Origin of the sequence: Aquabacterium olei (genome assembly GCF_003100395.1) — a bacterium.
GTDB lineage: Bacteria > Pseudomonadota > Gammaproteobacteria > Burkholderiales > Burkholderiaceae_C > Aquabacterium > Aquabacterium olei.
In genome coordinates this window covers 3,625,872-3,739,750 of sequence record NZ_CP029210.1, presented here as the reverse complement: position 1 = coordinate 3,739,750, position 113,879 = coordinate 3,625,872, and the positions used below count along the sequence as shown (strand labels likewise).

Annotated in this window: 92 protein-coding genes and 1 other annotated feature (2 of these 93 cut by a window edge); of the genes, 45 read left to right on the top strand and 47 right to left on the bottom strand. The window is 67.0% G+C overall.

Features of this window, described 5'->3' with window-relative positions; all coding sequences use genetic code 11:
- Positions 1 to 468, top strand: the 3' portion of a protein-coding gene (locus DEH84_RS16720) for a TetR/AcrR family transcriptional regulator (RefSeq protein WP_159099017.1). It extends 246 nt beyond the left edge of the window; 468 of the gene's 714 nt are visible here — the last part of the coding sequence; its start codon lies beyond the left edge, outside the window; it ends in the stop codon at positions 466 to 468.
- 43 nt (positions 469 to 511) lie between these two features.
- Here the strand turns inward: DEH84_RS16720 and DEH84_RS16715 are convergent, their stop codons facing one another.
- The 3 genes from DEH84_RS16715 to DEH84_RS16705 form a co-directional block, all read right to left on the bottom strand.
- Positions 512 to 2,002, bottom strand: a complete 1,491-nt coding sequence (locus tag DEH84_RS16715; RefSeq protein WP_109037984.1) for a flavin-containing monooxygenase — start codon at positions 2,000 to 2,002, stop codon at positions 512 to 514.
- A 213-nt stretch (positions 2,003 to 2,215) separates the two neighbouring features.
- Complete coding sequence (locus tag DEH84_RS16710; protein ID WP_109037982.1) at positions 2,216 to 3,241, bottom strand: GGDEF domain-containing protein; 1,026 nt, start codon at positions 3,239 to 3,241, stop codon at positions 2,216 to 2,218.
- A 51-nt stretch (positions 3,242 to 3,292) separates the two neighbouring features.
- Positions 3,293 to 4,102, bottom strand: a complete 810-nt coding sequence (locus tag DEH84_RS16705) for a M90 family metallopeptidase (protein WP_245932626.1) — start codon at positions 4,100 to 4,102, stop codon at positions 3,293 to 3,295.
- A gap of 145 nt (positions 4,103 to 4,247) precedes the next feature.
- On the opposite strand from DEH84_RS16705, the gene DEH84_RS16700 reads away from it, so the two are divergent.
- Both DEH84_RS16700 and DEH84_RS16695 read left to right on the top strand, forming a co-directional pair.
- Positions 4,248 to 4,811: a sigma-70 family RNA polymerase sigma factor gene (locus DEH84_RS16700; protein ID WP_109037978.1), complete on the top strand. Its 564-nt coding sequence runs from the start codon at positions 4,248 to 4,250 to the stop codon at positions 4,809 to 4,811.
- 9 nt (positions 4,812 to 4,820) lie between these two features.
- The gene (locus tag DEH84_RS16695) at positions 4,821 to 5,537 is read left to right on the top strand and encodes an anti-sigma factor (RefSeq protein WP_109037976.1); all 717 of its coding nucleotides are present in this window, start codon (positions 4,821 to 4,823) and stop codon (positions 5,535 to 5,537) included.
- Between the two features lie 9 nt (positions 5,538 to 5,546).
- On the opposite strand, the gene DEH84_RS16690 is transcribed toward DEH84_RS16695, so the two are convergent.
- The 3 genes from DEH84_RS16690 to DEH84_RS16680 form a co-directional block, all read right to left on the bottom strand.
- Complete coding sequence (locus DEH84_RS16690; protein ID WP_109037974.1) at positions 5,547 to 5,936, bottom strand: YkvA family protein; 390 nt, start codon at positions 5,934 to 5,936, stop codon at positions 5,547 to 5,549.
- A gap of 59 nt (positions 5,937 to 5,995) precedes the next feature.
- A complete protein-coding gene (locus DEH84_RS16685; protein ID WP_109037972.1) occupies positions 5,996 to 7,729 on the bottom strand; it encodes a cation:proton antiporter in 1,734 nt (577 codons plus the stop codon).
- Positions 7,730 to 7,804: 75 nt separating this feature from the next.
- Positions 7,805 to 8,482 carry a TetR/AcrR family transcriptional regulator gene (locus tag DEH84_RS16680; protein WP_109037970.1) on the bottom strand — a complete coding sequence of 226 codons (678 nt, stop codon included), beginning with the start codon at positions 8,480 to 8,482 and terminating at the stop codon, positions 7,805 to 7,807.
- A 290-nt stretch (positions 8,483 to 8,772) separates the two neighbouring features.
- Here DEH84_RS16680 and DEH84_RS16675 point away from each other — a divergent pair, with 290 nt between their 5' ends.
- From DEH84_RS16675 to DEH84_RS16660, 4 genes are read left to right on the top strand one after another with little or no spacing between them, the layout of a single operon-like run.
- Positions 8,773 to 9,927, top strand: a complete 1,155-nt coding sequence (locus DEH84_RS16675; protein WP_109037968.1) for an acyl-CoA dehydrogenase family protein — start codon at positions 8,773 to 8,775, stop codon at positions 9,925 to 9,927.
- Positions 9,928 to 9,945: 18 nt separating this feature from the next.
- Entirely contained in the window at positions 9,946 to 11,151 is a 1,206-nt protein-coding gene (locus tag DEH84_RS16670) for an acetyl-CoA C-acetyltransferase (protein WP_109037966.1), read from the top strand.
- Between the two features lie 17 nt (positions 11,152 to 11,168).
- Entirely contained in the window at positions 11,169 to 13,319 is a 2,151-nt protein-coding gene (locus DEH84_RS16665) for a 3-hydroxyacyl-CoA dehydrogenase NAD-binding domain-containing protein (RefSeq protein ID WP_109037964.1), read from the top strand.
- A complete protein-coding gene (locus DEH84_RS16660; protein WP_109037962.1) occupies positions 13,316 to 14,356 on the top strand; it encodes a CaiB/BaiF CoA transferase family protein in 1,041 nt (346 codons plus the stop codon). The genes DEH84_RS16665 and DEH84_RS16660 overlap by 4 nt, the downstream gene beginning before the upstream one ends.
- Positions 14,357 to 14,402: 46 nt before the next feature.
- On the opposite strand, the gene DEH84_RS16655 is transcribed toward DEH84_RS16660, so the two are convergent.
- Entirely contained in the window at positions 14,403 to 15,122 is a 720-nt protein-coding gene (locus DEH84_RS16655) for a Crp/Fnr family transcriptional regulator (protein WP_159099016.1), read from the bottom strand.
- A gap of 285 nt (positions 15,123 to 15,407) precedes the next feature.
- On the opposite strand from DEH84_RS16655, the gene DEH84_RS16650 reads away from it, so the two are divergent.
- A complete protein-coding gene (locus DEH84_RS16650) occupies positions 15,408 to 16,004 on the top strand; it encodes an FxDxF family PEP-CTERM protein (protein ID WP_109037958.1) in 597 nt (198 codons plus the stop codon).
- A 164-nt stretch (positions 16,005 to 16,168) separates the two neighbouring features.
- On the opposite strand, the gene DEH84_RS16645 is transcribed toward DEH84_RS16650, so the two are convergent.
- Positions 16,169 to 17,197 (bottom strand): MerR family transcriptional regulator, encoded by a 1,029-nt coding sequence (locus DEH84_RS16645; RefSeq protein WP_109037956.1) that lies wholly within the window; start codon positions 17,195 to 17,197, stop codon positions 16,169 to 16,171.
- A gap of 172 nt (positions 17,198 to 17,369) precedes the next feature.
- Here DEH84_RS16645 and DEH84_RS16640 point away from each other — a divergent pair, with 172 nt between their 5' ends.
- From DEH84_RS16640 to DEH84_RS16590, 11 genes are all read left to right on the top strand, one after another.
- Positions 17,370 to 17,966: a glutathione peroxidase gene (locus DEH84_RS16640; protein ID WP_109037954.1), complete on the top strand. Its 597-nt coding sequence runs from the start codon at positions 17,370 to 17,372 to the stop codon at positions 17,964 to 17,966.
- Between the two features lie 114 nt (positions 17,967 to 18,080).
- Complete coding sequence (locus DEH84_RS16635) at positions 18,081 to 19,451, top strand: NAD(P)/FAD-dependent oxidoreductase (protein ID WP_109037952.1); 1,371 nt, start codon at positions 18,081 to 18,083, stop codon at positions 19,449 to 19,451.
- Complete coding sequence (locus DEH84_RS16630; RefSeq protein WP_109037950.1) at positions 19,448 to 20,278, top strand: DUF1365 domain-containing protein; 831 nt, start codon at positions 19,448 to 19,450, stop codon at positions 20,276 to 20,278. The genes DEH84_RS16635 and DEH84_RS16630 overlap by 4 nt, the downstream gene beginning before the upstream one ends.
- The gene (locus DEH84_RS16625) at positions 20,275 to 21,558 is read left to right on the top strand and encodes an SAM-dependent methyltransferase (RefSeq protein WP_109037949.1); all 1,284 of its coding nucleotides are present in this window, start codon (positions 20,275 to 20,277) and stop codon (positions 21,556 to 21,558) included. The genes DEH84_RS16630 and DEH84_RS16625 overlap by 4 nt, the downstream gene beginning before the upstream one ends.
- 11 nt (positions 21,559 to 21,569) lie before the next feature.
- A complete protein-coding gene (locus DEH84_RS16620) occupies positions 21,570 to 22,832 on the top strand; it encodes an MFS transporter (protein WP_109037947.1) in 1,263 nt (420 codons plus the stop codon).
- 103 nt (positions 22,833 to 22,935) lie between these two features.
- Positions 22,936 to 23,475: a DUF3833 domain-containing protein gene (locus DEH84_RS16615; protein WP_109038465.1), complete on the top strand. Its 540-nt coding sequence runs from the start codon at positions 22,936 to 22,938 to the stop codon at positions 23,473 to 23,475.
- 20 nt (positions 23,476 to 23,495) lie between these two features.
- Positions 23,496 to 24,275 (top strand): SDR family NAD(P)-dependent oxidoreductase, encoded by a 780-nt coding sequence (locus DEH84_RS16610; RefSeq protein WP_109037945.1) that lies wholly within the window; start codon positions 23,496 to 23,498, stop codon positions 24,273 to 24,275.
- 61 nt (positions 24,276 to 24,336) lie between these two features.
- The gene (locus DEH84_RS16605; RefSeq protein ID WP_109038464.1) at positions 24,337 to 24,801 is read left to right on the top strand and encodes a nuclear transport factor 2 family protein; all 465 of its coding nucleotides are present in this window, start codon (positions 24,337 to 24,339) and stop codon (positions 24,799 to 24,801) included.
- A 186-nt stretch (positions 24,802 to 24,987) separates the two neighbouring features.
- Positions 24,988 to 25,266, top strand: a complete 279-nt coding sequence (locus DEH84_RS16600; protein ID WP_109037943.1) for a BTH_I0359 family protein — start codon at positions 24,988 to 24,990, stop codon at positions 25,264 to 25,266.
- A gap of 154 nt (positions 25,267 to 25,420) precedes the next feature.
- The gene (locus DEH84_RS16595; RefSeq protein ID WP_159099015.1) at positions 25,421 to 27,577 is read left to right on the top strand and encodes a putative bifunctional diguanylate cyclase/phosphodiesterase; all 2,157 of its coding nucleotides are present in this window, start codon (positions 25,421 to 25,423) and stop codon (positions 27,575 to 27,577) included.
- Positions 27,577 to 29,193, top strand: coding sequence for a putative bifunctional diguanylate cyclase/phosphodiesterase (locus tag DEH84_RS16590; RefSeq protein WP_109037939.1), 1,617 nt, complete (start codon positions 27,577 to 27,579; stop codon positions 29,191 to 29,193). Before DEH84_RS16595 ends, DEH84_RS16590 begins: the two co-directional genes overlap by 1 nt.
- Before the next feature lie 8 nt (positions 29,194 to 29,201).
- On the opposite strand, the gene DEH84_RS16585 is transcribed toward DEH84_RS16590, so the two are convergent.
- Complete coding sequence (locus DEH84_RS16585) at positions 29,202 to 30,050, bottom strand: ion transporter (RefSeq protein WP_109037937.1); 849 nt, start codon at positions 30,048 to 30,050, stop codon at positions 29,202 to 29,204.
- 78 nt (positions 30,051 to 30,128) lie between these two features.
- Between DEH84_RS16585 and DEH84_RS16580 the strand changes: the two genes are divergently transcribed.
- Complete coding sequence (locus DEH84_RS16580) at positions 30,129 to 31,235, top strand: homocysteine S-methyltransferase family protein (protein WP_109037935.1); 1,107 nt, start codon at positions 30,129 to 30,131, stop codon at positions 31,233 to 31,235.
- Between the two features lie 26 nt (positions 31,236 to 31,261).
- Here the strand turns inward: DEH84_RS16580 and DEH84_RS16575 are convergent, their stop codons facing one another.
- From DEH84_RS16575 to DEH84_RS16565, 3 genes are read right to left on the bottom strand one after another with little or no spacing between them, the layout of a single operon-like run.
- Complete coding sequence (locus tag DEH84_RS16575; RefSeq protein ID WP_109037934.1) at positions 31,262 to 32,725, bottom strand: sensor domain-containing diguanylate cyclase; 1,464 nt, start codon at positions 32,723 to 32,725, stop codon at positions 31,262 to 31,264.
- Between the two features lie 15 nt (positions 32,726 to 32,740).
- A complete protein-coding gene (ybeY, locus tag DEH84_RS16570) occupies positions 32,741 to 33,187 on the bottom strand; it encodes an rRNA maturation RNase YbeY (RefSeq protein ID WP_109037932.1) in 447 nt (148 codons plus the stop codon).
- A gap of 58 nt (positions 33,188 to 33,245) precedes the next feature.
- Positions 33,246 to 34,298 (bottom strand): PhoH family protein, encoded by a 1,053-nt coding sequence (locus tag DEH84_RS16565; protein WP_109037930.1) that lies wholly within the window; start codon positions 34,296 to 34,298, stop codon positions 33,246 to 33,248.
- Between the two features lie 134 nt (positions 34,299 to 34,432).
- Between DEH84_RS16565 and DEH84_RS16560 the strand changes: the two genes are divergently transcribed.
- The 4 genes from DEH84_RS16560 (at position 34,433) to DEH84_RS16545 (ending at position 38,800) form a co-directional block, all read left to right on the top strand.
- Positions 34,433 to 36,547: a sensor histidine kinase gene (locus tag DEH84_RS16560; RefSeq protein WP_109037929.1), complete on the top strand. Its 2,115-nt coding sequence runs from the start codon at positions 34,433 to 34,435 to the stop codon at positions 36,545 to 36,547.
- A gap of 33 nt (positions 36,548 to 36,580) precedes the next feature.
- Positions 36,581 to 37,243 (top strand): response regulator, encoded by a 663-nt coding sequence (locus DEH84_RS16555; RefSeq protein ID WP_109037927.1) that lies wholly within the window; start codon positions 36,581 to 36,583, stop codon positions 37,241 to 37,243.
- A 98-nt stretch (positions 37,244 to 37,341) separates the two neighbouring features.
- Entirely contained in the window at positions 37,342 to 37,917 is a 576-nt protein-coding gene (gene ruvA / locus DEH84_RS16550; protein WP_109037926.1) for a Holliday junction branch migration protein RuvA, read from the top strand.
- A gap of 40 nt (positions 37,918 to 37,957) precedes the next feature.
- Positions 37,958 to 38,800 (top strand): M14 family murein peptide amidase A, encoded by an 843-nt coding sequence (locus DEH84_RS16545; RefSeq protein WP_245932625.1) that lies wholly within the window; start codon positions 37,958 to 37,960, stop codon positions 38,798 to 38,800.
- Positions 38,801 to 38,821: 21 nt separating this feature from the next.
- Here DEH84_RS16545 and DEH84_RS16540 read toward each other — a convergent pair whose 3' ends face one another.
- From DEH84_RS16540 to gabT, 3 genes are read right to left on the bottom strand one after another with little or no spacing between them, the layout of a single operon-like run.
- On the bottom strand, positions 38,822 to 40,093 hold the full coding sequence (locus DEH84_RS16540) for a Glu/Leu/Phe/Val family dehydrogenase (protein WP_109037924.1): 1,272 nt from the start codon (positions 40,091 to 40,093) through the stop codon (positions 38,822 to 38,824).
- A 10-nt stretch (positions 40,094 to 40,103) separates the two neighbouring features.
- Complete coding sequence (locus DEH84_RS16535) at positions 40,104 to 41,558, bottom strand: NAD-dependent succinate-semialdehyde dehydrogenase (protein WP_109037922.1); 1,455 nt, start codon at positions 41,556 to 41,558, stop codon at positions 40,104 to 40,106.
- A gap of 34 nt (positions 41,559 to 41,592) precedes the next feature.
- Positions 41,593 to 42,909 carry a 4-aminobutyrate--2-oxoglutarate transaminase gene (gene gabT, locus DEH84_RS16530; protein ID WP_109037920.1) on the bottom strand — a complete coding sequence of 439 codons (1,317 nt, stop codon included), beginning with the start codon at positions 42,907 to 42,909 and terminating at the stop codon, positions 41,593 to 41,595.
- 95 nt (positions 42,910 to 43,004) lie between these two features.
- On the opposite strand from gabT, the gene pdxR (DEH84_RS16525) reads away from it, so the two are divergent.
- The gene (pdxR, locus tag DEH84_RS16525) at positions 43,005 to 44,537 is read left to right on the top strand and encodes a MocR-like pyridoxine biosynthesis transcription factor PdxR (protein WP_109037918.1); all 1,533 of its coding nucleotides are present in this window, start codon (positions 43,005 to 43,007) and stop codon (positions 44,535 to 44,537) included.
- A gap of 25 nt (positions 44,538 to 44,562) precedes the next feature.
- On the opposite strand, the gene DEH84_RS16520 is transcribed toward pdxR (DEH84_RS16525), so the two are convergent.
- The 5 genes from DEH84_RS16520 to DEH84_RS16500 form a co-directional block, all read right to left on the bottom strand.
- A complete protein-coding gene (locus DEH84_RS16520) occupies positions 44,563 to 45,858 on the bottom strand; it encodes a DcaP family trimeric outer membrane transporter (RefSeq protein WP_109037916.1) in 1,296 nt (431 codons plus the stop codon).
- A 159-nt stretch (positions 45,859 to 46,017) separates the two neighbouring features.
- Entirely contained in the window at positions 46,018 to 46,836 is an 819-nt protein-coding gene (locus tag DEH84_RS16515; RefSeq protein ID WP_109037914.1) for an ABC transporter permease, read from the bottom strand.
- Between the two features lie 17 nt (positions 46,837 to 46,853).
- Positions 46,854 to 48,125 carry an ABC transporter permease gene (locus DEH84_RS16510; protein WP_218929738.1) on the bottom strand — a complete coding sequence of 424 codons (1,272 nt, stop codon included), beginning with the start codon at positions 48,123 to 48,125 and terminating at the stop codon, positions 46,854 to 46,856.
- Between the two features lie 60 nt (positions 48,126 to 48,185).
- Positions 48,186 to 49,232, bottom strand: coding sequence for an ABC transporter substrate-binding protein (locus DEH84_RS16505; protein WP_109037912.1), 1,047 nt, complete (start codon positions 49,230 to 49,232; stop codon positions 48,186 to 48,188).
- A 47-nt stretch (positions 49,233 to 49,279) separates the two neighbouring features.
- Complete coding sequence (locus DEH84_RS16500) at positions 49,280 to 50,398, bottom strand: ABC transporter ATP-binding protein (protein ID WP_109037910.1); 1,119 nt, start codon at positions 50,396 to 50,398, stop codon at positions 49,280 to 49,282.
- A gap of 203 nt (positions 50,399 to 50,601) precedes the next feature.
- On the opposite strand from DEH84_RS16500, the gene pdxR (DEH84_RS16495) reads away from it, so the two are divergent.
- Positions 50,602 to 52,104 carry a MocR-like pyridoxine biosynthesis transcription factor PdxR gene (gene pdxR, locus DEH84_RS16495; protein WP_109037908.1) on the top strand — a complete coding sequence of 501 codons (1,503 nt, stop codon included), beginning with the start codon at positions 50,602 to 50,604 and terminating at the stop codon, positions 52,102 to 52,104.
- A gap of 13 nt (positions 52,105 to 52,117) precedes the next feature.
- Here the strand turns inward: pdxR (DEH84_RS16495) and DEH84_RS16490 are convergent, their stop codons facing one another.
- The 4 genes from DEH84_RS16490 to DEH84_RS16475 all read right to left on the bottom strand — a co-directional run bounded on the left by DEH84_RS16490 (position 52,118) and on the right by DEH84_RS16475 (position 56,434).
- Positions 52,118 to 52,936 (bottom strand): gamma-glutamyl-gamma-aminobutyrate hydrolase family protein, encoded by an 819-nt coding sequence (locus DEH84_RS16490; protein WP_109037906.1) that lies wholly within the window; start codon positions 52,934 to 52,936, stop codon positions 52,118 to 52,120.
- 69 nt (positions 52,937 to 53,005) lie between these two features.
- Entirely contained in the window at positions 53,006 to 54,778 is a 1,773-nt protein-coding gene (locus DEH84_RS16485) for a PAS domain-containing hybrid sensor histidine kinase/response regulator (RefSeq protein ID WP_109037904.1), read from the bottom strand.
- A 184-nt stretch (positions 54,779 to 54,962) separates the two neighbouring features.
- Positions 54,963 to 55,613: an LON peptidase substrate-binding domain-containing protein gene (locus DEH84_RS16480; RefSeq protein WP_109037902.1), complete on the bottom strand. Its 651-nt coding sequence runs from the start codon at positions 55,611 to 55,613 to the stop codon at positions 54,963 to 54,965.
- An 8-nt stretch (positions 55,614 to 55,621) separates the two neighbouring features.
- Positions 55,622 to 56,434: an alpha/beta fold hydrolase gene (locus DEH84_RS16475; RefSeq protein WP_109037901.1), complete on the bottom strand. Its 813-nt coding sequence runs from the start codon at positions 56,432 to 56,434 to the stop codon at positions 55,622 to 55,624.
- Positions 56,435 to 56,587: 153 nt separating this feature from the next.
- On the opposite strand from DEH84_RS16475, the gene mgtA reads away from it, so the two are divergent.
- Complete coding sequence (gene mgtA / locus DEH84_RS16470; RefSeq protein ID WP_109037899.1) at positions 56,588 to 59,179, top strand: magnesium-translocating P-type ATPase; 2,592 nt, start codon at positions 56,588 to 56,590, stop codon at positions 59,177 to 59,179.
- 7 nt (positions 59,180 to 59,186) lie between these two features.
- Here mgtA and DEH84_RS16465 read toward each other — a convergent pair whose 3' ends face one another.
- From DEH84_RS16465 to DEH84_RS16445, 5 genes are all read right to left on the bottom strand, one after another.
- Positions 59,187 to 59,810: a flavin reductase family protein gene (locus DEH84_RS16465; RefSeq protein ID WP_109037897.1), complete on the bottom strand. Its 624-nt coding sequence runs from the start codon at positions 59,808 to 59,810 to the stop codon at positions 59,187 to 59,189.
- Between the two features lie 18 nt (positions 59,811 to 59,828).
- Positions 59,829 to 61,940 carry a TonB-dependent receptor gene (locus DEH84_RS16460; protein ID WP_245932624.1) on the bottom strand — a complete coding sequence of 704 codons (2,112 nt, stop codon included), beginning with the start codon at positions 61,938 to 61,940 and terminating at the stop codon, positions 59,829 to 59,831.
- A 114-nt stretch (positions 61,941 to 62,054) separates the two neighbouring features.
- Positions 62,055 to 63,272, bottom strand: coding sequence for a PQQ-dependent sugar dehydrogenase (locus tag DEH84_RS16455; protein WP_109037895.1), 1,218 nt, complete (start codon positions 63,270 to 63,272; stop codon positions 62,055 to 62,057).
- 38 nt (positions 63,273 to 63,310) lie between these two features.
- Entirely contained in the window at positions 63,311 to 64,192 is an 882-nt protein-coding gene (gene fghA, locus DEH84_RS16450) for an S-formylglutathione hydrolase (protein WP_109037893.1), read from the bottom strand.
- A 12-nt stretch (positions 64,193 to 64,204) separates the two neighbouring features.
- Positions 64,205 to 65,323, bottom strand: coding sequence for an S-(hydroxymethyl)glutathione dehydrogenase/class III alcohol dehydrogenase (locus tag DEH84_RS16445; protein WP_109037891.1), 1,119 nt, complete (start codon positions 65,321 to 65,323; stop codon positions 64,205 to 64,207).
- A gap of 196 nt (positions 65,324 to 65,519) precedes the next feature.
- Between DEH84_RS16445 and DEH84_RS16440 the strand changes: the two genes are divergently transcribed.
- The gene (locus tag DEH84_RS16440) at positions 65,520 to 66,713 is read left to right on the top strand and encodes an amino acid aminotransferase (RefSeq protein WP_109037889.1); all 1,194 of its coding nucleotides are present in this window, start codon (positions 65,520 to 65,522) and stop codon (positions 66,711 to 66,713) included.
- 60 nt (positions 66,714 to 66,773) lie between these two features.
- Here the strand turns inward: DEH84_RS16440 and DEH84_RS19660 are convergent, their stop codons facing one another.
- On the bottom strand, positions 66,774 to 68,348 hold the full coding sequence (locus tag DEH84_RS19660; protein ID WP_109037887.1) for a methyl-accepting chemotaxis protein: 1,575 nt from the start codon (positions 68,346 to 68,348) through the stop codon (positions 66,774 to 66,776).
- A 372-nt stretch (positions 68,349 to 68,720) separates the two neighbouring features.
- Between DEH84_RS19660 and DEH84_RS16430 the strand changes: the two genes are divergently transcribed.
- Complete coding sequence (locus DEH84_RS16430; protein WP_109037885.1) at positions 68,721 to 70,409, top strand: long-chain-fatty-acid--CoA ligase; 1,689 nt, start codon at positions 68,721 to 68,723, stop codon at positions 70,407 to 70,409.
- A 13-nt stretch (positions 70,410 to 70,422) separates the two neighbouring features.
- Here the strand turns inward: DEH84_RS16430 and DEH84_RS16425 are convergent, their stop codons facing one another.
- The 4 genes from DEH84_RS16425 to DEH84_RS19655 all read right to left on the bottom strand — a co-directional run bounded on the left by DEH84_RS16425 (position 70,423) and on the right by DEH84_RS19655 (position 74,717).
- A complete protein-coding gene (locus DEH84_RS16425; RefSeq protein ID WP_109038460.1) occupies positions 70,423 to 70,980 on the bottom strand; it encodes a YaeQ family protein in 558 nt (185 codons plus the stop codon).
- Positions 70,981 to 71,017: 37 nt separating this feature from the next.
- A complete protein-coding gene (locus DEH84_RS16420) occupies positions 71,018 to 71,902 on the bottom strand; it encodes an alpha/beta hydrolase (RefSeq protein ID WP_159099013.1) in 885 nt (294 codons plus the stop codon).
- A gap of 53 nt (positions 71,903 to 71,955) precedes the next feature.
- Complete coding sequence (otnI, locus tag DEH84_RS16415) at positions 71,956 to 72,783, bottom strand: 2-oxo-tetronate isomerase (protein WP_109038459.1); 828 nt, start codon at positions 72,781 to 72,783, stop codon at positions 71,956 to 71,958.
- Positions 72,784 to 72,932: 149 nt separating this feature from the next.
- A complete protein-coding gene (locus DEH84_RS19655; protein WP_109037882.1) occupies positions 72,933 to 74,717 on the bottom strand; it encodes a methyl-accepting chemotaxis protein in 1,785 nt (594 codons plus the stop codon).
- Between the two features lie 151 nt (positions 74,718 to 74,868).
- Here DEH84_RS19655 and DEH84_RS16405 point away from each other — a divergent pair, with 151 nt between their 5' ends.
- Together DEH84_RS16405 and DEH84_RS16400 are read left to right on the top strand one after the other, a co-directional pair.
- Complete coding sequence (locus tag DEH84_RS16405) at positions 74,869 to 76,404, top strand: MFS transporter (protein WP_109037880.1); 1,536 nt, start codon at positions 74,869 to 74,871, stop codon at positions 76,402 to 76,404.
- Between the two features lie 83 nt (positions 76,405 to 76,487).
- A complete protein-coding gene (locus DEH84_RS16400) occupies positions 76,488 to 77,468 on the top strand; it encodes a M48 family metallopeptidase (RefSeq protein WP_109037878.1) in 981 nt (326 codons plus the stop codon).
- 18 nt (positions 77,469 to 77,486) lie between these two features.
- On the opposite strand, the gene DEH84_RS16395 is transcribed toward DEH84_RS16400, so the two are convergent.
- Entirely contained in the window at positions 77,487 to 78,920 is a 1,434-nt protein-coding gene (locus DEH84_RS16395; RefSeq protein WP_109037876.1) for an aminotransferase-like domain-containing protein, read from the bottom strand.
- Positions 78,921 to 79,157: 237 nt separating this feature from the next.
- Here DEH84_RS16395 and DEH84_RS19190 point away from each other — a divergent pair, with 237 nt between their 5' ends.
- Entirely contained in the window at positions 79,158 to 79,484 is a 327-nt protein-coding gene (locus DEH84_RS19190) for a DUF2917 domain-containing protein (protein ID WP_159099012.1), read from the top strand.
- A 38-nt stretch (positions 79,485 to 79,522) separates the two neighbouring features.
- On the opposite strand, the gene DEH84_RS16385 is transcribed toward DEH84_RS19190, so the two are convergent.
- Complete coding sequence (locus DEH84_RS16385) at positions 79,523 to 81,067, bottom strand: methyl-accepting chemotaxis protein (protein ID WP_109037872.1); 1,545 nt, start codon at positions 81,065 to 81,067, stop codon at positions 79,523 to 79,525.
- Positions 81,068 to 81,439: 372 nt separating this feature from the next.
- Between DEH84_RS16385 and DEH84_RS16380 the strand changes: the two genes are divergently transcribed.
- Positions 81,440 to 81,877: a DUF2846 domain-containing protein gene (locus DEH84_RS16380; RefSeq protein WP_109037870.1), complete on the top strand. Its 438-nt coding sequence runs from the start codon at positions 81,440 to 81,442 to the stop codon at positions 81,875 to 81,877.
- Positions 81,878 to 81,895: 18 nt separating this feature from the next.
- Here the strand turns inward: DEH84_RS16380 and DEH84_RS16375 are convergent, their stop codons facing one another.
- The 4 genes from DEH84_RS16375 to DEH84_RS19180 form a co-directional block, all read right to left on the bottom strand.
- Complete coding sequence (locus tag DEH84_RS16375) at positions 81,896 to 82,525, bottom strand: MBL fold metallo-hydrolase (protein WP_109037868.1); 630 nt, start codon at positions 82,523 to 82,525, stop codon at positions 81,896 to 81,898.
- Positions 82,526 to 82,782: 257 nt separating this feature from the next.
- Positions 82,783 to 82,932: an MbcA/ParS/Xre antitoxin family protein gene (locus DEH84_RS19185; protein ID WP_159099011.1), complete on the bottom strand. Its 150-nt coding sequence runs from the start codon at positions 82,930 to 82,932 to the stop codon at positions 82,783 to 82,785.
- 334 nt (positions 82,933 to 83,266) lie between these two features.
- A complete protein-coding gene (locus tag DEH84_RS16365; RefSeq protein ID WP_109037865.1) occupies positions 83,267 to 84,397 on the bottom strand; it encodes a Fic family protein in 1,131 nt (376 codons plus the stop codon).
- A gap of 478 nt (positions 84,398 to 84,875) precedes the next feature.
- On the bottom strand, positions 84,876 to 85,355 hold the full coding sequence (locus DEH84_RS19180; protein WP_159099010.1) for a hypothetical protein: 480 nt from the start codon (positions 85,353 to 85,355) through the stop codon (positions 84,876 to 84,878).
- 595 nt (positions 85,356 to 85,950) lie between these two features.
- Between DEH84_RS19180 and DEH84_RS16360 the strand changes: the two genes are divergently transcribed.
- Entirely contained in the window at positions 85,951 to 89,457 is a 3,507-nt protein-coding gene (locus DEH84_RS16360; protein WP_109037863.1) for a PAS domain-containing sensor histidine kinase, read from the top strand.
- A 59-nt stretch (positions 89,458 to 89,516) separates the two neighbouring features.
- Here DEH84_RS16360 and DEH84_RS16355 read toward each other — a convergent pair whose 3' ends face one another.
- Positions 89,517 to 91,331 carry an ATP-binding protein gene (locus DEH84_RS16355; RefSeq protein ID WP_159099009.1) on the bottom strand — a complete coding sequence of 605 codons (1,815 nt, stop codon included), beginning with the start codon at positions 91,329 to 91,331 and terminating at the stop codon, positions 89,517 to 89,519.
- Positions 91,332 to 91,946: 615 nt separating this feature from the next.
- Here DEH84_RS16355 and DEH84_RS16350 point away from each other — a divergent pair.
- From DEH84_RS16350 to DEH84_RS16340, 3 genes are all read left to right on the top strand, one after another.
- Positions 91,947 to 94,397, top strand: a complete 2,451-nt coding sequence (locus tag DEH84_RS16350) for a catalase (protein WP_109037860.1) — start codon at positions 91,947 to 91,949, stop codon at positions 94,395 to 94,397.
- A gap of 142 nt (positions 94,398 to 94,539) precedes the next feature.
- Positions 94,540 to 94,980 carry a LexA family protein gene (locus tag DEH84_RS16345; protein ID WP_109037858.1) on the top strand — a complete coding sequence of 147 codons (441 nt, stop codon included), beginning with the start codon at positions 94,540 to 94,542 and terminating at the stop codon, positions 94,978 to 94,980.
- 8 nt (positions 94,981 to 94,988) lie between these two features.
- On the top strand, positions 94,989 to 96,293 hold the full coding sequence (locus tag DEH84_RS16340) for a Y-family DNA polymerase (RefSeq protein ID WP_109037856.1): 1,305 nt from the start codon (positions 94,989 to 94,991) through the stop codon (positions 96,291 to 96,293).
- 217 nt (positions 96,294 to 96,510) lie between these two features.
- On the opposite strand, the gene DEH84_RS16335 is transcribed toward DEH84_RS16340, so the two are convergent.
- The 3 genes from DEH84_RS16335 to DEH84_RS16325 are packed head-to-tail and all read right to left on the bottom strand — an operon-like array spanning position 96,511 to position 100,799.
- Positions 96,511 to 97,857 carry a TniQ family protein gene (locus DEH84_RS16335; RefSeq protein ID WP_109037855.1) on the bottom strand — a complete coding sequence of 449 codons (1,347 nt, stop codon included), beginning with the start codon at positions 97,855 to 97,857 and terminating at the stop codon, positions 96,511 to 96,513.
- Complete coding sequence (locus DEH84_RS16330; protein WP_109037853.1) at positions 97,854 to 99,332, bottom strand: ATP-binding protein; 1,479 nt, start codon at positions 99,330 to 99,332, stop codon at positions 97,854 to 97,856. Before DEH84_RS16330 ends, DEH84_RS16335 begins: the two co-directional genes overlap by 4 nt.
- A gap of 18 nt (positions 99,333 to 99,350) precedes the next feature.
- Positions 99,351 to 100,799, bottom strand: coding sequence for a TnsB C-terminal domain-containing protein (locus DEH84_RS16325; RefSeq protein ID WP_159099008.1), 1,449 nt, complete (start codon positions 100,797 to 100,799; stop codon positions 99,351 to 99,353).
- A gap of 100 nt (positions 100,800 to 100,899) precedes the next feature.
- Here DEH84_RS16325 and DEH84_RS16320 point away from each other — a divergent pair.
- Positions 100,900 to 102,125 (top strand): IS3 family transposase gene (locus tag DEH84_RS16320; protein ID WP_109034349.1). Its coding sequence is split into 2 segments (ribosomal slippage): positions 100,900 to 101,185 and positions 101,185 to 102,125, totalling 1,227 coding nucleotides; the frame shifts between segments, so codons are not numbered across the junction.
- Positions 101,175 to 101,291: a sequence feature (AL1L pseudoknot), on the top strand. It overlaps the preceding gene by 117 nt.
- A gap of 1 nt (position 102,126) precedes the next feature.
- Here the strand turns inward: DEH84_RS16320 and DEH84_RS19175 are convergent.
- From DEH84_RS19175 to DEH84_RS16310, 3 genes are all read right to left on the bottom strand, one after another.
- Positions 102,127 to 102,933: a hypothetical protein gene (locus tag DEH84_RS19175; protein ID WP_159099007.1), complete on the bottom strand. Its 807-nt coding sequence runs from the start codon at positions 102,931 to 102,933 to the stop codon at positions 102,127 to 102,129.
- The gene (locus DEH84_RS16315) at positions 102,926 to 103,957 is read right to left on the bottom strand and encodes a PDDEXK family nuclease (RefSeq protein WP_109037849.1); all 1,032 of its coding nucleotides are present in this window, start codon (positions 103,955 to 103,957) and stop codon (positions 102,926 to 102,928) included. Before DEH84_RS16315 ends, DEH84_RS19175 begins: the two co-directional genes overlap by 8 nt.
- A 478-nt stretch (positions 103,958 to 104,435) precedes the next feature.
- Complete coding sequence (locus DEH84_RS16310; protein ID WP_109037847.1) at positions 104,436 to 104,735, bottom strand: helix-turn-helix domain-containing protein; 300 nt, start codon at positions 104,733 to 104,735, stop codon at positions 104,436 to 104,438.
- Here DEH84_RS16310 and DEH84_RS16305 point away from each other — a divergent pair.
- The 7 genes from DEH84_RS16305 to DEH84_RS16275 form a co-directional block, all read left to right on the top strand.
- Positions 104,734 to 105,234 carry a helix-turn-helix domain-containing protein gene (locus tag DEH84_RS16305; protein ID WP_109037845.1) on the top strand — a complete coding sequence of 167 codons (501 nt, stop codon included), beginning with the start codon at positions 104,734 to 104,736 and terminating at the stop codon, positions 105,232 to 105,234. The genes DEH84_RS16310 and DEH84_RS16305 overlap by 2 nt on opposite strands.
- A 25-nt stretch (positions 105,235 to 105,259) precedes the next feature.
- The gene (locus DEH84_RS16300; protein WP_109037843.1) at positions 105,260 to 105,877 is read left to right on the top strand and encodes a hypothetical protein; all 618 of its coding nucleotides are present in this window, start codon (positions 105,260 to 105,262) and stop codon (positions 105,875 to 105,877) included.
- Positions 105,878 to 105,936: 59 nt separating this feature from the next.
- The gene (locus DEH84_RS16295; protein ID WP_109037841.1) at positions 105,937 to 108,375 is read left to right on the top strand and encodes an N-6 DNA methylase; all 2,439 of its coding nucleotides are present in this window, start codon (positions 105,937 to 105,939) and stop codon (positions 108,373 to 108,375) included.
- Complete coding sequence (locus DEH84_RS16290; RefSeq protein WP_109037839.1) at positions 108,366 to 109,604, top strand: restriction endonuclease subunit S; 1,239 nt, start codon at positions 108,366 to 108,368, stop codon at positions 109,602 to 109,604. The genes DEH84_RS16295 and DEH84_RS16290 overlap by 10 nt, the downstream gene beginning before the upstream one ends.
- Positions 109,601 to 110,560 (top strand): endonuclease NucS domain-containing protein, encoded by a 960-nt coding sequence (locus DEH84_RS16285; RefSeq protein ID WP_109037837.1) that lies wholly within the window; start codon positions 109,601 to 109,603, stop codon positions 110,558 to 110,560. The genes DEH84_RS16290 and DEH84_RS16285 overlap by 4 nt, the downstream gene beginning before the upstream one ends.
- A 284-nt stretch (positions 110,561 to 110,844) precedes the next feature.
- Complete coding sequence (locus DEH84_RS16280; RefSeq protein WP_159099006.1) at positions 110,845 to 111,591, top strand: hypothetical protein; 747 nt, start codon at positions 110,845 to 110,847, stop codon at positions 111,589 to 111,591.
- A 57-nt stretch (positions 111,592 to 111,648) separates the two neighbouring features.
- Positions 111,649 to 113,879: the 5' portion of a type I restriction endonuclease subunit R gene (locus DEH84_RS16275; RefSeq protein ID WP_109037834.1), read on the top strand. It continues 880 nt past the right edge of the window; only the first 2,231 of its 3,111 coding nucleotides appear in the window; its start codon is at positions 111,649 to 111,651; the stop codon falls past the right edge of the window.

The following is a 113,879-nucleotide window of genomic DNA, read 5'->3' as shown; positions in this document are numbered from 1 at the left end:
TTGCTGGCGGCCCTGCGACAGCGGCATGCCCACGACATGGGCGAAGCGATGCGGGATGCGTGGCAGGCCGCTGCGCCGGCCTCGCTGGCCGAGGCGGTGGCGGCGCTGGTGCGGGGGCTGTTTGCGGCCCACGCGCTCGACCCGGTCCTGCACGCCCTGCTGGAAGCCGACGCGCCCTTCGTGGACCTGCCGCCGCTGACGGCGCTGGCGCAAGAGGAAGCGGCCGACGCGCTGATGCAGCCCGGCGCCTGGTGGGCCGTCTGGCGTTCTGCGCTGGCAGGGCTCCTCGGCCCTGGCGTGTCGCTCGATGTGGCGGCCTGGGTGTCGCTGCAGATGGCCGATGGGCTGGCCCACACCGCCTGGGTGACGGCGGCGCGGCGGCCGCTGCCCTTTGCCGTGGGCGCGCTGGAATCGGCGGCCGTGCAGGCGGTGCAGGCTTACCTGAACGACGTGACCCGGCCAGCGTGACGGCGGCGCTCCCCGGCGACCGCCCGCCTGAAGGCCACGCTGCTCAGGCTGCGAGGCGCGGTTTGCCGGTGGCTCCGGTGGCGGCGTGCGGCTTCTTGAACTGCATCACGCCGTCTTCCAGTTTGCCGTTGCGCAGCTGGTCCATGTCGAGCGCGTAGTTCTGATAGAGCTTCCACGGCGCGCGGTCGGCGCCCTTGGGCAGGTGGGCCTCGGCGCGGGCCACGTAACCGGAGGTCATGTCGAGCAGTGGCGCAGGCTGCACGTTCGGGTCCTTGCGCTCGGCCACGGCGATCGGGGTGCCGGTCTTGTCCATGTGCTTGAGCAGACGGCAGACGTACTCGGCAATCAGGTCGGCCTTCAGCGTCCACGAGGCGTTGGTGTAGCCCAGCGTGTTCGAGAAGTTCGGGATGTCGCTGAACATCAGCCCCTTGTACGAGATGTGCTGGTTCATCTGGATGGCCTGGCCGTCCACGCTGATCTGCATGCCGCCGAACAGACGCAGGTTCAGACCCGTGGCCGTGACGATGATGTCGGCTTCCAGCACCTGGCCGGACTTCAGCAGGATGCCGTTGTCGACGAAGCGGTCGATGTGGTCGGTCACGACACTGGCCTTGCCCTTGCGGATGGCCTTGAACAGGTCGCCATTGGGGACGGCGCACAGGCGCTGGTCCCAGGGGTTGTAGGGCGGCGTGAAGTGCTTCATGTCGAAGTTCGGGCCGACCTGGGCCTTCACCTGCTTGAGCAGCAGCTTGCGCATGAAGTTGGGGTATTTGCGCGAGAGCTTGAAGATGCCCTGGGTGATGAAGTTGTTGCGCGCACGGCTGATGTTGTAGACCGTCATCGCGGGCAGGAACTTCAGCAGGAAGCGCACCATCGGGTCGAACTGCGGCACCGAGATCACGTAGCTCGGCGTGCGCTGCAGCATGGTCACCATCCTGGCCTTGTCCGTCATCGAGGGGATGAGGGTGATGGCGGTGGCGCCGGAGCCGATGACGACGACGCGCTTGCCGCTGTAGTCGAGGTTCTCGGGCCAGAACTGCGGGTGGATCACCTGCCCCTTGAAGGTGTCGCGGCCCTTGAACTCGGGCGTGAAGCCTTCTTCGTAGTTGTAATAGCCCGAGCACATCATCAGCCAGCCGCAGGTGAGCTGCACGGTTTCGCCTGACGTCTTCTGCACCGTCACGGTCCAGGTCGCGGTCTCGCTGTGCCAGTCGGCCGAGGCCACCTTGCTGCCGAAGCGGATGTGGCGTTCGATGTCGTTCTCGCGGGCCGTTTCCGCGATGTAGTTGCGGATGCGGTGGCCGTCGGCGATGACCTGCTTCTCCGTCCAGGGCTTGAAGTTGTAGCCCAGGGTGTACATGTCGGAGTCGGAGCGGATGCCGGGGTAGCGGAACAGGTCCCAGGTGCCGCCGATGGTGTCACGCCCTTCGAGGATGGCGAAGGTCTTGCCGGGACACTGGGTCTTGAGGTGGCGGGCCGCGCCGATGCCGGACAGGCCGGCGCCAACAATCAGGACGTCAAAGTGTTCGGACATGCGGGGGCTCCTGCGACACGGCGGTCGGTGAGGGGAGGGCCGGCAGAGGGCCGCCGCAGGGAACTCAGGAGGGTGCAGGCGGGCTCGTGACCGACCCCCGTTGAACGGGGGGAACGAGCCGGACTCTATATTTGAAACGCCGCGTTGTCAAAATGGCTGGCCCTTGTGCAGGGGTGGTCGTGCGACACCGCCGCCCACCCGCAGGAGCGGGTTTCACCGGATGCCGATGAAGAGCTTCCAGCGCTTTTCGTTCTCGCGCTTGGCTTCGAACAGGGCCTGGTCGGCCTGCGCGAGCAGGGTGCGGGGGCTGTCGACGTCGTCGTCGTAGGCGGCGATGCCCACCGAGATGCCCACGCCCACGGTGTCGCCCGATGAAAGCGCGATCGGGTTGGCGACGGCCCGCACGATGCGTCGTGCCAGCACCTGGGCGTCGTCGCGGCCGCCGTGGCGCATCACCACACCGAACTCGTCGACGCCGAAGCGGGCCACGACGTCGCCCGTGCGCACCTGCGCCTGGATGCGCTCGGCCACGGCACGCAGCACTTCCACGCCAGCGGCATGGCCGAAGCCGTCGTTGACCTCCTTGAAGCCGTCGAGGTCCATGACGAGCACGGTGAAGGGTTCGCCGCGGCGCATGGCGTGGGCCAGCTCGACCGTCAGGGCCTGGTCGAAGTGGGCGCGGTTGGCGAGCCCGGTGAGCGGGTCCGTGATGGCCTGGCGGGCGAGGGTGCGGCGCTGCGCGTGGGCATCGATGGCGTGCCAGCTCAGGCGGGCGATGTCGGTCAGGGCCTGGCGCTGGCCGGCTTCGAGCCCGCGGGCCTCGGGCGCGGCCACGCAGATGACGCCGAGCACGTGGCCGGCTTCGTCTTCGATCGGCGCGCCAGCGTAGAAGTGCCAGTCGGGCAGCATCTGACGCACCGGGTGGTCACGAAAACGCGGGTCTTCGGTCAGGTCGGGCACGCACAGCAGGCCACCGAGCGCGCGGGCTGTGTCGTCCGCCAGACTGGCTTCGAGCGGCAGGGCGGCGTGGGCCACTCCCACGCGGGCCTTGAACCACAGCCGGTCGCGGTCGAGCAGGCCAATGGCGGCCACCGGGGTGCCGCAAGCATGAGCGGCCAGGCGGGCCAGCGCATCGAAATCGGGTGCCGGCGGCGTGTCGAGGATGGCGTGGTCGTGCAGCGCGTCGAGGCGCTCGGCTTCGTCGGGGCTCAGGGCGGTGTCAAGCGGGATGGAGGGCATGGCGCAACCTTGCGGGGATTGCCAGCCTTATCGGCCGGATCGGGCCGGAACTCAAGCGGCGGCCCAGCGGGCCGGGTCCAGCCGGTAGAAGCGTTGGAGTTGCGCGTAGAGCGCCGGTTCCCCCTCTGCGAGTTGCGCCGCCTGCTCGAAGAAGGCCTCGCTGGCCACGGCAAAGAACTCGCACGGGTCGGTGGCGCCGTAGGGGTCGAGCAGCGTGGCGGCGTCCCGGTCGGCCGCGTCCACCAGGCGGTGGTAGGCCTCGCCCAGCACGGCGGCCCAGTCGTGGCCGGAGGGCGGCGCTTCGAGGTCGACGCTGAGGCCGTGGGCATCATCGAGCTGGTGGGCGAACTCGTGGATCACCACGTTGTAGCCGTCGTCCGGCACGGCGGCGCTGTCCAGCGTGTCGGCCCACGACAGCACGACCTGGCCTTCGTGCCAGGACTCGCCCGCGCGGGCTTCCTCGCCATCGGACACCACGCCGGCCCGGTCCTGGTGGCGCAGGCGCACCACGAAGGCATCGGGGTACAGCAGGATCTGGCGCACGCGGTCGTAGTCGCTGTCGTCGCGGCCGAGGATGGGCAGGCAGGCCAGGGCGGCCACGGTGACGCGCATCTCTTCGGTGACCTCGAGCCCGCGGCAGCCGATGAAGGCCTTGTCGGCCAGGAAGACGCGCATGCGGGCGTGCAGGGTGGCCTGCAGGGGCGCGGGCAGGCGGGCGACCAGGGGCACGCGGCGCTGCAGGATGCGCAGCCAGAAGGGCGGCAGGGGCTGGGCGCGCAGCCGCCGGCGCTGGCGGGCGACCCACAGCGGGCGGCCCACCAGCACGGCGAGGACCAGCACGGTGAGGATCAGCAGCAGCACGGACGGAGGTGGAAGCGGGGACGCGAGGATGCTACCCCACGGTATCCCCCGCATTTGAGGGGGTTGGGTCTGCATCTGCCCGGGCGCGCCGCGCGTAACGCATTCAGCCCGGCACCGGATCCCATTCTTGATGAGCCCCCTCCTCATGCCCACCCTCTTGCGTGCTCCGTCTCCCCCCGACCCTGACGGGTTCGACTACGAATCCGCGCTGGAAGCGTGCGCGCGGGGCGAGCGCTTTGCGCTGCAGTCGCTGTATGAGCGCGAGGCCCGATGGTTGCTGGCGGTGGCGATGCGCATCGTCCGGGACCGCGACCTCGCCCACGACGTGCTGCAGGATGCCTTTCTGCAGATCTGGCAGCGGGCGGGCCTTTTTCAGCGTGCGCTGGGATCCGGCCGGGGGTGGATCTACACGGTGGTGCGCCATCGGGCGCTCGATGCGGTGCGCCGACGGCAGCCCGAGCCGGCCGGGGATGCGGTGGCCGACTTCGTGGACACCGCGGTGGACGACGACGGCCACCCGGTGCATGACGAGCAGGCGCTCGACCGCTGTCTGGCCCAGCTGGAGGGCACCCGGCGGCAGTGCGTGGTCGATGCCTATGTGGAGGGCTACACGCACGCGCAGATCGCCCAACGCGTGGGGCGGCCGGTGGGCACGGTGAAGTCGTGGATCCGGCGCAGTCTGGTGGCCTTGAAGGCCTGCCTGAGCTGAGGGGGCGCCATGCACGAGCATCACGAGCGCATTGCCGATGCCGGCGAGTACGTGCTGGGCACGTTGGGCTTCGCCGAGCGTCAGGCCGTGGAACGCCGCCTCGCGCGTGAGCCGGTCTTGCTGGCCGAGGTCTACAGCTGGCAGGACCGGCTGCTGGGCCTGCACGCCCACACCATGCCGATGGCCGTGCGGCCCGGCGTGTGGTCGCGCATCGAGTCGCAACTGGGGCCGCACCCCGCAGCGGCCCCGGTGGGTGCGGCGAACGACCCGAGCTGGCGCAGCCTGCGCTTCTGGCGTCTGGCAGCCGGCTGCGGACTGGCCGCGTCCCTGGTGCTGGGCAGCCTGCTGGGGCTGCAGCGGTGGCCGGGCACGGCTCCGAGCCCCGGGCCCCGCTACCTGGTGCTGCTGCAGGCGCCCGGCGCGCACGACACCGGCTGGGTGGTGGAGGCCGCGGCGGGGGGCATGGTGCGGCTGGTGCCGGTGGGGCCGACGGCCGCGGTGCCGCCCGGCAAGACACTCCAGTTCTGGACCAAGCCGGAAGGCGCTTCACGGCCGACGTCGCTCGGGCTGGTGCGCGCGGGGCAGGTGGTCGAGGTGCCCGCTGCGCAGTTGCCCGGGCTGGGCGCACGGCAACTGTTCGAGCTGACGCTGGAGCCGGAAGGCGGCTCGCCGGTGGGGCGGCCCACCGGGCCCATCCTGTTCGTGGGCCGTGCGCTGACGCTGTAGGCCGGGGGCTCAGGAGGCCATCCGGCCCCACAGCCACCAGCCGAACGCCGCGGCGCCCACCACCCAGATGAGGATGAACAGCCCCGCCATGGCGGCCACGCGGGGCAGCCGCTCGGTGAGGGCGTCGGCGCGCGCGCGGGCATCGGCCAGCACCGCGGGCGGCAGCAGCCGCACGATGAGCCAGATGCCCAGTGGCACCAGGATCACGTCATCCAGGTAACCGAGTACCGGGATGAAATCGGGGATCAGATCGATGGGGCTGAGGGCGTAGGCGGTGACGGCCAGGGCCAGCAAGCGCACGCTGGTCGGGGTGCGCGGGTCGCGGGCGGCGAACCACACCAGCGCGACGTCGCGTTTCATGCGGCGCGCCCAGGTGCGCAGGCGATCGAACAGGCTCATGGCGGGCGTCAGAAGAGGGCGAGGGGGTGGAGCACGGCGGCCATTGTCGCCCCGCGGGCTCAGCTGCCGACGGGCGCCCCATGGGGGCGTGTGGCGGCCGGGCGCATCCAGCTGCGAACCTGGGCGGCCATGCCGTCTGCCAGCGCGGCCGAGGGCACGCACACCGTGCCCTGGGTGGCCTCGCGCAGCAGGATCGCTTCGTCCTCGCTGGCGCCGTGCAGCAGCACCTGGATCGCCGGGTTGAGCTGGCGGGCGATGTCCACCATGCGGCGCGCGCGCAAGGTGTCGTCACCGGTGACGAGCAGGACCGAGGCGCGGGCAATGTGAGCCTGGATGAGCACGGCGGGGTCGGTCGGGTCGCCGGCCACGGCCGCCACGCCTTCCCGTCGCAGCTGATCGACCACGGCCCGGTTCCCGTCGGCGACCACGAAGGGCACCTGGTCGGCGTGCAGCAGCGCAGCCACCCGCTGCCCCACTTCACCATGGTCGACCAGCACCACATGCCCCGTGAGGCGAGCGGCGTCCACCGTGGTGGGCAGCTCGGCCAGCGGGTCGTCGCGGGCGCCCAGGCGGCGGGCGAGTTCGGATCGCTCGCCCAGCCAGTCGCGCAGCGGCTCAAGCACGGCAAAGAGCGCGGTGTTGAGGGCGATCGAGAGCAGGGCGGCGCCCAGAACCAGATCCTGCCCCTCCTTGGGCAGCAACTGCAGCGACATGCCCAGGCCCGCCAGGATGAAGGAAAACTCGCCGATCTGCGCCAGCCCCATGCCCACCGTGAGCGCGGTGCTCAGCGGGTAGCGCAGCAGCAGCACCAGGGCGACAGCGGCCACCGTCTTGCCGACCACGATGATCGCCACCGTGAGCGCCAGCTTGCCGGGCGAGGTCCACAGCACGGCCGGGTCGAACAGCATGCCGACCGAGACGAAGAAGAGCGCGGTGAAGGCGTCGCGCAGCGGCAGCGATTCATCGGCCGCGCGGTGGCTGTAGGCCGACTCGCGCATCATCATGCCGGCGAAGAAGGCGCCCAGCGCAAACGACACATCGAACAGGCGGGCCGCGCCATAGGCCACGCCCACGGCACTGGCCACCACGCACAGCGTGAACAGCTCGCGCGAACCGGTGCGCGCCACCCACCACAGCATGCGCGGAAACACGCGCCGGCCCACCACCAGCATCAGCGCGATGAAGCCGACGACCTTGGCCAGCGTCAGCGCAATGGTGGTGCCCAGGTTGGCGGGCGGTGCGGCCGAGGCACCTTCGCCCGACGCGGCCAGCATGGGGGCAAAGGCCGGCAGCAGCACGAGCACCAGCACCATGACCAGGTCTTCGACGATGAGCCAGCCCACGGCGATGCGGCCGTTGACGGTCTCGTCCAGGCCACGGGTTTCCAGCGCCTTGAGCAGCACCACCGTGCTGGCCACCGAGAGGCACAGGCCGAAGACCACGCCTGCGCCGATCGACCAGCCCCAGGCATGGGTGGCGGCAAAACCGAGCGCCACGGCCACCGCGATCTGCACGATGGCGCCTGGCACCGCCACCCGGCGCACGGCCAGCAACTCGGCCACCGAGAAGTGCAGGCCCACGCCGAACATGAGCAGCATCACGCCGATCTCGGCCAGTTGCCCGGCCATCTGCACGTCGGCCACATAGCCGGGGGTGGCCGGGCCGATGACCACCCCGGCCAGCAGGTAGCCCACCAGAGGCGGCACCTTCAGGCGCGAGGCGACGAAGCCCAGGGCCAGGGCCAGGGCGAAACCGGCGGCCAGCGTTGAAATCAGCGACACGTCATGGTGCATGGCGGGGTCTTTCCTGCGTGAGGGGCGGGGGGCTTGCCCCATTCTAGGAAGGCTCCGCCGTGGGCGGCGTGGGGCTCAGCCCGCAGGCCGTTCGTCCGGCATGGACATCGCCCGCCACAGGATGCCGAAGAGCGCGTCGAACTGGGCGACCAGCGGCTGCTGCTCGCCGCGCACGATGTGCATCAGCACCACCCGGCCGACGATGCCCATGAAGATGTCGAGCAGCACCTTGTGCGACACCTCGTTGTTGAGCACGCCCCGGGCCTGCCCGTCCTTGAACACGCCCAGGAAGGCGCCCATCAGCTCCGGGCTTTCGTACACGCGGATGTGGCGATGGCGCGAGACCGGCACCGCGGTGAACAGCAGCAGCATCACGGCCGGGTGCTTGTCCATGTAGTCGAGCGTGACCCAACAGGTCTTGCGCAGGCGCTCGCGCGCGTCGTCGATGCCCTGCAGGTGGTCGATCATGCGCTCGGCCAACCGGCCCAGCATCACGTCGAGCATCGCGTAGACCAGCACCTCCTTGCTGCCGAAGTACTTGTAGATGGTCTGCAGCGAGACGTTGGCGGCCTTGGCCACATCCAGCAGACTGACTTCGTGAAAGTCACGCTGCGAGAACAGCGAGAGCACCGCCTTTTCGATGCGACCCAGGGTTTCGGGACGCATGCGCGCCAGGGCCGCGCGGCGGTCGTCCGCATCGGACGGAGGGGAGGCACGCCCGGTGTCGGGCGCTGCGGCGGCGGGGGACTTCATGGCAAGACAGCGTTCCAGATCGGAAATTCATCTTACCAAATGAACGCCTGTTTGAAGAAAAACGGGTTCGGCCTCTTGCCGGAGCGCGTCCGACTCACCCAAGATCAGAACCCGACAAGAACCCCGCTGCCAAGGGATCGGCTGCGACATCGGTGTCGCAGCGGCACCCCGAAGCCCCCTGGCGAACCCCACTTTCGAAACGGTAATCCAGATTACTGTTCCATGGACAGGGTGTCATGCGGTGGGGCATGCCCAACGCCGCCGTGTGCGGACCGACTTCAGGAGACACCATGACCATCGACTGCTTTGCCGCCCCGTGGATGACCGACGAACACCAGATGCTGCTCGACTCGGCCACCCGCTTCTTCACCGAGCAATGGGGGCCGCGTGACGAGGCCTGGCGTGCGCAGGGCATGATGGACCGGGCGGCCTGGCGCGAGGCGGGTGAGCAGGGCTTTCTGTGTGCCGGCATCCCCGAGGAATACGGCGGCGGGGGCGGCGATTTCGGGCATGAGGCCGCGCTGATCCTGGCGCAGGGCGTGGCCGGCCTGAGCGGCTTCGGCGGCTCGCTGCACTCGGGCATCGTCGCGCCCTACATCCTGCATTACGGCACCGAGGCGCAGAAGCGCCGCTGGCTGCCTCGCCTGGCCACGGGCGAGCTGGTGGGCGCCATCGCGATGACGGAGCCGGGCACCGGCTCCGACCTGCAGGGCGTGCGGACGCTCGCGCTGCGCGAGGGCGACACCTACCGCATCAACGGCAGCAAGACCTTCATCACCAACGGCCAGCTGGCCAACCTGGTCATCCTGGTCACCAAAACGAACAAGGACGAGGGCGCGCACGGCGTGTCGCTGATGGTGGTCGAGACCGACGAGGTGCAGGGCTTCCGCCGCGGGCGCAACCTGGACAAGCTGGGCATGGAGGCGCAGGACACCTCGGAGCTGTTCTTCGACGACATGGTGGTGCCGAAGGAAAACCTGCTGGGCGGCACCGAGGGGCAGGGCTTCTTCCAGCTGATGCAGGAGCTGCCGCAGGAGCGCCTGATCGTGGCGCTGGCCGGCGTGGCCGCGATGCAGTTCGCGATGAAGGAGACGCTGGCCTACACCAAGGAACGCAAGGCCTTCGGCAAGCCGGTGTTCAGCTTCCAGAACAGCCGCTTCAAGCTGGCCGAATGCCAGGCCATGCTGCTGGCCTGCCAGGCCATGACCGATGCGGCCGTGGTGGCCCACCTGCAGGGCAAGCTGGGTGTGGACCGCGCGGCGCTGCTCAAGTACTACGTGACCGAGCACCAGTTCAAGCTGGCCGACGAGTGCCTGCAGCTCTTCGGCGGCTATGGCTACATGCGCGAGTACCCGATTGCCCGCGTGTGGGCCGATTCCCGCGTGCAGCGCATTTATGGCGGCACGAACGAAATCATGAAAGAGCTGGCCTCTCGCTTTCTGTGAGCGAACGACGGAGACACCATGACGGACGCATTCATTTACGACACCGTGCGCACGCCGCGCGGCAAGGGCAAGAAGGACGGCAGCCTGCACCAGGCCACGCCGGTGTGGTTGCTGCGCACGCTGCTGCAGGCGCTGGAGCAGCGCAACAAGCTGGACACCCGCCTGGTCGATGACCTGGTGCTGGGCTGCGTGACGCCGGTGGGCGAGCAGGGCGCCGACATCGCGCGCACCGCCGTGCTCGATGCCGGCTGGGCGCAGACCGTGGCCGGCGTGACGCTGTCGCGCTTCTGTGCCTCGGGCCTCGAGGCCGTGAACCTGGCCGCCGCCAAGATCATGTCCGGCATGGAAGACATGGTGGTCGCCGGCGGCGTCGAATCGATGAGCCGCTGGCCCATGGGCAGCGACGGCGGCGCCTGGGTCATGGACCCGCGCATCAACACCGGCACGGCCTTCGTGCCGCAGGGCATCAGCGCCGACCTGATCGCCACGCTGGAAGGCTTCAGCCGCACCGAGCTCGACGCCTATGCCGCCGAATCCCACCGCCGTGCGGCTGCCGCGCAGGCCGAGGGGCGCTTTGCGAAGTCGGTCGTGCCCGTGTACGATCTGAACGGGCTGCTGCTGCTCGACCGCGACGAGACCGTGCGCCCCGGCACCTCGGTCGAGACGCTGGTCAAGCTCAACCCGTCGTTCGAGATGATGGGCCACATGGGCTTCGACGCCACCGCGCTCGACAAGTACACCACCCTCGAACAGATCCAGCACGTGCACCACGCCGGCAACTCGTCGGGCATCGTCGATGGTGCGGCGCTGGTGCTGCTCGGCAGCAAGCAGGCCGGTGACAAGGCGGGCCTCAAGCCGCGCGCCCGCGTGCGCATGTGTGCCGTCATCGGCTCCGAGCCCACCATCATGCTGACCGGCCCCACGCCGGCCTGTCGCAAGGCGCTCGACAAGCTCGGCATGACGCCGGGCGACATCGACCTGTGGGAGATCAACGAGGCCTTTGCCACCGTGCCGATGAAAACGGCGCGCGACCTGGGCGTGCCGCTGGACCGCGTCAACGTCAACGGTGGTGCCATCGCGCTGGGCCACCCGCTGGGCGCCACCGGCGCCATCATCCTCGGCACCGCGCTGGATGAACTCGAGCGCACCGGCAAGGCCACCGCGCTGGCCACGCTGTGCATCGGTGCCGGCATGGGCATCGCCACCGTCATCGAACGCGTCTGAACGGAAAGGCTCATCACATGATCCAGAACAATGCCTTCACGCTCGAGGTGGACGCCGATGGCATCGGCCTCGTGACCCTCGACATGCCGGGCCGCGCGATGAACGTGCTCAACCCGGTGCTGCTCGAACCCTTTGCCCGGCTGGTGGACCAGCTGGAAACCGACACCACGCTCAAGGGCCTGGTGCTGACCTCGGCCAAGCCGACCTTTGTGGTGGGCGCCGACATCGACCAGCTCGCCCAGATCCGCACGGCCGAAGAGGCCTTTGCGCTGTGCGAAGACCTCAAGCGCCTGCTGCGCCGCATGGAAACCTGTGGCAAGCCCGTGGTGGCCGCACTCAACGGCACGGCGCTGGGCGGCGGCCTGGAGCTGGCGCTGGCCTGCCACGCCCGCATCGCGCTCAGTGATCCGAAGCTGAAACTCGGCCTGCCCGAAGTGAAGCTGGGCCTGCTGCCGGGTGGCGGCGGCACGCAACGTGTGCTGCGGCTGGTGGGCATCCAGAAGGCCATGGACCTGATCACCCAGGGCAAGGAACTGGGTGCCCAGAAAGCGCTGGAGATGGGCCTCGTCACGGCGCTGGCCGCCACCCGTGACGATCTGCTCGCCCAGGCCAGGGCCTGGTGTCGCGCCAACCCCAAGCCCGCGCAGCCGTGGGACACCAAGGGCTTCCGCATCCCCGGTGGCGACAGCAAGAGCCCGGCCGTGGTGCAGGTGCTGGCCATTGCGCCCTCGATGGCGAATGCCAAGGCGCACGGCAACCATCCGGCGCTCACCCACATCATGAGCTGCCTGTTCGAAGGCGGCCTGCTCGATTTCGATGCCGGCTGCCAGATCGAGTCGCGCTACTTCGCCGCCTGCGTCGTCTCGCAGACCAGCCGCAACCTGATCGGCACCCTGTGGCACCAGCTCAACGCGATCAAGAAGGGCCAGTCGCGCCCGGTGGGCCAGCCCGAGTCCACGGTGAAGAAGGTCGGCATTCTGGGCGCCGGCATGATGGGCGCGGGCATTGCGTATGTGTCGGCCAAGGCCGGCATCGAGGTGGTGCTGCTGGACACCACCCTCGAGCAGGCCGACAAGGGCAAGGCCTACTCGCAAGGCCTGCTGGACAAGGCCATCGCACGCGGCAAGAGCACGCCCGACCAGCGCGACGCGCTGCTGGCCCGCATCCAGCCCACCACGCGCTATGAAGACCTGGCCGGCTGCGACCTGGTCATCGAGGCCGTGTTCGAAGACCGGGGCATCAAGGCCCGCTGCACCGAGCAGGCCGAGGCGGTGATCCCGGCCACGGCGGTGTATGCGTCCAACACCTCGACGCTGCCCATCACCGGCCTGGCCGAGGCCAGTGTCCGGCCGGACCAGTTCATCGGCCTGCACTTCTTCTCGCCGGTCGACAAGATGCCGCTGGTCGAGATCATCGTGGGTGCGAAGACCAGCGACGCCACGCTCGCCCGCGGCTTCGACTATGTGCGCCAGATCGGCAAGACGCCCATCGTGGTCAACGACCGGCGCGGCTTCTACACCTCGCGCGTGTTCGCCACCTACATCATGGAGGGCATGGCGATGCTGGGCGAGGGCGTGCACCCGCGCTCGATCGAGGTGGCCGGGCTGAAGGCCGGCATGCCGATGCCGCCGCTGGCGCTGCAGGACGAGGTCTCGCTGAGCCTGTCGCTGCACATTGCCGAGCAGACGCGCAAGGACCTGGAGGAGGAAGGCCGGACGGCGCCGGTGCACCCGGCCCATGCCGTGCTGGTGAACGTGGGCGCCACACACGGCCGCGTCGGCAAGAAGGCGGGCCAGGGCTTTTACGACTACAGCGGCAAGGACAAGCGGCTGTGGCCCGAGCTGACCACGCTGTATCCGCCGCACGCAGACCAGCCGGATCAGGTCGAGCTGGTGGACCGGCTGCTCTACGCCCAGGCCAACGAAGCGGCACGCTGCTTTGAAGAAGGTGTGGTGCGCTCGGTGGCCGATGCCAACATCGGCTCGATCTTCGGCTGGGGTTTTGCGCCCCACCAGGGCGGGGCGCTGCAGTTCATCAATGCGGTCGGTCCGGCGCGCTTTGTCGAGCGGGCGCGGCAGCTGGCGCAGCGGTATGGCTCACGGTTTGAGCCAGCGGCCTGTGTCGTCAAGATGGCCGATGAAGGCTGCCTGTTCGAGGGCGCCGCATGAGCGCGCTGGCCGGCGCCGGCCTGGGCGGCCTGCTCGAAGGCGTGACCGTGGTCGACCTGAGCCGCAACCTGCCCGGGCCCTTCGGTTCCCGCATGCTGGCCGACCTGGGCGCCCAGGTCATCAAGGTCGAGCCGCCGGAGGGCGACCCGGCCCGTGCGCTGCCGACGTTGTTTGCTGCGCTGAACCATGGCAAGGCCACGCGGCGGGTCGACTTTCGCGCGCCCGATGACCTGGCGGGCCTGCGCGACCTGCTGGCCACCGCCGACGTGATGCTCGACAGTTTCCGCCCCGGCGTGCTGGCCGGCATGGGCCTGGACGCGGCCGCGCTGCACGCGCGCCATCCGCGGCTGGTGATGGTGTCCATCACGGGGTATGGCCAGAGCGGTGCATGGGCGGGCAAGGCCGGGCACGACCTGAACTTCATGGCCTTGTCCGGCGTGCTGGACCAGACCCGCGCACCCACGGGGGAGCTGGCCTTGCCGAACGTGCAGTGGGGCGATCTGGCCGGTGGGGCCTCGATGGCGGTGATTGCCGTGCTGGCGGCCCTCCATGCGGCGCAGCGCAGTGGGCGCGGCCGCCACATCGATGTGAGCATGGCGCATGCGCTGCATGCTCACCTGGTGATGCCGCAAGCCACGGCTGCCTTGCTGGGGCCGGTGCTGGGGCACACGCCTGGCGCGGGCGAGGACTTGCTCAACGGCGGCCTGCCCTGCTACCGGCTGTACGAGACGGCCGACGGGCGCCATCTCGCGGTGGGAGCGCTGGAGCACAAGTTCTGGCGTGCCGCCTGTGCCGTGTTCGAGCGGCCTGACTGGGTGGAGCGGCACTGGCAACGCGGCATCCCGCCCGGCGCCCCCGATGCCCGCGCCTTGTGCGGCGAGGTGGCCGCGCGGGTGCGCAGTCGCACGCTGGCCGAATGGTCGGTGCGCTTTGCCTCAGCCGATGCCTGTGTGACGCCCGTCCTGACGCAGGCCGAAGCGCGCAGTCACCCGCTTTTTGCGGAGCGCAGCGGGATGCCCTGGGCCCCGGTGGTCTGAAGGCCGCCTCCGGTCTGCCGGGGGCCCTCTTGCCGGCGCGGTCGCATCACGCCGCGTCGGCGTGTCCCCGCCCCGGGGTCAGGTACATCAGCCCACGTCGTTCCGTGAGCACCCCTTCGCGGGCAAAGGCGGCCATCGTGCGGCTCGCCGTTTCCGTCGTCAGGCCCAGCAGCGCGCCCATGTCGGCCCGCGAAGGGGCCACGAAGGCGCCACCCGGCTGATGGCGCGCCAGGTGATGCAGCAGGCGCCAGACGCGTTCGCGTGCCGTGCCGGTCGACAGGCTGTCGATCACGAAGTCGGCCTGATCGACGTTCGCCTTCCAGTGGCGCATCAGGTTGGCGTAGGCCTGGGGGTCGTGGTCTGCCCACGTCAGCAGCGCGGCGCTGGGCGCCGAGCACACCGTCACCTGGCCCACGGCGGCGGCATCGTGGCTATAGGGTTCGTGCAGCAGCGCCTCGAGCCCGAACACATGGCCGGGCCCCAGCAGCCGCACGATGCGTACGTGGCCGTTGGGGTGTTGGTGTTGCAGCTTGACCGTGCCCTGCCGCACCACGTGCACCCGCAGGCCCGGTTGCCCCTCGCGCTCGACCTGCTCGGCCAGACGCAGTGCGCGGCTGGTGACGCTGGCCCGGGCGCCGTCGGCCAGCGGCCCCTCGCCCAGCCCGGTGAACAGGCAGGTACCCCGAGTGGGGCATGCAGCGCAGGCCGGCATGGCGTCGTGCACGGAGCCTGGCAACGCGCGAAGGCGCGGGGGCAGGGCGGTCAAAGGGGCACTCCTGAGGGTTCAGAACGCCCGTCTTCCGCGCGGGCTGCGGGGCTGCTGCGGGTCATCAGCCAGTATCAAGTTTGACCACGAAATGTGTCAGCTGGCAATGCCTTGCATGCGGTTACCTGTGAGCAGCGTGGATGCTGCAAACGGCACCGCTTCTCCCCCGAAGGTCGAGGGTCGCGTCCCTTCATCTGAGGGGGGTGGCTTTACCGGTTGCGGATTCTCAATGACCGGCCCGGGATGTATCGGCAGCATCAAATCGTGTGATCTGTCACGGACCACATGCCCAAGAAATTCTTCATCCTCACCCACCGGGAGTTCTTTATGAAGCTGAGTTCCATCGTCGCAGCGGCCGCACTTGCCTGCGTTTCGCTGACCTCCACCGCCGCCACCCTGCAAGCCGGCGAAGTGTCCTTTGGCAGCAAGACGCTCGTGAACCAGGGCGCGTTTGTCGACACCTACTTCTTCGAGCTGGATTTCCCGCCGCCCGGCAATGTGGCGTTCTCGTTCGCAGAACTGCAGTTCACGTCGCCGTTCCTGTCGACCGACATCACGGACCTCAAGGTCTCGTTCTTTGCCAACATGGACCTCGGCACGATGACGGGCAGTGCGCCGCTGTGGGGCACGCCTTACACCGGCACGTCGTTGCCCGGTGGTGCGACCGCTGTCAGCCTTGACACCGTCACCCTGAACCAGAAGACGTTCTGGATGCAGGTGTCCGGGAATGCCGTCGGCTCGTTGAACAACGCGGGCGCGTACAACTTCGCCATCATGGCCAACCCCGTCCCCGAGCCCGAGTCCCTGACCCTGGCCCTGGGCGGCCTGGGTCTGGTTGGCACCGCGCTGTACAAGCGTCGCCGCGCCGCCGCCAACGCCTGATCCGCGCTCTCCAGCGCATCAGAACAACAGCCTGTGACGTCCCGGCGACCCTGAGGCCGCCGCACGCGTCCGACCCGATGCACGGTGCCTCGCCTGCCCGCAGGTGAGCGCGCCGAGGGCATCGCCTTGCCTGCCCCGGCTTGTCCGCGGCAGGCATTTTCATGTCAGTCGCTCTCGTGGGACGGCACTGGCCGTCCCGGGGCCGAGCGCGTCTGGCGCCAGCGCAGCAGGGTGTCCTGCAGCTGTGACAGGTCGCCGAGCACCGTCACGCCGGGCACCGGGCGACGCGTGAGCAGGGGGTGCCGTCCGCCGACCCACACCGCCACCGAGGCGGGCAGCTTGGCCCGCAGTTCGGGCAGCAGGTCCTGGATGAGTGTGGCGGGGGCGGCGCTGCTGAAGCCAAGTGAGACCACGTCCGCGCGGTGCGCGGCGCAGGCATGCACAAGATCCCACAGCGGGGTCTGGGCGCCCAGGTTGATGGGCTGCGCCTGCCAGACGGCCAGTGCCACCTCGACCGTCAGCATCCCCAGCGCATGGGGCTCGCCCGGCAAGGTGGTCAACAGCACGCGCGGCGCCTGCTGGGGCAGGGGCTCGGGCAGGGTCGACAGCCCACCCTGCAGCACCTGCTGCACGAGCTGGCTCACCCAGTGCTCCTGCGCGATCTGGAAGCGCCCGCGCAGCCAGCCATCGCCGACGAGGGCCAGCAAGGGCGTGGCCACCGCGGTGACGAAGGACAGCAGACCCAGCGAAGCCGCCGCATGCCGCAGATGGCGATGCAGTCCATGGTGATCGTGCTGATCGATCAACGCGAGGCAGGGGCCGACCCAGGTCTCGTCGGCATGGGCGGGCATGCTGACGATGGCACCGGGCGCCCAGGTCGGTGCGGTGTCCAGGCGCGAGCGGCTGGCCGGCGCCATGCGGCCCAGGCCCTGCGCGTCGGCGCTGCGATCGGCCAGCGTCTGCAGGTCGTCGGTGGGCAACTGCACGATGCGGCCCGGGCGGTGCCCGACGTCCAGCAGCCGCTTGATCAGGCGCAGGCGCTCCACCTGTTCGACGGGGTAACAGCGCTCGCCCTGGCGATCGCGCGCCGGATTCGGGAAACCGTAGCGGCGCTCCCAGATCCGCAAGGTGTCCTTGCTCAGACCGGTGTCGCGTTCGACGGCGGCGATCGACATCATCAGAGACGGGTTCATGCTGTGGGCTGCATCCGGAACGGCGGGGCCTGCGTATCAGCCCCCTGACTCGACAAGACTGGACAAACCGTGTGCAGGGTCACGGCGCACTGGACGCGCCATTGCCGAACACTGGTCGAGTCGCTAATATAGGCCCAACCGGTGTTTTGACCAAGACAAAAAGGATGACAAGATGAAGCCACACGCCCTGAAGCGGTTCATGCTCGTGACGGCCGTGTGCCTGTCGGGCCCTCTGTCTGCGCTCGCCGCGCCGCCGCCGGTGTCCCCGTCGGCACCGGCCACCTGCCCGGCACTGCTCGACAAGACCTTTCCCCGGCTGCAGGACGAGAAGCCGCAGTCGCTGTGCCAGTACAGTGGCCGCGTTGTCCTGGTGGTCAACACCGCCAGCTACTGCGGCTTCACGAAGCAGTACGCCGGCCTGGAGGCGCTGTACAGCCGCTATAAGGACCGTGGCCTGGTGGTGCTGGGATTTCCGTCGAACGACTTCGGCAACCAGGAGCCCGGTGCGGCCAAGGAGATTGCCGAGTTCTGCAACAACACCTACGGCGTGAAGTTCCCGATGTTTGCGAAAAGCAGCGTCCGGGGCAGTGCAGCGAACCCGTTGCACAAGGAGCTGATCGCGCTCAGCGGCACGTCGCCCAAGTGGAACTTCTACAAATACCTCATCGCCCGGGACGGGCGCTCGGTGAGTGCCTACAGCAGCATGACCTCGCCAGACGACAAGGAATTTGTCCAGGACATCGAGCGCCTGCTGAACCAGGCGCGCTGACGGCGTTCTTCCCCTTCAGCGCCGCCTGTGGCGCGTTCGTTACCGTTCGGTTATGATGTGACCAAACGGTAATTTAATCGACCGCCCTGCCGGTCGACCCAGAGGACCCCACCCATGAAACGCATCGCCATCATCGGCGCCGGCATTGCCGGCCTGGGTGCCGCCCACCTGCTGAGCCAGGCGCCTGGCGCCCGCCACGTGACGCTGTTCGAGGCGGGGCGCCATTTCGGCGGCCATGCCAACACGGTCGACGTGACCTTGCCGGACGCCAGTGGGCGCCCCGTCACGCATGGGGTGGACACGGGCTTTCTGGTCTTCAACGAGCGCACCTACCCGCAGCTGATCGCGTTGTTCAAGGAGCTGCGCGTGGCCACCGCCGCGTCCGACATGTCGTTCTCCGTGCAGATCCCCGACCAGGCGCAGGGGCTGGCGGGACTGCGCGCCGGGCTCGAGTGGTGCGGCTCCTCGCTGAACACCGTGTTTGCCCAGCGGCGCAACCTGGTGTCCCCGGCGTTCTGGCGCATGCTGTCCGACCTGTTGCGCTTCAATCGGCTCACCACCGAACTGGCCCAGCGGGGCAGTGAAGCCGCGCTGCGTCAGCCGATCGGCGCCTTCCTGGACGAACAGGGCTTCAGCGCGTCCTTCCGCGAAGGTTATCTGCTGCCCATGGTGGCCTGCATCTGGTCGTGCCCGGTGCATCAGATGATGCAGTTCCCGATCGCCACGCTGATCCGCTTCTGTCACAACCACGGCCTGCTGCAGGTGGCGAACCGACCCCAGTGGTACACGGTGTCCGGGGGCTCGCGTCAGTATGTGCGGCGCATTCTCGACGGGTTGGCCGACGCGCGGCTGGCCACGCCGGTCGAGCGCGTCCAGGTGCTGGGCGAACACGGCGAGGCCGGCGTGATGGTGCACACCGCCGCCGGCGGCGAGCGCTTCGACGAGGTCGTCTTCGCCTGCCACTCCGATCAGGCGCTGACCTTGCTGGGCGCCGGGGCCACAGCCCCCGAGCGCGACGTACTGGGCGCCATCGGTTACCACCGCAACCGGGCGGTCCTGCACACCGACACCGCGTTGCTGCCGCGTCGCCCCAAGGCCTGGGCCGCCTGGAACTACGAGCGCGCGCCCACCCCCACCGAGGAAGACCGGGGTGTGTGCCTGCACTACCTCATCAACCGCCTGCAGCCGCTGCCGTGGACCCGGCCGGTGGTGGTCTCGCTGAACCCGCTGCGTGAGCCGGATCCGGCCCAGGTGCTGGCCGAGTTCGATTACGCCCACCCGGTCTTCGACCAGGCCGCGATCGACGCCCAGCAGGCGCTGCCCGGCATCCAGGGGCGCCGCAGCCTGTGGTTTGCCGGCGCGTGGACAGGCTACGGCTTCCATGAAGACGGGCTCAAGTCGGGCCTGCTCGTCGCCGACGGCCTGCTGGCCCGCGAGGGCATCTCTGCAGGCGCGGCGCCGGCGAGCCGGGAGTGCGTGGCATGAGCCTCGCGCAGGCCACCGATCTCGTCGGGCCGGTGCGCCCGCTGATCGGCTTTGGCCAGGTCCGCCACACGCGGCTGCGTCCGGCGCGGCACGCCTTCGCCTACCCGAGCTACTTCTGGATGCTGCCGCTGCGGGCGCTGGCCCGGCAACCCGTGGACGCCGTGCGACGCAATGCGCGCGGCTGGTTGAGCTTTCACGATGCCGACCACGGCGCGGGCGGGCCGGACGCGCTGGCGTGGCTGGATGGGCTGCTGCGCGAGGCCGGTGCCTGGGATGAGGCACTGACGCGCGGCGAGGTCTGGCTCCAGACCTACCCCCGTGTGCTGGGCTATGCCTTCAAGCCCGTGAGCTTCTGGTACGTGCACCGGGCCGATGGCGTCCTGCACGCCATCGTCGCCGAGGTCAACAACACCTTTGGCGAGCGCCATTGCTACCTCCTGCAGGGCCCGTCGCTGGGCTGGGGCAGCGAGCAGCAGGCGGCCAAGGTCTTCCACGTGTCGCCGTTCTGCGCGCTGGGCGGGCAGTACCGATTCCGCTTCCTGCGCACGCGCGACCGGGTCGTGGCCCGCGTCGACCACGACGACGCGCATGGCCCGCTGATCGAGACCGCGCTCAGCGGGGCGCTCGAGCCCCTCACGCCGCGGGCGGTGCGCCGCGCGATCTGGCGCTGGCCGCTGATGACCTGGGGCGTCGTGGCCCGCATCCACTGGCAGGCCTTGAAGCTGTGGCTCAAGCGCGTGCCCTTTCACACCAAACCTGCACATCCGCCCGCCGACTTCGTCAGCGGCAGCCCGGCACCGAGCCCTCAAGGACCGCGCACACCATGAACCGCAGCACCCTCCTGGCTTCTTCTGCGTCGACCGAGCCCGCGACGCCCCCCCGCGCCGTGCACGACCTGCCGGCCGATGCCCCGCAGGCGGCGCGCATGGTGTGGCGCCTGCTGAAGCGTCTGCGCGTCGGTGTGCTCGATGTGCAATGGCCGGACGGCAGCACCGCCCACTTTGGCGAGGTACGCGCGGGTGCCGACGGGTTGCGTGCCGGTCTGCGGCTGCACAACTGGTCGATGTGCTCGGCCGCGCTCAAATCCGGTGACATCGGTTTTGCCGAAGGCTACATCGCCGGTGATTGGACCACGCCCGACCTGACCGCGCTGCTCAAGGTGCTGATCGCCAACCGCGAGCAGATCGAGTCGGCCGTCTACGGGCGCTGGTGGGGCCGGCTGGCCTACCGCATCCGTCACTTGCTCAACCGCAACACGCGGGCCAACAGCCGGCGCAACATCCATGCGCATTACGATCTGGGCAACGCCTTCTACAGGCTGTGGCTGGATCACACGATGAGCTACTCGAGCGCCTGGTTCGAGGGCGACCTCGACCAGCCCATGGCCGATGCGCAGCACGCCAAGGTGCGGCGTGCGCTGCGCGAAGCCGGGGTGCGCGCCGAGGGGGGCGGCCAGCGCGTGCTGGAAATCGGCTGCGGCTGGGGTGGCCTGGCGGAGATCGCCGTACGCGAATGCGGCGCACACGTCACCGGCGTGACGCTGTCGACCGAGCAGCTGCAATGGGCCCGCGACCGCATGGCGGGTGCGGGGCTCTCGGCCTGGGCCGACCTGCGGCTGCAGGATTACCGCGACATCGCCGACGAGCCCTTCGACGCCGTCGTCTCCATCGAGATGTTCGAGGCCGTGGGCAAGGAGTACTGGGGCAGCTACTTCCAGACGCTGAACCGCTGCCTGAAGCCCGGTGGCCGCGCCTGCCTGCAGACCATCACCATCCGCGATGACCTGTTCGACCGCTATGTGAAGTCGACCGACTTCATCCAGCAGTACATCTTCCCGGGCGGCATGCTGCCGAGCGACGCCGCCTTCCGCGCCGAAGCCGCGCGTGCCGGCCTGGAGGTGGTCAACAGCCTGGCCTTCGGGCCCGACTACGCCGAAACGCTGCGGCGCTGGCGTGCCGAGTTCCATCGCCACATCCAGCAGGTGCAGCGCCTGGGCTTCGACGAGCGTTTCCAGCGCATCTGGGAGTTCTACCTCGCCTATTGCGAAGCCGCCTTCGACATGGGCAACACCGACGTCGTGCAGTACACGCTGCGCAAGCCGGGCTGAGGCGCTTGACGATGAGCGCCACCCCGCTGCCCCACGCCGCCAGCGCGCGTTATGGCCTGCTGGGTCTGCCGCTGGCGTTCGTGGCGGTGCCGCTGTATGTGGTGCTGCCGCAGCACTATGGGCAGACGCTGGGCGTGCCGCTGAGCCTGCTGGGCGCCATCCTGCTGTTGACTCGCCTGGGCGATGCCTTGATCGACCCCTGGCTGGGTGGCTGGGTGGATCGCCTGCTGCATCGTCCGGCTCGGGCCCGGGGCGCCGTGCTGGCGAGTGCCGCCGTGCTGGTGCTGGCCTTTGTGGCGCTTTTCTTTCCGCCGGTACAGGGCCAGGGGGCGCTGCTGGGCTGGTGTGCCGGCACGTTGCTGGTCACCTTCGGCGCCTACAGCCTGGCCAGCGTCGCGCATCTGGCGTGGGGCACGCGGTTGGGTGGCGTGCCGGTGCAGCGGGCGCGGCTGGTGGCATGGCGTGAAGGCTTCGGGCTGGCGGGGGTGCTGCTGGCCAATGTGCTGGCCACACAGGCGGGCCCGGGCTGGACGGCCGTGGCGCTGGCCTGCACCCTGGTCATGGGCCTGCTGGCGCTGTGGCGGGGGCCCACCCCGTCGGGTCATGCAGCGGACAGCCAGTCGGTCCCGTCGACCAGCACGCTGTGGCGCCCGTGGCGTTTCGCGGGATTCCGGCGGCTGATCGCGCTGTTCCTGGTCAACGGCATTGCGAGCGCCGTGCCGGCCACGCTGGTGCTGTTCTTCATCCACGACCGCCTGCAGGCCCCGGCCTGGGCGCCGCTTTGCCTGGGGGCCTACTTTCTGACGGGCGCGCTCAGCGTGCCCTGGTGGCTGCGCGTGCTGGCCCGGCTGGGGCCGATGCGCAGCTGGGCCCTGGGCATGGCGCTGGCCACCGCCGCCTTTGCCTGCGTGAACGCGCTGGGCGCGGGCGACACCACCGGCTACCTGCTGGTGTGTCTGGCCGCGGGTTGGGCGCTCGGGGCCGACCTCACGGCGCCCGGCACGCTGCTGACCGGCGTGGTGCAGCGTGCAGGCCAGGCCGGCCAGGCCGAGGGGGCCTTCGCCGGCTGGTGGCAGTGGGCGACCAAGCTCAACCTCGCCCTGGCCGCCGGCCTGGCCTTGCCACTGCTGCAGGCCCTTGGCTACACGCCCGGCGCGCGCGACCCCGAGGCACTGCTGGCCCTGGGGCTGGTCTATGGCGGCCTGCCCTGTCTGTTCAAGCTGCTGGCGCTCGCCCTGTGCTGGCGCTGGCGGCACCACCCGGCGCTGGCCTGAGCGTCCCGGCCCCCCGATTCAACCTGCTGTGGTGGACACCATGAAACCTCATCTCCTGCCCGATTCCGCCCATGCCGTCCCACCGTCGCCGGGCCGCCGTCGCATGCTGTCCGCACTCGGGGCCGGTGGCCTGGCGCTGGGCCTGGCCGGTGGTCTGGCCGGCTGTGCCTCTCCTCCCGCGCCGTCCGACTACGCCGCCGAAAAGCCGGCCCTCGATCTGCGCAGCTACTTCAACGGCCCGCTCACCGCGCACGGTCTCTTCACCGACCGCGCGGGCCGCGTCGTCAAGCGCTTCACGGTGAAGCTGGTCGGCCGCTGGGACGGCCCACGGGGCGTGCTCGAAGAGGACTTCGTCTACAGCGATGGCACCACGCAGCGCCGCGTCTGGCGCCTGACCGACCTGGGGCAGGGCCGCTGGCAGGGCGAGGCCGACGATGTGGTCGGCCAGGCCACGGGGCAGTCGGCCGGCAATGCGCTGAACTGGCGCTACACGCTGGCGCTGCCGGTCGATGGCCGCATCTACCACGTGCAGTTCGACGACTGGATGTACCTCATGGACGAGCACGTGATGCTCAACAAGGCGGTGATGAGCAAGTTCGGCATCACGCTGGGCGAGGTCACGCTGTCCTTCCACAAACCCTGACGCCCGCAGGAGCTGTTCGCATGGCGCTCAACCCCCCCGTGACCGACTGGCAGGGCCGCACCGTCTGGCTGGTGGGCGCATCCAGCGGCATCGGCCAGGCCACCGCTGCCCGGCTGCATGCGCTCGGCGCGCGGGTGGCCGTGTCGGGCCGTCAGGCGGCGGCGCTCGATGCATTCGCCCGAGCCCACCCGGGCAGCCTGGCCCTGCCGGTGGATGCCACCGAGCCCGGTGCGCTGCAGGCCGCCCACGACCGTCTGGTGGCGTGGTCGCCTTCCGGCCGGCTCGACCTCGTGGCTTACTGCGCTGGCCACTACCAGCCCATGCGTGCGGAGGACTTCGATCTTGACGAGGCCGTGCGCCACCTGCAGGTGAACTACGAGGGGGTGCTGCGCCTGCTCGCAGTGGTGTTGCCCACGCTGCGTACGCAGGGCAGCGGCCACCTCAGCCTCGTGGCCAGCGTGGCAGGCTACCGCGGCCTGCCCAAGGCCCTGGCCTACGGGCCGACCAAGGCCGCGCTGCACAACCTGGCCGATGTGCTCTACCTCGACCTGGCCCCGCTGGGCATTGGCGTGTCCGTCGTCAACCCCGGCTTCGTGCAGACCCCCATGACCGCGGCCAACGACTTCACGATGCCGGCCCTGCTCACGCCGGCGCAGGCCGCCGAGGCCATCGTGCAGGGCTGGCAGCGCGGGCACTATGAGATCCACTTTCCGCGCCGCTTCACCCTGTGGCTCAAGTTGATGCGGCTTCTGCCGCATGCGTGGTATTTCCCGCTTGTCAAGCGGGGCACCGGGGTGTGAGCCGCCGCCGCCTCGGCGCACAATGCCTTCACCTTCTTGCCGCCCCATGGCCGACACCGACATGAGCGTGACCCCTCTGCCCACCCCGCCCGGCAGCGTCGCCCAGCAGGCGTTGCCCCGGGTGGTCGCCTTCTTCGAATGCCTCAAGGCCCAGGACCTGGGGCACCTCGATCGCATCTACGCCGTGGACGCCAGCTTCAAGGACCCGTTCAACGAGGTCGAAGGCCTGCTCGAGATCGAGGCGGTGTTTGCCCACATGTTCCGCGCGCTCGACACGCCGCACTTCGTCGTGCGGGACCGGCTGGCGCAGGGCAACCAGGCCTTTCTTACCTGGGATTTCCGCTTCCGCTTCAAGGGCGACACCGTCTGGCAGGTGGTCCGGGGGGCGACGCACCTGCGTTTCGATGCCCACGGCCTGATTGCCGACCACCGCGACTACTGGGACGCGGCCGAAGAGCTCTACGAGAAGCTGCCCGTGCTGGGCGGGTTGATGCGGTGGCTCAAGCGCCGCGCCATGCGCGGCTGAGTCGCCCGCTCGCCCCGCCGGGTGCGCCGTGTGCGTGCATTCGGCCACGCTCCCCGCCCACAGGCGGAAGCGAGCACTCAAGTCGGGGAGTGACGCAACCGATGGTCCGATCATGATGGCCTTGCAGTCTGGACGCGTGCCCCCACGTGTCGCGGTGAGGCCCTTGGGGCCCTGGAGTACCCGCTCATGCACATGCTTTACAACTCAGACAGCTACGCCGTCGTGCAGATCGAGCTGCCCGGCGATGCCGTCGCCCCGGCCGATGCGACCGCGACGCTGACCCGCGGTGGCTTCGAAATCGTCGACAAGTTCGCCCGCAAGGAGATCTTCATCGAGGGGGCGCTGGCCGAGTCCTTCAAGGAAGGCGTCGAGGCCCTGATCGAGAGCGCACCCAGCGTCGAGGAATTCGACGCCTATCTGGAGCGCTATGCCGGCATGGCGCAGCAGCCAGTCGTGATGCACTGACCCCCATCGGACGCGCGGCGTCCGAATCCGGCAACGGGCCTCCGGGCTCAAGTTGCCGACATGCCTGCCGATAAACGATCACGGATGTGTCTGTGAGCCATCCGCCCGGCGCAGGAGTGCCCTCATGTCGAGGCGCCGCCGGCAGGAAAGGCGCATGTCTCCCACCCTCATGGCCGTCGAGCACGACGGTCTTGCCCATCTGGCAGCCTGGCTGCTCGCGGTCTACCTGATCTACCTGCAGGGGCAGGTGGTTCGCCGCGTGCAGGCGGCCGACCGCGACGCCGCACTGGCCTGGGGTCTGGTGGGCTCGCTGGCGGCAGGCACGGGCATCTGGGCCGTCAGCCTGCTTGGCCTGGTCGCCGAACGACTGCCCATCGAAGTCGGCTACGTGCCGGTGCTGGTGCTGGTGTCCTGGCTGCCTGCCGTCACGGTCAGTGCGCTCACCATTGCCTTGTATGCACGCCGCGCGCCCCGCCCCTGGGTGAGGCTGGTTGGCGGGCTGGTGATGGCAGGCGGGCTGGCCGTGGTGGCGGCCACCGCCGTCGAATCCCGCGTGCTGGCCCCCGGGGTGCAGTGGTCGCCTGCGCTGGTGGCCGCCTCACTGAGCGTGACCTTGTTCACCGGCACGGTGCTGGCGCCCAGTCTGCGCGGCATGGTGCGCCGGGCGCTGCCTTTGCAGGCCGATGTGGTGGTCGCGCTGGTGCTGGGGACGGCCTTCCGCTTCGGCCAGGCGCTGATGGTCTCGGCGGCCGGCGTGCCCGAAGGGGCTCGCTGCCTGAGCGTCGGGCAGCTGTCGGGGGCCACGCTGCTGTGGCTGCTGCCGGCCGTGGCCCTGGTGGTGTGCGTGCTGGTGCACGTGGCGGCCGTGCTGGATGCCCGCGCGCACCGGATGCGGGAAGAACTGCGCCGCCACCTCGACGATGCCAGCGAGGCGCTGGACCAGGCCGTGCAGCGCGACGCGCTCACCGGGCTTTACAAGCGCCAGGCCTTCGAGCAACGGCTGGCCGAGATGCTGGAAGGCCCGGCCGCGGCCATCGACCCGCCCGCGGTGTTGCGCATCGGCCTGGACGGCTTCCGCGACCTGACCGAGCGCTACGGCGACGCCTTCGGCGACCTGGTGCTGCGCCAGCTGGCCTGGCGACTGGGCGGCCTGGTGCGCGAGCAGGACGTGGTTGGTCGCACCGACGCCGACGAGTTTCTCCTGCTGTGCCGCGGCTGGCACGACGAGGTCCGCCTGGCCCATGTGGCGCAGCGGCTGGTCGAAGCCATGCGTGCGCCGTGCCAGGTCGACGACCAGGACATCCGCCTGACCTGCTCGGTGGGTGTGGCGCGGCACCCCGCCAGCGCCTCGGTGGCCCAGCTCATGGCCCACGCGGCCGATGCCATGCTGACCGTGCGCCGTGCCGGCGGCAATGCCTACTGCGTGTACCGGCACGGCATGGACCTGGATGGCACGGACCAGGTCGAGCTGCAGCGTGAACTGCGCCACGCAATCGAGCGCGGACAGCTCGCGCTCCACTTCCAGCCCAAGCTGCGCGCGGCCGACGGCATGCTGGCCGGCGTCGAAGCACTGCTGCGCTGGCAGCACCCGGTGCACGGCGCGGTGAGCCCGGCGGTGTTCATCCCGGTGGCCGAACGCTTCGGCCTGATCGGTGAACTGGGGCAGTGGGTGCTGGACGCGGCCTGCCGCCAGGTGCGCCTGTGGCACGAGGCGGGCGCCGACGTGCCGGTGGCCGTGAACCTGTCGGCCCACCAGCTGCGCCAGCACGACCTCGAGGCGTGTGTGCGCGAGGCACTGCGGCGCCACCGCGTGCCGGCACGCATGCTCATCCTCGAAATCACCGAGTCCGTGGCGATGGACGATGTGGATGCGTCGATCCGCGTGTTCGACATGCTCGACGCCATCGGCGTGCAGCTGTCCATCGACGACTTCGGCACCGGCTATTCCAGCCTCAGCTACCTGCGCCGCCTGCCCGCGCGTCAACTCAAGGTCGACCGCAGTTTCGTGCGCGACCTCGACACCAGCCACGACGCTCAGGCGATTGCGGGCGCCGTCGTGCGCCTGGCCCATGCCCTGGGGATGACGGTGGTGGCCGAAGGCGTGGAAACCGAGGCCCAGGCGGCCATCCTGCGTGACCTGGACTGCGACGAACTGCAGGGGTTTCTGTATGCGCGCCCCATGTCGGGTCCGGACCTCCTGAACTGGCTGCGGCAACGCGACCCAGGGAGCGTCTCCCGGTTTGCGGTCCACAATGAACAGGCGGACCCGGCCGTGCCCAGCGCCTGGTCCCAACTGGAGATGGTGAATTGATGGAGACCGATCTGCAGGCCGTGTCGCCCTGGTGGTGGCTGCTGGCCGGCATCCTGGGCACGCTCGCCCTCGTGGCGGGGCTGCGCTGGTGGCAGCAGCTGCGCGAACTGGATTCGCGCACCGCCGCCCGGCGCCGCCCACCGGAGGGTCAGGCCACGCCGGCGGCGGGGAGCGCCCCGGCGCCCCCGGCGGGTGCCGGGCTGAGCGGCTGGAGCCCGGTGGCCGAGGCCACGGCGGGCCAGCGCGTGACCGACCCCCTGACCGGGTTGGGCACGCGCCTGATGCTGGAAGACCAGCTCGCCTCGGCCGTGCTGCGCGCCGAGGCGCGGCAGCGTCGACTGGGCCTGCTCTACATCGACATCGACGGTTTCAAGCCGGTGAACGACTCCTTCGGGCACGGCGTGGGCGATGCGCTCTTGCGCGAAGTGGGCCGCCGGCTGAGCGAGCACGGCCGCAGCACCGACACCGTGGCCCGGCTGGGCGGCGACGAATTCCTCGTGCTGCTCGATGGCGATCCCGATGCCGGGGCGGCCGCGCTGGTGGCCGAGCGCGTGCGCGCCAGCCTCGAGCGACCCTACATGCTGGCGGGGCGCGAGGTTCGCGTGTCGTGTTCCGTCGGCATCGTGCTCTACCCGGACCACGGCCCGCGCGCGCGCCTCATCGCACGGGCCGACGCCGCGATGCTGGCGGCCAAACGGGCCGGCGGCAACATGCACTGCTTCTACGAGCCGGGCATGGACCACGACGCCGAGGCCGCCGTCGAGCTGCAGCGCGACCTGCGCACCGCGCTCGAAACCGGCCAGGGCCTGTCGCTGCACTACCAGCCCAAGATCGACAGCGCGAGCGGCCAGATTGCCGGCGTCGAGGCGCTGCTGCGCTGGCAGCACCCGCAGCGCGGGGCGGTCAGCCCCGTCGTGTTCATTCCGGTGGCCGAGCGCTTCGGCCTCATCGGTGCGCTGGGCCAGTGGGTCATCGACGAAGCCGCCCGCCAGATCCAGGCGTGGCGCGGGGCGGGGCTCAGCATGCGCGTGGCCATCAACGTGTCGGTGCACCAGCTGCGCCAGCCCGATCTGGTCGACCGCGTGGGCGAGATCCTGGCGCGCCACGGTGTGCCGCCCGACCTCATCACCTTCGAACTCACCGAAAGTGCCGCGATGGAAGACCCCAGCGCCACGCTGCGCATCTTCGAGCGCCTGGCCGTCACCGGGGTGGCACTGTCGATCGACGACTTTGGCACCGGCTACTCCAGCCTCAGCTACCTGCGCAAGCTGCCGGCCAGCCAGATCAAGATCGACCGCAGCTTCGTGCAGGACCTCGGCAGCCAGTCGGATGCGCGGGCCATCGTCAAGGCCGTCATCAAGCTCTCGCACGCGCTGGGACTGGAAGTGGTCGCCGAAGGCGTCGAGACCGTGGCCCAGCAGGACATCCTCAAGCAACTGGGCTGTGACCAGATGCAGGGCTTTCTGTTTGCACGGCCCATGCCCGCCACCCACCTGCAGCTGTGGGCCCTGAGCGACGAGGTGCCCGCCAACCGGCCCACCTTCCGGGATTCGGTGTTCAACGCCGACGAGATCGACCCGCCGAGCCACCCGCTGCCCGGCCGCGTCACCCGCTGAATCGGCCGTCAGTCATGCTGCCATTCGGGCAGATCGGCGCCGCAGCGCAGGCAGTAGTTCGCCTCGGGCGGGTGGCCCTCCGTCAGGCAGCGCTGGCAGGTGCGTGTGGTCGGCCGGCCGAACGTGGGGCGCTGCATGGCGAGCTCGGTCGTCACGATGCCGGTGGGCACCGCCAGCACACCCCAGCCCAGAATCATCATCAGTGACGAGATCAGGCGGCCGAGGTCCGTCTTGGGCGTGATGTCGCCAAAGCCCACCGTCGTCATCGTGGTCACCGCCCAGTACATGGCGGTGGGGATGCTGGTGTAACCATTGGCCGGCCCTTCCACCACGTACATCACCGTGCCCATGATGAGCACCACCATCAGCACGAAGGACAGGAAGACCATGATCTTGCGCCGGCTGGCGACCAGCGCGCGGCCCAGCGCGTTGTACTCCGACACATAGCCCGTCAGCTTGAAGATCCGGAACACCCGCATCAGCCGCAGGATGCGCACGTCGATGAAGAAATGCGCCTCGGGCACCAGCAGCGCCAGGTAGGTCGGCAGCACCGAAATCAGATCAATGATCCCGTAGAAGCTCAGGGCGTACGTCAAGGGGCGCCGCACGCACAGCAGCCGCAGCCCGTATTCGACGGTGAAGATGAGCGTGAACAGCCACTCCAGCGCATCGAACAGGCCGCCGGCATGCGCCTGCAGCGTCGCCACGCTGTCGAGCACGACCACCGTCACGCTCAGCAGGATCAGCCCGATGAGGGTCTGGTCGAAGCGCCGACCCGCCACGGTGTCGGCTTCGAAGATGATGGTGTAGAGGCGCAGGCGCCATCCATCCAGCGGCTTGTCGATGTCCTTGTCCATGGGGAGGATTGTGGGGTTTGCGGACGACGCCCATCCTGCGCGAGGGCAAGGGCCGGCGCAACTCTCTAAAATGGCCGGATGAACACGCCCGCCCGAAACGCTGAGGCCCGCACCCGCGAGCCCGTCGAACGCCGCCCTTACACCCGCGCCGCGCAACTGCCCGAGATCATGCGCCAGCGCATCGTGGTGCTCGACGGCGCCATGGGCACCATGATCCAGCGCTACAAGCTGACCGAGGCCGACTACCGCGGCACCCGCTTTGCCGAGCACGGCAAGGATCTGAAGGGCAACAACGAGCTGCTGCAGCTGACCCGGCCCGAGGTGATCCGCGAGATCCACGAGCAGTACCTGGCCGCCGGCGCCGACCTGATCGAGACCAACACCTTCGGCGCCACCACCGTGGCGCAAGACGATTACGAGCTGCCCGAGCTGGCTTACGAGATGAACCTCGTGGCCGCCCGCATGGCGCGCGAGGCGTGCGACAAGTACAGCACGCCTGACAAGCCGCGCTTCGTGGCCGGCGCCATCGGCCCGACGCCCAAGACCGCCAGCATCAGCCCCGACGTGAACGACCCGGGCGCCCGCAACGTCGATTTCGACACGCTGCGCCAGGCCTATTACGAGCAGGCCAAGGCGCTGATGGAAGGCGGCTGTGACGTCTTCCTGGTCGAAACCATCTTCGACACGCTCAACGCCAAGGCCGCCATCTTCGCGATCGACGAGCTGTTCGAGGACACCGGCGAGCGCCTGCCCATCATCATCTCGGGCACCGTGACCGATGCCTCCGGCCGCATCCTGTCGGGCCAGACCGTCAGCGCCTTCTGGCATTCGGTGCGCCACGCCCACCCGCTGGCCATCGGCCTGAACTGCGCGCTGGGTGCCACGCTGATGCGCCCCTACATCGAGGAGCTGGCCAAGATTGCCGGCGACACGTATGTGAGCTGCTACCCGAACGCGGGCCTGCCCAACCCGATGAGCGACACCGGCTTCGACGAGACGCCCGAGATCACCGGCAGCCTGGTCGAGGAGTTCGCGAAGGCGGGCTTCCTGAACATCGCGGGCGGCTGCTGCGGCACCACGCCCGATCACATCGCCGAGATCGCAAAGCGCGTGGGGCAGTGGAAGCCGCGCTGCCTGCATGACGGTGGCACCACCGGCTTTCTGAGCGGCCTGAAAGCCGCCTGAGGCTCAGCGGCCCGGTGGCGGGCCGCTCAGGTCGACCGCCGATCGGCCATGGCCCGGCGGTCGTGGCCCAGCCGCACATAGTGGCGGCGTTTGGCCTCGTACATTGCCTGGTCGGCCCGGTGCAGCAGTGCCTCCATGCGCTCGCCGTCCTGGCTCGTGGCCCAGCCGATCGACACGCTCAGTGTGTGCCCCGCGTGATACTGGTTGTTGAGTGCCAGCAGTTCGTGCACCTGCTCCACGGTGAACTCGGCGTGCCGCGCGTCGGCGCCGGGCAGCAGGATGGCGAACTCGTCGCCGCCCAGCCGTGAGGCGGTGGCCGGCCGCTCCACCGCCTTGCGCAGCACCTCACCCAGCCGGCGCAGCAGCGCATCGCCGCCCGCGTGCCCGAACTCGTCGTTCGTCTGCTTGAGGTCGTTGAGGTCGAGCACGATGACGCTGGCGGGCCACGGCCCGCGCCGTTCGATGCGCGCCAGCTCGTCCATGAAGAAGCCGCGGTTGCGCAGCCCCGTCAGGGCGTCGTGCTGGCCCAGGTACTCCAGGTAGGCCTCGGCCTTCTTGCGGGCGCTGATGTCCGTCAGCGACACCAGCACCTGGTCCCAGCTGTCCTCGTGGCCCGGCAGCACCGAGAACTGCAGGTACACGTGCAGCTTTTCGCCATCGAGTGCATAGTTCACCACCTCGCGCTGCTGGAACAGACGGCCGTGCCAGAGCTCGATCAGCTGCTCCGCGAAGTGGGTGCGCATGTCGCCGCGGAACACCTCATCGAGCCGGCCCAACAGCGTGGCCTTGTCCGCCGCGCGGAACATCTCCAGCGTCTGCTGGTTGACGTCGAGCACGCGGATCTCCTGCATGCAGCGCAGGACGAAGTCGGGGTGCACGTCGAGGAAGACGCGGAAATCCTCGATGTCCTGCCGACGGACCTCGTCGAGCAGCTTGCGCACGCCGCTGAAGTCTTCCACCCACAGCGAGACCGGCGAATGCTCGAACAGCCCCTTGGCGTACAGCTCGCTGCGGCGCAGGGCCTGCTCGCCGCGGGTGCGCTCGGTCACGTCCTCGATGGCCAGCAGCACGCGGCTCCAGGTGGCCTCGTGGCCGGGCAGCACGTTGGCCCGCAGCGTGATGGCGAGCCGCTCGCCATGCAGGGTGTAGTTCACCGTCTGGCTGCGAAAGTGCGTCTGGCCCGACCACAGCTGCTCCAGCTCCCACACGAAGTTGTGCAGCATGTCGTCGCGGAACACGCGGTGCAGGTTGGCTGACAGCTCGGCCAGGTCGGCGGCGCCATAAAGGTCCAGGGTGTGGCGGTTCACACGCAGCAGGCGGATCGCGGCGGCGCATTCGGCGGTGCGCTCGGGGTGCCCGCTCAGATGGGCACGCAGGTCCTCGACGCGCTCGGCGCGCCAGCGGTCGAACAGCTGCTTGAGCGCGCTGTAGTCCTCGAGCCAGAGCGACACCGGTGCCAGCTCGAACATGTCTTCGTACAACTCACCCATGTCTGCTCCTGTTGCTCAGGCTTCCGCGCCATAGGGGTCGGCAAAGCCGAGCGCCGCCATCACCTCGCGCTCACGCGCTTCCATGGCCTGGGCCTCGTCGTCTTCGAGGTGGTCCCAGCCCTGCGCATGCAGGGCGCCGTGCACCAGCATGTGGGCGTAGTGGGCCTCCAGCGTCTTGCCCTGTTCCTCGGCCTCGCGCTCGATCACCGGCGCGCACAGGATCAGGTCGGCCATGACCACGGGCTCGGTCGCGTAGTCGAAGGTGAGCACGTTGGTCGCGTAGTCCTTCTGCCGGTAGTCGCGGTTCAGCGTCTGCCCCTCTTCGGCATCGACGATGCGCACTGCCAGCTCGGCATCGCCTTCGAGGGCGGCCTTGAGCCAGCGGGCCACCTTGTGGCGGGGGAGGATGTCGCGGTGACGCTTGTCGGCGAACTGCAGGCTCAGGCTCAGGGAAGGCTTCATGCGGGGAAGGGCAACAACCGGGAAAGGAAAGACGGTGGCGTGCGGGACGGCGGCCGGCTCAGGCGGACGGGACGTCGGTGGGGCGGGCGGGGGCGGCGGCCGCAGGCGCCACGGGCTCGCTGGCCTGGGCCGCCTCGTAGGCCTCCACGATGCGGGCCACGAGCGGGTGGCGCACCACATCGGCCGCCGTGAACCGCGTGAACGACACGCCGCGCACCCGCTTGAGGATGCGCTCCGCCTCGATCAGGCCGCTCTTGGCGCCGCGCGGCAGGTCGATCTGGCTGACGTCGCCCGTGACCACCGCGCGCGAGCCGAAGCCGATGCGGGTGAGGAACATCTTCATCTGCTCGGGCGTGGTGTTCTGCGCCTCGTCGAGGATGATGAAGGCGTGGTTCAGCGTGCGACCGCGCATGAAGGCCAGCGGGGCGATCTCGATCAGGCCCTTCTCGAAGGCCTTGCCCACGCGGTCGAAGCCCATCAGGTCGTACAACGCGTCGTACAGCGGACGCAGATAGGGGTCGACCTTCTGGGTCAGGTCGCCCGGCAGAAAGCCCAGGCGCTCACCGGCCTCGACCGCCGGGCGCGTCAGGATGATGCGCTGCACGGCGCTGCGTTCCAGCGCATCCACCGCACAGGCCACGGCCAGAAAGGTCTTGCCCGTGCCGGCCGGCCCGATGCCGAAGCTCAGGTCGTGCGACAGGATGCTGCGCAGGTAGCCCACCTGGTTGGGCGTGCGGCCTTGCAGGTCGGCGCGGCGCGTGTGCAGCACGGGGCCCTCGGCCGACTCGTTGGGCAGCGGCGTCACCGCGTCCGTCGGAGAATCGCCCTTGCGGGGGGCTCGGGCACGCTGAAGCTGTGAGAGGCTCGAGGTGATGGCAAGCTGAACCAGTTCGGCACCCAGCGGCCGGTCGGCGCGGGCATACAGGGCGTCCAGCAATTCGGCCACGACCTTGGGGGCCCCCCGGGCGCCCTCGATGCGGAACTGCTCGGCACGGCGGTTCACCGTCACGCCGAACGCGGCCTCGATGCTGCGCAGGTGTTCGTCCAGCGGACCGCACAGGTGGGCCAATCGGGCGTTGTCCGGGGGAGAGAAGCTGTGTCGCAGGAGCATGGAGGCGCTGGATTCCGAAGAAAGGCGGCAAATTGTCGCCTGCCGGTTGGTTTCAGGTGTGACTTATCTTGCGAAAATCAGCCCTTGTGCCGCTTCCCTCTGGAAGTGGCGGGGCTTTGGAGTTGTCCTTGAGCATGTTGCATCGTTGGTGGCAGTCCTGGGCCCAGGGCCGGAAGGCCGGGTCGACCGGGTCGACCGAGTCGGCTGTCGCCGTTCAAGAGGGGGTCTCCCCCACCGTGTCCACGCTGTCATGGCGCCGGCTTGCCTGGCTGGGCGTGCTCGGCCTGATGCTTGCCACGGTGGCAGCTTACGCCATGCTGGCCCTCAACCGCGAGGCTGTCCGAATCAGCCACCCTGGTGTCGTGTCGGCCAAGGACGGCGTGCGCAGCCTGGATGAGGCCTGGTCCGTCGCCAGTGATGCGCCGCAGTTCCCGGCGCTGGCGCCCGGCCGCATGCAAGCCCTGCCCGACGAGTGGGCCGCCAGCCGGCCTGGCTACCAGGGCGGGGTCTGGTACCGCTTCCGCTTCGACCACACGCCGTCCGGGGCCGATCCCCTGCAGGCGGTCTACATCGAGCGGGCCTGCTCCAACGTCGAGGTGCACCTCAATGGCGAACTGGTGTGGCGCGGCGGGCGCATGAGCGATCCCTACACCCGCAACTGCTACCGCACCCACCTGGTGCCGCTGCCCGTGAGCCTGCTCAAGCCGCGCGAGAACGCGCTGGACATCAAGGTGGTGGGCTACCCGGTCGAGCGTGTGACGGCCCGCCAGCGTGCCGGGGGCCTGGCCGCCGTGCGGGTGGGGCCGCTGCAGGAAATCCGCCAGCTGGCCGATCAGCAGACCTTCTGGACCAGCACCATCGCGCAGGTGCTGGGTGGGTTGCTGGCGGTGCTGGGGCTGTTCGCCCTGGGTCTGGCCTGGGTGCGCAAGCTGGGCTATCTGGTGCATTTCGGCCTGCTGACGCTGGGCTGGGCGCTGATGACCGGGCGCCTTTTTCCGCTCGACGTGCCCATGCCGAACGCCGCACAGGAGGTGCTGATCGCGATGCTGTTCGCGCCCATGGCAGCGTTTGCCGTCAAGTTCCTGCTGGGCTACGCGGGGCACGGGGTGCGCTCGGGCTCGCCGCAGCAGGGCGGCCGCGTCAACGCGGTGCTGTGGGCCCAGTGCGTGCTGATGCCGGCCAGCCTGCTGCTGCTGGGCGTCGACCACCTCTTCCTGGGTGCGCGACTCTGGTATGTCGTCTTCTCGCTCGAGATCTTTGCCGCCATCGCCTACTTCCTGTGGGAGGCGGGCAAGGGCCGCCGTGCCGAGTTCTGGCTGATGTGCGTGGCGCTGGGCGTGGTGGCGGCGGTGCTCGGCATCGAGCTGTCCTACCAGGCGGGGCTGCTGCGGCTGTGGGGCATCCATGTCACCCACTTCGTGATGCCGCTGCTGTACGGCGCGGTGGCGGTGCGCCTGATCCAGGTGTATGCCCGCGCGTTGCAGACCGCCGAGGGCGCGCGCCAGCAACTGGAGCGCCGCGTGCACGAGATCAGCGTCGAGATCGAGCGCAACTTCAACCAGATTGCCGAGCTGCGCGTCGAACAGATCGCCGAAAAGGAGCGCAAGCGCATTGCCTCCGACCTGCACGACGACCTGGGCGCCAAGCTGCTGACCATCGTCCACACCTCGGACAACGACCGCATCTCCACGCTGGCGCGCGAGGCGCTGGAAGAAATGCGCCTGTCGGTGCGCGGCCTGACGGGCCGGCCCATGGTGCTGTCCGACGCGCTGGCCGACTGGCGCGCCGAGGTGGTCTCCCGCCTGGGGCAGGCCGGCATCGAATGCGAATGGCGCAACCCCAACGAGATCGTCGAAGAGCCGCTGTCTTCGCGCACCTACGTGCAGACGACGCGCATCCTGCGCGAGGCCGTGAGTAACGTGATCAAGCACAGTGCCGCCTCGCACGTGGTGATTGCCGCCGACGTGCAGCTCGAACGCCGCGAGTTCCTGCTGGTGATCCAGGACAATGGCAAGGGCATCCCGCTGGAGCTCGACGGCCGCCTGGACCGTGGCCACGGCATGACCAGCATGAAACACCGCGCCAAGCAGCTCAGCGGGCAATGCCTGGTGGAGTCCGGGCCGGGCTTCGGGACGGTGATCCGTCTCACCTTGCCGCTGGAAATGGCCACACTGCAACAAGTTCGCGCCGCCGGCATGTCGATGCCGGGCAGCGCTGCTAGCATGCGTAGCAATGCGCCCCCGCATTGAGCGCCCCAACCGATCGACGTGAGGACCCCCGTCATGAAGCAAATCCTTCTCCTGGAAGACCTGCCGGAGATCCGAGCCTGGCTCAAGACCCTGGCACTTCAGGTGTTTCCCGGCGCGCAGATCAACGAAAGCGCCCGCATCCACGATGCGCTGGAGCTGGTCAATGCCGTGCGCTTCGACGTTGCCATGATCGACCTCGGCCTGCCTGATGGCTCGGGCGTCGAGGTGGTGCAGGCCCTGCGCGAGAAGCAGCCGGACGCCCAGTCGGTCGTGGTCACCATCCACGACGACGACGACCACCTGTTCCCGGCGCTGCAGGCCGGCGCCTTCGGCTACCTGCTGAAGGAGCAGTCGCGTGAGCAGCTGTCGGAGCAGCTGCATCGCATCAGCCAGGGCGAGCCGCCGCTGTCTCCGTCGATCGCGCGCCGTGTGATCCAGTACTTCACGGCCCAGGCCCGCCTGCAGCCGGCCCACCCGATCGACACCGTGACGCCGCACGTGCAGCTCACCGAGCGCGAGAACGAGGTGCTGCTGCGCGTCGCCAAGGGCTTCACGCTGCCCGAGATCGGCCAGCAGCTGAACCTGTCGCGCCACACGATCGCCGACTACGTCAAGCAGATCTACCGCAAGCTCAACGTCTCATCGCGTGCCGAGGCCGCGCTGGAAGCCCAGCGCCTGGGCCTGTTCCGTCGCTGAAGCGGTCCCTTCTTCCTGGCGGCGCGGCCCTGACGGGCTCGCGCCGCTTTGTCTTTGAAGCCGGCGTCCGGGCCGGTCCGAACTGAACCCTGCTGCCCATGATTGCCCGTCTCGTTGGTGAACTCGCCGGCAAGTCCCCGCCCTACGTCCTCGTCGACGTGCACGGCGTGGGCTACGAAGTGCAGGTGCCGATGAGCACCTTCTACAACCTGCCCGAGTTGGGCGGCAAGGTGACGCTGCTGACGCAGTTCATCGTGCGCGAGGACGCGCAGCTGCTGTTCGGCTTTCTCACGGCCGGCGAGCGCGAGTCGTTTCGCGAGCTGATCAAGATCAGCGGCGTGGGGCCCCGCATCGCGCTGGCGCTGCTGTCCGGGCTCAGCACCGAAGAGCTGGCCCAGGCTGTCGCGGCACAGGAGGCCGGCCGGCTGGTGAAGGTGCCGGGCATCGGCAAGAAGACCGCCGAGCGCCTGCTGCTGGAGCTCAAGGGCAAGCTGGCGCCGGCCCTGACGGCACCCGACTGGACTGCGGGTAGCGACGCGCAGGGGGACATCCAGCAGGCGCTGATCGCGCTGGGCTACTCGGACAAGGAAGCCCAGGCGGCCCTCAAGCAGCTGCCGGCCGATGTGTCGGTGAGCGACGGCATCAAGCTGGCACTGAAGTCGCTGGCGCGTTGAGGTCGGGGGGGCCGTGCCGGTTTGCGGCATGATCTCGGCCATGATGGTGTCGAGATCCTGGATGAGCCTGGCGGGTGCCGCCCTGCTGGTGGCCGGTGTGCTGGCGGCCCCGGCTGCGGCCGCGCCCCTGACCGCGCGCAACTTCTGCAACATGGCCGTCAAGCGCCTGCCCAGCGTCAGCCTGGCGCTGTGTCAGGAGGCCGAACTGGCGCCCGGACCGGGCCGCTCGGTGCAGGGCAGTGCGCTGCTGCAGCGCGACGTCGTGTCACCGAATGCCCGGCTGCGTGTGCTGGTCATCGGCGGCATCCATGGCGACGAGCCCTCGTCGACCTCGCTGGTGCTGCACTGGATCCGCTCGGCGGTCGAGACGCCGTCGAACATCCACTGGCGCTTCGTGCCGCTGGTCAACCCCGACGGCATGCTGAAGGCCTCGCCCACGCGCACCAACGCCAACGGCGTGGACCTGAATCGCAATTTCCCCACCCCCGGCTGGGACAAGGAAGCGACGCACTACTGGCACAAGCGCACGGGCAAAGACCCCCGCCGCTTTCCGGGCCGCACCCCGCTGTCCGAGCCGGAAAGCCGCTGGGTGCACGACGAGATGGCGCGCTGGAAGCCGGACCTGATCGTGTCCGTGCATGCGCCGTATGGGGTGCTGGATTTCGACGGGCCCACCGTGCCGCCCAAGCGCCTGGGGCGGCTGTACCTGGATCAGGTGGGCATCTTCCCGGGCAGCCTGGGCAACTACGGCGGCGTGCACAAGAAGGTGCCGGTGGTGACCATCGAGCTGCCCAGCGCGCTGCGCACCCCGCAGGACGCGGAGGTGCGGCAGATGTGGCTGGACTTGCTGCGCTGGACGGCCGAGCGGCTGGGTGCCGATTGAGCCCTCGAGCGCCCTGGCGGCTCAGGGGTAAAGACCCCGCTCCTGCCGGGCGCTGAGGATGCGCTCGCAGGCCACCGCGAAGGCCGCGGTGCGCAGCGGGATGCGGTGCAGGTCGGCCCGGTCCCAGATGGTCGCCAGCGCGTCGCCGACGATCTTGTCGAGGCGGGCGTTGATTTCGTCTTCCGTCCAGAAGAAGCTCGAGAAGTCCTGCACCCACTCGAAGTAGGACACCGTCACGCCGCCGGCGTTGCAGATCACGTCGGGCACGACCAGCACATTGCGCTCGCGCAGCACGTCGTCGGCCGCCGGCACCGTGGGGCCGTTGGCGCCTTCGAGCACCAGGCGGGCGTGCAGGCGGTTGGCACGCTCGGCGGTGATCTGGCCTTCCAGCGCAGCGGGGATCAGGATGTCGCAGGGCACGTCCCAGAACTGCTCGGCGGGCAGCGGCTCGGCGCCGTGCCAGCCGGCCACGCCGCCGGTGTGGCGCACGTGGGCCTGCAGTGCGCCCACATCCAGCCCACCCGGTGCGTACACCGTGCCGCTGTGGTCCTGCACCGCCACGACGCGCGCGCCGGCCTGGGCAAACAGCTCGGCGGCCACGCTGCCGACGTTGCCGAAGCCCTGCACGGCGATGCGCGCGCCTTCGAGCGACAGGCCCAGCCGGCGGGCGGCCTCTCGCCCGGTGACGAACACGCCACGGCCCGTGGCCTTCACGCGGCCCAGCGAGCCACCCAGGTCCAGCGGCTTGCCGGTCACCACGCCGGTCGATGTGGCGCCGACGTTCACCGAGTAGGTGTCCATCATCCACGCCATGACCTGGCTGTTGGTGTTCACGTCGGGCGCCGGGATGTCCTGCTGCGGGCCGATGATGATGCCGATCTCGCTGGTATAGCGGCGGGTGACGCGCTCGAGTTCCTTGCGGGTCAGCGAGCGCGGGTCGACGCGGATGCCGCCCTTGGCGCCGCCATACGGCAGGTTGACGGCGGCGTTCTTCACCGTCATCCAGGCCGACAGCGCCATCACCTCTTCCAGGGTGACGTCGGGGTGGTAGCGCACGCCGCCCTTGCCGGGGCCACGGCTCAGGTTGTGCTGCACGCGGTAGCCCTCGAAGTGGCGCACCGTGCCGTCGTCCATCTCGATGGGCACGTCGACGATCAGCGCGCGCTTCGGGCGCTTGAGGGTCTCGGCCCAGCGCGACAGCGAGCCGAGGTAGGGCAGCACGCGGTCCACCTGGGCGAGGTAGGTGCCCCAGGCGCTTTCCGGGCCGGGGTTGACGTAGGAGAGGTCGCTCATGGTGTGATCCTCACAGACCGGCCAGCGCCACGTACTTCGTCACCAGGTAGTCTTCGATGCCGTGACGCGAGCCTTCTCGGCCCAGGCCCGATTGCTTCACACCACCGAAGGGCGCGACCTCGTTGGAAATCATGCCGGTGTTGACCCCGACCATGCCGTACTCCAGGGCCTCGGCCACGCGGAAGATGCGGCCGACGTCGCGGCTGAAGAAGTAGCTGGCCAGGCCAAACTCGGTGTTGTTGGCCAGGGCGATCACTTCCTCATCGGTGTGGAAGCGGAAGACGGGTGCCAGCGGGCCGAAGGTCTCTTCGCGGGCCACCTTGGCGTCGGCCGGCACATCGGCCAGCACCGTGGGCTCGAAGAAGGTCTTGCCCAGGTCGGCACGGCGGCCGCCGGTCAGCACGCGGGCGCCGCGGGTCACGGCGTCGTCGATGTGGTCCTCGACCTTGGCCAGCGCGGCGCGGTCGATCAGCGGGCCCTGCGTCACGCCGGGCTCCAGGCCGTTGCCGACCTTCAGGCCCTGGACGGCCTCGACCAGCTTGGCGGTGAAGGCGTCATAGACCTTGTCGTGCACATACAGGCGGTTGGCGCACACGCAGGTCTGGCCGGCGTTGCGGAACTTCGAGGCCATGGCGCCCTGCACGGCGGCGTCGAGGTCGGCGTCGTCGAACACGATGAAGGGCGCGTTGCCACCGAGTTCCAGCGACAGCTTCTTGATCGTCGGGGCCGATTGGGCATAGAGCAGGCGGCCCACTTCGGTCGAGCCGGTGAAGCTGAGCTTGCGCACCACCGGGCTGGTGGTGAGCGCGCCGCCGATGGCGCGCGGGTCGCCCGTCAGCACCTGCAGCACGCCACCGGGGATGCCGGCGCGTTCGGCCAGCACGGCCAGGGCCAGCGCCGACAGCGGGGTCGACTCGGCCGGCTTGACGATGATGGGGCAACCGGCGGCCAGGGCCGGGGCCACCTTGCGGGTGATCATGGCCAGCGGGAAGTTCCACGGCGTGATCGCGGCGCACACGCCGATGGGCTCACGCAGCACGAGCAGGCGGCGGTCGGCCAGCGGGCTCGGGATGGTTTCGCCGTACAGGCGCTTGGCCTCTTCGGCAAACCACTCGATGAACGAGGCCGCGTAGGCCACTTCACCGCGGGCTTCGGCCAGCGGCTTGCCCTGCTCGACCGTCATCAGCACGGCCAGGTCTTCGGCATGCAGCTGGATCTGCTGCAGCCAGGCCTGCAGCAGCGCCGCGCGGGCCTTGGCCGTGAGCGCACGCCAGGCGGGCCAGGCGGCGTTGGCCGCGTCGATGGCACGCTCGGTTTCGGCGGCGCCCATGCGGGGCACCACGCCGACGTGCTCGCCGGTGGCCGGGTTGTCCACGGGGAAGGTCTCGCCGTTGTCGGCGGCCGCCCACTGGCCATTCAGCCAGGCGCGGTCGCGCAGCAGGCTCGGGTCTTTCAGGAAGCTCATGCGGTGATCCTGTGTGTGCGTGGCGGGGGTGTGATCAGGCCTTGGCGGCCAGGATGGCGCTTTGCAGAATGTCGAGGCCTTCGTTGAACACGGCGTCCTCGATGGTCAGCGGGTGCAGGAAGCGGATGACGTTGCCGTACACGCCGCACACCAGCAGCATCAGACCGCGGGCCAGGGCCTCGGTCTGCACGCGCTTGGTGAAGGCGGCATCCGGCTCGCCGGTGGCGGGGTTGTGGAACTCGACGGCCACCATCGAGCCCGGGCCGCGCACTTCGGCGATCTGCGGGGCGTCAGGCTGCAGCTGGCTCAGGCGCTGCTTGAGGCGATCGCCCAGCACGGTGGCGCGGGCGTTCAGGCCTTCGCTGTCGATGATGTCGAGCACGGCATGGGCCGCGGCCACGGCCAGCGGGTTGCCGGCGTAGGTGCCGCCCAGGCCGCCCGGCTCGGCGGCGTCCATCACCTCGGCACGGCCGCACACGCCCGACAGCGGCAGGCCGCCCGCCAGGCTCTTGGCGAAGGTGATCAGGTCCACCGGGGTGTCGTACTGGTGCGTGGCGAACAGCGTGCCGGTGCGGGCAAAGCCGGTCTGGATCTCGTCGGCGATCAGCAGGATGCCGTGCTCGTCGGCGATGCGGCGCAGGCCGGCGACGAAGTCGGCCGGGGCGGGCACGAAGCCGCCTTCACCCTGCACGGGCTCGAAGATGAAGGCCGCCACGCGCTTCGGATCGATGTCGGCCTTGAACAGGGCTTCGACGGTCTTCAGCGCATCGGCGGTGGTGATGCCGTGCAGCGGGTAGGGGAAGGGCGCGTGGTAGACCTCGCCCGGGAAGGGGCCGAAGCCGCGCTTGTAGGGCACGACCTTGCCGGTCAGCGCCATGCCCAGGAAGGTGCGGCCGTGGAAGCCGCCGTTGAAGGCGATCACGCCCGGGCGGCCGGTCGAGGCGCGGGCGATCTTGATGGCGTTCTCGACGGCTTCGGCGCCGGTCGTGAAGAAGGTGGTCTTCTTGGCGAAGTTGCCCGGCGTGCGGCGGTTGATCTCTTCAGCCAGGGCCACGTAGCTGGGATAGGGCACGACCTGGAAGGCGGTGTGCGTGAAGCGGTCGAGCTGCTGCTTGACGGCCTCGACGATCTTGGGATGGCAGTGGCCGGTGTTGAGCACGGCGATGCCGCTGCCGAAGTCGATGTAGCGGCGGCCTTCGATGTCCCACAGCTCGGCGTTGCGTGCACGGGCGGCGTAGAAGGTCTGGGCCACGGCCACACCACGCGGCGTGGCGGCGTTCTTGCGGGCGACCCAGTCGGCGTTGGGGCCGTCAAAGAAAGCGGGCTGGAGCTGGAAGTTCGTGCTGGACATGGTGTGACAGATGAAGAGGGAGTGGTGTGAAGGTTAGGGTGTTATGGATCTATGATTAAGGTCCACTTTTGTGATTTTGATGGAGCCACTTTCCGATGAAGACGACGGCCTTGTCCGACTGGCTGCAGCAGCGTCTGCGTCGCGATGGGTCTGAGCCGGTCTACCGCCAGTTGCAGCAGCTGCTGAGGCAGGCGGTGATCAGCGGCGAGCTGCCGGCGCACACGCGCCTGCCGTCGTCGCGCCTGCTGGCGCAGGAGCTGGGCATTGCCCGCAACACCGTGATCGATGTGTACGAGCAGCTCGCGGTGGAGGGCTGTGTGGTGAGCCGCCAGGGCAGCGGCACGGTGGTGGCCGACCTGTCGGCCGAGCGCCTGCCGACGCCCACCCGGGCGCGGTCTGCGCGGGGCCGGGGTGCCGGTGCCGAGCCCGGGGTTGCAGCCGGGGCCGAGGTGGCCGATGCGCACGGCGCCGCGCAGTTGTCGCCCCGCGGCGAGGCCCTGCTGGCCGCGGCCAGCGTGTCGACTCGGCAGTGGGGCGCCTTCATGCCCGGTGTGCCCGATGTGACGGAGTTTCCGGCGCGCACCTGGATGCGGCTGGAGAACCGGCGCTGGCGCCACCCCGAGCCCGAGCTGCTGAGCTATGCGCCGGGCGGCGGACTGCCGCGCCTGCGCGAGGCCCTGGCCGCGCACCTGCGCACCGCGCGTTCGGTGGTGTGCGAGCCCGAGCAGCTGATCCTCACCACCGGCAGCCACCAGTCCATCGACCTGACGCTGCGGCTGCTGGCCTCGCCCGGCGAGCACGTGTGGCTGGAAGACCCGTGCTACTGGGGCCTGCGCAGCAGCCTGGCCTCGCTGGAGGCGCGCATCGTGCCCGTGCCGGTGGACGCCGAGGGTCTGGCCTGGCAGGACGGCGGGCCGCATCCGGTGCCGCGCGCCATCCTGGTCACGCCGTCGCACCAGTATCCGCTGGGCATGGTGATGAGCCTGGCGCGCCGGCAGGCCCTGCTGGCCTACGCGCGCACGCATGGCAGCTGGATCATCGAAGACGACTACGACAGCGAGTTCCGCTATGGCACCCGTCCGTTGCCGGCCCTGCAGGGTCTCGACGACGCGGGCCGGGTGATCTATGTGGGCAGCCTCAGCAAGGTGCTGTTTCCGGGGCTGCGGCTCGGGTACCTGGTGGTGCCGCCGGCGCTGGCCGAACGCTTTGCACTGGGCTCGGCCGCGCTGTACCGCGAAGGGCAGGCGTGGCAGCAGGCGACGCTCGCCGATTTCATCGAGCAGGGGCACCTGGGTTCGCACATCCGGCGCATGCGCGGGCTCTATCACGAGCGTCGGCAGGCGCTGCTCGAGGCCATCCGCCAGCACTTCGGCGACACGCTGGCCGTGCGCGGGGACGATGCCGGGCTGCACCTGGTGCTGGCGCTGCCCGACCATGTGGACGATGTGGCCCTGGCCCGGGATGCGCTGGCGGCCGGCGTGGCGGTGCGGCCCTTGAGCCGTTACCACGCCGACCCGGCCCGTGCGCCCCGCGGGCTGCTGCTGGGCTATGCCTGCGTGCGCCCCGAGGCCATCCCGCCCGCCTTCGCGGTGCTGGCGCGGCAGGTGGCCGCCCGGCTGGGGGGATGAGACGGGGCGCACAGGGGGGCTCCGGTCAGAAGCTGTAGCGCACCGAGCCTTGCAGGCGGCTCATGTCGCCCTTGTCACCGGCTTCGGTGCGGCGGTTGCCCCAGCCGTACTCCACGCCCAGGTCCAGGCCCTTCGTGGCGGTCCAGATCAGGTTGGCGTAGGCCTGGTTGGTGCGCGTGTTCAGGCTGGCCACGTCGCCGAAGCCGGCGCCGTTGTCCATGCGCGTGAAGCCCCACATCAGGTGGCTGCGCAGCGCGTCGTTCCAGGCGTGCTGCACGCCGATGACGCCGCCCACGGCCTTCTCGGCCGAGAGTTTCACGCGGGTGGCGTCGTAGGCGACGGCGGCGTTGGCGTCCTGGATGTAACGGCCGATGCCCTTGCCGACGTTCAGCTGGTACAGGCCCGTGGTGGCCGCGCCCAGCTTCAGGCTGCCCGACAGGCCCAGGCCCCAGCCCAGTGTGTCGGCCTGGCGGTGGCCGGTGCCGTCTTCGGCGCGCAGGTCGCGGGCCAGGCCGCGCACGGCCACGTGGCCCCAGGGGCCGGTCTGCATCCAGCGGGCGATCAGGTCGGGCAGGCGGTCCTGCGCCACAGCGTTGCCGCTGGCGTCGCGCACGTCGGCCTGCGGGTTCTCGATGGCCAGGGCCAGGTTGCCTGTGGCCAGCGGCAGCGTGTAGCGCAGTTGGGCCTGGCGGATGAAGGACTGGCCGGTCGGGCCGTTGAACTCGAGCGTGTCACCAACCGAATCGAGGTCCATGAAGGTTGACCAGGTCTGGCCGGCCAGCCAGCGGCCGTATTCACCAAAGGCGTGGCGCAGGCGGGGGCGTGCCGAGTTCGTGTAGGTTTCCGAGCCGTCGCTGGTGAAGAAGTCGTATTCGATGCGGGTCTTGAGCGGGCCGCCAGCCGTGTCGGTCACGGTCTGCACGTTCAGGCGGGTGGTGCGTGCGCTCAGCGTGCTGGTGTTTCGGCGGCTGGCCCCGGCGCTGCCGTCCAGCGGCAGGTCGGACAGGCTCACGCCACGGCCCTGGTCACCCTTGATGTCGAGGGCGCCGTCGAGCTGCACATAGCCGCCCAGCTTGACCGCGGTCGAGGTGCCGGGCACGGGGATGAAACCGGCCGGTGCGGGCGCGCCGGTGTAGGCGGGTGCCGCGGCCACGGGCGCAGCGGCGGCGGCCTTCTGGCTCATCTGTTGAGCCTCGAGCTGCTCGACCTTGGCCAGCAGCTTCTGGACGGTGGCGCGCAGGTCCGACAGCTCGTCGGCATGGGCAGGCAGGGAGAAGGGGACCGCCAGCGCGAGCGCGGCAGCCAGACGTGTATGCTTCATGGTTGCTCCAGAACAAGGCACCCACCGTGCGCCCGGCAAGGTCTGGGATGGGTGCGTTTCACCGACACGCCTGCCGGTTGGCGCCGACAGGCGTGCTGCTTCAAGGCAGTCGACCGGACCGTCGGCTGCCTTGTTTTCTTTTCAGAGGGGGGCGGGGGCTCAGGTGCCGCGTGCGGCGGCGTTGCGGCCGCGCAGCCACTCGAGCGTGAGCAGCATCAGCACGGACATCACCGTGAGGATGGTCGCCACGGCGGCAATGGCCGGGCTGATGTTTTCGCGGATGCCGGCAAACATCTGGCGCGGCAGCGTGGTCTGCTCGGGGCTGGCCAGGAACAGCGTCACCACCACCTCGTCGAACGAGGTGCCGAAGGCGAACAGCCCGCCAGAAATCACGCCCGGGGCCACCAGCGGCAGGGTCACCTTGAAGAAGGTGTAGAGCGGGCTGGCGCCCAGGCTGGCCGCGGCGCGCACCAGGTTCATGTCGAAGCCCTGGAGCGTGGCGCTCACTGTGGTGACCACGAAGGGCACCCCGAGTGCCGCATGCACGATGACCAGGCCGAAGAAGTTGCCCGTCAGGCCGATGGGGGCGAAAAACAGGTAGGTGGCCACGCCGACGATGACCACCGGCACCACCATCGGCGAGATCAGGATGGCCGTGAGCACGGACTTGCCGGGGAAGTCGATGCGCGTCAGGCCGATGGCGGCCATCGTGCCCAGCACCATGGCCAGCAGCGTGGCCAGCGGGGCGACGATCAGGCTGTTGCGGAAGGCGTGTGTCCAGGTGCCCGAGGTCATCAGCTCTTCATACCAGCGCAGCGAGAAGCCGGTCATGGGGTAGAGCAGGAAGGAATCGGCGTTGAAGGACAACGGCACGATGACGAGCAGCGGGGCCACGAGGAAGAGCAGCACGGCGGCCACGATCACCCGCAGGGTCACGTGCCACAGTTGTTCGACGCGGGAAGCGTAGGCAGGCAGCATGGTGTGGGCCTTTCGGGTCAGCGGGACTTGGCGGCAAACGTGGTGTTGCCGACCAGCCGGTTGTAGACGGTGTAGAGCACCGAGATGGCCACCAGCAGCAGGGCGGAGAGCGCCGCGGCCATGCCCCAGTTGATGGTCTCGTTCGTGTAGAAGGCGACGAAGTAGCTCACCATCTGCTCCTTCGGCCCGCCCAGCAGCGCCGGGGTGATGTAGTAGCCGATGGACAGGATGAAGACCAGGATGCCGCCGGCCGCCAGGCCCGGCACCGTCATCGGGAAGTAGACCTTCCAGAAGCTCTTGAACGGCGGGCAACCCAGCGACACGGCCGCGCGCAGGTAGACCGGCGAGATGCCCTTCATCACGCTGTAGAGCGGCAGGATCATGAAGGGCAGCAGGATGTGCACCATCGAGATGTAGACGCCGATGCGGTTGAACACGAGGTGCAGCGGCTGGTCGATCACACCGAGCGCCATCAGCGCCTGGTTGACCAGGCCACCGTCCTGCAGGATGACGATCCAGGCGGCCACGCGCACCAGGATCGAGGTCCAGAACGGCAGGAGCACGCAGATCATCAGCAGGTTGGAGGTGCGGGCAGGCAGGCGGGCGAGCAGGTAGGCCACCGGAAAGCCGAGCACGCAGCAGCACAGCGTGACGACGAAGCTCATCCACAGCGTGCGACCGAACACGTCGAGGAAGACGCCTTCGCCTTCCGGTGCGCCGACGATGTGGCCGGCTTCATCGCGGCGCAGGTCGAGCGCCGTCAGCAGGTAGTGGTCGGTGTGGGCGCGGGCATTGCGCGCCACCAGTTGCCAGGTGTCGCTCTCGCCCCAGCGGGCATCCATCTCGATCAGCGCGGCCTTGGCCGGACCCGTGGGGGGCTCGGCGGCCAGCTTGCGCGCGCTGTTCATGATCAGCGAGCGCATGCCGGTGCGCTCCATGTTCAGGCGCTTGGCGGCGGCGGCCAGTTCCTCGCTGCCCTTGGCCTGGATCAGGTCGGCCTGCAGCGCGGCGTAGGCGGCCTCGTCGGGCAGGCCCTGCTGCGACCAGCCGGCCAGGGCCTTGGTGGTGGCCGGCAGCGCGGTGTGCACCTCGGGGTTGTCGACCGCCTTGTTCAGCAGCCCGATGATGGGCCACAGAAAGGTGAAGATCAGGAACAGCGCCAGCGGGGCGATCAGGGCACCGTAGCGCAGCTTCTTCAGCCGTTCGGCGCGCCGCAGCTGCGCCTTGAGCGACGTGGTCTGCACCGGCAGGGCGGGGGGCGGGGTGTCGGCCATCGCGATCGAGCTCATGGGAATGTCCTCGTCAGAGGCCGGCCCTGCACCGCGCAGGACCGGCTCCGGGGTGGGAAGTTACTTCGCGGCCCAGGCGTGGAAGCGCTGTTCCAGGTCTTCGCCGTGTTCCACCCAGAAGGCGGTGTTGGTGGCGATGGCGGTCTTCATGTTGGCCGGGGCCGTGGGCAGCGTGGCAGCCAGCGTCGGCTCGATCTGGCCCATGGCCTTCACGTGCGTCGGGCCGTAGGGGATCTCGCCGGAGAAGACCTTCTGGTTCTCGGGCTTGGCCAGGGCCGCCAAGAACTTGTACGACAGGTCACGCTTGGGCGCGCCCTTCGGGATGGCATAGGCCTCGATGTCGTAGATGTTGCCGGTCCAGACGATCTTGAGGTTCTTGCCTTCCTTCTGTGCGCCGGCGATGCGGCCGTTGAAGGCCGTGCTCATCACGACGTCGCCCGAGGCCAGCAGCTGCGGCGGCTGCGCACCGGCTTCCCACCACTGGATGTTGGCCTTGAGCTGGTCGAGCTTCTTGAAGGCGCGGTCCACGCCGGCCTTGGTGCCCAGCACCTTGTAGACATCGTTGGGGGCCACGCCGTCGGCCATCAGCGCAAACTCGAGCGTGTACTTGGCGCCCTTGCGCATGCCGCGCTTGCCCGGGAACTTCTTGACGTCCCAGAAATCGGCCCAGGTCACCGGCGCGGTCTTGAGCTTGTCGGCGTTGTAGGCCATCACGGTCGACCACACGAAGAAGCCGAAGCCGCATTCCGTCACGGCCGCGGGCAGGAAGTCCTTCTTGTTGCCGATCTTGCTGTAGTCCAGCTTCTCGTAGACGCCTTCTTCGCAGCCGCGGGCCAGCTCGGGCGACTCGACCTCGACGACGTCCCAGCTCACCTGTTTGGCCTCGACCATGGCCTTGACCTTGGCCTGCTCACCGTTGTATTCGCCCTTGACCAGCGGGATCTGGGTGGACTTGGTGAAGGGCTCGTAGAAGGCCTTGATCTGGGCCTGCTGGTTGACGCCGCCGAACGAGATGACGGTCAGGCTGGACTGGGCCTGCGAGGTGCCGGCGGCAACCAGGCCGGCAGCGATCGCCAGGGCAGAAAACGCACGGGAAGAGACGGACATGGACGGACTCCGGAATCGTGGGTTGCGGGTGGGAGGAAGCGGAACGGTCAGGCGGCTTCGGCCACGTCGAGCGCACGCAGGTGCTCGGGCGGCAGGGCCACGCGGACGGACTCACCGGCCTGCAGGCTGCGGTTGAGTTGCGAGATCGGGGTCTTGACGGCGATGTCGGGCTGGCCGGGCAGGGCCATGCACACGCGCACGTGGTCGCCGAGGTAGATGATTTCCTTGACCTGGGCCGAGAACTGGTTGGGGCCGGCCGGCACGCCGTCGTCGACCAGGTAGGCGCGTTCGGGGCGCACGGACACCAGCGTGCGGGCGCCGGTTTCGCGCACGTTGCCGACGCGGGCCTCGACCTGCGCGCCGCCGTCCAGCGTCACGGTGCACTGCTCGCCCTGCACGGCGCTGATGGTGCCCTGCAGCGCGTTGTTCTCGCCGATGAAGCTGGCGACGAAGGCGTTGGCGGGGCGCTCGTACAGCGCCTCGGCCGAGTCGATCTGCTGGATCACGCCCTTGTCGAACACGGCGATGCGGTCGGACATCGTCAGGGCCTCGGCCTGGTCGTGCGTGACGAAGACGACGGTGACGCCGAGGTTCTGGTGGATGTGCTTGATCTCGAGCTGCATGTGCTCGCGCAGTTGCTTGTCGAGCGCGCCCAGCGGTTCGTCCATCAGCACCAGTTCGGGATCGAACACCAGGGCGCGGGCCAGGGCGATGCGCTGCTGCTGGCCGCCCGAGAGCTGCTGCGGGTAGCGGCTGGCGAACTGCTCCAGCCGCACCATGCCCAGCGCCTTCTTGACCTTGGCATCGATCTCGGCGGCGGGCAGCTTGCGCACGGCCAGCGGAAAGCGCAGGTTCTCGGCCACCGTCATGTGCGGGAACAGCGCGTAGTTCTGGAACACCATGCCGATGTTGCGCTTGTGCGGGGGCACGGTGTTGATGACGCGCTCGCCCAGGCGGATCTCGCCCGAGGTCGGGGTCTCGAAGCCGGCCAGCATCATCAGGCAGGTGGTCTTGCCGGAGCCCGAGGGGCCGAGCAGGGTCAGGAACTCGCCGCGACGGATGTCGAGGTTCAGGTCACGAACGATGAGCTTTTCACCGTCGTAGGTCTTCTGCACGTTGCGGAAGGACACGTGCGGCGCGTCGGGGCGGGGGGTCTGTGGACGCATCGGAGGCTCCAGGCTCGAACAGGTGTGACAGCCGGCGGGGACAGCTTGGCAAGGCGCTTGAGCGTGTCCTGTGTCACCGGAATGGCGCGGGTTGGGGGCATCATAGAAGTGTCATTGGTTTAAAGTAGAACCAATTTCCGCAGATTGGAGGGAACCAATATAGGGATAGCCCTCTTGTCTGCTCCGTCCGGGAACACCAGTCCATGGAATCACGTCTGATCTCGGAGCTGCTGATGCAGCATCTCGAACGCCAGCCCGAGAACCTCAAGCTGCGCATCAAGGTCTACATGGCGCTGCGCGGCGCCATCCTCGAAGGCCGGCTGCCGCCCGGCACCAAGCTGCCGCCCACGCGCACGCTGGCCGAAGACATGGACGTAGGGCGCAACACCATCGTGCGTGTCTACGAACAGCTCACCGTCGAGGGCTACATCGAGGGCCGCGTGGGCGATGGCAGCTATGTCTCGGATGCGGTGGCGCGCGGGCCGAAGACCGAGGCACCCAAGCGGCTGCTGGGTGCGCGGCGCGAAGGGCTGTCGCGCCGGGGCGGGGCCATTGCGGCGCATGCGGGCAGTTCGATCGCGCAGCGCGGCGCGTTCACGCCCGGCGTGCCGGATGTGGAGCTGTTCCCGTTTGCGGTGTGGCGCAAGCTGGTGGCCAAGTACATCGACCAGGACCAGTCGCACCTGCTGCAGTACGCGTATGCGGGCTATGGCCCCTTGCGCAAGACGCTGGCGAGCTACCTGCGTGTCACGCGCATGATGCCGGTCGATCCCAAGCAGATCATCATCATCAACGGCTCGCACCAGGCCATCGACCTGTGCGCCCGGCTGCTGGCCGACCACGGCGACCGGGCGTGGATCGAGGACCCGGGCTACTGGGGGGCGCGCAACGTGCTGAGTGCGGCCGGCCTGCAGGTGCAGCCCATTCCGCTCGATGACAAGGGCATCGCGCCGACGGCCGAGGACTGGGGCCGGCCACCGCGGCTGATCTTCGTGTCCCCCTCCAGCCAGTACCCGACCGGCACGATGCTGTCGCTGGACCGCCGCCTGGCGCTGCTGGAGCGGGCCGATGAAGCCGGCTCGTGGATCATCGAAGACGACTACGACAACGAGCTGCACTATTCGGGGCGTCCGCTGGCCTCGCTGTTCGGGCTGGCCAACCGCCAGCGCGTGATCTACCTGGGCACCCTGAGCAAGGTGATGTTCCCGGGCATCCGCCTGGCCTACCTGGTGGTGCCGGAAGACCTGGTCGATGCCTTCGTGATCGGCAATGCCGAGCTGTACCGCGGCGGGCGGCTGGCCGAGCAGGCGGCATTGGCCGAGTTCATCGAAGAGGGCCACTTCACCGGCCACATCAAGCGCATGCGCGGGGTCTACAGCGAGCGCCGCGCGGTGCTGCTCGACGAGATGAAGGCCTGCCTGGGCGACCTGGTCTCGCCTTCCGACGGCCATGCCGGGCTGCAGATCGTCTATCGCTTCAACCAGCCGGTGGACGACACCATGGTGGTGGCGCAGTCGTTGGCCGAGGGCGTGGTGTGCCGGCCGCTGTCGATGTACTACATCGACCAGTCACGCCGGCAACCGGGGCTCAACCTCGGCTTTGCCGCGGTACCGGAAGCGCGCATCCGCCCGGCGGTGCACACGCTGGCCAGTGTGATCGAGCGGGAGCATGCGCGCATGCTGCAGCGGGCCGCCCTGCGGGGCTGACGCTCCGAGGCACCTACCGGGTGCCGGCCTGGGCCTCTGCCGGATGGTGCACGCGCTGCCATGCGCGACAGGCATCCCCGAACGCGGTCAGGATGGCCATGGACACCGGGTTGTCGGCGGCCTGCCATTCAGGATGCCATTGCACGCAGAGGCTGAAACCTGGCCCATCGGCCACCGAGAACGCCTCGACCAGCCCGTCGGGCGCGGTGGCTTCGACGCGCAGGCCCGGTGCGAGCCGCTTCACGCCCTGGCCATGCAGGCTGTTGACGCGCACCTCGGACGCGGGCAACAGCGAGGCCAGCACCCCTCCGGGTTTCAGGCTCACTGAATGAGCCAGTCCGTACTGTGTTTCCACCGGCTCGTCGTCCGCGGGGGCGCGGTGGTCTGCCAGGCCCTGTTGCTCGTGCACGGCCTGGTGCAGCGTTCCCCCCAGGGCCACGTTGGTTTCCTGAAAGCCGCGGCAGATGCCGAGCAGGGGCAGCCCGCGCGCGACCGCCTCGCGGATCAGCGGCAGCGTCCAGCGGTCGCGCATCGGGTCCAGCGGCAGGGTCGGGTCGTGCACGGCCTCGTCGAAGTGGTCGGGGTGCACGTTCGAAGGCGAGCCGGTCAGGAGCACGCCGTCGGCCAGGTCGAGCCAGGCGGGCAGCTCGTCCGGGTGGGCGGCCGGCACGATCACCGGCAGGCAGCCGGCCAGGCGCACCGCCTCGACATACTTGCGCCCGACCATGTGGAAGGGGTGCTGGCCCAGCGGGCGGTTGCAGGCCGGGATCAGCACCCGGGGCGCGTGACGCGGCAGGGCGCGCTCGATGAGGTGGGGGGCAGAGGAAACCATGGGGGCAGCGGAACTCCGTGACCCCCCACGATACCGGCCTCCTTCCGCGATGGGAAGGGGCCTGCGGGCTCACTGCGGCGGTGCGGCCTGGGTGCTCGGCAGCTGCGACAGGATGGTCAGCAGCCGGTTGATCTGCAGCGGCTTGACCAGATAGTGGTTGAAGCCGGTCTGCAGCGCCCGGGCAATGTGCTCGGGCAGCGCGTCGGCACTGAGCGCAATCAGCGGCAGCTTCTTGAACGCCGCCTGCCCGCGCAGGCGTCGGCACAGATCGAGCCCGCTGCCGTCGGGCAGGTTGATGTCCACCAGGGCCACGTCGGGGTGCGTGGCCTCGATGCTGGCCATGCCCTCGGCGGCGGTTTCGGCCGAGTACAGGCGCACCTGGGGGTAGGGCGAGAACAGCGCCTCGACCAGGCTGCGGTTCAGGGCGTTGTCTTCGATGTGGACGACGCGCAGGGGCGGCAGCATCACGGCGGGCTCGCCGCCGCTGCGCAGCTGGCCCAGGCGCAGCGCCCCGGGCCCCTCGGCCAGCGGCAGGTGCAGGCTGAAGGTGCTGCCCTTGCCGAGCGTCGAGCTCACCTCGATGCGCCCGTGCATCAGCTCGGCCAGCCGCTGTGACACCGCCAGCCCCAGGCCGTTGCCCACGGGCTTGCCGGGCGAGGTGTCCAGCCGGGTGAAGGGCTGGAACAGGCGCGGCAGATCATGCTGCTCGATGCCGAAGCCCTGGTCGCGCACCTCGACGATGCCGACGCGCTCGTCCTGCGCCACGCGCCCCTGCAGCCACACGGTCGCGCCGCGCGGGCTGAACTTGATCGCGTTGCTCATCAGGTTGAGCAGGATGGAGCGGGTGTGCTGCGGATCGGCCCACAGCGGCGGGCACTGCGAGTCCACCACCACGGTGATCTCCTGCGCCAGCGCGTCTTCGTCCAGCGCTGCACGCACCTCCCGCAACAGCATGCTCATGTCGACGCGCTGCGGGCGGATGCCGAGCGGGCGCTCTTCCAGGCGGGCGTATTCCAGCGCCTGGTCCAGCAGCGACAGCAACTGCTGCCCGGCGGTGTGGATGTGGCCGATCTGCCGGCGCTGCGCCTCGGGCAGGTGGCCGGTGTCGTGCATGTCGAGCAGCTGCGTGAAGCCGAGGATGGCGTTCAGCGGCGAGCGCATGCTGTGGCTCATCCGGCTGAGGAACTCGGACTTGGTGGCGAGCGCCACCTCGGCCTCGAGCCGGCGGTTGTGCTCGGATTCGGCACGGCGGTGTTCACTGATGTCGTGCAGCACCTCGATGTAGCGGTTGATCTGGCCGTCCTGGCCGTGCAGCGGCTGCACCGAGCGGCTCACCCAGAAGGGCTCGCCGTCCTTGCGGTGGTGGCACACCTCCAGCCGTTCGACGGTGGCGCCCTGGGCCAGCATCTGGTTGATGCGGGTGATGGTGGCGGTGTCGGTGTGCGGGCCGCTGAGCAGCTCTTCGGGCTGCTGGCCGTGGCTTTCGGTGAGCGTGAAGCCGGTCAGGCGGGTGAAGGCGGGGTTGACCCAGGTGATGCAACGGCGCGCATCGCAGATGAGGATGGCGTCGGTGGCGCGGTCGGCCACCAGGGCCAGCTCCTGGTTGGTGGCCTGGGCGCGGGCGAGTGCGGCCTGCACCTGGCGCAGCACCTGGCCCTGCTGTTCGAAGGCTTCCTGGCGCTGGTGCAGCTCTTCCAGCAGGCGGTCGGCATCGTCCGCCATGGAGGGCGAGATGCCGGCGGGCAAGGCGCGGCGGCCTACCGGGCGCCAGGTGGGCGGGGTGCCCAGGTCGCCCGGCGGAAAGGGGGATGCGCCCGGTTCGTTGCCGGTCGGTTCTGGCATGGCCTGCTCCTCGGATCGGGTGTCCGTGGTCGGTACAGCACCTGGACTCGTGTGGAATCGGCGCTGCCCTGACACGAGTCGCTGACCGGGTGGGTCAGCGCTGCGACCGGCGGCGCAAACGGCTCACCAGTGTAGGCATTTCGAGGGGGCTTGGGCAGCTTGCGACCCTCGGCGAAACCCGGGATCAGCGCGCCGTGTCGGCCTGGCGGGCCAGGCGCTCCAGCCATTCGGCAACCAGCTCCAGGCGCCACAAGGGGTTGTCCAGGGTCATCAGTCGGTGGCGCTCGGCTGCGGTGATGGGCAGCAGCTCGCTCCAGCGGTTCGACAGCCAGCCAGCGTCGTGCCAGCGCGGGTCGGAATGCGGCACGGCGGCGGCCACCGGCGCATCGTCGCCCAGGGCGCGCAGGGCATCCTGCAGGCGGGGCGCCAGGCTGACGAGGTCGGCCGGCACGGCCGCTGCGGCGTCATCGGGCAGGAGGGTGGCCTGACCTGTCCACAGCCCGTGGGGCCGCTGTGCGTGGCCCGTCAGCGTGAAGCGCGGGCCGCCGCGGCACTGCACCAGCATCAAGCCGGGTTGCGGGCGCTCGACCCGTTCGAGTGTGGCCAGGGTGCCCACGTCGGCAAAGGTTTCGGCGGGCTGGGGGCCCGGGCCCCCAGCGGGAGCGCGCCGCACCTCGCTGCCGCGCTGCAGCATCACGACCCCGAAGGGCTCGCCGCTGGCTTCACAGCGTTTCATCAGGTCGAGGTAGCGCACCTCGAAGATCTGCAAGGGCAGCAGGCCGCCGGGAAACAGCACGGTGTGCAAGGGGAACAGCGGCAGGTCGTCGAGGGGCATGTGCGCTCCTAGCGGGGCAGAGGGTGGCGGGCCAGGAAGGCCGACACGGCGTCGACCGTGGCCGGCAGGTGGCTCCAGAACGGCGCATGGCGGGCGCCTTCGATCCACGCCAGTTCGGCATGGGGCAGGCGTTCGGCCAGCAGCCGCCCGTTGTCGGGCACGTTGACCGGATCCTGCGTGCCGTGCAGGACCAGGGTGGGCGCCTGGGCGGTGGCCAGGCCGGCCCAGGCGTCGTGTGCCTCGCTGGCTTCGTAGTAGCGGCGCAGCACGGGCAGCGCAATGGGCCGGCGGCGCATGAGGCCGGGCAGGGCGTCGGCGTGGGCCGCAGCCCAGTCCGGCGGCACCATGGTGGCGGCCAGAGCGGCCAGGTCGCCGCGGGCGAGCATCGCGCTCACTTCGGGGTCGCGGGCCACGCCATGCGCATTGCCCGGCGTGCTGCCGGCGAGCACCAGGGCGCCCAGCCGGTCGCCATGGTCGACGGCGAACCACTGCGCCACGCGGCCGCCCAGTGAGAAGCCGATCAGGTGCGCACGCGGCAGGCCCAGGGTGTCGAGCACGGCGATCAGGTCATGCGCCATGTCGCGGGTCTGCCAGGGGCCGGCGTCTGCGGGGGGCAGCGGGTCGCTGTCGCCGATGCCGCGCGGGTCCACCGCGATGGGGCGCCATCGGCCGGGCGCCGTCGCGGTCAGCGCCTGGCTGAAGCCGTGCCAGAAGTGGCGGTCCTGGCCCTGGCCGCACACGAGCAGCACCGGCTCGCCGGGGCCCCTCGCGTCGTTGAGGGCCAGCCGGGTGCCGTCCGGGGTGCTTGCAAAGGTCGTCATGGCGCCATGATGCCGTGGCGCCCGGCCGATGGGGGCGGATGCCCTTTACCTCTCATCCAGGATGGCGTGCCGGGGCTGAAGGTGGCGCGACATCGGGGGCACGCCATGTGGCCTGCATCGCGGTGTCATGCGAAGCCGGCCAGAATGAGGGTCATGGCCGATCCAGCTGACACCGAACAGGCCGCGCGGACCGCGTTGCGCGCGCACGCAGCGCAGCCTGCAGAGGCGGTGCTGCGTGCACTGGGTTCCGGCCCGCAGGGCCTGTCCGAGCGCGAGGCGGGCGGTCGGCTGCGGGTGCACGGCCCGAACGCCGTGGGGCGCACCCATGCACCGCCCGGGTGGCGGGTGCTGGCCGGGCGCCTTGCCAATCCGCTCAATGTGCTGCTGCTGGCGCTGTCGGCCGTGTCGTTCGCCACGGCCAATCCGCAGTCGGGCGGCCTGATCCTGGCCATGGTGGTGCTCAGCATCGGCCTGAGCACGTGGCAGGAACGCCGCTCGGGTCGCGCGGCGGCGGCGCTGCGGGCCATGGTGCATACGCGCGCCTCGGTGTGGCGCGACGGGCAGCTCCAGGAGCGGCCCATAGAAGCGCTCGTGCCCGGCGATGTGCTGCACCTGTCGGCGGGCGATCTGGTGCCGGCCGACGCGCGCCTGCTGTCGGCCCGTGACTGCTTTGTCAACGAGGCAGCGCTCACGGGCGAGGCCCTGCCCGCCGAGAAGAACCCCACGCCCCAGACCGATGACGCCGACGCGCTGGCGCTGCACAACACCGTGTTCATGGGCACGCACATCGCCAGCGGCACGGCCACGGCCGTGGTGGTGCACACGGGGAACCAGGCGGTGTTTGGCGGGCTGGCCCAGGCCGTGGCCGCCGAGCGCGTGCAGACGGCCTTCGATCAGGGCCTGGACCGCTTCACCCGCCTGATGCTGCGTTTCATGGCGGTGATGGTGCCGCTGGTGCTGGTGATCAATGGCGTGGGCAAGGGCGACTGGGTCGAGGCCCTGCTGTTCGCCACCGCGGTGGCCGTCGGCCTCACGCCCGAGATGCTGCCGATGCTGGTCACGGTGAACCTGTCGCGCGGGGCGCTGGCGATGTCGCGGCGGCAGGTCATCGTCAAGCGGCTGCCCGCCATCCAGGACCTGGGCGCCATGGATGTGCTGTGCACCGACAAGACCGGCACCCTGACGCAGGACCGCATCCTGCTGGAAAAGTACGTCGGGCTCGATGGCCAGGCCAGCCCGCGGGTGCTGGAGCTGGCCTACCTGAACAGCCACTACCAGACGGGGCTGAAGAACCTGATGGATGTGGCCGTGCTGCAGTACGCCGAGGTGCACGAGCGGGTGCATGCCGAAGGCTTGTACGAGAAGGTCGACGAACTGCCGTTCGACTTCGAGCGGCGGCGCATGTCGGTCGTCGTGTCGCGCGGCGACGAATGCCTGCTGATCTGCAAGGGCGCCGTCGACGAGGTCTTCAGCGCGTGCAGCCACGGCGAGGCCGGCGGGCAGCGGTTCGCGCTCGATGCCGAGCAGGGGGCCCGGATCCGGGCTGCGACCGCAGCGCTCAATGCCGACGGCTTTCGGGTCATCGCGATCGCGAGCCGCAGCCTGTCGGCGGAAGAACGCGCTCACCCCCTGAGCGTGGCCGACGAGCGCGCCCTGGTGCTGCAGGGCTACATCGCCTTCCTCGATCCCCCGAAGGACAGCGCGCGGCCGGCACTGGCGGCCCTGGCCGGGCATGGCGTGGCGGTGAAGGTGCTGACCGGGGACAACGAGCTCGTGACGCGCAAGGTGTGCCGCGAGGTCGGGCTCGATGTGCAGCACGTGATGCTGGGCCCGGAGGTGGCCGCCCTCCACGACCTGCAGTTGCGCGAGCGGGTCGAGGATGTGCAAGTGTTTGCTCGCCTGACGCCCGGCCAGAAGGCCCGTGTGATCGCGGCGCTGCGGGCGCGCGGACATGTGGTCGGCTACCTGGGCGATGGCATCAACGACGGCCCGGCGCTGAAGGCGGCCGACGTGGGCCTGTCGGTCGACTCGGCGGTGGACATTGCCAAGGAATCGGCCGACATCATCCTGCTCGAGAAAAGCCTGCTGGTGCTGGACGACGGGGTGGTGGAGGGGCGTCGGGTGTTCGCCAACCTGCTCAAGTACATCCGCATGGGCGCGAGTTCGAACTTCGGCAATGCGCTGAGCGTGCTGGGCGCCAGCGCCTGGCTGCCCTTTCTGCCCATGGCGCCGGTGCAGGTGTTGACGAACAACCTGCTGTACGACCTGTCGCAGAGCGCCATCCCGACCGACCGGGTCGACGACGACGAGCTGGCCACCCCTCGCCGCTGGGAGACGGGCCACCTCGCGCGCTACATGCTCACCATGGGCGCCCTGAGCTCGCTGTTCGACTACGCCACGTTTGCCGTGCTGTACTGGGCCCTGCACGCGCAGACGGTGGCCCAGGCCACGCTGTTCCAGACCGGGTGGTTCATCGAGTCGCTGCTGTCGCAGACGCTGGTGATCCACCTCATCCGCACGCGGCAGATCCCGTTCGTCACGAGCCGCGCCAGCCCGGCGCTCACGGCCACGACCCTGGCGGTGTGCCTGATCGGCATGGTGCTGCCGTGGTCACCGCTGGCGCCGGCGCTCGGCATGGCGCCGATGCCGGCCGCCTGGTGGCCGATGCTGGCCGCGGTGCTGGTGGCGTATCTGATGGCCACCCATGTGGTGTCGCGCTGGGCGCGTCGGTGGGCTGGGCTGTGAGCCCGCTTCAGCGCGGGCGGGCCATCCGGAAGCGCTGCGCCTCGGTGATGCCGAAGTAGTCGGCCGGGCCGCCGCCCCGGGTGATGGGCTCGGCCGCGGCGGTGTCGTACACGCCGTCGCGGATGAGGTGGCGGGCGATGTGCACGGCCACCACCTCGCCCATCACCAGCCAGGTCGGGATGGGTGCGCCATCGGCCGTCTGCAGCGCGATGATCTGGCTGACGCGGCATTCGAATGAGACCGGGCTTTCGGCCACGCGCGGGGCGGCCACTCGCCGGCCGGGTACGGCGGTCAGGCCGGCGAGCTGGAATTCGTCCACGTCGGGCGGCACGGGGGCGCAGCTCGCGTTCATCGCCTCGGCCAGCGGGCGGGTCGCGAGGTTCCAGGTGAACACGCCGGTCTCGCGTGCGTTGCGCAGCGTGTCCTTCTCGCCCAGGCTGGCAAAGCCCACGATGGGCGGCACGTAGTTGAAGGCGTTGAAGAAGCTGTAGGGCGCGAGGTTGGCGACGCCCTTGGCGCTCTGCGTGCCGATCCAGCCAATGGGGCGCGGCGCGACGATGGCGTTGAAGGGGTCGTGGGCGAGGCCATGGCCCTGCGCCGGTTCGTAGTAATGGCGTTCGAATTCGGTCATGCCGTCACTGTAGGCTGCTCAGAATGACATCGCCACGGTGAGGCGAAAGCTGCGCGGCTCGGCCGGGTGGCTGTGGATGTCGGCAATGCCCTCGGCGGGCTCACCGGCCAGGCGCGAGGTGTAAAAGTAGTCGATGTCGCTGGCGCGGCGGTTGAACAGGTTGAACACGTCGAGGGCCAGCCTGACGTCGCGCGTGAGCTGATGGCCCACCCGCAGGTAGGCCAGCGTGGTGCCCTTGGAGCGCACGCTGTTGTCCTCGATCAGCGGGCGGGGGCCGAAGTAGCGCAGCTGGAACTGCGCCGACCACGGGCCGAGGTCGGTGAGGCTGGCGCCCAGGGCGGCCACGGTGCGCACGGCCCCGGGCACGTGCCGTCCGACGTTCGGGGCCTCGCCCTGCAGGGCGCGGAAGCGCGCCTGCGAGAAGGCCAGGTCGGCGTCCAGCAGCAGCCAGGAACGCACTTGCCAGTGGTTGTTCAACTCGATGCCGTGTCGCCGGCTGGCACCGCTCGCTTCGGTTTCGCCTGCGTCGCCCACGAACACCAGCTCCGAAGCCAGGTCCAGGCGCCACACCGACACCGAGGTCTGCAGGCCGGGCAGCCATTCGCCGCGCAGGCCCAGCTCGGCGCCGCGCGTGCGCACCAGCGGCACCGCCGCATCGACGGCCTCGCCACTGCGCGCCGCCACCCGGGCCGTCATGCCCCGCGCGTCGTTGCGGTGGTAGCCCTGGCCGGCATGGGCGAAGAACTCGGTGCGCGACCACGGGCCGAAGACCAGCGAGAGCTTGGGGCTCACGAGATGAGCCTGTCGGCTGCCGCTGTTGTCGGCGATCGAACTGCGCACGCGCGCGGACACCTGGTCGTGACGAACGCCGGCGATGCTGCGCAACCAGGGCAACCAGCGCGTGCTGTTCTGGGCGTACAGGCCCAGCAGCGTGTCGTTGACCTGGCTTTCCTGGGTCACGTCCACGCGTCGGCCGCCCGTGGCGGTATACAGGCCCACGGGCGAGAGGTGATCGTGGCGCAGCTGCAGGCCCACGGTGTGCTCGGTCTCGCGGCCGGCCAGCGTGGTGCGCCACAGGCGGCTGGCCTGCAGCCCCATCGCCTGGCGGGCTTCGGCCTGCTCGAACTGGTCGCCCGTGTCCGGGTTGTCGAGGTGGTAGGTGAAGTTGGAGAACAGCGTGAGCCGCGAGGCCAGGGCCCAGGCGCCGAGCTGCCATTCGCCGTCGTTGACCACAGTCAGGCGGTTCCACGACAGGCTGAGCCGCTCGGTGTCGCCGTGGTCGGTCGGGTCGATGGCGCCGAACCGGCCGATGCGACCCGAGGCCACAGCGCGCTGCGGCACCTGGTCGGTGGCGCGCCAGCGGGCGCGGTAGGCCATGGCGGTCCACGATTGCCGGGTGTCGCCCTCGGCCTGGGTGTAGCGCAGCACGCCGTTGAAGCGCTTGAGGCCTTCGCCCTGTTCCCACGGCCCGTGGTGGTGGCTGGCCTCGACGGCGTACAGCCAGGTGCCCCCTTGCGGGCGGTCGACCGAGTTGGCCACCAGCACGCGGGCGTGGTCGTAGCTGCCCAGGGTGACGCTGGCCAGGCCACGCGGCAGCCGGTCCACCAGCTTCAGGCGGGCCGAGCCGGCCGAGGCAAAGTCCCCGTCTTCCGCCGCATACGGGCCTTTGCGGTAGTGGATGCGGTCGATCAGCTCGGGGATGAGCCAGTTCAGGTCGGTGTAGCCCTGGCCGTGCGCGTGGCTGGGCATGTTGGCCGGCATGCCGTCGACCCAGGTGGCGAAGTCGGTGCCGTGGTCCAGGTTGAAGCCGCGCAGGTAATACTGGTTGGCCTTGCCGCCGCCGCTGTGCTGCGACACGATCACACCGGGCACGAACTCCAGCACCTCGGCGGGCCGCAGCGTGGGCCGACGTTGCAGCAGCGCGTGGGTGACGGTGCCTTCGCTGGCCGCATCGTTGCTGCCCACGGCATTGAGGTAGTTGGCCTTCACGGCCACGTCCGGTGCCTCGCCCGGCGCAGGCGGCTCGGCGGCTTGCGTGCACAGCGCGGTCCAGCAGAGCGCGGCAGGCAGCAGCATCTGCCGGCCGGCTCGGGCCATCAAGGGAAAGGACGACAGGACAGTGGAACGCATGGCAAGGGCGGCGCAGCCGGCATGGCAGCCTGCACGCGCGCCGGATGCAACCGGATGCGGGCAGGCCGAAAACGAAGTCCGCAGTGTGCCAGTGCGCGGGCGGCCGACGCGCGGTCAGCGCACCACACGCAACAGGCGTCCGTCGTCGCTGTCGGTCAGCAGGTAGAGCCAGCCGTCGGGGCCCTGCCGCACATCGCGGATGCGCTCGCCCAGGTTCTGCAGCAGGGCTTCGCGCGACACCACCTGCCCGTCACGCAGCGCGAGGCGCCACAGGGCCCGGCCGCTGAGGGCACCCGTGAACAGGCTGCCCTTCCAGCCGGGGTAGCGGTCGCCGGTGTAGAACGCCAGGCCACTGGGTGAGACCGAGGGCACCCAGGTGCTGACGGGCTCGGTGAACGTGGGCGCGTGTGTGCCGCCCTGCACGCGGCAGGCTCCATTGCCGCCCACGCTGCCGTAGGGGCAGCCGTAGCTCCGCAATGGCCAGCCGAAGTTGCGCCCGGCCAGCGCGCGGTTGAGTTCGTCGCCGCCCTGCGGGCCGTGCTCGACCACCCACAGCTCGCCGGTGTCCGGCTGCAGCGCGGCACCCTGTGGATTGCGGTGGCCCGTGCTCCAGATGCCCGGCAGCGCCGGGCTGGACCACGTCGGGTTGTCGGCCGGGATGCGGCCGTCGCGGTGGATGCGCACGACCTTGCCGAAGGTGGTCTGCAGGTTCTGCGCGAAGTCGCGCCCGGGCGCGCTGGGCGAGTCCAGCATGCGCTCGCCCAAGGTCACGAACAGCGTGCCGTCGCGCGCGAACACCAGGCGCGCGCCGAAGTGTCCGGCGCCACGTACCTTCGGCGTCTGGCGGAAGATCACCTGCACGTCCACCAGCTGCTGGCCTTGCAGGCGGCCACGCGCCACGGCCGTGCCGGCCAGCCCGCTTTCTGCGCCTCGGCCGGGCTCGCTGTAACTGAGGTAGACCCAGGGTGTCTTGCCGAAATCGGGGTCGATCGCCACATCCAGCAGGCCGCCCTGGCCCCGCGCCTGCACGGCCGGCACCCCGCCCACGGCGGACACCTTGCCGTCGGCCGCCACCCGTTGCAGCGTGCCCCCGCGCTCGGTGACCAGCATCGTCCCGTCGGGCAGAAAGGCCAGCCCCCACGGGTTGCGCAGGCCCTGGGCCACGGTCTGGGTCTGCACGGCCAGCGGGGCGCCGCCGGGGCCTGCGGCACCGGGCAGCGCGGCCTGGGCTTCCGGGCTCAGCGTGGGGGTGCAGGCCGCGAGCACCGCGCTCAGCAGCAGCGCCGCGGCCCGCGCGGACCGGCTGGCAAAAGGCAGAGGCGAACAACGCATGGGATCCCTTCTTTCAGCGCGGCACGGGGGCCACCGTGTCAGTCGGCGAGCGGGGCCCGATCGGCCCGCAGCGTGCGGGCGTGGTGGGCCAGGTGGTCGGCCACCACGCTCTGGATGAAGTAATAACCGTGGTCGTAGCCCGCGTGCCGACGCAGCGTCAACGGCTGCCCGCGCGTGCGGCATGCCATCTCGAAGGCCTCCGGGTACAGCTGCGTGGGCAGGAACTTGTCGGCCAGACCCTGGTCGATCAGGATGCCATCCGGGTAGGGCACCGTGGGCGATTGCCCCATCAGCGCCGTGGCGTCGTGCGCTTCCCAGGCCGCGCGCGAGGCGCCGAGGTAGCCGGTGAAGGCCTTCTCGCCCCAGGGGCAGTCGGTCGGGTGGCAGATCGGCGCCAGCGCCGACAGCGAGCGGTACTGGCCCGGGTGGCGCAGGGCCAGCGTGAGCGCGCCGTGGCCGCCCATCGAGTGACCGAAAATCCCCGCGTGGCTCAGGTCGACCGGCAGGTGGTGGCCCACCAGCTGGTGCAGTTCCTCGGTCACATAGGTTTCCATGCGCCAGTTCGTCGACCAGGGGGCCTCGGTGGCATCGAGGTAGAAGCCCGCGCCCACGCCGAAGTCCCAGCTGTCGGCCTGACCGGGGACATCGGTGCCGCGCGGGCTGGTGTCCGGTGTCACGATGGCCAGACCCAGGCGGGCCGCATGCTGCTGCGCGCCGGCCTTGATGGCGAACGTCTCTTCGGTGCAGGTCAGGCCTGCGAGGTAGAACAGCACCGGCACCTTCGCGCCAGCTTCGAGCGCCTGCGGCGGCAGGAACACGCCGAACTGCATGGGCGTGCCCGTGGCCATCGAGGCGTGGCGGTAGAAGCGCTGCACGCCGCCGAAGCAGGCGTGCTCGCTGAGCAGTTCGAGCGTGCTCATGGTGGCCTTTCGTCAGTACACGACGACCGAACGGATCGACTCGCCGCGCTTCATCAGGTCGAAGCCCTCGTTGATCTGTTCGAGCTTGAGCGTGTGCGTGATCAGGTCGTCGATGTTGAGCTTGCCTTCCATGTACCAGTCGACGATCTTCGGGACGTCGGTGCGGCCGCGCGCGCCGCCGAAGGCCGAGCCCTCCCACTTGCGGCCGGTCACCAGCTGGAAGGGGCGGGTGCTGATCTCTGCACCGGCCTCGGCCACACCGATGATGATGGAGCGGCCCCAGCCCTTGTGGCAGCACTCGAGCGACTGGCGCATGGTCTTGACGTTGCCGATGCACTCGAAGCTGTAGTCGGCGCCGCCGTCCGTCAGCTGCACGATGGCATCCACGATGTTGCCGCCGGCGGCTTCCAGGTCTTTCGGATTCAGGAAGTGCGTCATGCCGAACTTCCGCGCCATGGCCTCGCGTTCGGGGTTCAGGTCGATGCCGATGATCTTGTCGGCGCCCACCATCTTGGCACCCTGGATCACGTTCAGGCCGATGCCGCCCAGGCCGAAGACGACCACGTTGGCCCCGGCCTCCACCTTGGCGGTGAACAGCACGGCGCCCACGCCGGTCGTCACGCCGCAGCCGATGTAGCAGACCTTGTCGAAGGGCGCGTCGGGGCGGATCTTGGCCAGCGCAATTTCGGGCGCGACGATGTGGTTGGCAAAGGTGCTGGTGCCCATGTAGTGCAGGATGGGCTGGCCGTTGAGCGAGAAGCGCGAGGTGCCATCGGGCATCAGGCCCTTGCCCTGCGTGGCGCGGATCTTCTGGCACAGGTTGGTCTTGCGGCTCAGGCAGAACTTGCACTCGCGGCACTCGGGCGTGTAGAGCGGGATCACGTGGTCGCCGGGGCGCAGGCTCTTGACGCCCGGGCCCACGTCGACCACCACGCCGGCGCCTTCATGGCCCAGGATGGCGGGGAACAGGCCTTCCGGATCGGCGCCCGACAGCGTGTAGTAATCGGTGTGGCAGATGCCGGTGGCCTTGACCTCGACGAGCACCTCGCCCTCGCGCGGGCCCTCCAGGTCGACGGTTTCGATGGTCAGTGGGGCACCGGCTTTCCAGGCGACGGCGGCACGGGTTTTCATGGGCAGGGTTCCTGTGTCTGAGTGAGAGGGGGGAGGCGGTGATGCGGGGCGGGCACCTCCCTCGTGCGCAGCGTGGCGCAGGCTGCCACGATAGCGGCAAACGCAAGTCCGAGGAAGTTGCCGGGGCTGCACATGCCGATAATGGCGGGCTGCGGTGTCTGGCGATGCCGCGCGCCCGAAGACCAGGAGCCCTCGCATGTTTCAGCACGTCGACGCCTACCCCGGCGACCCCATCCTCACGCTCAACGAAGACTTCCAGAAGGACCCGCGCGCGGGCAAGATCAACCTGAGCATCGGCATCTACTTCGACAACGAAGGCCGCCTGCCGGTGATGAACGCCGTGCGCGAGGCCGAGTCGGCGCTGCTGTCGGCCATCGGCCCCAAGCCCTACCTGCCGATGACGGGCCACCCCGCCTACCGTGAGGCCGTGCAGCACCTGCTGTTCGGTGCCGACCATGAAGCGGTGCGCAGCGGCCGCATCGCCACCATCCAGACGCTGGGCGGCTCGGGCGGCCTGAAGGTGGGCGGCGACTTCCTCAAGCGCTACTTCCCCGATTCGCAGGTGTGGGTGAGCGACCCGACCTGGGACAACCACCGCGCGATGTTCGAAGGCGCGGGCTTCCAGGTCAACACCTACCCGTACTACGACCCGGCCACCAAGGGCCTGAAGTTCGATGCCATGCTGACGGCGATCGACGCGCTGCCGGCCCAGAGCATCGTGCTGCTGCACGCCTGCTGCCACAACCCCACCGGCGTCGACCTGAACCCGGCGCAGTGGACGCAGTTGATCGCCGTGCTCAAGCGCCGCAACCTGCTGCCCTACCTCGACATTGCCTACCAGGGCTTTGGTGACGGCATCGACGAAGACGCGTTTGCGCTGCGCGCGCTGGCCGATGCCGGCGTGAGCTTCTTCGTGGCCAACTCGTTTTCCAAGAGCTTCTCGCTGTACGGCGAGCGCGTGGGCGGCCTCAGCGTCGTCTGCCCCGACAAGGCCCAGGCGCAGCGGGTGCTGGGCCAGCTGATGTCGGCCGTGCGCCGCAACTATTCCAGCCCGCCCACGCATGGCGCGCAGATCGTGGCCCGCGTGCTGCAGACGCCGGCGCTGCGCCAGCTGTGGGCCGATGAGCTGACCGCCATGCGTGAACGCATCAAGGTCATGCGCCAGCGCCTGTACGACGGCGTGGTGGCCCGGCTGCCCGGCCGTGACGTGCGCTACTTCATCGACCAGCGCGGCATGTTCAGCTACACCGGCGTGAGCCCCGAGCAGGCCGATGCCCTGCGCACCGAGCACGGCGTGTACGTGCTGCGCTCGGGTCGCATGTGCGCTGCCGGCCTGAACGCCAACAACGTCGACCGCGTGGCCGAGGCCTTTGCCGCCGTGCTGCGCTGAACAAAAAAAAGCCGGCCACCGCACTGGCTGGCCGGCTTTCACTGCAGATGACAGAACGCTTCAGCCAGGGCGACCACTGAGCCTGAAACGTCCCACCACCTCGGCCAGGTGGCGTGCCTGCTCATGCAGGCTGCCCGCCGCCGCGGCCGATTCCTCCACCAGTGCCGCGTTCTGCTGCGTCATCTGGTCCAACTCGCTCACGGCCTCGTGCACCGTGCCCACGCCCAGGCTCTGCTCACGGGTGGCGTGCGCAATCTCCTGGATCAGGTCGTTCACCGCGGCCACCGATCCCACGATGGACTGCATGCGCTCACCGGCGTCATGCACCAGCCGGGCACCGCTTTCCACCTGCTCGGTCGAGGCCTGAATCAGGCTCTTGATCTCGCGGGCGGCCTGGGCGCTGCGCTGTGCCAGCGTGCGCACCTCACCGGCCACCACGGCGAACCCCCGACCCTGTTCGCCGGCGCGGGCGGCCTCGACGGCGGCGTTCAGGGCCAGGATGTTCGTCTGGAAAGCGATGCCGTCGATCACGCTGATGATCTCGGTGATCTTGCGGGCGCTGGTGTGGATGGCCTCCATCGTCGTCACCACCTCGGCCACCACCTCGCCACCCCGCTGGGCCTGCTCGGAGGCCGCCGCGGCCTGATGCTGCGCCGAGCCCGACGAGCTGCTGTTGTGCTGCACCGTGCTGGTCAGCTCCTCCATCGAGGCGGCCGTGTGCTGCAGGCGGGCGGCCGCCTGCTCGGTGCGGGAGCTCAGGTCGGTGTTGCCGGCGGCGATCTGCGCGCTGGCCAGGGCCACGTTGTCCACCGCCTGCTGCACCTCGCTCACCGTGTGATCCAGTCCGGCACTCATGGACTGCATGGCCTTCAGCAGGTGGGCGATCTCATCGCGGCCCGAGGCCAGCGGATGCGGCGCCTGCCCTTGTGCGATGTCGCCCTGGGCGATGGCTTCGGCGCGCGACACGGCCTCGCGCACCCCGCGGGCCAGATCACGGGCCGTGCGCTCACCCAGCACCGCCAGGCCGGCGGCCAGCACGAGCGCGCCGCCGAGCGTCCATGCCATCTGCGCCTGGAAAGCGTCCTGCAGGTCGTCGATGTAGAGGCCCGAGCCCACGATCCAGCCCCATGGCGCAAAGCCCTTGACGTATGACACCTTGTCGACTGGATCGACCGCGCCCGGCCGCGGCCACTGGTAGTGCACGAAGCCCGCGCCATCCTGCCGGACGGTGTCGACAAAGGCCTGGAACAGGCGCAGCCCGTTGGGGTCGGCCAGCTGGCTCACATCGCGGCCGTCGAGCTCGGGCTTGATGGGATGCAGCACGACACGCGGGTGCATGTCGTTGACCCAGAAATACTCGGTGCCGCCGTAGCGCAGGCGGGCCAGGGCGGTCTTGGCCTCCTGCTGGGCGGCCTGCTGGCTCAGCCGGCCGCTGAGCTGTCCGTCATGAGCCCATTGCAGGATGCCGTGCGCGACCTCGACGGTGTGCTGCACGGCGCGCTGCCGGTCGGCCAGCTGGTGCTGGTAGGACACCCGGAGCAGGGCACACGCGACGCCGAGCACACACAGCACCGACGCCAGCACGAGGGCGCGCAGCCGGTGGGCCACGCTGATCTGTCTGAACCACGAAAACATTGTTGTGAACCAATCAGGGTCTGCAGAGGGACACCCCGGGGTTCACCGGCCCGCCAGGCGGGGACATCGACGGGGCGCGGGGCCGACCGGAGGCCCCGACGCCCCGTCACCCGAGGCGGCTGCTGTCGGCCGGAGGGGGCCGCAGTGGGATGAATCCTAGGGGGCCGATGCCGCGGGCGAACCCTCGAAGAACCGCCGCGTACCACGTGACTTCGAGGCATCCGGGCGCTTTCACGACGCGGAAAAACGCGCGCAGGACCGAACGTTCGTGCGGCGCCATTGGGGCCATCCCCCGCACATGCGGGGCGCCTTCCTTGGAAGAATGGGGAGCCCAGACTGGCGCGGGCTTCGCGGCCCGCAGGAGACACGGAGATGGACAAGATCTGGCTCAGGCACTACCCGCCGGGCGTGCCGCACACCATTGACCCTTCGGCCTACCGCTCGCTGGTGGCGCTGATGGATGAGGGCTTCAGCCGGCACATCCGCCTGTCGGCGTTCGGCTTCATGGGGCAGCGCTGGCAGTTCGCCGACATCGACGTGGCCTCGCGCGCCATGGCGGCCTACCTGCAGAGCCTGGGGCTGCAGCCCGGCGACCGGGTGGCCGTCATGCTGCCCAACATCCCGCAGTACCCGGTCACCGTGGCGGCCATCCTGCGTGCGGGCTATGTGGTGGTCAATGTCAATCCGCTGTACACGCCGCGCGAGTTGCACCACCAGCTGAACGACTCGGGCAGCAAGGCCATCGTCATCCTCGAGAACTTTGCGACCACGTTGCAGCAGGTGCTCAAGGACACGCCGGTTCAGCACATCGTGCTGGCCACCATGGGTGACATGCTGGGCCTCATCAAGGGCGCGCTGGTGAACCACGTGGTGCGCAAGGTCAAGAAGCTGGTGCCGCCCTTCAGCCTGCCGCAGGCCGTGCCGTTCAAGACGGCGCTCAAGCGCGGCGCGCGCCTGCCGTTCAAGCAGGCCGATCCGGGTCCCGACGATGTGGCCGTGCTGCAGTACACCGGCGGCACCACGGGCGTGAGCAAGGGCGCCACCCTTCTGCACCGCAACATCATCGCGAACCTGCTGCAGTCGGAGGCGTGGAATGGCCCCATGCTCAAGCAGATTCCGCCGGGCGAGCAGACCGCCATCGTGTGCGCGTTGCCGCTGTATCACATCTTCGGCTTCACGGTCTGCATGATGCTGGGCCTGCGCATGGGCACGCTCAACATCCTGATCCCCAACCCGCGCGACCTGCCCGCCACGCTCAAGGAACTGCAGAAGTGGCGGTTTCACAGCTTCCCGGCCGTCAACACGCTGTTCAATGCGCTGGCCCACCACCCCGATTTCGACAAGGTGGACTGGAGCAACCTGCGTCTGAGCGTGGGCGGCGGCATGGCCGTGCAGCACGCCACCGCCAAGCTCTGGAAGGACCGCACCGGCTGTGCGGTGGCCGAAGGCTATGGCCTGTCGGAGACCTCACCGTCCGTCACGTGCAACCCCGTGCAGAGCACCGCCTTCAGCGGCACCATCGGCCTGCCCTTGCCCTCCACCGAGGTGACGGTGCTGGATGAAGACGGCAACGAGCTGCCGCTGGGCACACCGGGCGAGCTGGCCGTGCGCGGTCCGCAGGTCATGGCCGGCTACTGGAACCGGCCCGAAGAAACCGCCAAGGTGATGACGGCGGACGGCTTCTTCCGCACGGGCGACATCGCCACCATCGACGAGCGCGGCTACGTCAAGATCGTCGACCGCAAGAAGGACATGATCCTGGTCTCGGGCTTCAACGTCTATCCCAATGAGATCGAGGACGTGGTGGCCTCGCTCGAGGGCGTGCTCGAGTGCGCGGCCGTGGGCATGCCCGATGCGCAGTCCGGCGAGGCTGTGCGGCTGGTGGTGGTCAAGGCCGATGCGGCGCTGACGGAAGACCAGGTGCGCGCCCACTGCGCCCAGCACCTGACGGGCTACAAACGGCCCAAGCTGATCGAGTTCCGCACCGAGCTGCCCAAGACGCCGATCGGCAAGATCCTGCGTCGGGCCTTGCGCGACGACCCGCCCCGCGCGGCCGGTTGAATCGGCGCCAGGCTCAGTCGGGGCCCATCAGGCGCTGCGGCACGACCTCGATCGAGGTCGTGCCGTCGCTGACCCACGCGGTGCCATCCTGCACGCTGACCTGCAGCTGCATGCTGCGCTGCGCGAAGGCGGCCAGGGCTTGCGTCTGCTCGCTGGGCAGCTGCCACACCGTCAGGTTCTGTGCGCGGGTCAGCTTGTTCGCGATGCCGTCCCACCAGATGGGCGTGCTGCTCTGGAAGGCCCACAGGCTCACCCGACGAGCCCGTCCCGCGGCCTTCATCAGGCGCTTGTCGTCGGGCTGGCCCACTTCCACCCAGTGCAGGATCTCGTCGGAATAGTTCTTGTGCCACAGCGCCGGCTCGTCCGGCTCCCACATGTCCTTGGCCAGCTCCAGCGTGCCTTCGTTCGTGTCGGCGGGCCAGCCCAGGGCCAGGGCCAGCACGCGCACCATCATGCGTTCGTCGGTCTCGGAAGGGTGGCGCGCAATGGTCACGCCGATGTCGGCGTACACATGGCGGTCCATGTCGGCCAGGTTGATCTGGGCTTTGTAGATGGTGGCTTTGAGCGCCATGGCGGTGTCGATCGGGTCGCGGAAGGGGAACCCGCCATCATCCTCCAAAAATGCCGCCCAGCCACGCCATGACGGCATCGAGCACCTGATCCTGCTCGACTTCATTGAACACCTCGTGCGACAGGCGCGGCCAGGGCACGGCGTGAACGAGCGCCCGCGGCGCGTGGGCGGCAAAGGCCTCGGAGCCCTGGGGACGCACGCAGCGGTCTTCGCCACCCCAGGTGATGAGCGTGGGCACTGTCCAGTGCGGCGCACGGGCCAGCACGGTGTCGCCCGCATCGAGCAGAAAGCGGGTGAGCCGGCCGGTGACGCGGTCGTGCACCAGCGGGTCGGCCAGGTAGGCGGCCACGGTGGCGGGGTTGTGGCAGACCCATTCGGGCTTGAGGCCGTTGCCCACCGCCACGTCGGGCGTGAGTTTGCCGACGGTGGCCAGCAGGCCTTTCTGCACGTTGCTGATCGGGATCTCCAGGGCCGGTGACGACAGCACGAGGGCCTCGACCGGGCGGGCCCACGGGGTGGCTTCGGGCGGTGTGGCGAGGGCCGCTGCGAATCGCGCCGCGATGGCGCCACCCAGGCTGTGCCCCACCAGCAGGAGGGGCAGGCCCGCGCAGGCCGCGCGGGCGGCGTCGACCACGGCGGCGGTGTCGTGGAGGAAGTCGTCGTCGGCGTGCAGCGCGCCGCGTGCACCCGGGGAGCGCCCGTGGCCGCGGTGATCGCAGCCGAACACATGCCAGCCCTGGGCGTTGAGCCGGGCGGCCACGTGGGCATAGCGGCCGAGGTGTTCGCCGAGGCCATGCACCAGCACGGCCACGCCGCGGGCGGGCAGGGGGCCGGTTGCTGGCCAGGCGTGGGCGTGCAGAGCGAGCCCGTCGCGGGTGGGCACGGTGGCGGGGAAGGCGGGGGGCTGGGTGGTCACGGTCATCGGGGTGGCAGAAGACGGGTCACAGGGGGGGCACGGCGAAGGCGCAGCGTGGTTCAGATGGCGCGGCCGGCGTCGCGCAATGCCCGCAGCCATCCCAGGCCGTCGTGGGCCGAGCTCTGGCGCGGGCGGTATTCGCAGCCGATCCAGCCGGACCAGCCCAGGCGCTGCAGTTCATCCCACACCCAGGGCCAGTTCAGTTCGCCATCGTCGGGCTCGCCGCGGTCGGGCACGGCTGCCACCTGCAGATGCCCGACGCGGCCCGAGGGCAGTGCGGCGCGCAGGTGCGTGGTCAGGTCGCCGTCGACGATCTGGGCGTGGTACAGGTCCATCTGCACCTGCAGATGCGACGAGCCGATGCGTTGCACCAGCGCGTGCGCGTCGGCCTGGCGGTTCAGCAGGTAGCCGGGCATGTCGCGCGGATTGATGGGCTCGATGGTGACGACGTGGCCGGCGGCCTGCGCCTGCCCGGCGGCCCAGGCAAGGTTGGCTTCGTAGGTGGCCCAGGCCCGGTCGCGGGTGCCGGGCGCGTCGGCGCACAGCCCGGCCATCAGGTGCACCCGTGGGCAGCCCAGCGCTTCGGCCCGCGTCAGGGCCTCGTTCACCACCCGGCGGAAGTCGGCTTCCCGCCCCGGCAGGCCCGCCAGGCCCCGTTCACCGCCCGCCCAGTCGCCGGGTTCGGCGTTGAAGAGAACGAGCTGGAGCCCGTTTTCGCGTAAGCGGGCGCTCACTTCTTCCATCGGGTGCTCATGCGGGAACAGGCATTCCACGCCGGTGAAACCATCGCGGGCGGCGGCGGCAAAGCGGTCGAGGAAGGGCAGCTCGGTGTAGAGCCAGCTCAGGTTGGCGGCAAAGCGCAGAGGTGCGGGGCGGGGCGAAGACATCGCCACAGCGTAGCGCAGGGCGGGGCGGCCCGCTTGACGCACTCCGCCGGTTCACCGTGGGTGATGCGCGCCAGAAACAGACAGGCCGACCGGAGAACCGGTCGGCCTGGCGAGGGGCAGGGGCCGTCAGCGACGGCCTGGGGGGCAGATCAGAAGGTTTCCCAGTCGTCGTCGGCCGGCGGACGGGCAGCCACGGCCACCGGTTCGGCCGGCGGGGTGTGCGGCAGGCTGGCGCGGGCCGGGGCGGCCTTCGGTGCAGCCGGTGCGGCAGCCGGGCTTGCCTTGGGCAGCGGCTTGACTGGTTCGCGGGCGGCAGCCTGGGCCTTGGCGATCACGGTGTGGGCCGCCGTGTCCGCCGTGTTGGCGGGCGCGCTCGGTGTCGGAATCGGGGTCACCGGCGTCACGCCCAGGCTGCGGGCGGCGCCGCCCCCGAGCTTGAAGGCGGACACGGCCTGGGCCAGGCGGGCGGCCTGGTCCTTGAGGCTTTCCGCCGCGGCGGCCGATTCTTCCACCAGCGCGGCGTTCTGCTGCGTCATCTGGTCGAGCTGCGTCACGGCCTGGTTGACCTGGCCGATGCCCTGGCTCTGCTCGGTTGACGCCGCGCTGATCTCGCCGATGATGTCCGACACGCGTTGCACGCTGGTCAGGATCTCGTTCATCGAGTTGCCGGCGTCCTTCACCAGGCGCGAGCCGGATTCGACCTTCTCGCTCGATGCGTTGATCAGGGTCTTGATTTCCTTGGCGGCCTGGGCGCTGCGCTGGGCCAGCGTGCGGACCTCACCGGCCACCACGGCAAAGCCACGGCCCTGCTCGCCGGCACGCGCCGCTTCCACGGCGGCGTTCAGCGCCAGGATGTTGGTCTGGAAGGCGATGCCGTCGATCACGGTGATGATGTCGGTGATCTTGCGGCTGGCGCCGTCGATCTCGGCCATGTTGGCCACCACCTGCGAGACGATGTGCTCGCCCTGCTGGGCGGCCGTGGCGGCGCCGGAGGCCAGCTGGTTGGCCTGGCGGGCCGAGTCGGCGCTCTGGCGCACGGTGCCGGTCAGCTGTTCCATCGAGCTGGCCGTCTGCTGCAGGTTCGACGCCGTCTGTTCGGTGCGCATCGACAGGTCCTGGTTGCCGGTGGCAATCTCGGTCGAGGCGGTGCTGATCGAGTCGGTGGCCTGGCGGATCACGCCAATGGTGTCGCGCAGCTTGTGCGTCATGGACACCACCGAGGCGTGCAGCGAGCCCTCGTCGCCCGGCGTGCGTTGCAGGTTCAGGTCGAGGTCGCCTTCCGCGATGCGGGAAACAGCGTCGCGCAGGGCGGTGGGCTCGGCGCCCAGGTCACGCCACACCGAGTTCACGATGGCGGCCGACATCAGGCCGAGCACACCCAGCACGATGATGCCGGTGCCGACGGTCACCCACAGCGCGGTCTTCACGCCGCTGTTGGCGCTGGCCTGGGCGGTGTCGATGGCGCTGCGCGCTTCGGTCTTGCGGGAGTCGAGCGCCTTCTGCAGCACCTGCAGGCTGCTCTGCATCTGCGTGACGAGGTCGCCCGGTGGCTGGCTGGTCAGCAGCGCGCGGGTGGCGCCGATGGCCGCTGCCTGGTAGGCATCGAAGGCGCCGCTCAGTTCCTTGGCCACGCCGGATTTTTCCGGCAGCCGGGCCATGGCATCCAGTGCCGTGCGGGCCGTGCCCACCTGGGCCTCGGCTTCCTTGAGCTTCTCGGCCTCGCCTTCGGCAGCGGCCGTCTGCAGCGTCAGACGAAGTTGTTCGGTGGCGCGGTCCACGGTCATCACGTGGGCCATGTGGGGGTTGTCGACCTGGTAGAGCTGGTCGAGGACGGCCGACGTGCGGTCTCCCACGAAGATGCTGACAGCGACGCCCACCATGAACACCGCGGCAGCGCTCACCGGCAGCATCCAGATTTTGGTGCGAAAGTTCATTTTGCCTCCTGCTTCGGGCGACAGCGCTCCATGAAGCCTGGTGCCTCACCCGTTCGGTTCTATCGGCATCATCCGCGTGGAACTGAAACCTGAAGTGGCAAAAAGTCCGCTTTCCGAGGGCTAATCCGGCCCCGCTTCCTACAATCCCCGCATGTCTGCCCCCCCTTCCGCGTCTGCCGCCCCGGCGGCCCCCGCCCCTGCCCACCGTCGCCTGATGTTCTGGGTGGCGCTGCTGTACTTCTCGGAAGGCCTGCCTCTGGGGGTGTTCTACGACCTGTTTCCCGTCAACCTGCGGCAGGCCGGCGTGGGCCCGGCCGAGATCGGCCTGCTGAGCCTGCTGGGCCTGGCGTGGACGGTCAAGTTCCTGTGGGCCCCGCTGGTCGACGCCTGGCGCGGGCACCGGGTGTGGATTGCCGGCGCCAACCTCGGTATGGCCGCCGTGCTGGCCGCGCTGGCGGCGCAGCCCGAGGTGCTGGGGCAGGGCGCGACCTGGCCCTGGGTGCTGCTGGCGGCCTTCACCTTTCTGTCGGCCACCAACGACATCGCCACCGACGGCTACACGATCGAGTTGTTGCGCAAGGACCAGTTCGGGGTGGCCAACGGCCTGCGCATCGGTTTCTACCGCGTGGGCATGCTGGCGGCCGGCGGGCTGCTCGTGGTGGCCGGCTGGGCCGGGACGACCGGGCAGCCCAACTGGTCGGCCGCCTACCTGATGGGGGCCGCGCTGATGGTGGGCAACGCCGTGCTGCTGCTGATGGCGCCGGCCCAACCGCCGCGCCCGCCGCGCGATGCCGGGGCCTCGCGCCGCGAATGGGCCACGTTGCGCGAGCAGCCGCTGTGGCTGGTGGCGTTGGCGCTGGTCCTCTCGGGCCTGCTGTGGCCGGTGCTGGGCCCGGTCGCCAAGGCGGTGGGCTGGTCGGCCGTGCAGGCCGTCAGCAGCACCTGGTGGTTCAAGGGCGCGGTGCCGGTGGGGCTCATGTTTGCCGGTGCCGGGCTGATGGTGACCGCCGCGCGCGGCCGCAACGCCCACGCCCTGGCTGACGGCCCGGTGTTCGGCGCCTGGGTGGAGCTGCTGGCCCGGCCCGGCATGCTGGCCGTGCTGCTGTTTATCCTGCTGTTCAAGCTGGGCGATGCGGCCATGGGCTTCATGGTCAAGCCGTTCTGGGTGGATGCCGGGTTCACGCCCGCGCAGATCGGCCTGGTCAGTGTCAACGTCGGGCTGGGGCTGTCGATTGCCGGGGGGCTGGCCGGCGGCTGGTACGTCGACCGCGCGGGCATCTTCAAGGGGCTGTGGGTGCTGGGGCTGGCGCAGGCGCTGTCCAACCTCGGGTATGCCGTGGCGGCCTGGTATGTGCCGCACACCGAGCCGGGTCAGGCCATCCCGCTGGCCCACCAGGCGGCGGTGTACGGGGCCAGCGCGCTGGAGAGCTTCACCGGCGGCCTGGGCACCGGCGCCTTCATGGCGTTTCTGATGGGCATCACCAGCAAGGCCCGCGCCACGACCGAGTACGCCATCCTCTCGTCGATCTTCGCGTTCTCGCGCGCGGTGGCGGGCTGGGCCGGCGGGCTGGGCGTCGAGCAGATGGGCTACGCCGCCTTCTTCTTCCTGACCTTCTGGCTGTCCTTCCCGGCCTATGGCCTGCTGCCCGCCGTGCGGCGTATGCTGGATCGGGCCGACGCGCGTTAAGACAATCAGGCCGGGGCGCACTGCCTTGAGAATGTGCCCCGCGCCCTCATCTGCCATCCACCCTCTTCACGATGCCTGCCGCCATGAACCTCTCTGCTTTCCTCCGTGTCCGCCCCGCTGCGCTGGCCGCGCTTGGCCTGGCGGCGGCACTCGGTTTCAGTGCACCGGCCGGGGCCCAGGCTCAGGAGGAGGGGGTGCGCAGCGCCGTGGGCAAGCAGTCGGCCTTTGCCCGATTCGTGCCAGCCGAAGACATCGAGGCCGCCGCGTCCCAGCAGTACGCGCAGATGGCGTCCCAGGCGCGCCAGCAGAACGCGCTGCTACCCGACAACCACCCGCACGTGGTGCGCCTGCGGGCCATCGCCCAGCGCATCATCCCGTACAGCCTGGAATGGAACAGCCGCGCCCGCGACTGGAAGTGGCAGGTCATCGCCCTGCAGTCGAAGGAGCTCAACGCCTTCTGCATGCCGGGCGGCAAGATCGCTTTCTACACCGGCATCATCGAGCAGCTCAAGCTGACCGACGACGAGGTGGCCATGATCATGGGCCACGAGGTCGCGCATGCGCTGCGCGAGCACGCTCGTGAGCGCATGGGCAAAACGGCGGCCACGAAGGTGGGTGCCAACCTGCTGTCCAGCCTGCTGGGCCTGGGGGGCACGGGCGACGCGCTGCTGAACATGGGCGGCCAGCTGCTGACGTTGCGCTTCAGCCGCGAAGACGAGTCCGAGGCCGACCTGGTCGGCATGGAACTGGCCGCGCGAGCCGGCTACGACCCCCGCGCTGGCGTGAGCCTGTGGCAGAAGATGGGCGCGGCTGCCAAGGGCGCGCCGCCGCAGTGGCTGTCCACCCACCCGTCGGGCACGTCGCGCATCCAGGAGATTCAGGCCAGCCTGCCGCGCGTGCTGCCGCTGTTCGAGCGGGCGGCCAAGCCGCCGCGCCGCTTTGATGCGCCGCTGCGCACGGGCGCGCTTGACCCGATGGAGGCCCTGCAGCTGGGCTTCTGGGGCCGGGGCGAGGTGCGCCTGGGCACGGTGGCGGCCCTGGGCCAGCCGCACGCGCACGACTGACGCGGCCGGCGCGCCGCTTCAGTGCCCTGCAGCCAGCTGCTGGGCCAGTTGCCCCACGCGGGCCAGCGCGCGGCGCTCGGGCTCGCCCCAGTGTCCGCCCAGCCCCAGCCGCATGCAGTGCTGGAAGCGCCCCGTGGCCGAGAACAGGCTGCCCGGCGCGATGCAGATGCGCTCGTCCAGACAGGCCTCGAACAGCGCGATCGTGTCGACCTCGTCTGGCAGGGCCAGCCACAGGATGAAGCCGCCCGCGGGTGCCGTCATGCGCGTGCCCTTGGGGAAGTGCTTCGAGATGAGGCTGCGCGCCTCGTCCATGCGCGAAGCGACCACACCGCGCAGTTGCCGGTAGCTGGCCTCGATGCCGGGCTGGGTCAGCAGGTCGGCCAGCGCGCGCTGCAGCACCACGGTCTCGCTGCCGCTGGTGGCGGCCTTCAGGCGCTGCAGGCGTTCGGTCCAGGCGGGCGCGGCAATCCAGCCCAGGCGCAGCCCGGGTGCCACCGTCTTGCTGAACGAGCCGCACAGCATCACCTGCCCCGCCGTGTCGAACGACTGCACCGCGCGGCGGCGTTCGTCGTCCTCGCACAGGTCGTTGTAGAGCACGTCTTCGATCAGCGGCACCTTGTGCCGGGCCAGCATCTGGGCCAGCCGCTTGCGCTCGGGCGTCGGCATGCTGGCGCCGATGGGGTTGGACAGCGTCGGCACGGCCAGCAGCGCCTTCACGGGCTGGGTGTCGAGCGCGAGCTGCAGCGCGTCGAGCGACAGGCCGGTGCGCGGGTGGGTGGGGATCTCGAGCGCGCGCAGGCCCAGGTGCTCGAGGATCTCGAGGAAGCCGTAATACGTGGGGGATTCGAGCGCCACCACATCGCCCGGCTTGGTGACCGTGCGCAGGCACAGGCTGATGGCCTCCAGGCAGCTGCCGGTCACGATGACGTCGTCGGCGTCGATGTGGCAGCCCATGCGCAGCGCGTGCCGCGCAATGGCGCGACGCAGTGATTCATCCCCCGGGCCGATCGGGTACTGGCACAGCGTGCTGCGGTGGCGCTGCGTGGCGCGGCTCAAGGCGCGGCGCACGCGTTCCTGCGCGAACAGCGAGGCATCGGGACACGCGGCGCCGAAAGAGACGAAGTCCGGGTCATGGGCCAGGCTCATGATCTTGGCCGACAGGGCCGTGATGCCCACGGGCACCGAACGCCGCGGCGGGCGCGAGGTGTCGGGCTCGGGCAGCTCGGGCGGGCGCGCCGCCACGAAATAGCCCGAACGCGGCCGGGCCTCGATCAGCCGGGCGTCTTCCAGCGTGCGGTAGGCCTGCACGACCGTCGACTGCGAGACGCCATGCTGGCTGGCCAGCAGCCGCACGGACGGAATGCGCTCGCCGCGCGGCAGCGTGCCGGTCCGGATCTGCCGCGCCATCGCGTCGGCGATCTTGAGGTACAGGGTGTCGGTTTGCGGCTCCATGATGGAACCATTCTGTACGGAATCAGGGTGACTTGACCAGTACAGATGCCGGTGAGGCCAACCATCACAGACGGGCGCTGGGCCCGCCAGAGCAATACAGATGGCCGTGAGGCCGACCATCACAGTGCAGGGCGCTGGATGCCTGTATGGCTCCGGCCCGTCGGTTCCTGCATCTGCACGAATGCGCAGCCGCGTCGCACGATGGCATCACACCAACATCACGCTGTGGAGCCCGACATGACCTCGCTGCTGCACCCTGTCCTGCCCCGCCTGCTGGCCGCGCTGTCCCGGCGCGCGGACCACGCTGCCGTCCGCACGCAGAAGCCCGCCCGCGCTGCGGCGCCCGTGTGGACCTTGCCAGACGGCCTCGCGTGCACGGTCGTCCTGCGTCGGGGGCAGGCACTGCAGGTCCATCAGGGCCGGGTGTGGCTCACCTCACCCGGTGTGGCCGACGACCACTTCATCGAAGCTGGGCAGCACTTCGGCGTCACGGCCCGCACGGTGTGCGTGCTGGAAGGCTGTGGCGACCAGGTGGCGCGTTTCAGCGTCGGCGCCGTTCGTTGAAAGCGGGCAGGCCGGCCGATTGAAGGCCGGTCACCGCGTCAGGCTGCCTGCACGCGGAAGTGCCCGGTGGTGCGCAGCAGGCCGGTTGCCTGTTCGCGCAGCGAGGCCGCTGAGGCGGCCGACTCCTCCACCAGCGCGGCGTTCTGCTGCGTGAGCGAATCAAGGTCGCCCACCGCGCGGTTCAGCTGGCTCAGTCCATGAGCCTGTTCGGTCAGGCGCTGGTTCATGGCGCTCATCATGTTCGACACGCGGTCGATCGTGTCGATGATGGACTTCATCTCGGCGCCGGCATCGCGGGCCAGTTGCCCACCGTTGTCCACCTGTTGGGTCGCGCTGCGCACCAGCTGGTTGATCTCACGGGCGGCCTCGGCCGAGCGCTGGGCCAGCTGGCGCACTTCCGCCGCCACCACGGCAAAGCCGCGCCCCTGTTCGCCCGCGCGGGCGGCTTCCACCGCCGCATTGAGGGCCAGCAGGTTCGTCTGAAAGGCGATGGCGTCGATCACGCCGGTGATCTGGGCGATCTGGGTGGAGCCCTTGGCGATGTGCGACATGCTGTCGACCACGCTGAACACGATCTCGCCGCCCTTGTGCGCGGCCTGGGCAGACTGCTGGGCCAGACCGGCCACCTCGCTGGCGGTGCGTTCCGAATCGCCCACCGCTTCGGTGAGCTGCGCCACGGCCGAGGCCGTTTCCTGCAGGTCGGCGGCGGCCTGCTCGGATCGCTGCGACAGGTCGAGGCTGCCCTGCGCCACCTCGGCGCTGGCGGTGTCGATGGCCTCGGCGGCCTGCTGCACGTCGGCCACCAGCGCCCGCAGGCTGGCCTGCATGCTGGACAGCGCCCGCAGCAGGGCGGCCACCTCGCGGCTGCCCTGCACCGCAATGCGCTGCGAGAGGTCGCCGTCGGCCACGCGGTGCGCAATGTCGATGGCCTGCTCCAGCGGCTGGAGGATGGAGCGCACCGTCATCCACAGGGCGGGCACCAGCACGCCCAACACGAGCAGCGCCAGGCCGGCGGTCAGGGTCAGCTGTGTGGTCGCGATCTGGCGGACGTCGGCGGTGCGGTCTTCGGCGGCCTTCTGCACCCGGCTGGCGAGGGCGTCCAGCAGCGGATCGGCGTCGTACATCGCCTTCTTGGCCGGCCCCATCTGCTGGTTCGCGTCGGGGGCGGTGACGATCTGCCCGTTGATGGTGCGCTGGATCACCTCGGCCGCGGCGGTCTCGTAGTCCTTCAGGTGCGCGGCGATCTTCGGGCAGTCGGCGCACTGGCCACCGGCCTGCAACTGCTGCAACACGGCCTGGGTGGCGTGGACGGCCTTCGTCCACTTGGCCTGGTACTGCTGGGCCTTGTCGACCTCGTCGATGCTGAGCAGCACGTCCTTTTCATAGCGGCGGATGTCGCCCATCGCCATGCGCAAGGTGGTGAGCCGGCCCTGCGTGATGAATTCGTGCTCGGCAAAGGCGCCGAACTGGTTGCGCAGGTGCGAGACCGAAAGGGCGCCGAGGCTGCCGACCAGAATCAGGGCGCCGACGGCCAGCAGGCCGAGGGCGATCAAACGGGCGCGAATGGAGAGGGCGTTCAGCATGAGCGGCTTCCGTGGCAGGGCGCCGGGGTACAACTTCGGGAGGGGCGCCCTCCGGGGGATATCGGCGTTTACCCCCGACGCTGAATGGCCCGCGCACGGAAATTGTTCGGGCGAATCTGTGCGCAGGCGCACGCTGCGCTTGCCAGATTTCACTGCGGTGACATCGGCCCGTCACATCGGCTGAAAGGGTGGGGTGCCGCTTTCCTGTCGGCGCGGCGCGACGCGGTGTCCGGGTGTCTCCCCCGAGGGTAACTGGCCCGCTTGCCGACGTGGAAGTGTGTCGATACGCTGGGATCCTCACAAAAAGAAACGAGACCGACAGGGGGCAGGGGGCCGCCTTCGGCCGCTTCACCTCCATCGGAAGGGTCTCCCATGTTGAAGAAGTTGTTCCTGTCGCTCGCCGTGGTGTCTGCCCTGGCGGGTTGCTCGTCGGTGCCGATGGCCGACGCGCCCCAGGACCAGGCCGCCAAGACGTTCAAGGCCGACGCGGCCAAGTCCGGCATCTACATCTACCGCAATGAACTGCTGGGCGGCGCCGTGAAGATGGACGTGTCCATCGACGGCCAGCCCGTGGGCGCCACCAAGGCCAAGACCTACCTGTTCAAGCAGGTCGAGCCGGGCAAGCACACCATCGTGTCAGAGGCCGAGAACACCTCGGTGCTCGAGCTTGAGACCAAGCCCGGCATGCTGTACTACATCTGGCAGGAAGTGAAGATGGGCGTCATGTACGCCCGCAACAAGCTGCAGCAGGTGAGCGATGCGCAAGGCCAAGCCGGCGTGATGGAAAGCCAGCTGGCCGTCACGAAGTAATCAGGCGGGCGCCACGGCTCACAGATAGGGGTTGTGGCGCCGTTCTTCCCCGAGCGTGCTCTCGGGGCCATGGCCCGGCGTGAAGGTCACGTCGTCGCCCAGCGGCAGCAGCTTGCCCTTGATGGCCGCGATCAACTCGGCATGGTTGCCGCCCGGAAAGTCGGTGCGGCCGATGCTGCCGGCAAACAGCACGTCGCCCACGAAGGCGTGCTTCAATTCCGGCGAGTAGAACACCACGTGGCCCGGCGTGTGGCCGGGGCAATGCAGCACCTGGAGTGTGTGCCCGCCCAGTTGCACCGTGTCGCCTTCATGCAGCCAGCGCGTGGGCGCAAAGGGCTCGGCCTTCGGAAAGCCGAACATGCTGCTCTGCTGCGGCAGCCCGTCGATCCAGAACTGGTCTCCCGGATGCGGGCCCACGATCGGGAGGTTGTGTTCGCGCGCCAGCGTGCCGGTGGCCCCGGCGTGATCGATGTGGGCGTGCGTGAGCCACAGCGCCACCAGCTTGAGCCCCCGCGATTCAACGGCCTGCATCAGCACCGGGATGTCGCCGCCCGGGTCGATGAGGGCGGCTTCGTTCGTGTCGCTACACCAGATCAGCGAGCAGTTCTGCTGGAAGGCGGTGACGGGGAGGGTGAGGCGGTGGAGCATGGGGTGGAGGGAAGGAAGTGGATAACAAAGTCTTAAAAGTCAAAACATAGTTTCAAAACGACTTTTCTGTGCTGTCTCATGCCGAAAACATAGTCTCAAAAAGCATTGATCTAGAAGGACTCTGTGGCGCGTGGGGAGTCGAGCCCGCCGCAGGGCAGGTGCGACAGCGTGCAGTGAGGCACGGGGACTGGCGGGCGAGCTGTAGCGGCGATCCGTCGTTCGCGGTCATGCGCCTTTATTGAGGGCGCTGAGGCAAATCACACGACACCGCCGTGCTTGATGGCGACCAATATCTCTTGAACGCGGGTCGCGCCCGTTTTCGATTTTCTGGCGGCCTCACGAGGGGAGGCGCCACCGAGCAGCACGTGCGGCCGATTCATCCATACGGAGGCGGCTTTTTCGTTCATGAAGACCGTCTGAGCAAGTGCCAGCAGGTCCCTGCTTCGAACTTGGGTGCGAAGTAGCGCGTGTCGTGACCGAAACGCAGCCTCTGTCCGCAGTCTTCGCCTCCGCCTCATTGCATGCATGAAAGCCTCCTCTATCCCGGGCCAGAATCGTGCACGGTGAGCCAGCGTGACCGCAGCTTGGTCCGTTGCTTGGTCGAATGCTCTGCGCGCCATCGTACACAGAACAGGATGCCAGCAGGCGGTGACGATGGCTATCAGTCAACATGATTCTCCCGGCAATCAGCCTGAAGCAATACCGTTTCAGACCGGAACTCGGATGGAGACGGTCGAGTGGCTAGTCCGCCTGTCGCTTGTTAGGCAGTACGTAGCTCGTACTTCGACCGTCAGTAGCTGATTCCAAGAGTAGGCCTCGCGTCACCAAGTCGCTGATATCGCTCAGCGCTGTTACCGTCGAGCACTTGGCGATGGCTGCCCACTTCCTGCATGTGAGCTTGCCATCAAAGCCGTCCACCAAACGGTTCAGTACCTTCACTTGCCGATCATTCAACGGCATGTCAGCGCACTTCTGCCAGAAATGCGCCTTGGTGAGGATCCCATCATGCGTTCGATGGGCCTGATCCACTGCTCGATGGACCATGTCGAGGAACCAGATCAGCCACTCCGTCACGTCCATCGAGCCCTTCTGGCTGCGCTCCAGCAGTTCGTAATAGGCGTTGCGCTCACGTCGGATCTGCGCCGACAGGCTATAGAAGCGTTGGGGGCTATTGTCCGCGCGGGCCAGGAGTAGATCGCAGATCGCACGGCCTACCCGACCGTTGCCATCTTCAAAGGGGTGCAGTGTCACGAACCATAAGTGAGCGATGCCTGCTTTGATGAGCGGCGGTTCATTCGATGCGCTGTTGAGCCAGTCCAGGAGTTGACGCATCTCGGTCGCCAGTCGGTCTGCTGGCGGGGCCTCGAAATGCACTCGCTGTCGACCGACTGGTCCAGACACTACTTGCATCGGTCCTGCGACATCATCTCGCCAGTCTCCGATTTTGATCCTGGCGAGGAACGAGCGGTTCAAGGGAAACAGCGCGGCTTGCCAGCCAACTAGCCGCTCCTGCGAAACAGCATCGGTGCATCTGATGGAGGCGTCGAGCACCATCTTGACCACGCCATCCACGTGCGGGTCCATCCTGCCCGTGCGGCTCACCTCAGTGCCCAATTGGCGCGCTACGCTCGACCGCACCAATGCGACGTCAAGTTGTTCGCTCTCGATCTCACTGGTCTTGACCACCTCTTCTGCCACGGCCGTCAGCATCAGTTGATCGCGCTGAACAGGGCTCGCGGCGGTCATCCGCGCAAGCAACAGGTCGAGTGAGCGACGTACCTCGGCCATGGGCCCGACCAGCACTTCCAAGTCGAAGCGCCAGTTGGGCCAGTCCGGGGCTTGCCAGATGTACCTGTCGTCGCAGCTCTTCATTGGGCAATTGTGGTCGCTGATAGCGAGACCTTCCAGACATTTTGCTCGGCCGGGTGGTCCGGTCTCTCGAACAAGTCACAAGACCACCGCCGGCGAGGGGAGCCAAAGCCGTTCGACGGACCGCCGTCAGATACCCGCCGTGTTCGCCGGAGAACCGTAATAGCGAAGTACAGGTCGCCTCCTTAGCATCGAGCTTGCTTGGACGGTACCGCCCTGGCGTTCGGCGACTGCTTCTGGAGAACCGTTCTACCGGCACCTTTTCAAGGTTCACCCCGAGCTGGGGAGCGTCCGTCGCCGGACTCTAAAGTCGCTTGGCGCAGGCCGACGGAACCTGCAAGCGCTTCCTACCTTGGCAAGAGCCCATCACCCTGTTGCTCGTCCCTGCCTCAGCGAATGAAAATGCCGACGTGACACGGTGAGACATCTTTGACCTTGACTTATGGCATGGCCTTGAACGTGTCTTGCATTGTGCTGGTCCCTATTTTCCCAACCACGCTCGAACCATGTCGAGTCCACCTTCGGGTGGACCAAGCGGAGTTCGTAGCCCGATCTCTTTCACGGCCTCCTGCAATGAAAAAGATGCGTCCGAGATCGCCGCATTGATATCGCGGCGATGCCCGTCGAAATAGAACTTGTGAATTCCTAGGCGATGAGCGACGGCAGCGGGAGCTCCCTCCTCGTCAGGCAAGACCCAGAAAACCCTGTTCGGACCGAGCGCTCCTACCATGATCCCGAGCAGAAACAGAGTCTCCTCTGTTCTGAGACCGGCTTCCCTGTTTGGTGTTCGAAGGCACGCCACGTCCGCAGGGGACGAGACTAAAACGGCGATGTCGGACGTTGAAATGAGCGTTTTTGCGCGGTCGATCGAGAAGCGGTTCATGTTGCCGACATCCCAAGACCATAAAGTGACACCGAGCGATGTTTCCAGCTTGCGATGCAAAGCCAAAGAAACGGCCATCCCTTCACTGGTGGACGCTATGAACATGCCACTTCCTCAACATTTCCCGAAGGCGTCAAACTTCTCAGCATATAGGCAACCTTCTGCCCTGGCAAAGAAGGACATCCAGAAGTCCGACATGCCGCGCCTACCTTGCGTCATTAGATCGACTGAATGATTGTTGTGCCGGGCGCTTCGGCCTGTGAAGGACCTGCGATGGCTTTCGTTCGCGCAGCCTCTAAGCTCCCACGGAGCTTGACTACTGCAGAGAGCAGCAGATGTGCACGGACGTCATCGTCCTCGCTTACCGCTTGTGCGTCAGCCCAGCCAAATGGCGCAAGGAGGGAGATCAAGGCGCTCACCTCCTCTGCGCTCAAAGCACAACTGAGTTCCCGTTCGCATGAAGGATGTACTGTCACTTCACCTCCTTTGACGGAGTCAATTTTGACGCCAAGCGGGTCACTTCGGCGGTCGAACAGCGTCGCACTTCGTTCGGGGAGTCGCTCAACCGATTCCATCGAGTGAAACAATCTTTAACTGTGTGTATCGCCATCATGAGAACGTTGTTACTCTGACGGACCTGGTCAAACCCGATTCACTGCCGCATCCGCATCACATGCCAAGTCAACTCGACGTCCTGAATACGATGTCGCTTCCCGAGATGGAGATGCGGCGAGCGGTTGCGCTGCAAGACTTGCTTGTTCGTGGGCAGTCGCTTCTGTGGGAGACCGACGCCAAGGGCCGAGTGACCTCTTTCACCGCACGGGGACATAACGCCTCCGGCTTAGATACAAACACTGTACTCAATACCGATTGGACATCGTTCGTAGATCCCCTGGACCAAGTCCAGGTGCTCGCGGCGTGGTCCGCAGCTCGGGCGGCAGGAACGGTACTGACATGTGAAGCACGCATCTTGACCGGCGAGGGCGGCTCACGGTGGCACAGAGTCAGCGCTGCCCCCGTGTGCGACATTCGCGGCGAACTCGTTTCCTGGGTTGGCACAGCGCGGGACATCCACGACCAAAAGCTCCGAGAAACCGAATTCATCAAAGCGCTAGAGGTCCTCAACGCGCTTGAGCGGTGTGGAGACGGCCTTTTGTATCTGAAGGATCGGGAAGGTCGGCTCGTGTGGTGCAACGACGCCGTGCTCGACGTGTTGGGCAAGAACCGTATCGAGGCCCTCGGTCACCTTGCCACGGCCTACATGCGCGAGGATCGGGACGCCCACCATGTCACGCTGCATGACATGCAAGTGGTCAATGAAGGTCGGGCCCTCTTAACCGAAGAGATCTTGCACGATCCGCACCGCGTCTATCTTTCTTGCAAGACGCCGTGGCGGGACCGTGCAGGTTCCGTTGTCGGGCTTGTCGGTGTCTCGATCAACGTCACCAACGAAGCTCGCATTCGTTCTCAATGGAACCCGGAGTTTGCCAAACTCCACCATGCGACGCCCATTGTTGTAAGCCGTTTTGACAAGGATCTCAAGCACCTCTATGTGAGCCCAGCGATAGAGACGATCACGGGCATGCCGCCGGCGACATTTTTCGGGAAATCGAACCGGGACCTCGGGATGCCGTCGCACCTATGCGATCAATGGGACAACGTGATGCACGCGGTCCTGGCAGATGGATGCCCCCGCGAGATCGAATTCTCTTACGCAGGGCCAGACGAGAAGCAGCGTGTCTTCCGCTCCCTGCTCAGTGCAGAGAAGGATGGGCACGGCAAGCCGTCGACCTTAGTGGCTGTGGCATACGAAGTGACCGAACTCAAAGCTCAGCAGGCCTTGGTTCGCGAGCGAGAGGCCCGGCTTGCGGCTGCGTTGAGCGCCGGGAAGCTGCAGACATGGACTTACCTGATAGGGGAGAACGTGTTTCTGGTGCCCGTCAGTACGCGCCGGCAACATGCGATAAGGGGTGACTCGGACAGGGTCTGCTGGGCTGATGCTTTTTGCGGCATTCACCGCGACGATGTCGAACGCGTTCAACAGAGTCTCCTTCGATGTGCGCACGATAAGGTCGACTACGACGAGACCTATCGGGTTCAGGACGATAGCGGACACTGGCGTTGGGTCAGAGCTGCGGGGCGGCATGTCCCACATGACACAGTAGACGGAGGAGCCTCGCACATCGCTGGCGTCACCTTTGATCTGACCGAAGAGCGTAAAGCTCAGCAGCGCTTACGAGACAGCGAAGAGAGCTTGCGACTTGCAGTGGACGCAGTGGACGCTGGTCGATATGACTGGGACCTTGCGACTGGAGAACTCAAGTGGGATGCTCGAACCCGTGCGTTGTTTCATTTGCCCGCAGGACAGGAGCCGTCGTACGACCATTTCTTGTCCCGGCTACATCCAGACGACCGCGTGCGGCTTGCAGCAAGGGTGGGAGCGCAACTGGATGGTTCTCAGTCCGACGGAATATGGTCTGAGCGCTATCGCGTCCTTCAACCGGATGGCACCCTGCGGTGGCTGGAGAGTCAGGGCCGGGTGATGTTCACTGAAAACGAGACCCCCCGCAGACCCATGCGATTTATTGGGCTCGTCACCGATGTAACCGCGGAAGTCGAAACCGCGGAGCGTTTGGCGGCGAGTGAGGGAGCGCTGCGAAAAAGCCTCAGTGCTTTGGCGGAAAGCGAAGAGCGAATGCGGCTGGCCATGGAGTCATCATCGCTCGGGTGGTGGGACATGGATGTCCCCAGTACCCGCATCGTCTGGAGCGGCAGCGCGCGACGCCTGTTCGACATGCCGGAGGAGGGGGATGTGCACCTCGATGAGGTGCTGGTACGCGTCTACAAAGAAGATCTGCCCCGAGTGCGGCTTGCGATCGAGTCAGCGATGGCTTCCCACGCGGACGGTATCTTTCATGAAAGCTATCGCGTCCTATGGCGGGACGGTTCGCTTCGCGATGTGGAAGCCATTGGCAGAGTCAGGTTTGAGCATCGAGACTCAGGTCGCCAAGCCACTCGATTCAGCGGCGTTCTGTGGGACACCACCGAAACGCGCACGATGTGGCGAACGCTCCAGGACAAGGGCGCATACGTCGAAGCGCTACTGCGGACTGCACCGGTGGGCATTCTGAGTGTCGACGAGGCTGGGCACATCACCCGCTCAAATCCGCTCATGGACTCGTTGTTCGGACCTTTGGGGCGCGGCGCTCAAGTTCGCGATGAGTCACAACGGTGGGAAAGCTACTGCGCGGATGGAACACGACTTGCACAAGCTCGGTACCCTGTACTTCAAGTCCTCGACGGATCGATTCGCTCCGAGGTCGAAGTTCAACACGTCACAAGCCGCGACGGACGCAGTCTATGGCTCCGTCTGATCGCCTCCCCTGTTGTGCAGCAGGACCGGCCTGCCGGAGCGGTGATGGTGTGCGTCGACATTGATGCGGAGCGCCGCACTTTGGAGGTCCTGAAAGAGGCAGACGCGAGGAAGGAACAGTTCTTCGCCATGCTGGCGCATGAAATCCGCAATCCGCTCGGGGCCATCTCTAACGCCAACCACATCTTGTCGCGTGACGCCCATCTCAGTGAGCCCTCGACTTTTGCTCGAGGCGTGATCACGAGGCAAAGCAAGCAATTGCAATGTTTGGTCGACGACCTGCTCGAGGTGTCTCGGATATCCAGAGACAGCTTTACTCTGAAGACTGCGCCGACTTCGATCCGCCAGGTACTGCTCTATGCGTGTGATCCAGCCCTGATCCGAGCCCAGGCAAGACGGCAACGTCTGACGATCAATGTTCCGGAGCAAGACGTTGTTGCCAATGTGGACCCCACACGGTTGTCTCAAGTCCTAGACAACCTGCTTGGCAACGCGGTCAAGTACACGCCGGAAGGGGGCGCCATAGAAGTCACATTGACCAGCAGCGCGGAGTATGCGGAGGTCACCATCTCCGACAACGGGATGGGTATCCAGGTCGACGAACTCGATAAGGTATTTGACTTGTTTCACCAGCAAAAGACTCAGGATCGACATGCGGCCCTGGGGTTCGGCATCGGACTTGCGATGGTGCGACGTCTGGTCGAGCTGCATGGGGGTCGAGTATGGGCCGAGAGCCAAGGCCCGGGCACTGGAGCGAAGTTCGTGGTTCAGATTCCATTGGGCACTGACGCCCACAACAGTCAGTGACTCTCCACTCACACGTCCTCGAAGGACGCCGAAGCGTTCCACGGAAGACAGTGTTACTGTTATGACGCCGCGCCTGCACGAGGGGATCGCGCAAGACATTCAATCAGCAGCGTAGGGAGATCTTCGAAAGAGCGTTCCTTTGGGAACACCTCGCATATCCCGGCGTCTTTCGCTGTCTTGCGAAGCTCTTCGGAAATGAGCCCCGTACTCAGCACGATGGGCAGTTCGACACCACGCGTCCGCAAGATGTTGGCTACTTCTACGCCTGAGACATCGGGCATGTTCTGATCGGTAACCACGATATCGAAGTGCTCTGTCAGCAGCGCTTGAAGTGCTGACTCCGGATCAGCGAAGGTGGTCGTGACGAACCCTCGAGTGTTCAGGAGTTGCTCCACCATGACACACACCACGGGATCATCGTCAATGTAGGCCACCCGTTCGGAGTGGCCCTTAAGAGTCGGAACGGAAGAGAACGTGGGATCGGTATGCTCGTCATCACACGCTGGAATGAAAACATCGAAACGCGCCCCCTTTCCTTCCGCCGCGGATACTCGTATCCCGCCCTCTCTCGCAGACGTGATTCCTGATACAACGTAAAGACCTAGGCCGGTCCCTTCACCGCGTGCTTTCGTCGTAAAAAAAGGCTCGAACAGGTGTGCCCGGACGTCGGGGCTCATCCCGGCTCCATCGTCCTCCACCGTCAACATGACATAGGAGCCGGGTTGGAGGACGCCAGTGTCAACGGGCATTTCCTCTCGAATGTCAACATGGCTCACATTGACGTGTAAGTGCCCTTTCCCGTTCGGCATCGCTTGCCACGCGTTGGTGCACAGATTGACGACGATCTGCTGGACTTCAGAGGGCAAGATCCGGGCGCACACCTCCTGACCATCAAGCTGGGCATTGAGCCGCACTGTGGTTGGCAATGTTGCTTTGAGCAAGTTCACACTCTCTCGCGTGAGTGCTTTGAGAGGCTGCTTGTCTGTTTCCCCCCGGGATGAGCGACTGTAGGCAAGAATGCGCCCGGTGAGGTCTCGTGCGCGAGAAGCTGCCACCCATATCTCGTCGGCATGCAGGCGGGCCGCGTGGTGAGCGTCCAGTTTTTCCCGGAGCATTCCTGCGTGGCCGATCACCGCGGAGAGGACATTGTTGAAGTCATGAGCAATTCCGGCCGCCAGCGTGCCGAGGGATTCCATGCGTCGCCCCTGGCTCAATTGCCGCTCGAGGTCTAACTTGGTCTCCTCGACCTTTTTGCGCGCCGTGATGTCTTGGACAAAGACGCTCAGGCCCTCGGTACAGGGAAAGACCCGGACGTAGAGCCACCGGTCAGAATCCGAGTTCCAGCATTCGATCTCGCTTGCTTGCCCGTTGGCAAGCGCGCTCAGCAACTGAGTCCGGATCGCTGGCAGCTTGAAGACCCCACAGCGCGTCCAGAGGGACTGTCCCAACAACGCGCTGTCAGGGAAGCCGCTAAGGCGCTCAAACGCCAGATTGCAGTGGAGGATTTCCCAACCATGTCCGACGAGCACAAATGCGTCGGTGACGAAGTCCAACGTCCTCGCCAGTGTGTCGGAAGGCGGTGTCTTTGCACCCTGAGGCGATGTGGCTTCTTGACAAGCCTCCGCGCAGCGTCGAACGGCTGCAACATCCAACGGCGGCAAGAACGGGTTGTCATCGCGTCGAGCGAGCACCGTGTAAGGTTTGCCGCCAAGGTCGACCTGCTGCACCACTTCGGGCTCTGCAGCGTTGGTTGGATCACCCCGGCTGGCAACGAGCGCTTCACGACTCCACAACTCGGCATACACGCACAGACCTTCTCGCAGCAAGCTATCGAGAAAGTGGTGGAGCGCGAATCGCAGCGGGAGGGTGTCCATACAGGTAGGGCGCGTCCTAGTCGACCAAGAAACCACACAGTCCGGAGCAAATTTCACTCCTTGAGCGACATGGCTCGCCCCCCTGGAGTTCATCACTCGGCTGGCGTGAGTACACAGGCCACTTCATGCACAAGCAGCACTTGTAAGACCCGTGCTTTGCCGGGAGTCTGCCACGTAGAGGTGGCGTCTCATTGAGAAGAATTCGGCGATGCTGATTGAAAGGAGTGGCTCGCGGATTACCCCGCCTGGTACTGATCGCTCGGCTGGCCTGGCCTCCTCGAAGGGCCGTTCCCGGCGCCCCGCGTATAGCCCGTCGCCCCCTGTAAACCGTCGGTCGTAGCTGGCTGTCGTCAGCATTGGGGTGGTCGGCAGCCAGACACTGCCCCGTTCTCGGTACATGCCACGCGTTCTGGGCCGCGACGTCGATCAATGCACATCGGCAGCCCCGCCGCCCGGCCACCGACCTTGCCCGGTGGCCGAGGATTTCTTCGTTGCCAGGGGGCCGCCAGCGACATCCTTTCACCGTTTGGTTGGTGCGAGGTTCTCAGTCGGTAAATATGGGCACGCCGATTGCCGCTTGTCGGGCTTATCCCACTTCACTCGCCCAGGACGTTCATGCCCAAGACTCCCCCGACTCCCACGGCAGCAAAGAAGGCTGCCAGGTCTTCTCCCGATGCGAAGAAGTCTGTTGCGGCCAAGGCGGCCGCCCGGAACACCGACAGCGGTCCGTCGTATGCGCCGCCTGCTGCTGGCGACGACTCGGCAGCCCAGCGCATGCAACATGTGCAGGATACGGCGGCTGCTATGGCCTACAACGCGACGAAGGCCGGCGAGCATGGAGCTGTTACGGGCATGGCACCCGCCGCCGGCCAGCATGTCACGCCGCCCTCGCGGCTGGTCACCGGCAGCACGTTGTCAGAGGCAAACACCGACCAGAAGGTGGGCACGCAGGCACCCGAGGGAGTCAACGCAACCATCGCGCCGCTCGACCGCGTGCGGGTAGATTCCTCCGGCCAAGTGCTCACCACGAACCAAGGCGTGCGTGTTGCAGATAACCAGAATTCGCTCAAGGCCGGCACGCGCGGCCCGGTCCTGCTGGAGGACTTCATCCTCCGCGAGAAGATCACCCACTTTGACCATGAACGTATCCCTGAGCGCATCGTGCACGCTCGCGGTTCAGCGGCGCACGGTTACTTCGAGGCGTACGAGGACCTCAGCGCGCTGACGATGGCCGCGCCCTTTAAGGCCGCCGGAAAGCGCACACCCGTGTTCGTGCGCTTCTCCACCGTGCAGGGAGAGCGCGGCAGTAAGGACACTGCGCGCGACGTACGCGGCTTTGCCGTCAAGTTCTACACCGACGAGGGCAACTGGGATCTGGTGGGCAACAACATGCCGGTGTTCTTCATCCAAGATGCGATGAAGTTTCCCGACCTCGTTCACGCCGTCAAGCCCGAGCCGCACCACCAGATGCCTCAGGCCGCCAGCGCCCACGACACCTTCTGGGACTTCGTGTCGCTGATGCCCGAGTCCACCCACATGCTCATGTGGGTGATGAGCGACCGAGCCATCCCGCGCAGCTATGCCACCATGCAGGGCTTCGGCGTTCACACCTTCCGGTTGGTCAATGCCGCGGGCGAGTCGGTGCTGGTCAAGTTCCATTGGACGCCCAAGGCTGGCACGCATTCGCTGACTTGGGACGAGGCCGTGAAGATTTCCGGTGCCGACCCGGACTACCACCGCCGCGACCTGTGGGAGCGCATCGAGAGCGGCGCCTACCCGGAGTACGAGCTCGGAATTCAGGTGTTCACCGAGGACGAAGCAGCCAAATTCAGCTTCGACATCCTCGATGCGACCAAGATCGTGCCCGAGGAGTTGGTGCCCATCCGCCCCATCGGCCGCATGGTGCTCAACCGCAACCCGGACAACTTCTTCGCCGAGACCGAGCAAGTGGCGTTTTGCACCGCCCACATCATCCCGGGGCTGGACTTCACCAACGATCCCTTGCTGGCCGGCCGCATTCACTCTTACGTGGACACGCAGATCACGCGGCTGGGCGGCCCCAACTTTCACGAGATTCCTATCAACGCGCCCATCGCGACGGTGCACAACAACCAGCGCGACGGCTTCCACCGCCAGGCCATTCACCGTGGCCGAGTCTCCTACGAGCCCAACTCGCTGGCGGGCGGCTGCCCTTTCCAGGCCGGCGCGGCTGGGCAGGGCTTCGTGTCAGTCGCGGCGCGGCTGCGTAGCCGGGAGGACTCAGCCAAGGTGCGCGCCAAGCCGGAGCTGTTCGCCGAGCATTACAACCAGGCCAGGCTGTTCTATGAGAGCCAGTCCCCAGTAGAGAAGAGCCACATCGCCGCAGCCTTTCGCTTCGAGTTGAGCAAGGTCACAGTGCCTGCCATCCGCGAGCGCACGCTGGCCATGTTGCGTAGCGCTTCGGAAGAACTGGCTAACCGGGTGGCAGTGGGGCTCAACATGCCGCTCCCCGAGCCTATGCCCCCAGTGCTGGAGCGCGCGCCCAAGCCGGAAGTCACGGTGTCAGCTGGGCTGTCGCTGTTCGCGCGACCAGGCGACGGCTCCATCGCTGGCCGCAAGATCATGCTCATGGCTGCTGATGGTGTGATGGGCGAGTCGCTCCTTGCGGTACATGCGGCGTTGTTCGAGCACGGTGCGGTGCCGCGGGTCGCCGCGCCACGCATCGGGCCGGTGCAGACAGCCGACGGCGTGGAGTTGCAGGCTGACGTTTCGTTGGAGAATGAACCGGGCTTCCTGTTCGATGCCTTGGTCCTGCCGGACGGCGAGGCCGCGGTGAGGGACCTTTTGCGCGACGGTCATGCGGCTGAACACGTCCGCGACCAGTACCGCCATTGCAAAGCCATCCTCGCCCTGGGCAGCGGGCTGAAATTGCTGCAAGCGGCAGGCATTCCCGCGAATGCAGCCAGCGAGGAGCCGGACCCTGGCATCGTGCTAGCCGACGATGCGGAGAGCGGTGCTGAAGCATTCATTCACGCCGTAGCTCAGCACCGACACTTCCACCGGGAAACCGATCCACCGATGGTGTGAGAAAGTCGGGTTCACTCCGGCCGGCCGTCGGCAACCGGGCGTTGCGGCATGGCCGCCGTCAACGTCGTGCAAACGTTCTGGTTTCCAGACGGCTGGGCATTGCCCGCACATGTCGGGCGCTCACCATCGTTATACTGTATGCATGTACAGTGAAAAGGATTTCCGACGACCCGTCGCCCTGTCCGAGCGCAACTTGGTGTTGCCGTTGGCTGGGGACAAGGTGCGTGCCGGCTTTCCTTCTCCGGCGGAAGACTTCACCGTCAAGCGCATCGATCTGACGCAGGAGTTGGTGACGCACCCCCAAGCCACCTTCTTGTTGCGCGTCAGTGGTGATTCCATGCGCGAGGCTGGCATCTTCGACGGCGACATGCTGGTAGTTAACAAGGCGCTCAAGCCCAGGCATGGCCAAGTGGTTGTGGCGGTGGTGGATGGCGAGTTCACCGTCAAACATTTGTACCACCGCGCAGGGCGTGTGAAGCTTCGAGCCGCCAACGCGACCTACCCCGACATCACGCCCAAAGAAGGCCAGACCCTGGAGGTGTGGGGAGTGGTGACAGCGAGCATCAAACGCTTCCCGGTCTGAGGTGGCGCATGTACGCGCTGGTCGATGGCAACAACTTCTACGTGAGTTGCGAGAGGGTGTTCCGGCCCAGCTTGAACGGCCGCCCTGTGGTTGTGTTGTCCAACAACGACGGGTGTGCCATTGCCCGCTCTAACGAGGCCAAGGCGCTGGGCATCACGATGGGCGAGCCGTGGTTCAAGATCCGGCATCTGGAAGAGCAGGCCGGGTTGGTTGCACTGTCCGCCAACTTCACTCTGTACGGTGACATGAGTGACCGGATGATGAGCTTGGCCGCAGGCCTGGGGCCGACCCAGGAGATCTACAGCATCGACGAGAGCTTTATCAGCCTGCATGGCGTGCGGGGTGACCTGATGGAGCGGGCTTGGAAGATCCGCGCCCGCATCCACCAGTGGATTGGCATTCCGTGCGGCATCGGCCTCGCACCCACCAAAACCCTGGCCAAGCTGGCCAATCACATCGCCAAGACTGCTGAGCGCAAAGCGGGCAGCTATCCGAGCGAGCTGGCTACGGTCTGCAACCTAGCCAGCTTGAGCGCGGCAGAGCTGGCAGTCATCTTGCAGGCCACAGAGGTGGGTACCGTGTGGGGCATCGGACGGCAGATTGCCCAGCAGTTGCAGGCCATGGGCGTGCACACGGTGCACGACTTCGTAGCACTACCCGGTGATGTGGTGCGCGGCAAGTGGGGCGTGGTTCTGGAACGCACCTGGCGTGAACTGCGGGGCGAGCCCTGTATCGAGCTGGCCGATAACCCGCCGCCAAAACAGCAGATCGCCTGCACGCGCAGCTTTGGTCAGCCAGTAAGCGATCTGCCGCCCTTGCAGGAGGCGATCAGCGAGTTCACCACCCGGGCGGCCGAGAAATTGCGCCGGCAGAAGCACCGCTCAGGGCAGGTGATGGTGTTTGCCAGAACATCACCGTTCAGAGATGGGCCGAGGTTTTCCAAGAGCGTGGTTGTACCGCTGGCGCGCCCCTCTGCTGACACGACAGCGCTGACGGCAGCCGCGCTGAAGGGCTTGAGCTCGATCTATCAGCCGGGCTACCAGCTGGCCAAGGCCGGGGTGATGCTGCTGGACTTAGTGCCAGACAGCCAGGTGCAATGCGAGCTGCTGTGGGATGAAGAGCCCACCGAGCAGCGCGACCGCACGCGACTGATGGAGGCGCTGGATCAGGTCAATGGCCGCTTCGGGAAGCGAACCCTGTTGTTAGGCAGCTCAGGCATGAACCAGGGTGCTGACACCTGGGGCATGAAGCAGGTCAGGCGCACGCCCCGGTACACGACCGACTGGACTGAGGTGCCGGTGGCAAGAGCTTGAGCGACCTCAGCGCTGGAGGTGCTTGAGCGCGTCCGCGCGCGCCATCACTTCTTGCTTTTGCGTTCTTTGGCGCTTGCCGTAGCAATGTAGTTGGCGAACTGCTCTTCACGAGGATTTCCCCATGACAAGCGCGCCTATCAGTCCGCGGAACGTGCCCACATGATCCGGACTTGCCTCAGTCGCTTTAGGCAGACCTGAACTGACCGCATCGATCGGCTCAATGATATGTCGGCAAGGGCATTTGCCGTGAGCGCAGGTCATCCAGTGACTCGACAGCCTCGGTGTAGGCCTCCGGCGCATTCAAGCGCATCCACTCAACAGCGGCTTTGCATTTCCGATGGATCTCAGCCCGTGAGCATGACGGATGGGCCTCGATGAACGAGCGTATGGCGGAGATTGCCTTTCGCTTGCGCTGCTCGAAGCCTGCGTCTTGTCGAAAGGATCGAGGGTTGGTTCCCAGCTCAGTCAGACGTTGGCGAAGGGTGGAAACAGAAACGCCGAGTGCCTGGGCGGCCTCCTTCAGAGTTGACGCGTTGGCAATGACATCGTGTATGTCTGCGGGGATGGAGGGGGGCGTTGCGCCCCAGATGGTGGCCTGCCCACTTGCATCCCAATGAGGCGCGGCAACAGGATTGATGAATCGCTGATGGCAGGCAGTGCCCTCTTCATCTGCAAACAAGGTGCACCACAAGACCATCCACTTGAGTGGATGATCGCCAACCCGATTGCGAAGGAGATCATGAATCCATCCGCCATCTGCCAATCGTTGCCAAGGTCCGTCTGAACGACGCAGCCAGCCAGATACTGCAGATCCAGAAAACCAAGAAGAGAGCTGCGCGTTGTTCAATGGGTAACGCCAGGAGGTGATGCCTCGATCCCGGAGTCCAACCAGGAGGGCCTGGCGGATAGCATCGACATCCAAGGATTCCGTTCCGACCAGCTGCAAGGCGAGCGATGCGATCCGTTCCAGGGCAACTCGCTCGTCGCACGTGATGACTGAACTTCTGGTCGCCGATCGGTCTATCGGCGGAAGGACCCAATGGGAGACATGCGACCTGAACGTGAGCAGAGTGAGGCCGTGCTCGAGGCACACCCACGATCCAGGAAGTTGGTGTGGTAAACGCCAACGTGGCAACCCCCAGTTGGCTAGATCCTCTGCAACACAGACATCACAGTAGTGCATCGAGCTGCTGTCGTGCAACCCGCTGGCTGGCATGCCACATAGCTGTCGCCATCCTGGGCCGGTGCAGCATTCCAACTGTTCGTACAGCTTCTGTTTGCGCGATTCAGCCAGGAAGGGGGTGAAAGAACCGATTGCCGTTCGATTGAACAGAATCCACTGAACCGACCCGAGCGCGAACTGGGTGGTCTTTGCGAAGTGAATCAGGTTCCTGGTGGCATCTCGGTCTCTGCACGCGTGCTCCGAGTCAAACAACAAAGCGCCTGTGTCGCGTGCTGAGCCATTCCCATGAATGGCGTGATAGCCGGCCGCCCATGAGTACAACGTTTCATCGGCACGCCAGTCTGGTACGTAAGGGAGTTCTTTCCCGGCGTGCTTGTTCATTTCGATGCGATGCCCGCTGCCTTTGCGAGACGTTCAATCGTGTCTTGCTGAAACTCGTTCGCCTTGATCTCCGCGGCGGAGAGCTTTGCGGGTGGGATCGGCATGCTTTTGGTTGCCATTGGCTTGCGTCTGGCTGTGTGCCGGTTGGTTGATCCACCTTCCTTCTTAGTCGCCTTCACAGGCGCCATGTGATGCACCTCTTCATCTGCAGTAGAGAAGGGCGGCCAGAGCTTCTGGAACACGTTCGATGGGATGTCGCTGAAGCGCTCCAAGGCACGCCAGTCTTTGAGCGCAAGGGCATCGATGCGCGCATGAATTTCGATCATCTTGGGACTCGATCGGTACACAGCATCAACCAGCGCGGGGGTTACCCGTTGCAGGCCACTGCGTAGCGCTGCCTCCTGAACCTCGGCGCGCAGTCTCGCGAGGTAACGAGGTACGCCCCCGGTCCTTCTCCACACGAATCCAGCCAACGACTGGTCGATTGGGTCGGACGAGAAGGGGGTGTACTCCGCATCCGGATGTTCCAGAAGCGTGGGAGACCAGAGGCCAGGTATCCAGTCCTCTCGCCACTCCTCTGATGCCGGGTCAAGCGTAGGAAGCAAGTGATGCCACCCTCCATCTGAGAATCGATCGACGTCTTGAGAAAAGTCCCGTAAGTTGCCAAATGCAAGTGGGTTGCCGATCAACAAAGTTGGGGTGCCCCAGTTGAGCAAGCGCAGGAAAAACGTTACGAAATCTCGGCTGACGGGCGACTGACTGAGGGTCTTTTCCTGTGCCTCTTCAATCACCAAGAGACCACATCGATGCACTGCGAGAAGATGCAGAAAAACGACCAGCAACTTCTCAACGGACCACGAGCGCGACGAGTATTGCTGGCTGTAGTTCGTGCCCAGGGCCTGATCCAGTGCTCTGAACGCCCCCTCGAGGAACCCACCACGTGACCCGTCTGAAGGCATATGGATCTTGAGCCAGCAGAGTTGCTTGAGTGATCTCCAGCCGCAATCTTCGTTGTGGTGGTGCTCGACGGTCTCAGGATAGAGACTGAGGAACCTGTCAATGATCTGAGACTTGCCCACGCCCGTGATTCCATCAATCACCATGCCGGAGGCGAATGAGGGCCACCATTCCGTTTCGGCAAGCTTGAGTCCCTTGAGCTGCCCGCCCGAGTAGATGAACTTCTTGGATTCGACCAACGTGGGGTCGCGTTGGGCGTACCCGTCGAAAATCATCTGCTGCAGCGATAGGCAGATGGAGAGGCTCTGGGTGGTCGGGACGAACGTGTTCTTGTAGCTCTTCAGCAGCGTGAAGCGGTCATGGATAGGTATGCCTTCAAGGTTCTCTGGCGTGATGGGACAGAAGCGTAGTTTCGAGGCCAACTCAACGGGTGTGGCCCGCTTGGGAAGAGCCGCAATAAGTGGGTTGCGATTGAAGCGATCTAGCGCCTTGCGTAGCGGGTTTTCTGTAGTGCTCATGTTCGGCAGGCGACCCTGTCATTGCTTGCGGGATGCGCGGATCGCCTGCATGAGATCCAGCCCGAGACCTGCAGGCTGCATGGTTGGCTCAGTTCCCCAGTCTTCTTTGGCATGCGACTCGGCGTGAGGCCGCGTATGTTTTGACCCGGTGGGTATGCCTGTCATAGCCACCCTCTCCAAGACGGTATTACTGCGCCGTTCGCGCTTCAGTTCCGATCGGGTCGGCTTGGTGCCTGTAGCCTTGATCTCAGCGTTTCGCTCCTTGTTTGCGACCTTGATGACGCGCTTCAGCGATGCGACTGCGTCGACCCCCTCTTGGACCTTGTTTGCCTTGTCAAGAAAGAGACGAAGTCGGTCGTCGCCGCTGATGGTGAGCCAGTCCATCAGCGTCAGCTCCTTCAGGTCCGGATCCGGTGACTTCAGTGACATGCACTTGAGTCCGCCAAGATTGACCCAGATTCGAGAGAGGTCGGACGGATTGATGTGCGCTTCAAGAGTCCAGCGCCTGCTTCTAGCAAGGGACCCTGAGCGCTGCAGCCAGTCGCTGCTGTAGACCAGCTGTCTGATGATTCGCTTGCCGCTGTACGTGGGGTCGTAGAGGTGTATGCCGTCGGGTTGAATGCAGGCCTGAAGGCGGGGCAAGCATCGAATTCGTAACGCCTGCAGATCTGTGGGCGCAGAGGTCGTGTACCCGTTCGCCACCATCCATTCAACGACCCCGCGCCTTGTTGGTTCAACCCCGTCTCGGCGCATCTCGATCGTTGGCAACGTGATGATTTCCTCGTTGTTGTGGTACAGGACATGCCTGATGAGTCTGGGCATGTACTCGAAGAAGTTCAATCGAGCCAGGCTTGCGCGACACGGCTCACCTCTTGCCGCTCTTTTACCCATCGTTGAGCCGGGCATAAGGTGATCGACATGCGTTTGGGTACTGGCGTGTCTTGACTCTAGGGGCGACTTGTTGATGGCATCGTAGGCCGCGCCGAAGCTGGCGCCGACTTCCATCTCTTCAAGAGCGCGCATGGCAAGTTGGCCTTTGCCTTCCCCGTTATCCATGACGAACTGGCGGAAAGTCATCGCATGCCATTCGCCCGGCTGGATCTTGATCCCGAATCTTTCGCAGTACGCCACCTTGTCTTCTGCTGCGTGAAGAATGGCCATCAATGCGGTGGTCTGGCTGGGACTTTCAAACCCAACATGGTGACCAAAGATGTAGTCGGTCGCTGCTCCCTGCACGTCGGTTCGCCAGGGCGATGAAAGCACCTTCAGTCGCGAGGCGCCCGAGACCAAGGTTTGGTCGCAACTGGTGCTGTCGAGGAAGGCCTCTCCGTTGACCGTCAGGTGGCGATCTTTCGCCTTTCCTTGTCGACGCAAGTAGTTGCGCCTTTCAGGCGTTTCACCCCTGCTGATCGCGATCGCGGAGAGTGCTTCGTTGCCATGTCTGCCCCAGTATTCAAACTGACTCACGTTGTATTTGAGCGCGTCGGGCCGCAGGGTGACGTTTGCGCCCGATCTGAACCGCCCCGGCTTTGAAGGAGGCTCCCTCGTTTGAGATGATGGAGCCAAGATGAGAAGTTCGAAGTATTCCCCCGAGGTTCGCGAGCGCGCGGTGCGCATGGTGCTGGAGCACCGAGATGAGCACCCGTCACAGTGGGCGGCCATCGAGTCCATCGCCGGCAAGATCGGTTGCACGGCGCAGACGCTGGACAATTGGATCAAGCAGCACGAGCGCGACCACGGCCTGCGCGGTGGGCCGACGACGGCGGAAGCGCAGCGCATCAAAGATCTCGAGCGCGAGGTGCGCGAACTGCGCAAGGCCAACGAGATTCTGAAGCTGGCCAGCGCGTTTTTCGCCCAGGCGGAGCTCGACCGCCGCATCAAGTCCTGAAGGCGTTCGTCGACCGGCATCGCCAAGAATTCGGGGTCGAGTCGATCTGCCGCGTGCTGCAGATCGCCCCGTCGGCGTACTGGCGGCACGCGGCCTGTCAACGCGACCCGGCGCTGCTGTGCCGACGCAGCTTGCGCGACGCTGAACTGGCGCCGCAGATTCGTCGCGTGTGGCAGGCGAACTTCGGGGTCTACGGTGCCGACAAGGTCTGGCACCAACTGCGTCGAGAAGGCATCGACATCGCGCGCTGCACCGTGGAGCGCTTGATGCGCCAGCACGGCCTGCAGGGAGTTCGCCGAGGCAAGCGACAGCGCACGACGGTGCCTGACCCGAAGGCGCCATGCCCGTTGGATCGTGTGAATCGGCAGTTCAAGGCCGACCATCCGAACCAGCTGTGGGTCACCGACTTCACCTACGTCTCGACGTGGCAAGGCTGGGTCTACGTGGCCTTCGTGATCGACGTGTTCAGCCGTCGGATCGTCGGTTGGCGCCAGAGCAGCTCGATGCACACGGAGTTCGTCCTCGACGCTCTGGAACAAGCGTTGTACGCCCGGCGGCCGACCGAGAAGGACGGGCTCATCTGTCATTCCGACAGGGGGTCGCAATACCTGTCGATTCGCTACAGCGAGCGCTTGGCCGAGGCTGGCATCGAACCCTCCGTCGGCAGCCGCGGTGACAGTTACGACAACGCGCTGGCCGAGACGATCAACGGGCTCTACAAGGCCGAGGTGATTCACCGCCGCGGGCCGTGGAAGACGAAGCAGGCGGTCGAGCTGGCGACGCTGGAATGGGTCGCCTGGTTCAACCACCATCGGCTGATGGCACCCCTGGGCTACAGGCCACCTGCCGAGTTCGAAGACCGATACCATTCCCAACGCGCTAGTCAGGCCGCGATCAACGTCTGACTCAAAGCAACTGGCCTCCGCAGAAGCCGGGGCGGTTCAATCCGTCCCAACGCACTGATTGGACAAACCATGTTTCCAGCGTCCTGTTGAACGCTGTTCTCACCGATACCCCCCGCACCTTGTACTTCTTCCAGCCCAGAGCGAAGTGCACGCGCGCGAATTCGTCGCAGTTCGCGCCTGGATCTCTGCCACGGGTGACTTCCCAGGCGTCGACTGGCCGTCCGGTCTTCACCTTGCTCAACTTCTGGGTGCCAGGGTTGCCGCAGCGGCTGTACCAAGGCAGTAGTCCATTGCGGTTGCCGAGTGCCAGGATGTAGGCGTTCAGGGCTCGCTGGATGCGCGCCCCTCCCCTCATGTTTAGTTCTCTAGCGCGTCTATCTGCCCAACCGGCAAACGCAGGATCCGTCACGATTTCATCAACCGTCCTACCGTGGACGAAGGGTCGGATCAGTCGGTAGGCCTCAGATCGCCGTTTGAGCCATGATCGGAGGTTGCGGCGGGAAAGGCGCGTCATGCCTGTGAGGGCATTGCTTCGGAGTTGATCTGAAGTCAGCAGCCAGTGGGATGGCATATCAAAATCCACGAGGATGTACTCGCCCTTTTGAATCCGCATCTCAAGGGCGGAGAGGTCGTGGGTCGTGGGTTTGGGTACATAGTTCTTTCGATGTCCGTGTTTGTCGTTGCCCGGAAACTTTGCGATGACCACGCAGTTGTTCCGAATGTCCAGATGCACGATCCGGCCGTAAAGACTCGGCTCACCATCGGGCCTTTGCACACACAACGCTCGGCCAATCGAGATCTCAGTCATGGTTCACCCCCCAATACCTTGACCTCAACCACTCGATGACTGACGTGCCGCCCCGTTTGATGGGCTTGCGCATCTGCACCCGCTGACTCAGATCGATGTCGATGAGGTGGAGCCATGCTCCCAGTCGGAAGAATGCGAATGACTCCTCTTGACCGACGCCAACCTTGCGGCCTGCAGCCAGCGCGGCATCCGCGAGAGGGCAAACATCCGCTAGCTCATTGAATGAGCCCAAAAAATCATGAAAGCGCGCGGTTTGCCGGTTCAGTCGCATAAAGGTCACGGCAGGACGCATGACGATGAGCTGCTGGATCAGCTCGGTGTTCAAGGAGGCGCCGTCCTCGTGGACATGGTGCGCGCCCACGGCGCTGCAGTAGAGGCGGTCTAGCTCGATGCGCTCCTGTGCTCGGGCACTTTTTTCGGTGACGTCCTTGGGTTTGCAGCTGATGCCGAGCAGGCGCCAGCGCGGGCCCTGCTGAAGCCTGAACATGAGGTCGATAGACGCGATGTATGGGACCGTCGTTCCTGCGTAGGTGCCGTGATCGATGCCAGCGTTTGACGCGATTTCCAGCAGGCCTGGAACGGAATCCTGTCGCTCAACCCACTCGCTATCCAGCCCGGCGTCAGGGTGTGGGTGCTCGAATGGCCAGAGTGGCAGGCACTCCCTCAACTCGGTTGCGCCCAGATAGCTGATCAGTAGCGCCGTGTGGAACTCCAGCTTGCTCAGGAAGTGGTGGTTGCGCGCTTGAATTCCCACGCTGTCAAAGACCTGGTGGCTGGTGGGCGAGCTGAAGTTCTTGCGGATACGGATCCACGGCTGGTATGAGTCGCCACGCCCTTGACCGTGACCCAGTCGGATGGCTCGGGCGACCTGGTTCAGCTTGCGGCGGGTGTAGGCGGTGGGTTCAGACGAGCTGCGTGACCGTGGTCCGTCCTCCTCATTCAGAAGGTGGAGATAGGGGACGCTGTAGCCCGCTTGGACAGCGATGCTGTTTGCGCTTAAGCGATCAGGGAAATTGGGAGGCATGACGCTGCCTTTCTGCGGTTTGCGCAGGGATGAAACTGGACGGCGCGCGCATGTCCACGTGGCATAGCGGAGGCACGCGCGGCGGAGGATGGCCTCGTCCTGAAGCGAATGGGCCTGTTTGGGTTTTGCGGGCGTGCGCGGTCGAGCATCAGCGCCTTGCGCTGTGCTGATTCGTGCTCATCGGGCCGCATGCACCACGGGTAACGGTGGCGTCAGCTCGGAGTCATCGATCTCTCCCCGTTCGCACGAGCGTGCGAATCCAGTGCCCGTCACCTGACGTTCACCATTGCTGGACGTGGGGAGTTGACGCGTCCATTGGACGCGTGTAGATTTCAGTTTCCACGCCGAAATCTGTGGGTTCTCCCCAGTACGAATGCGCCGCACGGGTTCTCCCTTGCGGCGTTTTTGTTTGTTGCGTCAGTTGATCATGTCGCTCTCTTTGCTATGACGGCGTGAACACCTGTGGCCTCTGGCTGCATCAGCACGGTTGCGTTGGCCGGTCGTCGTCTTTCTCGCGGGGGGCATCGGCACTGGCCCCTCTCGCATGGGCAAACTTCAGATCGTTTGCTGAGCAGATCACGCCGGGCTTCAGTCCCAGAAGAACGCAAATCGTGTGACTCTGGCCCCTCAGGCCCAAGGTGCGCCCCGACAGGATCCGGTACGTCAGCTGGGCAGACACACCTTGACGCCTCGCCCAGTCGCTCACCGAGATGCCCCGACGACGGAACTCCTCGCGCACTTCTTCAACAGTACAAACAGGTACTATGTTGTTCACCATGATGCGTCCTGTTCAAAAAAACGGCGAGAGTGTTCATAATTCTAAACATGATAGCGAGCCGGTTGCGCTGGTCAACCCTCCGAAGTTCGGGGCCCGCTTGCGTGAGGAGCGGCTGAGACTTGGGCTGACCCAGGCAGAGATGGCGGAGATCGGCGGTGTGAAGCGAACCAGCCAACACATCTATGAGTCCGACATCCGCGTCCCGGACCTGCACTACCTGACGAGGGTGCGCGATGCGGGCGCGGATCTGGGTTACCTGGTTCTTGGCGTGAGGCAGCCAGCGCAGGGAGACGATGTCATGACCATCAGTCGCTCGGCGCTCTCCAACATCTACCGGGTGGTGGATGAAGTGTGTGTAGACGTGGATGGCAGGCTGCTGCCTTTAGAGAGCCGCCTGCGCGTCTTCCAGCTGCTTTGTGCATCCATGAAGGGGCAAGACGCTGGCTCATCAAGCTTGGAGGCTCTGCGCAACGAGTTTGCTCGCTTTGCAGGAACATGACGTCACAGGTAGGCAGTAGTCGAACATGAAGAAGAGGATCCCCACTGCGGCAGCAGTGCTGGCTGCGGTCGATCGATTCTGGTCCGGGGTTTGGTGGCTTGCGTTACGCCAATGGTGGCAAGAGCGAAAGCTGGCCACAGCGCTGGAAGAGACCGGCGAACAATCGCTGATCACGCGTCGTGTCACCGAGCAGTACCGTGTGCTTGAGCGCAGTAAGCGTTTCTTGCGAGCTTCTCCACCGCTTGTCTTGGAAGCGCTCGAGGCTGGGCAGCGCGCCGGTATCCCGGTAGATGATCTGCAGATGCTTGCGCTGAACAGGGATCTTCGCGTTGTGGGCAACACCGTCAAAGTGCGCCGAAACTGGTGGGGCAAGCTGCTGACGCCCCTTGCTGCAGCAGTCGTGGTGTTGAACTGGGCGCGTCTCTCCGCGCTGGTCATGCTGGCTTCTGCGCCTGTGTGGGCCAAGCTCGCTTCACTGTTGGTGATCACCTTGTTGTTCTGGTGGTTCTGGCGAGGTTTTGCCCTTTACACGACTCGGGCCAACGCGGCCATCAAACGCTCTGGCGCGGCAGTGGAGGCCGTGGCGTCGAGCTTGGGTCGCGTACCAGCCAAGGTTCACGCTGCAGATTTCCAGCGCACGTGAACGGGCGATCGCTTTGCGGTCATCGCCCCCATTCCGATTGAAGATCGAAGAAAACTTTCATGCCCATCAAGAAGTCAGACCTGTATTCCAAACTCTGGGCCTCATGCGACGAACTGCGCGGCGGAATGGACGCCAGCCAGTACAAGGACTACGTGCTGGTCCTGCTGTTCATCAAGTACATCAGCGACAAGTACGCCGGCGAGCCGTTTGCGCCCATCCAGATCCCCGAAGGCGCGAGCTTTGCCGACATGGTGGCCCTCAAGGGCAAGCCTGACATTGGCGACCAGATCAACAAGAAGATCGTTCGCCCGCTGGAAGAAGCCAACCGCCTGCGCATCAAGGCCGACTTCAATGACGACGCACTCCTGGGCTCTGGCAAAGAGAAGGTCCAGAAGCTCGACAACCTGATCGGCATCTTCGAGTCCAAAGACCTGGACTTCTCGAAGCACCGCGCCGATGGCGACGACATCCTCGGCGATGCTTACGAATACCTGATGCGGCATTTCGCCACCGAAAGTGGCAAAAGCAAGGGGCAGTTCTACACCCCGGCAGAAGTCAGCCGCGTGATGGCCCAGGTGTTGGGCATTGCCAAGGCCAACACCAGCCCGGACACCACCGTGTACGACCCAACATGTGGCTCGGGTTCGCTGCTGCTGAAGGTGGCCGAGGCCGCGCCAACCAATGTGACGGTGTATGGGCAAGAGCGGGAAGAGGTCACCAGTGGCCTCGCCCGCATGAACATGATCCTGCACCACAACCCCGGTGCCGTGATCGAGCAAGGCAACACCCTGGCCGACCCCAAGTTCCTGGATGGCGACCAGCTCAAGACCTTCGACTACGTGGTGGCCAACCCACCGTTCTCAGACAAGCGCTGGAGCACCGGGCTCTCCCCCCAGGCAGATCCCTTCGGGCGCTTTGATGGATACGGCATCCCGCCGGACAAACAAGGCGACTACGCTTACCTGCTGCACATCATCCGCTCTCTCAAGAGCACAGGCCGGGGCGCGTGCATCCTGCCGCACGGCGTGCTGTTCCGAGGCAATGCCGAAGCCGAAATCCGCAAGAGCCTGGTGCGGCGTGGCTTGATCCAGGCGATCATCGGCCTGCCCGCCAACCTGTTCTACGGCACCGGCATTCCGGCCTGCATCATCGTCATCGACAAGGGCGGTGCGGCAGCACGCAAGGGCATCTTCATGATCGATGCCTCTCAAGGCTTCATGAAAGACGGCCCCAAGAACCGCCTGCGCGAGCGCGACATCCACCGCATCGTGGACACCTTCACCCAGCAGGACGACAGCTACCCGCGTTACGCCCGCATGGTGGGGCTGGATGAGATCGAGAAGAACGACTTCAACCTCAACCTGCCGCGCTACATCGACAGCAGCACGCCCGAAGACCAGCAGGACATTGACGCCCACCTGAACGGCGGCATTCCTGAGGCCGATGTGCAGGCGCCCGACACGTTGGGCCGCTATTGGGCCGTGTGCCCGCAATTGCAAGCAGCGCTGTTCAGGCATCGCCGCCCCGGCTATGTGGACCTGACGGTGGCGCCTTCGGCCATCAAGCCAACCATTCACCAGCACGCCGAGTTCCAGGCCTTCACCCAGGCCATGAACGGCCACTTCGAGGCCTGGCGTACACCCGTGGCCCAACGCCTGAAAGCGCTGGCGCCCGGCTTTCACCCCAAAGAACTGATCCATGAGCTGGCCGAAGGCCTGCTGGCGCACTACGCGCACCAACCCACAGCCAAAGCCCTGATCGACCCCTATGCCGTGTACCAGCACCTGATGGACTACTGGGCCGACACCATGCAGGACGACGCCTACCTGATTGCCGAAGATGGCTGGAAGGCCGAGCCTTACCGTGTGTTGGAAACCAAGAAGAACAAAGACGGCACACCCGGCAAGACAGTGGATAAAGGCTGGGCCTGTGACCTGGTGCCCAAGGCCCTGCTGGTGCAGTACCACTTTGTCGCCGAACAGGCTGAGCTGGACAAGCTGACGGCCGAGCTGGAAAGCACCCAGGTGGCCCAGAACGAACTGGAAGAAGAACACAGCGGAAATGACGCCGTGTTCAATGGCTTCGACAAGATCAACGACAAGGAAGTGAAGTCACGCATCAAGGAGATTGGGTCTGAGTCGGACGCGGCTGAAGAGCTGGCCGTGCTGAAGCGTTGGTTGAAATTGTCAGAGAAGGCGAGCGGCCTGAAAAAGAGCATCACGACGCTGGATGCAGAGTTGGATGCCAAGGCCTTGGCGCGTTATGCCACGCTGAATGCCGATGAAGTGAAGGCCCTGGTGGTAGACCATAAGTGGATGACTACGCTGAGCACGGCTGTGCATGGCGAGCTGGACCGGGTGAGCCAAGCTTTGACCGGTCGAGTGAAAGAGTTGGCCGAGCGCTATGGGCGGACCATGTCGGAGCTGCTGCAGCAGGTGGACGACCTGGAGGAGCGAGTGGCGGGGCATCTGGCGAAGATGGGGTTCACATGGAAGTGAGGCAGCCAAACGCGAAGTACCTTACGAATCCTGCATATCGCGAGAGTGAGATCGGGTCGATCCCCGGAGACTGGGCAGTCATCAAGCTAGCCTCCAGAGCCTCAATTCAGTCAGGCATTGCCAAGAACTCCAGCGCGATGTTCCGCGACCCGGTGTCGGTTCCCTACCTACGTGTAGCAAACGTTCAAGACGGCTACTTGGATCTTGACGAGGTCAGTTTGATCGACATCGAGCGCGCGGATCTGAGTCGCTACGCAGTGCTACCCGGTGACGTTCTCATGAATGAGGGCGGCGATCTAGACAAACTTGGGCGTGGTGCTTTGTGGCGCGGGCAGATCAACCCATGCGTTCACCAAAACCATGTCTTTGTCGTGAGGTGCAAAAAAGGACTGGTGCCCGAGTACCTGAATGCTTGGACATCGACTACGCAAGCTCGTCGGTACTTCATGTTGGCTGGTCGACAAACCACCAATTTGGCATCAATCAATAAGACCTCACTGGGTGAGCTGACCGTTGCCGTTCCGCCTACAGAGCAGGAACAGCGGGAAATCGCAAAGGCTATAGACAACGCCGATGCCCTGATCGACTCGCTGGAGCAACTGCTGACCAAGAGGCGCCAGATCAAGCAAGGCGCCATGCAGGAACTGCTCACTGGCAATCGGCGATTGCCGGGCTTCGCTGGCGATTGGACTTGCGCCCCACTGGGAGAGATAGCAAGAATCAAAACAGGATCGATGAACAACCAAGACAAGGTCGAGGATGGCGAATTCCCGTTCTTTGTCAGATCGCAAAGTGTTGAGAGGATTGACACCTACACGCATGACTGTGAGGCAATTCTGATTCCGGGCGAAGGTGGAATCGGCAGCATCTTTCACTACTTCCATGGCCGATTTGCCCTGCATCAGCGCGTCTATGGCATCACTGACTTTAGTGAAAGTGTCCTAGGCCGCTTCGTGTATTTCTTCATGCGCGTCTTCTTCGGCCCCCACGCGATGGAGAACTCGGTCAAAGCAACTGTTGATTCCTTGCGGCTGCCGACGTTCATGACCTTCGAGGTTCGACTCCCGCCTACCGTAGCTGAGCAAACAGCAATCGTCGAGGTACTTTCCGACCTTGAAGTGAATATCGTAGCTCTCGAGGAGCGCCTCACCAAAGCCCGCGCCCTCAAACAAGCCATGGCCCAAGCCCTACTGACGGGCCGCATCCGCCTCGTGGAGCCCTCCGCATGAGCCAGCCCTCCAAGCGCTACTACCGCGTCATGCTGGGCCGTCAGAGCGCCCACGCCGCCGAGTGCCGTGCAGGCGGTTTCATCGGTGCCGATTTCGACATCCATGAGGACCTCACCGGCAAGTTGCCCGATGAATGGCGGCAGTTCAACGCTGCCTTCATCCCCGTGTTCCTGACCGGCCACCCCGACAAAAGCAAGATCGCCGCAGGCCTGGCTTGCGGTGCGCTGTGGACAGTGGCCAAAGGCATCGAAGTGGGCGACATCGTGCTGTGCCCGGATGGCACGGGAAGCTACTTCGTTGGCGAAGTGCAAGACGGCTACACCTACGCACCTGGCCAGGTGCTGCCCCATCGCCGCAGCGTGAACTGGCTGCCCCTGACCATCGCCCGCGCGGCCATGAGCGAGGCCTTGCGCAACTCCACAGGCTCCATCGGCACGGTCAGCAACATCACCGACCACCACCCGGAAATCGAGCAGTTCCTCTCCACCCTGCCGGGTCAGGCCGCACCCAACATCGTGGCCACCGACCCCGTGGTGGAAGACCCGGTGGCCTTCGCAATGGAGAAGCACCTGGAAGACTTCCTGGTGAAGAACTGGGCGCAGACCGAGCTGGCGCAGCATTTCAAGATCTATGAGGAAGACGGCGAACTGGTGGGCCAGCAATACGCCACCGACGCCGGCCCTATCGACATCCTGGCTGTGAGCAAAGACGGCCAGCGCCTGCTGGTGGTCGAACTCAAGCGCGGCCGCGCGTCGGACGTGGTGGTGGGACAGATCCTGCGCTACATGGGCTTCGTGAAGGAGCAGATCGCCGAACCGCATCAAACGGTCGAGGGCGCCATCATTGCGCTGGACGATGACAAGAAACTGCGCTGGGCCCTGCTGGCGGTGCCGCAGATCAGCTTCTACCGCTACGAAGTGAAGTTCAAGCTCATTCCCGTTGAGACGGGGCACTGACAGTTTTCTCAAAGGCAGTGAAGGATGCCGCACATGGCTGCGAAGTTCGAGTTGTTGACCAATGAGGCCATCTGGCAAAACATCCAGCAGGCCCTGAAGGCCGGAAAGCCTGCCCGCATTGCGGTGCCGTACATTGGCTTGGGGTGAGTCGGTGGATCAAGCCCGCACCCGGCAGCTGGGTGCTCACACGGTGTGATCTGAAATCTGCCAGGGCGGGCCAGGTCTCTGGCAAAGACCTCCTGGCGTGGCACAAGCGAGGCGTTCGGATCTTCACCCTGCAGTCCTTGCACGCCAAGGTATTTGCCTTTTCGGGCGCTGCGCTCATCGGCTCCAGCAACGCCTCCGAGACCAGTCGCGACCGCCTGCTGGAAGCGGGCGTGTGGTCCACAGACAAAGCGATGGCTGCAGCCGCCTGGCAGTTTGTGGAGACGCACTGCCTCGAAGAGGTTGACGAACATTTCCTTGCTGAGCTGGCTGAAGCCTACCGCCCGCCCACTACCTACCCTCTGCAAGGTGAGCCTCGGCCAGGTCAGGCGGCGGCCGATAAGCCCAAAACCAGTGAGCGGGAACAGGACGAGGCACCGCTGCACTTGTTGAGGCTTTACACGGCCACCTATTCGGCCGCCCAGGAAAGTGCATCTGAGAAGGCCGAAGCCCAAGGGCGTGCCCGGGTGAACGCGTCGGTTCGGGCAGAAATCAATACTTTCGTTTGGCCCGGCGCGCGATGCCGATTCCAGGTGGGAGATCTGGTCCTTGCCCGCTCGACCGACAGGAAAGCCGCAGAAGAAACCGTGGAGCCATGGGCTCGGGTAGTGGCCACACGCAAGGTGCGAGGCAAAGACGAACACGTGATCGCCACGGCGACCATCAAGAGCTGGGATGAAATGCCGCTGGACGAATTTCGAGCCGCCATGGATGGACTACTGGACAACTTTCTGGGTGAGGGGGGGGGGCGCTCCCGCATGGCAAATGCCGAAGAACGGCGCGCCATCCTCGCTGTCTGGCGTCACAGAAAGGCTCGGTTGATCTGATACCTCGCACGCTTGCGACAATAGACGTAAGAAGACATACATCCCCGGGAGTGCAGTGTGAGTGACAGCATCAACAAGCCAGAGCGCGACACCCAAGACCGGGTGATCCGTCTGTTCACGGACACGCTGAAGTACCAACACCTGGGTGATTGGTCCGAACGTGCAGGCAACCACTGCATTGAGGAGGGGTTGCTGAGCGCCTTCTTGGCCCGCAGCGGCTACAGCCCCGCGCACATCAGCGCGGCGCTGCACAAGCTCAGGTCTGAAGCCTCGCTGCACGGGCGCACCCTGTATGCTGCCAACCAGGCGGTTTATGAATTGCTGCGCTACGGCGTATCGGTGCGTGTCGAGGCGGGCCAGGCCACCGAAACCGTGCACCTGATGAACTGGGCTGAGCCCACCAAGAACGACTTCGCTATCGCCGAAGAGGTCACCCTCAAAGGTGGCCACGAGCGCCGACCGGACATCGTGCTGTACGTCAACGGCATTGCCGTGGGCGTGCTGGAGCTGAAGAACAGCCGTGTCGGTTTGGGTGAAGGCATCCGCCAGTGCCTGTCGAACCAGCAGCCGGAGTTCAACGACTGGTTCTTCAGCACGGTGCAACTGGTGCTTGCGGGCAATGATTCGGAAGGCCTTCGCTACGGCACCATCGAGACGCAGGAAAAGTACTTCCTCACCTGGAAGGAAGACGAGTCCGATAACACCGGCTACAAGCTCGACAAGTACCTGACCAAGTTGTGCAGCAAGCACCGCCTGCTGGAGCTGATCCACGACTTCGTGCTGTTTGACGGCGGCGTGAAGAAGCTGCCCCGCGTGCACCAGTACTTCGGCATCAAAGCTGCGCAGAAGCATGTTGACCAGAAACGCGGCGGCATCATCTGGCACACCCAGGGTGCGGGAAAAAGCATCCTGATGGTGCTACTGGCCCGCTGGATTCTGGAGAACAAGCCCGCCGCCCGCGTAGCCATCATCACTGACCGCGACGAGCTGGATCGCCAGATCGAGCGCGTGTTCAAAGACGCGGGCGAAACCATCCACCGAAGCCAGAGTGGCCACGACCTGATGGCGCAACTGGCGCAGCCCAACCCGCGCCTGCTGTGCTCACTGGTGCACAAGTTCGGCCGCCGCGATGTGGATGATTTCGAAGCCTTCCTTCGAGACCTGGCTGCCCAGCCGAGCCCCACCCAAGGCGAGATCTACGTGTTCGTGGACGAATGCCACCGCACCCAGGGCGGCAAGCTGCATAGGCTGATGAAGGCCATGATGCCCAATGCCGTATTCATCGGCTTCACGGGCACGCCGCTGCTGAAACAAGACGCGCAGACCAGCCTGGAGGTGTTTGGTGGCTACATCCACACCTACAAGTTCGCCGAGGCTGTGGCAGATGGCGTGGTGCTGGATCTGGTTTACGAGGCCCGGGACATAGATCAGAAGCTGGGTAACACTGAGCAGATTGACCAGTGGTTCGAGGCCAAGACCAAGGGCTTGAACGACTGGCAGAAGGACGAGCTGAAGAAGCAATGGGGCACGATGCAGAACGTGCTCAGCTCGCGCGCGCGCATGGACCGCGTGGTGGCCGACATCGTGTTCGATTTCGCCGTCAAGCCTCGGCTTTCGAGCGAGCGGGGCAACGCCATCCTCGTGGCCTCCAGCATCTATGAGGCCTGCAAGTACTTCGTGCTGTTCGGCAAGACGGTGTTCAAAGGTCGGTGCGCCATCGTCACCTCGTACAACCCGCAGGCCGCTGACATCAGCAAGGAAGAGACTGGCGCCAACACCGAGAGTGACAAGCAGTTCATTTACAACACGTACACCGAGCTGCTGAAAGACGTGACGTCCAGCCCGGGCATGAACAAGACCGAAGCCTACGAGCAGCACGTGAAGGAACGCTTCATCAAGACGCCCGCGCAGATGAAGCTGTTGATCGTGGTGGACAAGCTGCTGACGGGCTTCGATGCACCGCCGTGCACCTACCTGTACATCGACAAGTCGATGCAGGACCATGGTCTGTTCCAGGCCATTTGCCGCACCAACCGCCTGGACGGTGAAGACAAGGACTTCGGCTACATCGTTGACTACAAGGACTTGTTCAAGAAGGTCGAAAAGGCCATTGCCGTGTACACCGCCGAGCTGGACCACAGCGCCGGCGGCTCTGACCCGGAAATCATGGTGAAAGACCGGCTGGAAGCTGGCCGCACCCGTCTGGATGACGCGGTCGAAGCGCTGGCCCTGCTGTGTGAGCCAGTAGCCCCCCCCAAGGGTGACCTGGAGCACATCCACTACTTCTG

Bases quoted from the DNA above. Each gene is read 5' to 3' on its own strand.
- DEH84_RS19655 (WP_109037882.1), bottom strand. From the start codon at position 74,717: ATGAACTTTCGCACCAAAATCTGGATGCTGCCGGTGAGCGCTGCCGCG.
- DEH84_RS16545 (WP_245932625.1), top strand. From the start codon at position 37,958: ATGATGGTGTCGAGATCCTGGATGAGCCTGGCGGGTGCCGCCCTGCTG.
- DEH84_RS16455 (WP_109037895.1), bottom strand. From the start codon at position 63,272: ATGCGTTGTTCGCCTCTGCCTTTTGCCAGCCGGTCCGCGCGGGCCGCG.
- DEH84_RS16340 (WP_109037856.1), top strand. From the start codon at position 94,989: ATGTACGCGCTGGTCGATGGCAACAACTTCTACGTGAGTTGCGAGAGG.
- DEH84_RS16535 (WP_109037922.1), bottom strand. From the start codon at position 41,558: ATGAGCTTCCTGAAAGACCCGAGCCTGCTGCGCGACCGCGCCTGGCTG.
- ruvA (WP_109037926.1), top strand. From the start codon at position 37,342: ATGATTGCCCGTCTCGTTGGTGAACTCGCCGGCAAGTCCCCGCCCTAC.
- DEH84_RS16300 (WP_109037843.1), top strand. From the start codon at position 105,260: ATGAAGAAGAGGATCCCCACTGCGGCAGCAGTGCTGGCTGCGGTCGAT.
- DEH84_RS16425 (WP_109038460.1), bottom strand. From the start codon at position 70,980: ATGGCGCTCAAAGCCACCATCTACAAAGCCCAGATCAACCTGGCCGAC.
- DEH84_RS16615 (WP_109038465.1), top strand. From the start codon at position 22,936: ATGCTGTCCGCACTCGGGGCCGGTGGCCTGGCGCTGGGCCTGGCCGGT.
- DEH84_RS16490 (WP_109037906.1), bottom strand. From the start codon at position 52,936: ATGGTTTCCTCTGCCCCCCACCTCATCGAGCGCGCCCTGCCGCGTCAC.
- DEH84_RS16560 (WP_109037929.1), top strand. From the start codon at position 34,433: ATGTTGCATCGTTGGTGGCAGTCCTGGGCCCAGGGCCGGAAGGCCGGG.
- DEH84_RS16485 (WP_109037904.1), bottom strand. From the start codon at position 54,778: ATGCCAGAACCGACCGGCAACGAACCGGGCGCATCCCCCTTTCCGCCG.
- DEH84_RS16295 (WP_109037841.1), top strand. From the start codon at position 105,937: ATGCCCATCAAGAAGTCAGACCTGTATTCCAAACTCTGGGCCTCATGC.
- DEH84_RS16580 (WP_109037935.1), top strand. From the start codon at position 30,129: ATGAACACGCCCGCCCGAAACGCTGAGGCCCGCACCCGCGAGCCCGTC.
- DEH84_RS19185 (WP_159099011.1), bottom strand. From the start codon at position 82,932: ATGAACGAAAAAGCCGCCTCCGTATGGATGAATCGGCCGCACGTGCTG.
- DEH84_RS16645 (WP_109037956.1), bottom strand. From the start codon at position 17,197: ATGAACCCGTCTCTGATGATGTCGATCGCCGCCGTCGAACGCGACACC.
- DEH84_RS19180 (WP_159099010.1), bottom strand. From the start codon at position 85,355: ATGGCCGTTTCTTTGGCTTTGCATCGCAAGCTGGAAACATCGCTCGGT.
- DEH84_RS16500 (WP_109037910.1), bottom strand. From the start codon at position 50,398: ATGCGTCCACAGACCCCCCGCCCCGACGCGCCGCACGTGTCCTTCCGC.
- gabT (WP_109037920.1), bottom strand. From the start codon at position 42,909: ATGTCCAGCACGAACTTCCAGCTCCAGCCCGCTTTCTTTGACGGCCCC.
- DEH84_RS16380 (WP_109037870.1), top strand. From the start codon at position 81,440: ATGTTGAAGAAGTTGTTCCTGTCGCTCGCCGTGGTGTCTGCCCTGGCG.
- DEH84_RS19175 (WP_159099007.1), bottom strand. From the start codon at position 102,933: ATGACTGAGATCTCGATTGGCCGAGCGTTGTGTGTGCAAAGGCCCGAT.
- DEH84_RS16405 (WP_109037880.1), top strand. From the start codon at position 74,869: ATGTCTGCCCCCCCTTCCGCGTCTGCCGCCCCGGCGGCCCCCGCCCCT.
- DEH84_RS16315 (WP_109037849.1), bottom strand. From the start codon at position 103,957: ATGCCTCCCAATTTCCCTGATCGCTTAAGCGCAAACAGCATCGCTGTC.
- DEH84_RS16360 (WP_109037863.1), top strand. From the start codon at position 85,951: ATGCCAAGTCAACTCGACGTCCTGAATACGATGTCGCTTCCCGAGATG.
- DEH84_RS16605 (WP_109038464.1), top strand. From the start codon at position 24,337: ATGAGCGTGACCCCTCTGCCCACCCCGCCCGGCAGCGTCGCCCAGCAG.
- DEH84_RS16400 (WP_109037878.1), top strand. From the start codon at position 76,488: ATGAACCTCTCTGCTTTCCTCCGTGTCCGCCCCGCTGCGCTGGCCGCG.
- DEH84_RS16305 (WP_109037845.1), top strand. From the start codon at position 104,734: ATGATGCGTCCTGTTCAAAAAAACGGCGAGAGTGTTCATAATTCTAAA.
- DEH84_RS16540 (WP_109037924.1), bottom strand. From the start codon at position 40,093: ATGAGCGACCTCTCCTACGTCAACCCCGGCCCGGAAAGCGCCTGGGGC.
- DEH84_RS16475 (WP_109037901.1), bottom strand. From the start codon at position 56,434: ATGACGACCTTTGCAAGCACCCCGGACGGCACCCGGCTGGCCCTCAAC.
- DEH84_RS16420 (WP_159099013.1), bottom strand. From the start codon at position 71,902: ATGACCGTGACCACCCAGCCCCCCGCCTTCCCCGCCACCGTGCCCACC.
- DEH84_RS16715 (WP_109037984.1), bottom strand. From the start codon at position 2,002: ATGTCCGAACACTTTGACGTCCTGATTGTTGGCGCCGGCCTGTCCGGC.
- DEH84_RS16620 (WP_109037947.1), top strand. From the start codon at position 21,570: ATGAGCGCCACCCCGCTGCCCCACGCCGCCAGCGCGCGTTATGGCCTG.
- DEH84_RS16595 (WP_159099015.1), top strand. From the start codon at position 25,421: ATGTCTCCCACCCTCATGGCCGTCGAGCACGACGGTCTTGCCCATCTG.
- DEH84_RS16285 (WP_109037837.1), top strand. From the start codon at position 109,601: ATGAGCCAGCCCTCCAAGCGCTACTACCGCGTCATGCTGGGCCGTCAG.
- DEH84_RS16590 (WP_109037939.1), top strand. From the start codon at position 27,577: ATGGAGACCGATCTGCAGGCCGTGTCGCCCTGGTGGTGGCTGCTGGCC.
- DEH84_RS16625 (WP_109037949.1), top strand. From the start codon at position 20,275: ATGAACCGCAGCACCCTCCTGGCTTCTTCTGCGTCGACCGAGCCCGCG.
- DEH84_RS16700 (WP_109037978.1), top strand. From the start codon at position 4,248: ATGCCCACCCTCTTGCGTGCTCCGTCTCCCCCCGACCCTGACGGGTTC.
- DEH84_RS16520 (WP_109037916.1), bottom strand. From the start codon at position 45,858: ATGAAGCATACACGTCTGGCTGCCGCGCTCGCGCTGGCGGTCCCCTTC.
- DEH84_RS16575 (WP_109037934.1), bottom strand. From the start codon at position 32,725: ATGGGTGAGTTGTACGAAGACATGTTCGAGCTGGCACCGGTGTCGCTC.
- DEH84_RS16385 (WP_109037872.1), bottom strand. From the start codon at position 81,067: ATGCTGAACGCCCTCTCCATTCGCGCCCGTTTGATCGCCCTCGGCCTG.
- pdxR (WP_109037918.1), top strand. From the start codon at position 43,005: ATGAAGACGACGGCCTTGTCCGACTGGCTGCAGCAGCGTCTGCGTCGC.
- DEH84_RS16665 (WP_109037964.1), top strand. From the start codon at position 11,169: ATGATCCAGAACAATGCCTTCACGCTCGAGGTGGACGCCGATGGCATC.
- DEH84_RS16600 (WP_109037943.1), top strand. From the start codon at position 24,988: ATGCACATGCTTTACAACTCAGACAGCTACGCCGTCGTGCAGATCGAG.
- DEH84_RS16365 (WP_109037865.1), bottom strand. From the start codon at position 84,397: ATGAAGAGCTGCGACGACAGGTACATCTGGCAAGCCCCGGACTGGCCC.
- otnI (WP_109038459.1), bottom strand. From the start codon at position 72,783: ATGTCTTCGCCCCGCCCCGCACCTCTGCGCTTTGCCGCCAACCTGAGC.
- DEH84_RS16710 (WP_109037982.1), bottom strand. From the start codon at position 3,241: ATGCCCTCCATCCCGCTTGACACCGCCCTGAGCCCCGACGAAGCCGAG.
- DEH84_RS16650 (WP_109037958.1), top strand. From the start codon at position 15,408: ATGCCCAAGAAATTCTTCATCCTCACCCACCGGGAGTTCTTTATGAAG.
- DEH84_RS16660 (WP_109037962.1), top strand. From the start codon at position 13,316: ATGAGCGCGCTGGCCGGCGCCGGCCTGGGCGGCCTGCTCGAAGGCGTG.
- ybeY (WP_109037932.1), bottom strand. From the start codon at position 33,187: ATGAAGCCTTCCCTGAGCCTGAGCCTGCAGTTCGCCGACAAGCGTCAC.
- DEH84_RS16515 (WP_109037914.1), bottom strand. From the start codon at position 46,836: ATGCTGCCTGCCTACGCTTCCCGCGTCGAACAACTGTGGCACGTGACC.
- DEH84_RS16335 (WP_109037855.1), bottom strand. From the start codon at position 97,857: ATGAACAAGCACGCCGGGAAAGAACTCCCTTACGTACCAGACTGGCGT.
- DEH84_RS16610 (WP_109037945.1), top strand. From the start codon at position 23,496: ATGGCGCTCAACCCCCCCGTGACCGACTGGCAGGGCCGCACCGTCTGG.
- DEH84_RS16440 (WP_109037889.1), top strand. From the start codon at position 65,520: ATGTTTCAGCACGTCGACGCCTACCCCGGCGACCCCATCCTCACGCTC.
- DEH84_RS16685 (WP_109037972.1), bottom strand. From the start codon at position 7,729: ATGCACCATGACGTGTCGCTGATTTCAACGCTGGCCGCCGGTTTCGCC.
- DEH84_RS16505 (WP_109037912.1), bottom strand. From the start codon at position 49,232: ATGTCCGTCTCTTCCCGTGCGTTTTCTGCCCTGGCGATCGCTGCCGGC.
- DEH84_RS16640 (WP_109037954.1), top strand. From the start codon at position 17,370: ATGAAGCCACACGCCCTGAAGCGGTTCATGCTCGTGACGGCCGTGTGC.
- DEH84_RS16630 (WP_109037950.1), top strand. From the start codon at position 19,448: ATGAGCCTCGCGCAGGCCACCGATCTCGTCGGGCCGGTGCGCCCGCTG.
- DEH84_RS16375 (WP_109037868.1), bottom strand. From the start codon at position 82,525: ATGCTCCACCGCCTCACCCTCCCCGTCACCGCCTTCCAGCAGAACTGC.
- DEH84_RS16565 (WP_109037930.1), bottom strand. From the start codon at position 34,298: ATGCTCCTGCGACACAGCTTCTCTCCCCCGGACAACGCCCGATTGGCC.
- DEH84_RS16395 (WP_109037876.1), bottom strand. From the start codon at position 78,920: ATGGAGCCGCAAACCGACACCCTGTACCTCAAGATCGCCGACGCGATG.
- DEH84_RS16585 (WP_109037937.1), bottom strand. From the start codon at position 30,050: ATGGACAAGGACATCGACAAGCCGCTGGATGGATGGCGCCTGCGCCTC.
- DEH84_RS16690 (WP_109037974.1), bottom strand. From the start codon at position 5,936: ATGAGCCTGTTCGATCGCCTGCGCACCTGGGCGCGCCGCATGAAACGC.
- DEH84_RS16480 (WP_109037902.1), bottom strand. From the start codon at position 55,613: ATGCCCCTCGACGACCTGCCGCTGTTCCCCTTGCACACCGTGCTGTTT.
- DEH84_RS16510 (WP_218929738.1), bottom strand. From the start codon at position 48,125: ATGAGCTCGATCGCGATGGCCGACACCCCGCCCCCCGCCCTGCCGGTG.
- fghA (WP_109037893.1), bottom strand. From the start codon at position 64,192: ATGAGCACGCTCGAACTGCTCAGCGAGCACGCCTGCTTCGGCGGCGTG.
- DEH84_RS16310 (WP_109037847.1), bottom strand. From the start codon at position 104,735: ATGGTGAACAACATAGTACCTGTTTGTACTGTTGAAGAAGTGCGCGAG.
- DEH84_RS16445 (WP_109037891.1), bottom strand. From the start codon at position 65,323: ATGAAAACCCGTGCCGCCGTCGCCTGGAAAGCCGGTGCCCCACTGACC.
- DEH84_RS16290 (WP_109037839.1), top strand. From the start codon at position 108,366: ATGGAAGTGAGGCAGCCAAACGCGAAGTACCTTACGAATCCTGCATAT.
- DEH84_RS16675 (WP_109037968.1), top strand. From the start codon at position 8,773: ATGACCATCGACTGCTTTGCCGCCCCGTGGATGACCGACGAACACCAG.
- pdxR (WP_109037908.1), top strand. From the start codon at position 50,602: ATGGAATCACGTCTGATCTCGGAGCTGCTGATGCAGCATCTCGAACGC.
- mgtA (WP_109037899.1), top strand. From the start codon at position 56,588: ATGGCCGATCCAGCTGACACCGAACAGGCCGCGCGGACCGCGTTGCGC.
- DEH84_RS16695 (WP_109037976.1), top strand. From the start codon at position 4,821: ATGCACGAGCATCACGAGCGCATTGCCGATGCCGGCGAGTACGTGCTG.
- DEH84_RS16680 (WP_109037970.1), bottom strand. From the start codon at position 8,482: ATGAAGTCCCCCGCCGCCGCAGCGCCCGACACCGGGCGTGCCTCCCCT.
- DEH84_RS16345 (WP_109037858.1), top strand. From the start codon at position 94,540: ATGTACAGTGAAAAGGATTTCCGACGACCCGTCGCCCTGTCCGAGCGC.
- DEH84_RS16330 (WP_109037853.1), bottom strand. From the start codon at position 99,332: ATGAGCACTACAGAAAACCCGCTACGCAAGGCGCTAGATCGCTTCAAT.
- DEH84_RS16635 (WP_109037952.1), top strand. From the start codon at position 18,081: ATGAAACGCATCGCCATCATCGGCGCCGGCATTGCCGGCCTGGGTGCC.
- DEH84_RS19190 (WP_159099012.1), top strand. From the start codon at position 79,158: ATGACCTCGCTGCTGCACCCTGTCCTGCCCCGCCTGCTGGCCGCGCTG.
- DEH84_RS16555 (WP_109037927.1), top strand. From the start codon at position 36,581: ATGAAGCAAATCCTTCTCCTGGAAGACCTGCCGGAGATCCGAGCCTGG.
- DEH84_RS16430 (WP_109037885.1), top strand. From the start codon at position 68,721: ATGGACAAGATCTGGCTCAGGCACTACCCGCCGGGCGTGCCGCACACC.
- DEH84_RS16670 (WP_109037966.1), top strand. From the start codon at position 9,946: ATGACGGACGCATTCATTTACGACACCGTGCGCACGCCGCGCGGCAAG.
- DEH84_RS16460 (WP_245932624.1), bottom strand. From the start codon at position 61,940: ATGCGTTCCACTGTCCTGTCGTCCTTTCCCTTGATGGCCCGAGCCGGC.
- DEH84_RS16350 (WP_109037860.1), top strand. From the start codon at position 91,947: ATGCCCAAGACTCCCCCGACTCCCACGGCAGCAAAGAAGGCTGCCAGG.
- DEH84_RS16355 (WP_159099009.1), bottom strand. From the start codon at position 91,331: ATGGACACCCTCCCGCTGCGATTCGCGCTCCACCACTTTCTCGATAGC.
- DEH84_RS16465 (WP_109037897.1), bottom strand. From the start codon at position 59,810: ATGACCGAATTCGAACGCCATTACTACGAACCGGCGCAGGGCCATGGC.
- DEH84_RS19660 (WP_109037887.1), bottom strand. From the start codon at position 68,348: ATGTTTTCGTGGTTCAGACAGATCAGCGTGGCCCACCGGCTGCGCGCC.